Genomic DNA, 115,343 nt, shown 5'->3' on the forward strand with positions numbered 1-115,343 from the left:
AAATGGTCGGCATGGGCGGAGAAGGGTTATGTCGATTTCGTATGCCCGATGGATTATTGGTTGGAACCGGGCAGCTTCGCCGGGGTTGTAGAGGAGCAGGTCCGCAAGGCGAACGGGCGCATCCCCGTGTATGCGGGCGTGCTGAAGACACCGGAATACGAGATTACCAAGGAGCGTTATGCCGAGTACGTCCGGAGGGCGGAAGAAGGCGGAGCGTCGGGAATTTGTTTCTTCCATTACGGGTCCTGGAAAGCAATGCTTGGTTAAACAGGAATCGGATCGGACGAGTCCGGGATACCGCGGAGTGCCGGCCGGATCGTCCCTTTAGACAGGCCGGGCGGCGTTTGCCGGATTACGGGCCAGGAAGTTCCGGAAGAAACGGAAGGAGTCTTACTGATTATGAAGCAACTGAAAACTGTACTGAAAGAATGGGGCGCACCGCTCGCAATCGCCATTGTCCTTAGCATCCTGATCCAGACGTTTATCGCCCAAGCCGTGAGGGTGCCTTCCGCCTCCATGGTGCCGAACATTAAAATCAACGACCGGCTGATCGTGCAGAAGCTGAAAGCCTTTACCGCCTTCGAGCACGGCGACATCGTAGTGTTCAACCACGCGGCCGACGGGAAAGAGGAGATCCGCTACGTGAAGCGGCTGATCGGACTGCCCGGCGATACGATCGAAGTGAAGGACGGCGTATTGTACCGGAACGGGGAAAAGACGGACGAGCCTTACTTGAACACGACGATGGCTTACAAATTCGGACCGGTTACCGTACCCGAGAACAAATATTTCTTTCTGGGCGACAACCGGAACGAAAGTTACGACGCCCATCTGTGGCCCGAGACGTATGTCGACAAAAGCAAGCTGGTCGGCGAAGTGATCTTCCGCTTTTACCCTTTCACCCGCATCGGCGTGATGTAAGCTCAGCAGTAATGCGTTTAGAGAACAGGCCTGACGAGGGCCTGTTTTTTTAATTTATCATGAAGGTATATCGTGGAAGCGGCTCTAAATCCTGGTGAACGCCAGCGTCAAAGACGCCAATTGGCGTTTATCCTTGGGGGCGGATCGATCCTCCCGCCACCCTTTTCGAATTAACGACAAATAAAAGATATGAAACCTTCGGCAGAATCGGATACAATATATTTACAAGTTAAATACAACTTATCCGCAAGCGCTAACCCGGCAGATGCCGGAGCGCCATCAACTATCATCGAGGAAGCGAAGGTGAGCCCATGAGCAAGTTGGCGAAAGACGGGGGAACTCCCGTACGCAGCAAGGCATTGCCGCCGAACTATCCAGGAGCGGTCGTATACGGGAAGGAAGAGGCCGACTTTACGTCGGAGGTGATCTACGCCCAGTCGCCGTTCCGTTATTACGGGGCGGATATGAAAGGCGCGGTCGAATCGCTCGAAAATGCGATGACGCGCGACCTGAACGTTCCTTACGCGCTAGCCGTAACCTCCGGCACCGCCGCGCTCGTCGTAGCGATGAAGGCGCTCGGGATCGGCTACGGGGATAAGGTCATCGTCCCCGCCAATACGTTTCTGGCGACGGCCGGTGCGGTCGTGTGCTGCAATGCGGTTCCCGTATATTGCGACGTCGACGACAGCTTGAACCTCGACCCGCACGATCTGGAGCGGGTGTACGACGAAGAAGTCAAAGCGGTTATCGTCGTGCCGATTCTTGGCAACCCGGTCGATATGGACCCGGTCGTCGCCTTTGCCAAGAAGAACGGTATCTCCGTTATCGAAGATATGGCACAGTCGTGCGGCGTCCGGTACAAGGGGCGTTATGCCGGTACGATCGGCGACATCGGTACGTTCAGCTTTCAGATGAACAAAATTATTACGTCCGGCGAAGGCGGCGCTGTCGTTACTCACGACCTCACCTTGATGGAGCGGGCGATCCGTTACCACGACCAGGGCATTGTGCGCCACCGCGCACGGTACGGCATCGATTCCCCGGACGAACAGTTCGCCTTCTCCGGCCAAAACTACCGGATGAACGAGCTGTCCGGAGCAGTCATGGTCGAGCAGTGGAAAAAGCTTCCGGAAATTATCGGCAATATGCGCAAGCAGCATGACCGGATCGCCGCCGCGCTGACCTCAGAGATTCCAGGAATCAAGTTCCGCGCTTGTCCCGATCCGGACGGAACGATCGGCTCGAATTTGGGCATTATTTTCCCGACGGCAGGCGCAGCCGCTGCATTCAACCAGGCGATTAACGCGGAGAACGTGCAGGCCCACGCCTTGTACGGCGGCAAGCCGGTCTATATGAACCCTGCTCTGTTCCATCAGCGGTCGGCGGAGAAGGACAACTTCCCGTACAACTATCCGTTCAAGAAACCGGTCGTCGTGACGGAAAACATGTGCCCGAGTGCCGTCGATCTGATCCCGCGCACCACGTATATCCCGATCTCGCCGATCTTGTCGGATCAGGACGGAGCCGATATTATCGAAGCGGTCGTGAAGGTGCACAAGGCGCTGCATGTCGTCGTCTGAGTTTACGTACCGTCGATCTCCGATACATCAATAAAGAGACGCTTCCTTACCGCTTCGCGAGCGGCCGGGGGGCGTCTCTTTTTACGGCTTCTTCAACATGTTACACGCTCGAAGACATTCCTTCGGTAACGGCGGCGGCATGGGTTTGTTGTTTGGCGGCCAAAGCTTCGCTCCGTCTCAGACAGAGGGGTACGGCAAACATAAATCCGATCGTCAGGACGACTATCACGGCAAACCAGCCTCCCCGGATATCCGGCAGGGCGAACAGCAGCAGCAGCATTACGCAGCGGGCGGCGCACAGCGTATTTTCCCGCCATACGAGCACCCTCAGCTTCTGCATCGGCGGCAAAGCGTTCATCGACCGGTATACTTTCGTCTGCCAGTTGACGCCGAAATAATACATCCCCAGCACGGACAATACATTGGACAGCACGAGCATCGGCGAATACGGCACGAGCGCGGCCAAAAAACCGAGTGCGACTACACTGCAGCCGATAAACATCCAGGCATCCTCGCCGAGCCGGACTCTCCGGTGCACATAAAGCGCGGCAAAGGCGGCACACGTATAAGCGGCATTTAGCAGTGCGATGATCAGCTTGTCCTGCGAAATGCTGAAGGTGAAAATCAGAATAAACAAGTTTTGGAACTGGAAAAACAGCCCTGCGGCGATAAATGCGGCCTGCAGCCATTTGGAGGACGCGGTGTGAAATACGCGGAAGTAACCGATCCCCCTAAACCAGTCCCCCTCCCGTTCTCTCACCTCGGCCAGCGACAAGTTCGGCACGAGCAAGGCGGCGCCCAGCATGCAGCCTACGATCGCCAGCATCAGCAGGAACGAGCCCGAATAGCCGAACTCCATAATGACAAGCGCGGACAAGATCGGCACCGATACCGACACGACCTGCTGCATCACGACGACGACCGAGAAGTACCTGCTGAATTCCTTAGCTTTCCCCGATAAGGAAATGCCCAGATTTTGTCCGGCGTAGAACAGTCCGAACGTCAGCCCGACGACCGATCCAATCAAGGCGATCCAGACAAGACGCTGTTCCAAGTGCAGGAAGGACAGCAGCAAAAATACGGTCAGTCCCGACAAGGCCGACAAGGTATAAACGATTCGCATCGAACGGCGGGTCAGCAGATGGGCGCCAAGGGTAAACCCGGCCCCCCAGACCAGATAGGTGAAGAAATTATACAAGGAAACGTCGAATAAGCTTTTGGACTCTTCCCAGATGTACAAGTTAATAAAAATGCCGATATAGCTAAAAATAATTTGACCGATTCCATTCATCATAAGCAATTTGCGCATCTCGCCTGTCAGTCCCACTTGCTTCCGTCCCTCTTCCGCTCCGGTTTCCGGTCATTCCAAACCTTCATCATCATACCACAAACCGCGGAAGCCGGAGCTACAATTTGCAGCATCGCCCTTGGAATCAGCCGTCTTTTTCTCGACTATAATGGCCAAGATCAGGAGAACAGCCGGGCATCGAGCGAATAAGCTCCCGCCCCCGACATGGCGACGGTCAGAGCGACGGCGATCAGCACCAGATTGTACTCGATCCCGCCCGAGGTTACCCACAGCCCGTTGCGTCCGTGAACTTTGACAATCGCGACCAGCATCGTAATCACGATGCAGGCGGCCGCGACCGGCGTAAACAATCCGAGTGCGAACAGGAGACCGCCCGCCAGCTCCAGTAATCCGGCCATGAAAGCCATCTGTAGGCCGGGACGCATCCCGAGGGATTCCATAAATCCTCCGGTCCCTTTCAGCCCGTGGCCTCCAAACCAGCCGAACAGCTTCTGGGCCCCATGTCCCGCGAACAAAAGGCCGGTCACCTAACGAATCAACAACAATGCTTCATCCAACATTACGCTCTCTCCTTTATTACTTTATTATTGTTACTTACTTTTAGTGAGTTAAGAATACAAGGTAAGGCTTACTTTTGTCAAGTATCTATGTTAAAATATTTTTACGAACTGGTTTAGGAGATGATTCGATATGAGTAATGCGGATCACAAATCCCACCTGTGTCCCAAATTCGAAACGGCTTTCGAGCTTCTCGGCAAACGTTGGACCGGCCTGATCATCCAGGTCCTGATGAACGGTCCGATGCGATTCAAGGATATATCGTCCATGATTCCGGATATGAGCGACCGGATGCTGACAGAGCGGTTTAAGGAATTGGAGCAGGCGGGGATCGTTGTGCGGCATGTGTACCCCGAGATGCCCATCCGGATCGAATACGAGCTGACGGAGAAAGGTACGGCGCTTCGTCCCGTCATGAACGCGGTACAGGAATGGGGAGACCGCTGGATTTATTAACTGCCCGCGAGCGAGCTTACCGCCCTGCTAGGCGAATAGCTTGTCAGAGAGGGCAAGTTATCGCCGCCGCCAACAACCGGTACATGTTGCCGCGATCAGTTTCTTCGTACTAAGCACTAGGCACCCGGGTCTTGCGGCCCGGACCAAAAAAAGACATCTTCCCGCTTCCGACGCATCGAAAGCTGGAAAGATGTCTTTTTACGGTTCCTCTACACTTTGAACTTGGCGACCGATTCCTGAAGCTGCTCGGCCAGACGGCTAAGCTGCTCCGACTGGAGCGCCAGCTGTTCCATCGTAGCCAGCTGCTCTTCGGTCGACGCCGAGATCGTCTGGGTGCCGGTCGCTCCGCTGGCCGTGATCCGGGCCATCTCCTGAAGCGAGGCGGATATTTCCTGGGAGCCTGCGGACATCTGCTCCGCGGCGGAAGACGCATCCTGCACCTGCTCGACGACGCTGCGCGTCGCATCCAGAATACGCTTGAACGATTCGCCCGTCTCCCGGGTCTGGTCGGCTCCTTCTCGCACTTCCTCCTCGCCTTTTCGCATCGTCTCGACGGCGTAGCCGATATCTTTTTGGATCGCTTCGATCCGGACGATCACTTCCTGAGCCGACTGCTCGGATTGCAGGGCCAGCTTCTTCACTTCCCCGGCCACTACGGCGAAGCCCCGCCCTTGCTCGCCGGCTCTTGCCGCTTCGATAGAGGCGTTCAAGGCAAGCAGGTTCGTCTGGGCCGCTATATTCGTAATAACCTGCACGATATCCCCGACTTCTTTGGACCGTTCGTCGAGCTTGCGGACGATATCGGACAGCTCCCCGACCGTCATACTGACCCGGTTCATCTGATCGACCGCCTTCCGGATCGATACGTCTCCTTCCTCCGCAGCCTTGGACGTATTCAGCGAAGCGTCGAACGCTTGCGAGGAGGTTTCGGCGATCCGGCCGATTCCGACGGCCATTTCCTCCATCGCCCTTGAGCTTTCGTTCGTCGATTGGGAGTGCGTCTCCATACCCGCCGCTATCTGATGAACCGACTCGGCGATGTCTTTGGACGCTTTCGTCGTCTCCTCGATCGAAGAGGACAGCTCCTCCGACGAGGACAGCACATGCTCGGCACCTCCTTGCACTTGCATCACCAGTGTTCTCAGATGGTCGTTCATCACATTAAAATCCGACGCGAGCTGACCGATCTCGTCCCTGTTGCGGATGACCAGTTCGCCGGCGGTCAGATCGCCCTCGGCGATTTTTTTCGTCCGCTGCGCTACTTGCGCGATCGGGCGCGATATATGCTGCGCGAACAGCCAGGTGATGACGGCGCCGGCGGCGAGACACGCGGCAAGCGTGATCACCATGACCGACAAGATGCGTTTCTGACCGGCGTTATAATCTTGCAGGTACGAGCCGGCGGAGACGATCCAGTTCCACGTGGGATCGAGCTCGGCATAGGAGATTTTCGTCGCCTCCTTCGGGGCGGCGTCCTTGTCGGTGGCGGGAAGCGGCCAATTGTAGTACGTATTGCCTCCGCCCTCTTGCGCCTTTTTGACCATATCCTGTATGTAATAATAGCCATCGCTCGTTTTTTTGTCCCAGATGTTCTCTCCTTCGACCATCGGGTGCGCCAGCAGCATGCCTTTGTCGTCCAGAACGAAGAAATAGCCGTTTACGCCGATATCGATATTTTTATTGATCGGGCGCGTATTATCGGCTTTTTTCTCTCCAAGAAGCAAGGTTTTGACCGTCTCCTGTGCGGTGGCAAGCGGCATCGTCCCGTTTTGGACCGACTTGTCCATCAGGGTGATCATCTCGATCGCCATCCTGACGTTCGTCTGCAACTTGCTTTCAATCAGCTTGTCCGTCTCCGCCTTGGCTACGCTATAGCTGACAAGTCCTACTACCAGCGTAGGTACGGCCAGCAGCAATAGCGAGATGGCAATCATTTTTTGTCGAATCCTCCATCGTACTTGCCTGCCTTTTGCTTGCATTACGGTCCCCTCCCGAAATATCTGTGTCTTTTGTATGATACTTCCTGTCTTTCGACAATCGTATACCAGATTCCTTACATTTACAATAAGCGCTTACCCTCAATTGGGGCGCGCGTTTTTTGGGCGATTTGTAATGAAAATGTCAAAATTTCAGAAAGGAATTGTTGTAAACATCTTCCTGTTTCGAATCGCCGATTGGCTGGAAGGACGCTGGAATCAATAGTGTGCGCCGGCGCCTTATCAGCCGCGTGCTTCCGGTTTTCCGTCTCTCTGGCGAATAAAACACCGCCAAAACCGAATACTAAAAGCGTCAAGCAGCGCTTCAGCCCATCTCTCCCGCTCGCTCAGGAGGTCTAAAGACAATGAAATATAAAGCAACCCTGGTCATGACGCTAATCGGCTGTGCCCTGTGTTTGTTCAACTATTCCGGGCTCGATCCGGACAACATCTTCCTGTTCATGCTAAGCGTTCCCGTATGGCTGATCGAAGTTGTCAGCGACATCCACTATTTTAATGTATTCGCCGTTTATTTGCTGACGATCGCTTCGTACGCCTTGTTCGGCCGCATCGGCGATTATTACCGGTTAAGACGAAGAGCCCGCTCCTGATTCGGAAACGAAGCCGTTTCCGCCGGAGGGGCTCTTCTGGCTTTATGCCTGTTCGGATTCAGCCGATTATCGCCGGGATCAAACCGGAAATACGCTGCGGACTGCGGCGGCGATCTCTTTGGCCATACTGATGACCCGGTACAAGGAGGTGCTCTGCAGCTTCCAGTATTGTTTCGGCCCGGCCGTATTCACGATCGCCGCAATCGAATAGGAACCGACCGGAGGGAGCGTCTTGCCGACCGACTTCCCCGGATAAATCGGCTGATTGGCCACCTGAAAATATCCGATAGACGCAGGCAGCCCGAGGCACGCATCGACGGCGATTGTCACTTTGTTCGGCGGAATCTCGCCCAGCCTTCTTAGTAAATTGCTGGCATCGCAAGGCGACTCGAGCGTTCCAATCACATGACGGTACCCCATCTCGGAGAGCATCGTGCCCACTAGCGGTCCCAGCGCATCCCCGGTCGACCGGTCCGTGCCGATACAGACGAATACGAGGTCGTTTGTGACCGCTCCCTGCTCCCGAATGTACTTGAAAAATTCCGGGAGCTCTTCTCCTTTGACTTTATGCCGGATCGTATCCCCGTTCACGTTCGCTTCCCCTTTCGTTATCTCCTTCCGCTTGGCTTTCCCGACCGGTGTGTTACAATGAATAAACGATACCGTACCTACATCCGAAGGAGTACGTCCATGCGATTTTTTGATCTTCTGGGCTCTGTTACGCTATTGTATTGGCTGGTCATGCTGCTGTCGGCCTCGGCCGGGCTCAAGCTGCTCCGTCCGCTTCCTTTTGCCCCGGCAGCGAAACGGAAAGGGGAAACACCGCTCGTATCGGTCATCGTCGCCGCCAAGGAAGAAGAAGCGTCGATCACGGATACGGTACGTTACCTGCTGGAGCAGGACTACCCCAGGCTCGAAATTATTGCAATTAACGATCGTTCCCAGGACGATACGGGAAGACGGCTGGACGAGCTGAAGCGCTGGTCCGAGAAACGACCGTCCACCGCAATCCCGCTTAAGGTTGTCCATATCACGGCGCTTCCGGAAGGTTGGCTCGGCAAAAACCACGCCCTGTACCAAGGCTATCTGCAGGCCAAAGGCTCTTATCTCTTATTCACCGACGCAGACGTCCGCTTCCGCTCTACGGCCATACGGGACGCTCTCTCCTACGCCGAATCGAGCGGAGCCGATCATCTGACGTTGACGCCGCTTATGATCGCACGCAGCTTTTGGCTGCGCGCTTTCGTGCAATATTTTATGTTCTCGCTGAATCTGTTCCTCCGTCTGTGGCGTGCCAACGATGACCGCCAGATCAAGTTCGGAACCGGAATCGGCGCCTTTAATCTGATTACCCGCAAAGCGTATGAAGCTATCGGCACCCACCGGGCGCTGGCGATGCGTCCCGACGACGATCTTCGGCTGGGCGCGCTGGTCAAGCGGGCGGGGTTCAAGCAGCGGCTGTTGATCGGCAAAAACCATTTGGAGGTCGAATGGTACCCGACGCTGCAAGAAGCTGTCAAAGGGCTGGAGAAAAACTTGTTCTCCGGCTTCGGTTACCGACTGCCGATGGCCGTCTTCGGGATGCTCGGCCAGTTGCTCGCCTTCTTCGGCCCGTTCGCCGGCTTGCTGCTGCTTCCGACCTGGGGCGGTTTCGCTTATGCGGCAAGCGCGGCCATCCTGGTCGGTTTATATGTCGCCAGCACGAGGCGGATGTCGAAGGATTCCGGAAAGGAAGCCTGGGCGCTCCCTGCAGCCGTCTGGATGCTGATTGTCGTCCTGTCCCGTTCGGTTTACTTGACGCTTCGCCGCGGCGGCATCTATTGGCGGGGCACGTTCTACCCACTGGACCGGCTGCGCAGCATGCGGGACAGCGACAGTCAGGGCGGCGGCAGCGGTCCGCAGCTAGGCAAATAAGAGTCCGTCTCGTGAACGGACTCTTATTTTTTGCGTAATCGGCCGATTTTCAATAGCCCGAAGAATACCGCTACTTTTTGAGCTGCCTCAATTCATCGCAAAGGGCTTCGATCTCGCGGATGCTGAAATGCCGTTTGTTAATGACGACATCATACATATCCACCAGGTCCTCATACTTATTGATGTCGAAATGGTCCGGCTTGATCGACTGGGCTGCGACAACGTTCAGCCTTTCCTTGATCTGCTCAATCATGAATGCCACATTCGCCTCGGATTTGATCGTTAGATCCATCGATTCTCACCCTTTCTTCTTCGGTAGACTGTTGCTATTGTATCATGCCGGTCCGGGAAAGCCCATAGAAGATCGCTCGATTGTTCCTGCCGGAGTATTAGAAGGATGCCGTTTCTTGCATTACCGCTTACTGGGAGGGCTGAAGCCCCACCGCGCCGCGGCCCTTGGGGTTGAAAGATACACCGGAAACCGATAAAGGGAAATAAAGGTAAGAAGACAAAATGCGTTATAGGCTATGACTGTGGCGGTGAATCTCCGCGAGCGACCGCTCCGCTTGTCTCCCGGTCTACGCGCCGAATGTCCATCCTCCGTATCGTTTAAAGGCACAGGCAGCGTCCCGCCGGACCGCACCTCGAGTGCGCGGCGCCCGGTCATACGTCGGCCGCCCAACCTCGGTTTTGCATCCTCCACAGTTGGAACGATGCCCCCACGTTCCTCCCTCCTCCCCGTCCGTCCTTCACTTCTTTTTCTTCCGGCGGCAAGAACGTCCGTTCCCCTCCTGTGCAGCTCTCCCGCATAATCCTGTTCCCGGATGCACACAGTATTACGTGTACGCGCCGATTCAGCGATCTATACCGGAAAAGGAGCAAAATCCAATGGAAAACAAAACCCACAAAGGCAACTACAAAGGAACGGCCCACATGAAGGCGGAAAACCAGGACATGGCCTTCGTCAACGACGTAGTCGAGAAAGAAGCCTCGGAACAAACCGTGCGAGGCGAAAAGTCGGGGAAGTCGGAGTAAGTTCGCGTGAACCGGGGGAGTTCGGGTAAGGTCGAGTGATTTGGGGTAATCTCGGGATCTCGGTAATCTCAGGGCTCGGCATGATCTTGATGAATTCGGATAACCTCGGTGATCTCAGGTAATTCGTAATTCGGATGAAAGACCCACCGGACGATACGATCATCACGGCATCAAACCAGATCTCCCGTCATAACGATTGGGAAAATGAAGCCACGGTTTTCCGCCGTTCCCTTTAAACCGGCGGCTCCCATGGCTGTCCATTAAAATAAGAGCGGTTTACCACCCTTATTCAGCCGAAAATTGCAATTCGGCCCGCAATAAGGGTGGTTCGCAGCTCTTATTTTTGGCGTTCCAGCTAAATTCGGCGTTTCTGAGGGGAATAAGAGTCTCTAACCGCTCTTAATTAGCCAAATGTTACTCTTTGGTTCAAATTAAGAACGGTAAATAGCTCTTATTTCACGTTCAGCGTTCAGTATGCTGCGTTCAGCTTTCAGCATCCCGCATCCAGCCTTCAGTTTCCGTATCCCACCAGCCGGCACACTACCGCTTTAGTCCCCCGCTCTCGCTCCCAGACCAGCGCGGTACAATCTGGTGATGTTCTCCGCCGCTTCCGCAAGCAGCGCGGCGGCGTCGCCCATCGCCTCGTTCAGCGTCATCGGACGGTTCGCAATACTGAACAGCGCGGCGATGCCGCGGTCATACAGCGCTTCCGCGCCGTCGCCCAAGCCGCCGGACAGGCAGACGACCGGCACGCCGTGCACGCCCGCCGCTTCCGCGATGCCGGCCGGCACTTTGCCGAACGCCGTCTGCCCGTCGGTCCGGCCTTCGCCGGTAATGACAAGCGCGGCACCTTCGGCCGCCCGCCCGAAACCGGCGAGCTCCATCACGACGCGGATGCCCGGCTGCATCTCGGTGCGGCCGAAGGCGAGCAGCCCGGCCCCTAGGCCACCCGCCGCTCCGGCACCGGGCACTTCCGCGACCTGCCTGCCGTTCCACGCCGCAATCCGCTCCGCATAATGGGCGAGGCCGCGGTCGAGCCGCTCGACCATCTCAGGCGTCGCGCCTTTTTGCGGGCCGTATACGGCCGAAGCCCCGTCCGGGCCGCATAGCGGATTGGTGACGTCGCTCAGCACCGTCACTTCCGCCGCCGCGAACCGGGGATCGAGACCGCTCGCGTCGATCGAGGCGATGCGCTCCAGTTCGCCCCCACAGCCCCGGCCGGCTGCAAGCTCCCGGCCTTCCGCATCCGCAAACCGGACGCCCAGCGCCTGCGCCATGCCCATGCCGCCGTCATTCGTGGCGCTTCCGCCCAGACCGATCAGAATCCGCTGTACGCCGCGTTTCAGCGCATCGCGAATCAGCTGTCCCGTGCCGTAGGTCGTCGCTCTGAGCGGATCGCGCTCGTGCGTCCCTACAAGCGGCAGCCCGGAAGCAGCCGCCATCTCGATGACTGCGGTACGCCCGTCCGGAAGAAGTCCGTACGCCGCTCTTACCGGCTCGCCGAGCGGGCCTGTCACTTCCGCCTCGATCCGCTCGCCCCCGGCCGCCGCCAGTACCGCGTCCACGGTGCCTTCTCCTCCATCTGCCATCGGCACGATGACGACCTCCGCATCGGGAACCGCTCTCCGAATACCGGAGCGGATCGCCTCCGCTGCATCTACCGACGACAAACTGCCTTTGAATGAATCTGGCGCCACCACCACGCGGAAATTAGTCCCTCGTCCGCTCGTCCCGTTACCGGCCTCGTACCTCTCCATCCCGCTTCCCCCATTCTATCCGTGCGATTACAGACGGTTTACAACATGAACCGGCGAACCGGCGGCAAAAGCGGCCGCATTGCTTACCGCCACATCCATCAATCGTCCTCTCGCTTCAAACGAAGCCCACCCTACATGCGGGGTGATGATACAATTGCGGGCGGACAGCAGCGGATTATTCGCCGCAGGCGGTTCCGAAGACAACACGTCCAGTCCGGCTCCCGCGATCACGCCCTCATTCAGCGCATCGGCCAGATCGCTTTCCCGGATCAGCTTACCGCGCCCGGTGTTGATCAGAAACGCAGTCTTTTTCATCTGCGAAAGCGTCGCTTTTTGAATCAGCCCTTCCGTCTCCGGAGTCAGCGGACAATGAAGCGTAACGACGTCCGCTTCCTGGAACAGCTCCCCGATCGAAACTAGCCGCACTCCTTCGAGCGCCGGGCGTTTGCCGCTGCGGTTCGTCGCGATCACATTCATGCCGAAGGCTTGTCCGATCTCGGCCACTTTCTCACCGATGCCGCCGATCCCTACCACCCCGAGCGTTTTGCCGGCCAGCTCGACGAGCGGCGTTTTCCAAAAGCTGAAATCCGGACAACCCGCCCATTCGCCTCTCCGGACCGCTTCGTTGTGCAGGCCCGCCTGCTGGCATAACTCGAGCAGCAAGGCAAACACTAATTGGGCAACCGAAGCTGTGCTGTACGCCGGCACATTCGTTACCGTGATTCCCAGCTTCGCCGCTTCGGCCGTATCGACCACGTCGTAGCCGGTTGCCAGGACGCCGATATATTGCAGCTCCGGAAGCTGCCTCAATACCTCGGCGCGAAGCGGCGTTTTGTTCGTCAGAATGACACGGGCTCCCTTCGCTCTCTCGACGATCGATTCAGCAGGCGTCCGGTCATAGACCGTCACCGTTCCGAGCGCTTCGAGCCCTTCCCAGCTCAAATCGCCGGGATTCAGCGTATACCCGTCCAATACTACGATATTCATGTTTCGTTCCTCCTGTCTGTTAAGCGGCTGTATAGCTGCATTGTATCGCAAGGTCGTCCCGGACGCCAACATTTCCGTTCCCCGGGCAGGACTTGCGCGGAGCTTCGTCGAACTGATTCACATCCTATTTTAGACCAAAGGAACTATGGTAACGCCACGATTCGCCATTTTTTCGAAATCTAGCTTGGCATCGTATTCACAAACGACAGGTCTCGGCTGCCAACCCTTATTCTTACCTATGAAGGGAACAATACGATGAAGGAATGGACCTGCGACTTGCAGAGGAGTTTCGAGGCTGCCGCAAACCTCGGCGAGGCGGCGGCGATGACCGCCTATATGCGCGGACAGTTCGATTTCTGGGGAATCAAGTCGCCCGTACGAAGCGCGATCGTCAAAGAGTGGTTGTCCCGGATCCAATCACCAAGCGCGAATCAGCTCGAAAAGACGGCACGGGCGTTATGGGAGCTGCCCCAACGGGAGTATCAGTATGCCGCTCTCGACCTGCTTGCCAAGCACGTCAAACGGCTGGAGGAACGTCATCTGGACCTGCTCGAGTCGCTGGTCGTGCACAAATCGTGGTGGGATACGGTCGATGCCCTGGCCTCCAATCTGATCGGCCCGCTGCTGCTCCGGCATGCCCGCCTGACCGGTCCTCTTACGGAACGCTGGATCGCGTGCGAGAATATGTGGCTGCAGCGGACAGCCCTGCTGTATCAGCTGAAGTACAAGAAAAACACCGACACCGACCGATTGTTCCGCTACATCGGCCTTACGAAGAACAGCCCGGAGTTTTTTATCCGTAAAGCGATCGGCTGGGCGCTTCGCGAATATTCGAAAACGGATGCGGACGCCGTACGGCGGTTTGTCGCAAACCATGCGCTTTCGCCGCTCAGCGAGCGGGAGGCACTCAAATGGCTGGAACGCCGCCTGACGGGAGACTCCGATCCGGCATAACGCCCAGAAGGGCCGGATAAGCTAAGGGCATGATCCCACAAGGCGATAGAGGCGAGAATCGGATGTGAAAGGCGGGCGAAACGATTAGACGGGGAACGGCTCCCGTACCATCAGTTGGCAGGCCGGGCTGCAGCCTACCGGACATACAGTCTCGGCTTAGGGAGCGTCAGGATCAGCGGACCGGAGCCGGTAATCGCGACGGTATGCTCGTATTGGGCGGATCGTCTGCCGTCCACCGACCTCGCGGTCCAGCCGTCCGGATCGATCCTCACTTCGGGTGTACCCGCTGTCAGGATCGGTTCGATCGTTATGACCATCCCTTTCTCCAGGCGAACCCGGCGGCCCTGCTTGCCGCTGTGGGGGACCGGGGGCCACTCGTGAATCGACTGCCCGATGCCGTGGCCGGTAAAATCGGCAAAAACCGAGTAACCCCCGGCGCTCGCAACCCGATGTATCGCGTCGGCGATATCGCCGACCCTTTTGCCCGGCCAGGCTTGGGAAATACCGGCGTACAGACATCTTTTGGCGGCTTTCATCAGCCGGAGCGAAGACGCAGGCACGTCACCGACCGCATACGTCCAGGCGGAGTCGGCCAGCCAGCCGGACCGGTTGACAACCATATCAACGGTGACGATATCGCCGCTCTTCAGCGGTTTGTTATCCGGCATGCCATGGCAGGCGACCTCATTAACCGAGGAGCACGTTGCATGCGGATAGCCGTTATATCCTTTCTGCTCGGGCGTAACCCCATGATTGTCCATAAACCGTTCGACGAAGCGCTCGATATCCAGCGTCGATATTCCCGGCCGGATGTAGCGCTTCAGCGCCCGCCGGCATGAAGCGAGCACCGCCCCTGCCTTCGCCATCCGGGCGATCTGCTCCTTGGTTTTCCACTCGGTCATACGGCTCACTCCCTCTCCCCCGGACTCTCCCGAAATCCGCCAGGATTTCTGTGGGAATCCCGGCCGGTTTCAAGTATACTTAGGATTTGGCGGCAATTTCGCTGATTCACTACGAAAGGTAGCGGTTCTTTTGAGCAAACCAAAACTATGGGAGCTGGACATCGTGAGAGCGGTGGCGATCGCGGCGGTGCTTCTCATTCACGGGACATCTTCCTCCAGAATGGATCTGCCGCTCGGCTCCCGGTCCAGCACGTTTTATTTCGCCATTAACAATTTGAGCATTTTTGCAGTGCCGGTGTTCATATTCTTAAGCGGTCTCGTCTTGTTCTACAGTTACTCCGACACATGGACCGTCCGGCGTACGCCCGGTTTCTACCGGAAACGGCTGCAGTTTATTTTGATCCCTTACCTGATCTGGTCGGTCTTTTATTACATGTACAACCAGTGGCTCGACCCTACGGTCAAAATCCACTTCTCTCTAAGCCAATTCGCCGATTTGCTCCCCTGGGGGCTGGCCGCTTACCATTTGTATTTTATGGTCATCATCATGCAGATGTACGCCCTTTTCCCGCTGCTGATCTCCCTCGTTAAACTGTGGCGTCCGCTTGGCCGTTACTTATGGCTGTTCGGCATACTCGTCCAAGCCGGTTATTTCGTGTACCGGCAATTCGAGGATACGCCTCTGCAGTACGGCGACCGGCTGTTCATTACGTATTTCGCCGTGTTCTGTATCGGCGGATCGATCGGCATGCATTATGAACGGTTCGTCGGATGGCTGAACCGGAACATCTGGTGGATGACTGCCGCGGCCGCATCGGTGGGCCTGATTTATTTGCTTATCACCTTGCAGGCGTTTCGCGGCATGCGGGTCGAGGCGTGGGAGTACGAGCTGATGTTCAATCTGTACCCGACCCTGGTGGCGATGGCTTTGATCTGGATCGGCCGCCATTGCGTCGAGAACGCTCCGCGCCTCACCGCCGTATTATCCTCATTTGGCGCAGCCTCGTTCGGCATCTATTTTACACACGTGGCGCTTATGTCCTATTACGGGACGCTAGTGAGCGTGCCTGTCGGACAGGCGGGTTACCATATCGCCGTATGGGGCAATATTCTACTGATCTTCACCGTTCCGTGGGCCGTCGTCCATCTGCTGAAGAAGGTGAAAGGCTCCTGGCTGTTATTCGGCAAATAAGCAGCGAACAGAACATCCTTACAACCATGCAAAAGGCGCTTCCCCAGGGGAGCGCCCTTCTTTGTGGCCTGGTCGGCTTAACGCCCTTCGAGCCTCCGGACGCGCTCCTCCAGACGGTTGACGCGCTGGCCGAGGCGTTCGACTTCGTTGTCCGTGCGGCGGAGCTGCCGCTGCAGTTGATCGGTTTCCGCTTCCAGACGGGAAACCCTTTGCTCGAGCGGGCGCCCCGGTCCGGGTCCAGGCCCCGGAGGAAAAGGTCCCGGCGGGAACGGCCCGGGCGGAAACGGAAAGCCCGGCTGAACCGGAAGCGGAATAAACAGCCTTTGCCCGGCATAAATAGTCCCCGGCGCCGAAAGGCCGTTGGCCTGCATAATCGCCTGTGCCGATACGCCATGACGATTCGCGATCGAGTACAGCGTATCGCCGGGCTGTACGACGTAATTCATTCATGATTCCTCCCGTCACACTGATCGTTGGATCGTATCCCCTTACCAGTGTATGCGCCCGCTGGGTGTTTGGCTCGGGGCATCCGCCCGGCTCCCCTGCATAACTCCGCATCGGTATTCCGGACTTTTCGCACATATCCGTTTCAGCCCGCAACCTCATTGTTTTTCGCGCGTCCTATTATAAAAGCAAACGAAAGCGGTGAACCGAACGATGAGAAAAATGACGGCTGCTGTGGAATGGGTGCTGCTGATCCTCCTCGTCCTGCACCTCGTCCCCATGGTCATCCCCTTTTCCGACATGCATCATTTCAGCCGCGACATCAAGCAGGCTAAAAAGGAAGGGAGCTTTTACCCCGGAAGTCCGGATCGCCAAACGTATTATGACAGCAAGCTTCGCATAGACGGTATCATTTATCGCAAAGGCCAGCTGAGCGTCTATATGACGGGAACCGGACTCGGTCCTTACAGCAAGCTGCCGTCCAACCTTCAGATCGAGACCGACTCCCGAGTGCCGTTGCAATATTCAGGGGGAGGAAGCAGCCATAGTGTGTTGCGGGCCCAAGGTTACTATGTATTTAAAAATGTCCCTGATCAGATCCGGTCATTAATGATCCGCAACAAGGAACCGGCCTACGGACAATCGTTCGCGTTTCATCTCTCGCTAGAAGGGAGCGGTCGCCATGGCGAGTAAAAAGCCGAGACTTTGGATCGGGCACGTGATTCGCTGGCTCCTCATAACGGCCGCTTTGACGTTTATCGTCAGAGCTTCCTACGGGCCCGAACCATGGAAACTTACAAGCGTGACCCGTCAGGCGCTAAGCGGAATGGAGCTTCCCGATGCGGCTATCGTATCGGTAGACCCGGGCGAACGCGGCGTGCGTTCCGTGTTGTTGGCAGACCGGGAGAACGGCTTGTACCACCGGATATTTGTTGCGCGCAAGTTCGGGATGATATGGAGCAACCCAGGCGGAGGCAGCTTTCGAATGTCTCTAGATCCCGGAATAAAAGTAGATTTCGGCGGAGGAATGACCACGATAGAGGACTACAGGTTTTTTTACTACTCCGGCCAAGTAAATGATCCCGCGATCGCCAGGCTGCAGGTTGTCTGGCAGGACGGCGTATCCCAGGACGTCACAGTGCAAAATGGACTTTATCAAGTGATCCGGGCACTTCCGGCACGTTCATCGGTATGGAATCCCCGAGACAAACTGATCGCCTATGACAGTCAGGACCGGACTCTATACGAGCTTACTCCGGAACGCAACGAAATACGCTGATCTCCCGCCGGCTTGAGTTGATGCGCATCCTCTCAGCGTGTATGCTGTACAGATAGGAACGTATAAAGGAGATCGGGTCATGGATATTCGCATCGTATCGCTTAATGTCGGTAAACCGCAGTCGTTCATCTACAAAGGCGCCGCAGTAGAAACGGGGATTTTCAAGCAGCCGGCGGAGCAAGGTCCGGTGCTGCTGACCGCGACGAATTTTGCAGGCGACGGCCAGGCCGATCTCGTCCACCACGGAGGACCGGACAAAGCCGTATGCGTCTATCCGTTCGAGCATTATGCTCACTGGGAGCGCGAGTTGAACCGGACTATGAGTTACGGGGCGTTTGGGGAAAATTTGACGGTGCTCGGCATGACGGAGGACCGGGTATGTATCGGCGATATTTACGCCTCAGGAGAGGTACGTCTTCAAGTGACGCAGCCCCGGCAGCCGTGCCACAAGCTGGCCAAAAAATACGATATCCCGGACCTCGCGCTACGGGTGCAGCATACGGGCTACACCGGCTTTTATTGCCGCGTGCTGACGCCGGGACTGTTCGACCGGAGCGCCCCTCTGACCTTGGAGCGCCGGCACCCGCTCGGCATAACCGTTCAATACGCCAACACGATCAAACATCACGACAAGATCAACCTGGACGGGATCGCCGCCCTGCTAGCAGTAGAGGAGCTGTCGGGCAACTGGCGGGCCTCTTTCGAGAAACGAATCGCAGGAACCGAACCGTCCGAAGGCGAGCGGTTAAACGGGAAGCCGTAACCCTCGGCTCTGCATCATCTTTTTTGCGAGCAGAGCGCGTTTAGCTTCGCTGAAACGACATATGTGCGAGTTAGCTAAATGGCTAAATGGCAAACTGGCTAACTAATTAACTAATGAGCTAACTAACCAACTCTAACCAACCAAATAGGAGCCTTTAGTCGTGTCCAGGCCGGTTTTCGGACAAAATAAAGCATACAAACCGCTCTTATTCGGTTCTGTCCCCGCTTGGAGCTGGACAACAGGCTAAAGCTAAACGGCCGCCCACGATAGGCGACTTTGCAGTACTGCCGCCTTGGAGCACTTGCAGCACTTGCAGCACTTGCAGCACTTGCAGCACTTGCAGCACTTGCGGCATTTGCAGCACTTGCGGCACTTGCGGCACTTGCAGCACTTGCGGCACTTGCAGCACTTGCGGCACTTGCTGACTCGACAAGCAGATGGCCCCATCCCCGTTTTAGTACGGCGGAAACTTTGATCTACCCAAAAAAGACCGGCAAGGCTCAACCTTCATCCGAAGGCTGGACTTTGCCGGTCTTTCCATATTTCCTCTATTAGCAAGCACAAGGCTTGAACGTATGATCTTTGATCGTCCGGACTACTTTAATCGACGTAACGGAAGTAGCCAGCGGCTGTCTTGGCTTGAAGGTGAGATTCAAGAAATCGGTAAGCTCCACTTCATGACCGGAATTTTTGAACGCTTCGACGAAATCGCCGACAGTCGGTTTTTTGCCGAGCTCGCAATAGATGTCGATCTGCTTGCTCACTTTGCCAAATTTGTCAAAATACTCCACCGTCGAGTAATATCTTTCCTTCAACATACAGTTCCTCCTAAGAAGTGTAGTCTACCGAATGTTGATGGAGCAGCTTCGCCTCCAACCATTTTCGGCAACCCGGCCGCCTTAGAGAATCCTCCTTAGGCCCGTCGGCTTTGCGTCCCGGACTTTCGTCCGGTTTGCCTTTGTCGTCCTGCTCAGAAACGCACTTTCATACCCGTATTACCTTTTACTATACAATATTACGGGACATTTATCTAGACGAAATCTTCCAAAGTCAAGATGAAATTCGAGCACTCGTTTTGCTGCTTTGGCACTATTCACTTTGTGTTGGTTCTTGTCGAATAAAAAGTATACCCGGATGCTGAGATGGCGGAAGGGAAATTCATATACAGGGGGAACGAGCATGTCTACTCATTGGAGCCGGAGCATCATTGCCAAGCTGAGCTTTTTCGCCGCGCTGTGCGCACTGTTGATGACGGCCGGACAAGCCGCAATTTCTTATTTGCAGCAAAAGGATCAGTATTATAACGAGCTCAAACAGTACCAGCAGATGGTGCACAAGTCTGTCGAGCAGCATGCCGGAAAGTTCGCTTCGCTCAAAGACTTTATCAAGACCAACAAAAAAGCCGATCCGGCACAGCCGGGCATTGCCCTTATTCAACCTTATATGGACCTGTACACCGGATCGGGCGGCGTGGCCAATACGTATCTGCTCTATCCCGGAACGATCGAATCCGGGGGCAAAACCGCGATGACGATCATGCTCGCGAACAAATCGCTTGCCGATTCCGGCTTCCAGCCTTCCACTCCGTACGAGCTGCCTCCGGCATTTACGAAAGCGATCCGGGCGGCGGAGAGCGGCGAGATCGGGGTATCCGACGTATTTTCCGACGATTATGGAACATGGGTCAGTATTTTGAGTGCGATACGCGATGAGAATGGCGGCGTTACGGCCATTTTGGGTATTGATTTCGATTATGCCAACGTACAGCATCAGCTGGACGCCAAGCTGAGAACCAGCTTGCTGGTCGGCCTCCTCACCGGGACGATCGCCGTGGCAATGATGATCGCCGTCATCGTATGGATCATCAGGCCGGTTCGCGAACTGACCCGGATTACTCAGAAAGTGGCCGGCGGGGATCTGACCGAATCGGTCTCGATCCGGCGCAAGGACGAGATCGGCGAGCTGGCCGCCTACTTCGGCGTCATGATCGGCAATATCCGCGAGATGATCGGGCGCATCCGCGAGACGTCGGACGTCGTCGCCGAGAACGCCGAGACGCTGCACGAAGGATCGGAGCAGACATCGGAAGCTGCCCGCCACGTCGCCATGTCGATCGAGCAGGTAGCGGCCGGTACCGAGCGGCAGTTGACGAGCTCGGAGGAAAGCGCCAAAGCGATGGAGGAGATGGCGCAGGGTGTCCAGCGGATCGCGGAGTCGGCGGTAACCGCAGCCGATTCGTCCAATCAGGCGTACTTGCTCGCCGAACAGGGAAGCGAGCAGGTGCGCGGCAACAGACGACAGATGACGGCCATTCAGGGTGCCGTCAACAGCGCGTCCGGCTCTATGGAACGGCTGGGCCGGTTATCCGACGAGATCGGATCGATTACATCGCTCATCTCGACCATCGCCGGACAGACGAACCTGCTCTCTCTGAATGCGGCGATCGAAGCGGCCCGGGCCGGGGAACACGGCCGCGGCTTCGCCGTCGTATCCGGTGAAATCCGCAAGCTCGCCGAGCAGTCCCGACAAGCTGCGGTCCAGATCCACGATCTCGTCGATTCGATCCAGGCGGGGACCCGCGAAGCGATCCAGACGATGCAGACGGGAGCCAGCGAAGTGGAGGGCATGTCCGAAACCGTCGAATCGGTCGACCGTTTATTTACGAGCATCGTCGGTTCGATCGAAGAGGTAACCCGTCAGATTATGGAGGTATCCGCCTCGTCCGAGCAGATGTCCGCGAGCTCGCAGGAGGTAAGCGCCTCGATCGCCGAACTGGCGCACATCTCGAAGCAGGCGACCGAGTACACGCATCAAGTCGCGGCCAGCTCGGAAGAGCAGCTCGCATCCATGGAAGAAATCGTCCGCTCGTCCACCGCTTTGCACGATACGGCGCAGCAGCTGCGAAGCGTAATCGACAAATTCAAATCGTAAAGCGCACGGACTCCTTCTTATTTTGTAATCAAATTGAAATGTTATTTTCATGGAACTCTAATGTTCGGGCGTTATACTAATTCTCGACCCCCTTTTTTCATATATAAATGTTTACGACCCGCGGCCCGTTGCTTGCGGGTCGCTTTTTTTGCGCTTCATCGCAGCCGCCGGGATACAAGGATTTCCGGACGTTCAGGAGCATAATCGCCCCGTCCAGTAAGGCTCGCCTTATTTGTAATCAAACTGCAATCTGATTTTCATCTCTCTCTAATGTTCGCGCGCTATACTAATTCTCGACCCCCTTTTTTCATATATAAATGTTACGACCCGCGGCCCGTTGCTTGCGGGTCGCTTTTTTTTGCGTATCCTTGATCGCACAAGATCGGAACCCTCAAACGGATTTATCTGGAAAATCCGGAGATTTCATGGTTATAATAAAGCAAGAACCGCTAGAAAGAAGCAAGGGGGGGTGCTAATGAACCGTTTTCTGGATGCGAACGATCCGGCCGGATTTGCCGCTTACTCCGCTTCCCATCTGGGAGCGCTGGCCGTTCTGGTCGTCCTGCTCTTGATGCTGTATGGGTTGCGCCGCTGGTTCCGGTACGGAAACAGAAGCCGTTACGGCCGGTACGCTCTCGCCGGCGTGCTCGCTTTGTCGGAATTATCGCTAAACGTATGGTATGTGACCGAGGACGTGTACAGCGTCAAGGATACGCTTCCGCTGGAGCTCTGCAGTATCACCTTGTACTTATGCGTATTCATGCTTTTTTTCAAAAGCCGGCTTTTATTTGAAATCGCTTACTTCACAGGAATCGGAGGGGCGATGCAGGCGATGTTGACGCCGGTGCTATATTACGATTATCCTCATTTCCGGTTTCTCGAATTTTTCGCCGCCCATATCGCGATTCTATTGGCCGTTTTTTATATGGTTTGGGTCGAGCGTTTCCGGCCGACCTTCCGCTCGGTGCTGCTTGCCATGGGATTTCTGAACGTGCTGCTCCCCGTCATCCTGTTCGTCAATGCGGTCACCGGCGGCAACTACATGTTTCTTTCCGGCAAGCCGGAAACGCCTTCCCTGCTCGATTGGTTAGGTCCGTATCCGTGGTATTTGTTGTCGCTCGAGGCGGCCGCCTTCTTCCTGTTCCTGCTGCTGTATGTTCCGTTTGCCCTGACTCCCGCTTCCCCGACCGAACAACAGAACAAGCCTGGGTAACAAGCGTCCGGCCAGGCGGCCTTTACATCAGCGCATCCGCCGCTTTCTCCAGCCCCATTCCTCTAGACGCTTTCAGGAGGACGGCATCGCACGGCTTCACGATCTCCCGAATCCATCCGACCGCCTCCTCCCTGCTTCTGAACGCCGCCACATGCCCCGGGGGATACACCTTCGCTGCTTCCTTGGCGATCTCTTCGCCAAGCTCTCCGATCGTAACGACATATTGGATACGTTCGGGATTCAACATCCGCCCGATTTCCCGATGAAATTCCGCCGCCCGGCCGCCGAGCTCGAGCATATCTCCGGCTGCCATAATTTTATTCCCGCCGACGCCGAGCTGCTCGAACGTCTCGATCGCCGCCTTCATCGACACCGGACTGGCGTTCCAGGCATCGTTAATGATCGTATAGCCTAGAGACGAATGCAGCACTTCCATCCTCATCCCGGTAACTTTTGCAGCTTGCAAACCTGCCGCTATAAGCTCCCTGGGAATGCCGAGCAGCCTCGCTGCAGCGATTGCCGCCAAGGCGTTGTTCACATTATGCCGGCCGAGCAGCGGGATGCGATACGAGGCGTCGTCGAGCTTGAACCAGGTTCCCCCGGGATCGTCGCCAACCTCACCCGGCACGAGATCGTGGGAAGCGTCCGTTCCGAAACGAACGGTGCGGGGGAATGGCAACCGGCTGCTTGCGCCTTCAACTAACAAACGTTCGTCCCCATTATAAACAAGCACCCCGCCTTCCCTAAGACCGGCGGCAATCTCCAGCTTCGCTTCGGCTATCGCTTCCCGGCTGCCCAAGGTAGACAGGTGCGATACGCCAATCATCGTAATGACGGCAATATCCGGCCGGGCGAGCCGGGATAACCGCCCGATCTGGCCGCGTTCGCTCATTCCCATCTCGATGACAGCGACATCGGTATCCGGCTCCATATCCAAGAGCGTCAGAGGAACGCCGATCTGGCTGTTCAGATTGCCTTTCGTTTTGTGCACCTTGTACATCGTTCCGAGAATCGATTCGATCATATCTTTCGTAGTCGTCTTGCCATTGCTTCCGGTAACGCCGATCACCTTCGCCGGCAGTTCGCCGCGATAGCCGGCAGCCAGACGCTGCAGCGCCTCCGTGCAGTCGTCGACGAACAGAAGCGGTACGCCGGACGGGGGATTCGGGTGGCCGTGCTGCCAGAGCGACGCGACTGCTCCTTTGGCAAACGCTTCTTCCACAAAATCGTGGCCGTCCTTGATCCGAACGATCGGGACATACAGATTGCCCGGACGAATCGTCCTCGAATCGATAGACACGCCCCGGACATTCACCTCTCCGAAAGATGGCGGCACTCCGCCGCGGCTTCCAGCCATTGACGCGATCTGCGACAATTTCCTTCGAATCACAGTTCGTCCCCCTTTGCGTTTGAATTGCCGGTGGAGCGTGCAGCTGAACCTTTGTTCGTTGCCGCTTCGCTCCCGTCTTGACGGCCTGTTGGTTGAGGGAAATTCGCCTTCAGCCGCCGCCGTGCTGCAACCTGGATAACAAGTTGTAGGCCGGGTTTACTTCCCAGGTTTCATAAGGGACCATAGCCTTCGCTTCCATTGAGTCGAGGGTGCGGGATCGCTGCTGCGGACGAGTGATGTAATCGCCGATGTTGGATTGGTTCAACCCGATATATCTCGCTTCCGCGATTTCCTCCGGCTGAATCCGGATGTCGCCGCTGACGTATTCCGCTCGAAAGACGACAACCAGGACCTGCTTGGTCGCATTGTAGTAGACGCCTGTAATTCCGATCGGACGGATGACGATTCCCGTCTCTTCCCACACTTCCCGCTTTACCGCTTCATCCAGCGGCTCCCCTGCCTCGACGCAGCCTCCCGGCATCTCCCACGTATCAGAGCGCCGATGTGTTCGGACCAGCAGCACCTCTCCGTTTTCGTTTTGGACCAGCGCACCCACAGCTACAACATGCTTCGGAGGTACATATTCCACTTCGCATCACCACCTCGTTCAGATACATCCAATATACCTTATCCATCCTATTCCTGGGGCTGATATCATCATGATTGTTTTTTCGGGAAACTCAGGCGTATAAAAGCGGTTTGTACCCCTTATTTCAATCAAATAGGGAGGATTTCGTCTTGTTCGCCGATTTTAGAGCCCCAAACCGCTCTTATTTCCCCATCCAATCGGGCTTCGGACCAAATAAAGACTCCAAACCGCTCTTATCCGCTTCCTTCCCTTTCGGCTATAAGCCAGAGCACGGTTCCGTACCGACACGATGAACAGCCTGCGCTGCGACACTTGCCGGGTACAATAAGAAACCCTCTAAGCGACTAAACGATCCCTCCTTCCACTAGAACCCCGCATAAGCGGAGTCGTTTCTTTGCAAAAATCTTTGCAAAGCAAAGTTAAGCATTTTATAGTAACAAAAAGGAACGGCCGCAAAGCCGCTCCCCATACGCAATGGACGAAGACTGAATATGTGTTATCGTTCAAAGCAAGCCCAAGCTTCCGGGAAATGCGCCGTGATCCGAAAATAGCGAAAGCAGCTTCCGCCGAGAGCTCCTTCCACCCGCCTATCCATCCACTGTGAGATGTACGTATGGAAGTTGGGATCCGGCCTTGCGGTGAACCACACCGGTCCGACCGTGTACCCGGCAACCTCCACTTCCGGAACTTCGATGACCGGCAAGCCGGTATGCTGCTCGGCCCGTTCGATCACCCGCCAATCGGGATTGCGGCGCTTCCATTTCTGAAACAAGCTTAACGTTATGAAGCTTGTCCCTCGTACCCGTCCCCCGTCGTCGGCATACCCCGCCGCTCCTTGTTCGCTCAGCTCAATCGATGCTCCCGTATCGAACAGCAAATCGACGACCTCTCCGTCGATCTTGACCTGAATACGCGGAAAGCTGTTCATCCGGCTCCCCTGATCATTGTGCAAAAATCCGAGCGGCACCGTATGAGGGCTATCCTTCATCGCTCCCCCGGCTATTACGTCAGGATCGTAAATAAACTGCCTAAGGATATAATCGAAAACCCATACCCGATCCGCAAACCAGGCTTGGCCGATCAGTCCGTCCAGCCCCTCCAGCACTCCCCTCGGCTCGGACATTACCAGAAACTTGCCCGGACGCCCTCCGATCAGTAAGGGAGGAACAGTTTCGTCTTCCTCGCCAAAGGGCAAATCGACCGCAGGGAACGTCTTGTTCCCGACGACTTCCGTCGAGTCCGGGACCAGCCCTGCCTTGCGGACAGCCTCCTCAGTAAGCACCAGACCTCCTCCCGTATCAGTCAGCAGCTGAAGCGGCACTCCGTCTCTGGTAACAAGCCGGATCAAGATGCGATCATCTCTGAATTCGGCGGGCAATAGCCGGGTTGTATTCGTCTTCATCCCTGAAAACCTCCAGTTCTGTTACAAGGCAGTCTCAACAGCAAGCCAGCCCGGTACTTAGTCAACACCCATCCCAGGTATTCTGACCTGTCTGCGTAGTATTCCATCTAGCATAACACAATTTCAATATATTGGTAATTTATCCGATTCCGCTAAAAAGAACACAGTTGCCCGCTTCACGAGACTGTGATACGCTTAGATCAGCAACTATTATGATTAAAGTTACTTTATTCTAACGAAAGAAAACGGTGATCCGCATTTGAACGAGGAAGAGATCAAATTAATCGTCCCCCGACAGGAAGGCCAGATCAGCGCCATGTTCTCGCGCGGCGGTCCCCGGGAAGGCGCCGGACGCAAAGCGATCGGCCAGACGCGCAAGCTGTCGCTTACACTGTCCGAACTCGCATGGGCCGAGTTGGAGAACCGGTGCCGGGAAAGCAATCAGACGAAGTCGGAATGGATCCGCGAGCTGATTACGAATCATTTCGCAGCGAAGACGGAACGGCAGGAGGGTTTATGAAAATTGAAGTCTCGCAAGCGGATCTGCTTCATGCGTTGCAGCAGACGGCGCGGGCGGTTCCACCCAGCAGCCCGCTTCCCATTCTGGCCGGTATGGTGCTGCGTATTCATCGGGAAGGCATCACGCTGCTTGCAGGAAGCTCGCCGATGGTCATCCGTACCGGCATCCGTATTCCGATGCCCGGTCTGCCGCGGGAAACCGAAGACAACGGCCTCGTCGTCCCCGCCCGGACGTTCGCGGACATCGTGCGCAAGCTGCCTCCCGGACCGGTGGAGCTGGAACGAACTGACCGGTCCATGCTGTGCATCCGTGCGGGCAGCGGGCTGTTTCGCCTGTGCGGTACAGATAGCGAGGAATATCCGGCTGCGCCTGAAATCGGACGGCCGACGCTGCAGCTCCGGCTGCCAAATGCGGTATTGAAGTCGATGATCCGGCAAGTCGTTTTTGCCGTTTCGGCCTCCGAGACGCGGCCGATTCTCACCGGTGTATTGTGCAGATCCGACGGCGAGCAGTTGAAGCTCGTCGCCACCGACAGCGTGCGTTTCGCCTCCACCACCTCACGGATCGAACAATCAGGCGATACTCCCCCGTTCGAAGCGATCGTCCCGGGACGATGCATGGCCGAGCTGGCCAAAATGCTGCAGGACGATCACGGGGAGACGCGGATCGATGCCGATGAATCGCTGATCCGCTTCCGCACGGCGGATATGACGCTAAGCTGCTCGCTTCTGCACGGCTCTTACCCTCCCATCGACAAGCTGGTGCCGGCAAGGCCCAGCTGCGAATTAAAGGTCGATACGGAGAAGCTGCTGCAGGCGATCGAGCGGGTGACTTTACTGTCCGGCGAAGGGTGTGTCGTTTTCTTGCATACAGTCTCTGCCCAATCCGCAGCTCTAGTCGGCCAAGCGGCCGAAGTGGGCGATGTCAGGGAAGAGGTGCCGATCGAGACCTTAGCGGGAGAAACGATGGGGGTCTCGTTTAACGGCAAATATATGACGGATATTTTGCGGGCAATCGCCGGCGGTCCGCTGATGCTGCGCTTTTACGACAAGCTCGGCCCGATCGCCGCCGAACCGGATACGGGGACCGGTTCCTCCTCCCTGTATCTGCTTACGCCTATCCGTACGTCGCGATGATCGCACCGTTACCGCACAGTCGTATTTGGGCGGATATGACACGAATGTATTCTTTCCTGACGGACCGGGAAAAGTAAAGCGGACCATTCCAGATAGATCTTATCCGGAGGTGAACAATTATGGAGCAGCGCGGTAAGAACAGCGAACAATTGGTGCAAAACTTGGCGGACGCCCTGACCGAAGGGGAGATGGAGGAAACGACTCCTGACGAAGCGGCGGTTCGGCGGTTGAGCCCCCGGTACGAAGTGCGCGTGCAGATGGAGCGCGACCCGATCGTCGAAGAGACGTTGCTCTTCAGGCGGATGGCGAAAGAAGTGGACAACAGGTATGACAAGTATATGTCGCGGACACAGCCGTCCCCCGATCCGGATCACGAGGCAGACGGTTGAAGCCAGCCTGTATCCGATTTCTCCGCAAGACAGGGCGCAGGCTCCCGAAAGCTAAGCCCGATGGAACTTCGAAATCTCTATATCGTGCAAAAAAACAGCAGGTTACGGTCCAAGCCGTCGCCTGCTATTCGTCTTTACTCTGAATGACCAGCAGCATGCCGTCCCGGATCGAGACATGCCCGCTCTCTTCGACGATAACGTTGCTGATGCCCAGCGATTGCCCGATCGATAACGTCGCTTCCGTCAGCGGATACAGAAAACCTTGCAGCGTAATCCCGGTTACTTCCGCACTGAGCGGAAGCAAGGAGACGTTGGCAAACTTGCCTTTGTGCAATGCCGTCGCCTGACCGGGTCCGAGCAGTCTCAGTTCATTGTGGCGATCCGCGATGAGGGAAGGGATTCCGTGCTGAAGTGCTTTGCGCAGCAAGTGAACGTTGGCAAGCGAATGATCGAACCGGCTGCCAAGCGCTCCCAACAATACGATGCCGCCCGGCTTGCGATCCAGCGCCCAGTTAAACGCCATCTCGGTATCGGTCCAATCTTTCAGAACCGGATCGCAATCGATCAAGACGTCGCTGCCTTGCCGAATCTCATCCAGCTCCTCAACCGTCACTGAGTCGAAATCTCCGAGCGCGAGAGCCGGCCGGTAGCCGCTCCTCACGAGAAACAACGCCCCGCGGTCCGCTCCTACGAGCAAGTCCCCGGGTTGGATATAGCCGCTCACCCAATCGCCGACCGTACCGCCTGTAACGATGATAATTCGGGATGACACGCGTCTAACCCCCCGTGTATTTAATGACTTGATATTCTCCAACTCCAAGGCTTCCCTACTCCTGAACTTCCCGGTATTCCACCGTACCTGTCGTAAGCTGGGCTTGACCTTGCGTCAGATCGGTCATCCAGGCGAGAAATGCCTCCGCTTCTTTCGCGCGGGGCCAACACGCAATCGTCACCTTGTCGGTAAAAAACGTTTCTCCGAGCATCGTACCCCGGCCGCGCAGCCCGTTCTCGACTTTCCCGTGCCACGTGTAATCGATCTCGACCCGCACTTCCTGATGAAGCGCCAGCGTAAGCGGCTCTGCCGCAGCCAAACCTTCGACAGTGGCATCCGTATAGGCGCGAATCAGCCCGCCCGCTCCGAGCATAATGCCGCCGAAGTAACGGGTCACGACGACGACCGTGTTTTTGAGCCCTTGCTGCTTGATCACTTCAAGAATCGGCTTGCCTGCCGTTCCGCTCGGCTCCCCGTCGTCGGATTGTTTCTGGAATTCGTCCCGTTCCCCTACGACATAAGCCGAACAATTGTGCGTGGCCGACCAATGCTCTTTCTTGATCTCCTCGATAAACGCGACCGCTTCCTCTTCGCTCTCGACCGGCTTCACGTGACCGATAAACCGCGACTTCTTGATGACGATCTCGGCAGACGTTTGCCGCCGCACGGTCCGGTATTGCTCCAGCTTCATCCGAATCCTCCTCTCGTCCGTTATGTGCGCCAAAAGAGCGGGCGGCGGCAACTCCCGCACATTCCCGCTCCCACTCACACATCTTGCTTTCGCTAGCAGCAGCATCAGTCTGCCGCCTGTCCCTCTTATTCGCCGAGGCGCGCTTCCAGCTCCGCCTTTTCCTTCTCGTAGCCGGGCTTGCCCAGCAGCGCGAACATATTTTTCTTGTACGCTTCCACACCCGGCTGGTCGAACGGATTAACGCCGAGCAAGTAACCGCTGATGCCGCATGCTTTTTCGAAGAAATAGACCATGTAACCGAACGAGTACGCCGAAATATCCGGAATCGTCACGATCAGGTTCGGTACGCCGCCGTCCGTATGCGCCAGCATCGTTCCCTGGAACGCCTTTTTGTTGACAAAATCCATCGTCTGACCGGCCAGGAAGTTCAGGCCGTCCAGGTTTTCCGGATCGGTGCCGATCTCGATTTGTTCCGGCACGCTCGCTACTTGGATAACCGTCTCGAACAGGTTGCGCGCGCCTTCCTGGATAAACTGCCCCATCGAGTGAAGATCGGAGGAGAAGTCGACCGAAGCCGGGTAGATGCCTTTCTGGTCTTTCCCTTCGCTTTCCCCGTACAGCTGTTTCCACCATTCGGAAACGTAATGGAGCGACGGCTCGTAGTTCACGAGAATCTCGATCGCCTTGCCTTTCCGGTACAAAGCGTTGCGAACAGCCGCATACTGATAGCTGGCATTGCTGTCCAGATCCGGGTTGGCAAACTCCAGGGAAGCGTCGGCCGCGCCTTCCATCATCGAACCGATGTCGATTCCCGCCGTGGCGATCGGCAGCAGACCTACCGCCGTCAGCACGGAGTAACGTCCGCCTACGTCGTCCGGAATTACGAACGATTCGTAGCCTTCCGCGTCGGACAGCTTCTTCAGGGCGCCCTTCTCGCGGTCCGTCGTCGCATAAATCCGGTTGCGTGCGCCTTCCTTGCCGTATTTGCGCTCCAGCAGCTCCCGGAAAATGCGGAAGGCGATAGCCGGCTCCGTCGTCGTCCCGGATTTGGAGATAACATTAACCGAGAAGTCTTTGCCTTCCAGCAGTTGAATCAGATGAGTGACATAGGTCGAGCTGATATTGTTGCCGACAAAATAGATTTCCGGCGTATTGCGTTTCTCTTTTGGAAGCACGTTATAGAAAGAGTGCGACAACATCTCGATCGCCGCGCGGGCACCCAGATAAGACCCGCCGATCCCGATGACGACAAGCGCGTCGGAATCTCCTTGAATCCGCTTGGCGGCTTTCTGGATGCGGGCAAACTCCTCTTTATCGTATTGCGTAGGCAGATCGATCCATCCCAAGTAGTCCGATCCTGCTCCGGTTCCCTTATGCAGCTGCTCATGGGCTAAACGTACCGGTTCGCGAAAATATTCGATTTCGTGCTGCTGCACGAATGCGGCAGCACGGCTATAGTCAAATTGAAGCTTTGGATTCTGAGTCATTTCCTTACCCCTCCTCGGTTTTCATTAGCAATAGAATACTTGAATTGTCCGCGCAAAAGCAAGTAGTGGGTCATTCACAGAGCTTTCGGATAGTGCTACAATGGTTCTAGGTCCAGCAGCACTCCAGGCACCATCTTCTGCAAACATTCGAGGTGAAAATAATGAAAAAAATCGGCTTTATCGGCCTGGGAACGATGGGACTGCCCATGGCAGCCAACCTGCTGCGCAAAGGCTTTTCATTGACCGTATACAACCGTACATCCGAAAAAACGGCGGAGCTGGTTCGTCAAGGCGCCCATTACGCCGCCACTCCGGCCGAAGCGGTGCGGGACGCAGACGTCTTGATAACGATGCTTAGCAACGATATAGCCCTCCGGCAAACGTTCTACGATCCGAATGGAATAATAGAAGGCATCCGTCACGGCATGACGGTGATCGACTGCAGTACCATTTCCCCGCATATGAGCAAGACTCTGTATGCCGAACTGGCCGATCTGGCCGTCGACTTCCTGGATGCGCCGGTAACCGGCAGCAAGCCGGCAGCGGAGAGCGGCACGCTTCTGTTCATGGTCGGCGGACGGGAAGAAGCGCTTCATGAGCACCGTGACGTATTCGAAGCGATGGGCAACCGGATCGTCTATATGGGGCCTTCCGGATCGGGCTCCTATGCCAAGCTGGCCCACAATACGATGGTCGGCATTAACGCCATCGGCTTCGTGGAAGGGATGGCGCTTGCCGCCAAAGCGAATATCGACCTGGAGAAATTTTACGAGATCGTCCTGGCCGGCGGGGCGGGCAGCAAGCAAGCTGAGCTAAAAGGCCCAAAAATGTTGAATCGCGATTTCGCCACCCAATTTTCGATGCAGCTGATGCATAAGGATTTGCGGCTCGCTTCGCAGCTCACCGATCAGCTTCAATTGACCGCTCCGCTCCTCGGTCTGGCCAAAAGCGTCTTCGAAATGGGCCTGAGCAAAGGGCTCGGCGATCAGGATCTAAGCGCTGTCGTGATCTGTTATGAAGAATGGATGGACAAGAAGATCGAAGTATGTAAGCGGGAAGAAGTTCCATCCGAGGAGCTGCTGCCGAAGCTGCAATTAAATATCGAGCGTCGCCGCAGCGTCCGGGTCCCTATGAACATCCGGCTTCTGCTGTCCGTCTACCAATGGGAGCACGAAGGGGCGTTCTCCGGTCAAAATATCGAAGGCACGCTGTACGACTTGTCCGATAGCGGCCTCCAGTTGACCAGCACATTCCCGCTTGCGCAAGATATGTTCGTCGTGATCCATTTTCCGCAGGATGCGGGCTTGCCGCCAATTACGGCGCGTATTATCCGGGTGATCTCGGACGGCACCGAATTCCGTTACGGCTGTATGCTGTCCGGACTTCCTCCGCATACCCGGATCAAGCTGGAGGAATATATTCAGCTCAAGCTTCAGGAGACGGAGATGAACGAGCAGACGTAATCGGTGATCGTCTTCACGTCCACCTTAAACGTAGCGCCTGCCGGCACCTCGAACTGCATGCCGCCCGTGAAAGGCTTCCATTCGGTCTCTCCGGGCAGCAGGACGAGAAGATCGCCGGCCGTTATTTCCATAATCTCGACGACATCGGTCGTGAATTGGTATTGACCCGGCAGCATGACGCCTAACGTTTTTTTGGAACCGTCGGCGAAGACGACCGTACGGCTAGTAACGCCGCCGTCGAAGTATACGTTAGCTTTTTTCAATACCGTTACATGTTCGAATTGAGACATCGTGGTTTCACTCTCCCTGGTTGGATGGGGTGCTGCAAGTATAAACGAACGCAAGATCGACAAAATCAACAAAAGGTGAAGATCAGGGTCCCTCCGGGACTCTTTTTTTGTCTAATTAGCCATTTTATTGAAAATAAGTGCTGGCATGCCCGCTATACCACTGCTTGCCAAAGCGGACTGGCCTTTCCCATGGCGAATGAGCCGGACAACCGGCGGCTTTTTCCTGGGTTCAGGTGTCCACCGTTTAATTTAGAATAAGAGCTCCGGAGAGCTCTTATCCACCTTCATGTATCCCAGATTGCGGACCTGAATGCCAAACGCAAGCAAACAGGTCCGTACAATCGGCTCTCTTACAGCAGCGCCTTAACTTTGGCTGCCACGTTGTCGACCGTAAAGCCGTACTCGGCGATAATTTTAGCCGCAGGCGCGGAAGCTCCGAACGTGCTGATGCCGAGAATCGCTCCGCCGTCGCCGACGTAACGCTCCCATCCGAGCGGGTACGCCATCTCAACAGCAAGACGGGCTTTTACGCCGGACGGAAGTACCGATTCTTTGTACTCTTTCGACTGCTTCTCGAACAGTTCCCAGCTCGGCATGCTGACGACGCGTACACGCACGCCGTCTTCGGCCAGCTTCTTCTGAGCTTCGACAGCAAGCGATACTTCGGAGCCGGTCGCCAGAATAATCGCTTGCACCGAGCCGCCTTCCGCTTCGGACACGACATAAGCTCCGCGGGCTACGCCTTCGCGGGCCTTCTCGGACGTCGACTCGAGATTCGGTACCGCTTGACGAGTCAGTACGAGCGCGACCGGTCCGTTTTTATTTTCCAGCGCATACCGCCATGCTTGCGTCGTCTCGTTCGCATCGGCCGGACGGATGACCGTTACATTCGGAATGATGCGCAGCGCCGCCAATTGCTCGATCGGCTCGTGGGTCGGGCCGTCTTCGCCGACGCCGATGCTGTCATGCGTCAGGACGTAGGTAACCGGCAAATCCATAATCGCTGCCAAACGTACGGCAGGACGCAGATAGTCGGAGAATACGAAGAACGTGCCGCCGTAAGGCTTAACGCCTTTGTGCAGCGCCATCCCGTTCATCGCCGCACCCATGGCGAACTCGCGAACGCCGAAGTAAACATTGCGACCGCTATAATCGTTGCGCGTCATCTGGCCGAGGCCCTTCATATGCGTCATCGTCGAAGACTCCAGGTCGGCCGAGCCGCCGATGAAAGACGGAATTTTAGACGCGAATGCGTTGATTGCGTTACCGGACGCGTTACGAGTACCGATTCCTTTATCCGCCGGGCTGTAGGTCGGAAGATCGGCATCCCAGCCTTCCGGAAGCTCCCCGGCTACGGCTGCCTTAAACTGCTTGGCCAGTTCCGGATACGCCTTCTCGTATTTGGCGAATAACTCGTTCCAAGCCAGCTCTGCCTGCTCGCCTTGCGATTTCAGACGGGCAAAATGCGCGGCAACTTCCGAAGGGACGTGGAAATGCTGGTCTTCCGGCCACTCGTAAGCTTTCTTGGTGAGCACGACTTCGTCTACGCCGAGCGGTGATCCGTGAGGTCCCACATGACCGCCTTTACCGGCTTTGTTCGGGCTTCCGTAGCCGATTACGGTTTTCACTTCAATCAGCGAAGGACGCGGGTCCTGCTGCGCTTCCCTTACAGCCGCATTGATCGCAGCCAGATCGTTGCCGTCCTCGACCCGGACATAATGCCAGTTGTAGCCTTCGAAGCGGGCTTTTGCATTTTCCGAGAACGACAAGTTCAGCTCGCCGTCCAGCGATATATCGTTCGAATCGTAAAGGACGATCATTTTGCCAAGCTGCAGATGGCCGGCCAGCGAAGCCGCTTCACTGGAGATCCCTTCCATCAGGTCCCCGTCGCCGCAAATAACATATGTATAGTGATCGATAATGTTCATATCGTCGCGGTTATAAGTGGCCGCCATATGAGCTTCAGCCATCGCCATGCCGACGGCGCTTGCAAACCCTTGTCCGAGCGGACCGGTCGTTGCGTCTACGCCCGCCGTGTGGCCGTACTCCGGATGACCCGGCGTCTTGCTGCCCCATTGACGGAAATTTTGCAGATCTTCCATAGATAGATCGTAGCCGCTTAGATGAAGCAGGCTGTAAAGCAGCATCGAGCCGTGCCCTGCCGACAGAACAAAACGGTCGCGGTCGATCCATTCCGGATTGGCCGGATTATGTTTCATCAGGTTAGCGTAGAGCGCGTATCCCATCGGAGCTGCTCCCATCGGCATGCCGGGGTGCCCCGAATTCGCTTTTTGCACCGCATCAATAGACAGCGTGCGGATCGTATCGATCGCCAATTGATCAATCGACTTCGTTTGAGACGTCATCGTTCCATTCCTCCCAAAAATCGGTATTCGCCGCTTGCCGGGTGTCTACCCTGCGCGAACCCCCTTCTTCGTCCAGCGGACACTTTCAGTCGCTTGCATTATTGTACCACTTGATTTGCTTGTTTGCCACAGAACCAAGGCAAAATGCCTTGTCGATTTATAAAACTCCCCCGGATGAAAGGACAGCTCCAGCAGGCATGTCCGTAACTTCCGGGGGAATTGACGTTATTTTTAATTTTGTAAACACCGGCTTTCCGTCCTTCAAGAATGACGCCGGCCGTTTCTTATTGTAACAAAACCATGACTAGTTCATGCGCCGCTCGAGGGCATGCCGCCAAACATGGTACATCCCAATCGAGACGAGAATGGCTTGTATTAGTTCGCAATAAATTCCTGCACCCATTCGCCGTTATAATAAGCGACGCCGATCTTCGTGAAGTTCGGACTCATAATATTTTGACGGTGACCCGGGCTGTTCATCCAGGCGTTCATCACTTCCTGCGGGTTGCGCTGGCCTTTGGCGATATTTTCCCCGGCATACGTATAACGGATTCCGTAAGAACGCATCATATCGAACGGCGAACCGTAAGTCGGCGAGTTATGATCAAAATAGTTGTTATTGTACATGTCCTTCGCTTTGTCCATCGCCATCGCCGTCAGTGCCGGATCGCTCGCGAGCGGCTTCAGTCCCGCTTTGGCGCGTTCCTGGTTGACCAGGGTCACTACTTGGTCGGCATAAGCGGATACCGGAGCCGAAGTATCTGCTCCGGAATCGGTGTCTTGTCCTGTTCCGCCGCCGTTTCCGTACCCGCTGCCATTTCCGCCTCCGTACCACGAACCGGCTCCCGGGATAACGAGCTTCATCCCCGGCCATACTATATTCGGATTCGCCACGTGCGGGTTCGCCTGGATGAGCGACTGCAGGCTGACCCCGTAACGCTGCGATATTTTCCACATCGTATCGCTATGATTCACCGTGTACGAAGTTGCGGCGAAAGCGGAACCTGTTCCGGCAACTACGCTGAGTGCAAGCACCCCGGCCATTACTGTCTTTTTGAAACGCATGTAAACCATCCTCTCCTTTTTGCGGCCTGCGAGGTTAGCTGACGGATTCGGGTCAAAGAGCAATCACCCGGCCAACAAACGTTGGCTTCACCCCGGTGTATCTGGGTTCCCCCGCGCTTCAAAATGAAGCTTCGGCCTGTCTGTATTCCCCATGAAAAGCTCCGGCTGTCTTGTCGACCAGCCGTCCTCCATGCGGTTTTCTCATCTTAACACGGGATATACACGCGATCATTACATAATGTTTTCCAAGCGGAGGCGAGATGGGGTGGGGTAGGGGTTTTGCAATCTGTAGTTTTACGAAAGAAACAACCCTCGAATTCCCCATACGAGGACCGAAGGTTGTAAGTACGTACATATACCCTAGATTAGCGCTACTTGTTCGCATAACGTTCGAGCCAAGCTCTTATTCCTGTCGGCTCACGGCCTTGTTCATCCGTCAATTCGATGATTCCAACGCCTTCTTCATTTTGCAGACTTGCCAGGTCGCTCCCATGAACCCGGCCCTCCAGCTCGGTAATCGTAAACGAAACAAAGCGCATCTCAGGGCCAACCTTGGACGAGATGTCCAGATGATCGGGACCGAACCAGCTGAACGTGAAGTACTTTCCTTCGTTATCGATAGCTAATGCATAAAGTTGTGTGATTTCCATGTTATACTCTTTTAGCCAACGTTCAAGCGTACTGAAACCAACGTTCTGCTCGAAGGTAATGGCAAATCGGCTGTACGAATGTTCGGTAATTGTATCAAGCTTCGCCTTCGCCGCTTTTTTATACAGCTCAAGAGACTCTTTGGAATGGATATATGCGGCATCGCTCTTGATTTTCACAGCTGTCGGTTGCTTCTGCGGTCCAATGTATCGAATGACCGAGTCCTCCGAAGCGTGCCGTTTAGCAGGCCATTCTTCCACTTGTGATTCCTTCCACGATACGCTTGTGATCAGATCGCCAGTGTCCGGCAAGTCGTATACCGAGCCGTTTGGCTGAGCGAATCTTTGAAGCGATTCCATCGTCACCTGATGCGACTCATCGTTCCCCGATCGTTTCCAGAACGTTTGGACAAAATAAGGCGTGTCCGCACGAATCTGCTCCGGGTCCCAAAATGTCGCTTTGATCCGGTACCCTTCCGAACCGTCCTCCGGAACCCTTTCGAACTTCGCGGCAGGTACGTTCGTAAAGATCGCTTGAGGCTCCAGCTCTTCGGGGCGATCCGACCGAAACTCAAATGCAGGAAACCGGATATAGTGCTCATGTTTAATAGAAGAGAGCTGCCGGTCCGTCCATTCGAATCGGGCGGTTGCAGCGAACACATCCGTATTGGTTTTGAACGCCTCAAACGAAGCGGCAGCAGGTTTGTCCCAATTCTCAGAGTCGGAATTGCGAATCACGGACGGCTCTGCCCCTACAGCCGACAGCCAAACGAGCTGGGATAACAGAACTATGGCAGTGACTTTTCCTTTAGTCATCTAAACGGTCCCCCCCCAAAAAAAGTCTGCACCTAAGTATATTCCACATTTCCCTTTCATTTCCTCTTAAAAAAAAGAAAACTCATTCCCCTAAGCCATATATCACCTATTTCACCCTCTCACTACCTAACTAATAAACCCGCTTAACCATTAACAACGCCAAATAACCCCGAATCGTACTAAGATCCGGGGTTATCCGTTTGCTTTAAGCGACTACGAAATCACCTTGCTAAGAAATTCGCGGGTCCGCTCGTTTTGCGGGTCCTCGAACAAGCTGCCTGGCTCGCCTTCCTCCATAATAATCCCCTGATCCATAAACAAGACACGATCGCCGGCTTCTTTGGCAAAACCCATCTCGTGGGTGACGAGTGCCATCGTCATGCCTTCCGCGGCCAAATCCTTCATGACGGCCAGCACCTCGCCTACGAGCTCGGGATCGAGCGCTGAGGTCGGCTCGTCGAACAGCATCACCTTTGGGTTCATCGCAAGCGCACGGGCGATCGCCACACGCTGCATCTGCCCGCCTGACAGCTTGCCGGGGTACACATCCGCTTTCTCACGAAGCCCGACTTTATCGAGCAAGACCAGCGCCGATTGGCGGGCCTCCTCCTTGGACTTCTTCCTCACCTTCCTCGGGGCCAGCGTTATGTTATCCATTACCGTTAAATGAGGAAACAGATTAAACCGTTGAAAAACCATGCCGACTTCTTCCCGCACCTGATTGATATCCGTGCCCGGATCGGTTAGATCGTGACCGTCTACAATCACCTGGCCGCTCGTTACGCTCTCCAGCAAGTTCAAACATCGGAGAAACGTACTTTTCCCCGATCCTGACGGCCCGATGATGCACACTACTTCCCGCTCCTCGATCCGGCAATCGATTCCTTTAAGCACCTCGAGCTGGCCGAACGACTTGTGCAGATTTTGGACTTCGATCATGATGGACGTCGAGCCTCCTTTCGATCCGCTTCAGCAGAAAGGACAACGTTAAGGTCAGCAGCAGATACATCGCGGCCACCATCGTATAAATCTCCAGCGCGTTAAAGCTGCTGGCCACGACCTCCTGACCGTTGCGCATCAGCTCCCCGACCGAAATAACGGACAGCAGGGACGTATCCTTCAGGCTGATAATAAACTGATTGCCGAGCGGCGGGATCATCCGTTTAAACGCTTGGGGGTAGATGATATGAACGAACGTCTGGAAGCGGGTTAAGCCAAGCGACCGTCCCGCCTCCTCTTGTCCCTTCTCGACCGATTGAATGGAGCCTCTTACAATTTCCGCTATGTAAGCCCCCGCATTAATGGCGATTACGATAATGCCGGCTATATCACCGGGGATCCGCCATCCTACCGTTTGTACAAGCATCTGATTAAGTCCGAAGTACAGCCATAACGCCTGAACGAGAATCGGCGTGCCCCGGATCATCTCCACATAAATCGTAGCGAGGCCGTATACCGCTTTATTTCGGGACGTTCTCCCTAGCCCGGCAATTAATCCGACTATAAACCCGAAGATAAGACCAAACACGGCAATGAGCAGCGTAATTTTTAACCCTTCCAGCAAAAACGGCAACGATTGGGCCGCACCGCTCCAATTGAACTGCAAGCCTTTTCCCCCTTTCCTCCGACCGTAATGCGAAGGCTGACAATCTTAAGTGTTAGTTCCGACTTCGCATCTGTTTACGAGCCCGGCATTTTGGCAGGTTTCTGACCGAACCACTTTTCGTAAAGCGTCTCGTAGGTACCATTTTTAAACAACGTTTGCAGCGCCTCATCGACCTGTTTGACGAGAGCGCTTCCTTTCGGGAAGGCGATCCCGTATTGCTGACCCTCAAGCAGCTCGCCCACCGGTTTTACTTTGCCCGCCCCTTTTACCTTTGCAAAATACAAAATGTTCGGGGAATCAAACACAACGGCATCAACACCCTTATTGATCAATTCCATGTAAGCGCCATCTATATTCGGGAAAGGTTTGACCTCCTTCACTCCTTCAATGGCCTTCGCGTAGTCGTAGCTGGTTGTACCGGATTTGCTCGCAACCACCTTCCCCTTCAAGTCGCCGACACCCTTGATCTCGGTTTCATCCGAACGGACAAGCACGAGCAGCCCCGCATCGTAGTACGGCAAAGCGAAATCGACCTGCTGCTTCCGCTCCTCCTTAATCGTCATGCCGGCAAGAGCGGCATCGATGCTTCCTGACTGCAACGCCGGAATCAACCCGTTGAAATCCATCGGCTTCAGCTCGTACTCCAGCTTCAGTTCCTTGGCGATGGCCGCCCATAAATCAATATCGAACCCTTCGTATTTCCCCGTCTGCTCATTGCGGAATTCAAACGGCACAAAACTCGTATCGGTCCCGATGACCAGCTTCTTGCCTTCCGGTGCGGCAGCGCCGGGTTGATCCGGGTTCCCTCCTGCCGGTGTAGTCCCGCCTGTTCCCCCGCACGCGGCCAACATGATCGTGAGCAGCACAAGGACTACCCCCAGACTCCATCTTCCGTTCGTTCTGATCGCTTTCATCTGCATCCTCCCTTTGAAAATGAATGTGTTACCGCTCCTAATTATAAATTTTATTTATAAATAAGAGACAGCCTTAAAGAGACGGTTATCACAGAGTCCGGATTACCATTTTCTCTTCCAATAGGCACTTAACTCTTTAACCATCTATATCGGTTTTCAAACAGAACATTCCTCGCCAATCGTTCGACTGAGCGGACCTGATCACATTTGCGCGGTTAAAATCGACCGATTTTATAAGCAACTCTTATAGGATGTCAGAGGATACGGAAGCGTTTTCCAGCATCGGCAGGGTAATTAGCGTTCATCCTTGCTGAGCCGTCTATATGCCCGCTTAGGTCCCCTCAGCGGAATTTGCACGTTTACTTGGAAAGTATAAAAAAAATTTGCGTCAAAGTGGAGTGGACGACTCAAACAGTGGCTGCTTTGAGTTGAATCTGGTAATTTTTGTTGTTTAGAGGGAGGGGTTGCCGCACAGGATGATCGTGTAGGCAAAACAGTCCAATTTCTGTAATGGACATGAGAGTCTCTTATCCGCCCCATTTCAGCCTTTTTTCGCTGTAACGGTCATCCGGACACCTATCGTGCGATTTATCCGCGAGTTTCGCTGGCTATACAGTCGTAAGCGTCTCTTATGTCCGTTAGCTGCCTTCGTATCCCGTTTTGCCGTTCTAAGCTGCACTCATGTCCATTAGCTTGCTGCGGCGGGGAATCCGGGCCTTCCTTTCTACGTAGAACCTCCCGTTACCCAAACCGAGTCAGTCATGCATCAGACATGGGAGTATTGCCACAGTTCGACACTTGGACAGGCGGCAGCATCCACGTGGTTCCAATTGTCTTACCCTTCCTCCACTCTGCAACGACCTTAATTAGGTACAGCTTCGAATCGAAGCCTTGCTACGACGTATGGCCCTTTGTGTAAATGGAGGCTTTTCTTGCAGGAGGGACGGCTGCTATGCTCATAAAAAAACAACCCGCCCTGCTGCCATACCAGCATCAGGCGGGTTGCCTATATGCGTCGTCAATTAAAGACGACGGTTTTGTTCTGGTGAGTCAAAATACGGTCTTCCACATGCCACGACACCGCCCGCGCCAGCACGATCCGCTCGATATGCCGGCCGATCCGCTTGAGCGCCTCCACATTGTCGCGATGGCTGACCCGCTGCACGTCCTGCTCGATAATCGGGCCTCCGTCCAGCTCCTCGGTCACGTAATGCGCAGTCGCGCCGATAATTTTCACGCCGCGCTCATAGGCTTGGGCATAAGGCTTGCCGCCGACGAACGCCGGCAGAAACGAATGGTGGATGTTGATGATCCGGTTCGGGAAATGATCGATAAACGAAGGCGAGATGATCTGCATATATCGTGCCAGCACGATCGCGTCGACGCCTCGCGTCACTTCCAGCTGCTTCGCTTCCGCTTCCTTTTTCGTATCGGCCGTAACCGGGATATGGTGATACGGAATGCCGAACGATTCGACCGTGTCGCGCATATCCGGGTGATTGCTGACGACCATCGCAATATCCGCATACAGGTCGCCGGATTTCCATTGCCATAACAGCTCAAGCAGGCAATGGTCCTCCTTCGATACGAACACGGCGATGCTTTGCTTGCGGCCGGCTTGCGTAACCCGCCACTTCATCGAAAATTCGGCTGCCGTCGTCTCCGCGAAATCCTGTTTAAGCTTCTCCAGATTCGCTTCAAGATGCGGGAGGTCAAACTCGATCCGGATGAAAAACATGCCGCCTTCCGGGTCCATCGTATATTGGTCCGACTGGACGATGTTTGCGCCGTGTTTGGCCAAAAACTGCGATACCGCGGCCACAATGCCCGGGCGGTCGGGACAAGATATGAGCATCCGCGCCCGGTCTTGATGGCGGTCGGAACGCTGCCGGTTCGGTGGTGTAACTAAGGGACTCATCAGCCTTCTCTCGTTCCTCTCGTAACATAGGAGCCTGTCCGATGCATTTTCACCGGTCGGTCAGACCCGTAGGTAGTAGTGGTAGACGGACATTCGATCCTGCCGCTTGTCCGCCGCTTCCGTCCGTCGTCCGTCGCATTGCCGCAAGCGGACCTCTCTTAGACGGCTGCCAGTATTTCCTTGCCGGCCAGCCAGACTGTAATGCGGTGATTGATCTGCTCCTCGCTCAAATCCGGGAACAGCTTGCTCTCAAGCACCATATCGTACAGACGTTCCATCGGCTCGCGCGGGTCGGCTTTTTTCGCCTTCGCATCGTTTTTGAGCACATCCCAGGTCGACACGACAAAGTCGCGGTGGTTGACTTCCTGCTTGCCGAAATAATGGTGCAAACGCTCGAGATGATCGAGGAACTCGGCTCCGAAACGCCCGTTCAAATCGCCGCGAAGCAGCGCGATTTCCGCTTCGTACATCGGACGGACGGTTTTGTCCTCCTTGCCGATCCACGGCGTCTCGAGAATCATCGGCAGGTGCTGCAGGCTGTCGTGGTGCACGATGTAATTCATCGCTTTATAACCGATCAGACCTGCGCCTACCGGTGCATGGCGGTCTTTGCCGGCTCCCCGGACGTTTTTGCTGTCGTTCAGGTGGATGACGGCCAGACGGTCAAGGCCGACGGTTTTGTCGAAATGATTCAAGACGCCGTCAAAATCGTCCACAATATCGTAACCTGCATCATGAACGTGGCAGGTGTCCAGGCAAACGGTCAGCCGGCTGTTGTCTTCAACTTTATCCATAATTTGCGCAATCTCTTCGAACGAGCGCCCGATCTCCGAGCCTTTGCCCGCCATCGTCTCCAGCGCAATGTTAACGTTCGTGTCTTTCGTGCCGCTGAGCACTGCGTTCAGGCCTTCGGCGATACGGGCGATGCCGTACTCCGCATCTTTGTCCGTATACGCGCCCGGATGAAGCACGATATTGCGCACGCCCAAATAATCGGTACGGCGAATCTCGTCCTGCAGGAAGCGGACCGCGAGCTCAAACGTATCTTCCTTGTAAGAACCCAAATTAATAATATAAGGCGCGTGGACGATAATTTCGCCGATGCCGTTTTTCTCCATAAGCGCCTTGCCTTCTTCAATATATTGCTCCTCGATCGGTTTGCGTCTAGTATTTTGCGGAGCCCCGGTATAGATCATGAACGTGCTGGAACCATAAGATTCGGCTTCTTGCGCCGCGTTCAACAGCCCTTTGTCGGAAAAAGAAACATGAGATCCGATTTTCAACATCTTCTTCGACTCCTTTGCATTTGCTTTCCCTATTGTACTAAGAAACTTCAAATAAATCTACGAATAGGGTATAATTCCAGTAACACCAGTTCTTCAAGGAGAATGAACAATGCCTTCGGATAATTTCATGCTGTTTCTTATATTTTGGGGATTTGTGCTGCTGCTTTTCATGTCGGTGGGCGGATTTTTCATGTTTCGTAAATTTATGAAAGTATTGCCCAAAGCCGACGGCAAGTCCAAGCTGGACTGGCAGAACCATTACGTCGAATCATCCCGCCACCTGTGGACGGACGATTCCAAATCGTTCCTGGAAAAGCTGGTCTCCCCGGTGCCCGGCCCGTTCCGCGACATCGCCCGCCATTCGATCGCAGCCCGCATCGGCCAAGTCGCTCTGGAGAAAGGCGCCAGCGAAGTAACGGAAGAGCACTGCATCGAAGGCTACATCCTCGCAACCCCGAAGCGGGACCATAAGAGTTTGATTTCCTTTCTGGAGAAAAACGGCATCGATTATTCGCCGTACCGGCACCTGTTGCAGTAGATAGCGCAGATCGTCCTGCCCTCCGCTTCTCGCGGCAATATCGTATTAAACACGAAGCCTCCTTTCCGACTATGCGGCCGGTTAAGGGAGGTTTTTTGTTTGAACGATATGGAGGTATCGAGGTGGATTAATCTAGACAGACACCTAATTTATACATTAAAATTAATTTATGGGAAATTTATTAAGCAAGAGGTTGCCATGAAACTAATTACCACAATCGGAAATGGAACACGAACAACCTAGTACCCTCCGCCTTCCTTTTGGCGGAAAACCGGAGAAAAATAAACAAACGATACTGGATAAGTCTTTTTCATTCGCCCCTTCCGGTAATAAGGAACCACGATTTTCGGTAAACGTAAAAAGCGGAAAGCTTGTAATCAAACCCGTAACTGAGGATCTTTTTCTACATACTGCTTTTGAGATATACCGGGGAGATTATGAGGTTTTGCTGATCCCCGCCAACAAAGAGCCCGCTATAATTTTGGATAGGTTGGCGGATCTGGAACTTCACGTACAAAAGCCCATTCCGAATAATGTCGGCATCTTGGATTTCGGACATTTTGAACTTGTCTATTTCATCCCTGCTCCCGAAAAACACCAAACTAATATGTACGCCTATATTATCGAGCCTACAGGGAAGTCATACCCGGTAAACTTCGAATTTGCCGTAGATCATCGTCTTGTCCGAGAACGATTTATCAATATCGATAACATTCATGACTGGCCTGATCGCAATGACGACAACCTTACCGTATTATACGGAGACGGAGAGTACTCCTTCTACCAACTTGCGTTTTCGCCCGATCCGCAGAGTCAAGTGCTGCGGCTTCAAGAGGTCAAAGATATATCGGCAGTAATGCGGGACGCTAAAGATATGGGGCAACGGTTAGTCGATACGATTGCAAGAGACTGGAAGCCATCTGTCGAAAAGGATATCAACATCATGAGACAAAAGTTTACCGATGAAGCGTGGAGCCATACCGGATTTCAATATCTTTATGAGAATGCGCTAAGGTCGAAACAAAAGCTAAGGCTTGAATACGCCGTCGGTGTGCCACAGCATGTCCGAATCCTGTCTCCCGAAGTCATTCTATATCGGGTTAGCTTTAATTTGCTCGATATCATGAAACAAATGACGGATATTGAGGTGGAGATTCGCAAGCAAGCGGACCACTGGATCTTTCACAAATTTGGAACTATTCGAATTCATGAAGTAGAGCATGATGAAACGTACAAAGACCACCATATTCAGGTTGGACTTGTGCCTGGAATCTATAATTAATAACAGCGGACTTTCAGTAAATACGGCCTAGTTCAGTTACCGCTTGCTTGCTCCCCCTTCTCTGGCGAAGTTCCCCCCCACGAAATAAATGGATTCGGCCAATCTACTTCGAACGAGCAAAGAGCCCGTTCCGCACACTCGTACGGACAGCGCTCTTTGCTTTTCATTTTTATTTGTACATTTTGTTCAAGATGCGGTACATAAATACGGCCACTTCCGCCCGGGTGGCATTCCCTTGCGGGTGGAGCGCCAAACCGTCGCCTTGAATCAAACCTTCCTGAACCATTCCTGCCACGCTTCCGGCTGCATACGCAGCAACCTCGGCACGATCCTGGAACGCCGACAACGTATCAGCGCTTGCTCTGATTTCCATCTCCCTTGCCGCGCGAAGCGCTCTTGCCGTAATCGTGAACATATCCTGGCGGGAAATGAGCCCTCTAGGCTCGAAGCGCCCTTCGCCGGTACCCTCGATAATCCCCAGCTTCTTGGCAATGCCCACCGTATCGTAGTAGTAGTCGCTTGAACTCACGTCTTGGAAGTTTCCGGTTACGGCCGCCTTCAGCTCCATCGTACGGACGAGCATCGACACGAAGTCGGCTCTTGTAATGTTCAGCGAAGGAGCGAACACGTCCTCGTCCATGCCGCGGATAATATCGCGCGCCGCCAGCGCTTCGATCGACGGTCCCGCCCACGCATACGCCGTGAGATCGGCAAACGTCTTCTCGACAAACGCTATCGCGTATGTGCTGAAATGGCTGATCTCGAACTTTACAGTTCCCGATCCGCTGTCGTACAGACCGCTCGGAACCGCGATAGATCGTCCCGCTCCGTCGATATAACGGACGATGAGACTTCCCGGCTTGCTCATCTCCGCCGCCGTAGGCTTATATGGTATAGAAATCCGTACGGCTGTATCCGGGTTGCTCCAAGGACGATAGGCACCTTCTTCCCGCACCTCGATGCTGAGGATCGGACGATCGCCGATTTGCTTACGCGCCTCTTCGCTTAACCCTGCCGAATCGGCTTGTGCGATAACCAACTGTATCGAGTCGGCGGCGAACGCATTCGTGCCGTTCAGAAAGTCCGAAGGGATCGTCACGATGCCGAACGGGGTCACGATTTCCAGACTTTGATCGGCCGTTTGCTGAGCTACCGCCTGCTTGGGCAGCGTTACTTCGACGGTATCCGCCCCCTGAACGCTCTGGATCTCAATTCGAACGACTCCCGCGCGATCTCCGCCGACACCGGCACCCGCTTCCTTCCGCGCCTGTTCCAGATCCTCCATCCGCACCTGCACCTTGGCGGTAGACGCTTCGATGTTCGCTGCGATGGACAGTTTGCCCGCACCCACCTCCGCCTGACCGTTTCCGGATGATGCTCCCGGCGACACCGGTCCGGTAGGCCCCGGCTGCACCGGAGGCACGGATGGATTACCCGATTCATCCGGCTCATCTGTGCCGTCGTCCGGGTTTTCCGGATGGAGCGTCACAGTCAGCAGCAGATCGGCATGTTTGGCCAGGTCCTTTTTGCTGGTTGCGCGAATATACACGGTCCCCGGCCGAAGCGCCGTAACAAGTCCGCTCTCCGTGACCGACGCCACTTCCTTCGCTCCGACTACCGACCAGATCACCGAGCGGTCCGATACAGTTTCCGGCAGTACGGTTGCCGTCAGTTGCAGCGTTTCTCCGGTTTTCAGCTGTTTGGCCTCGTAATTCAGCCAGACCTCGCTCACCGGCGGATCGATCGGCTGTTCCGCTTCCTGTACAGTCAGCCGGAAATCGGCATACCGGCTCGCATCGGCTGCGCTCATGGCGCGGATCGTCGCCTCTCCCGGCGCTTTCGCCTCAATCAGGCCGCTCTCGCTCACGGCCGCAATTCCTTGCGAATGCTCGCCGTATACCGACCAGATCACGGAACGGTTCGGCACATGCTCCGGAAAAACAGTGGCGCTGAGCTGGAGACGTTCCCCTACCTTCAACGTCCCGGACACCGCATCGAGCCGCACTTCTTCGACCCGGATCTCAGGCAGTTTATCCACGTTAATGACCGTATCGGCGTAGACGCTGCTCCATACGGTGCTGGCGGCGCGAACGACGGCCGTCCCCAATCCGTGCGCAGTCAGCAGCCCGTTCTCGTTAACTTGAACTACGCCTTGCGAAGACGAGCTGTATACGGACCAGCTCACGCTTTTATTACTCGTATTGTCCGGAACCACAATTGCATTCATCTGTACGCTCTCGCCCACAGTCATCCCGCTTTCCGGACCATGGATCACAACGGACTGAGGCGGAATTTTAACGAGTTTAAACTGATCGACCACCCGGTCGTTGATCGTTTTGACGACGAATTTCATTTCATCCCCGTCAATCTCCGCAGCGACGTACATCTGCACCTGCTCGCCGTCGGTCACTTGCTGCCACTCTCTCGCCCATACCTGATAAAACTTCGGACCTGTCGATCCACCGACGATATATACGGTGCCTTCGCCGTCGGCAACCGGCTTCTTGTCCTTCATCGGATAGGTCCGCACGTATACGTGGTCGTGTCCGTTCAAGACCAGATCGACCTGAAACTCGTCAAAAATCGGCGTCCATACGTCGCGAATGTGCGTCGAATCGTACATGCTTCCGAAAGGACCGCGGTGGAACGCTACTATCTTCCACTTCTTATCCGTAGCCGCCAAATCTTTGCGCATCCATTCCTTCTGCTGCTCGAAGTCGTATTCGCTGTTCAGCACGACGAAATGGGCGTTTTTGTAATCAAAGGAGAAATTGCTCCCCTTCAGGCTGTCGATCCCGTTTTGCGGATGATTGAAGTGAGCCAAGTAATCTTCCGTTTTCCGGGTACCGGTCACCTCATGATTGCCGACTACAGGCACTACCGTCGTATTCATCAGAGCGTCTTGCGCGGCTTTAAACCACATATTCCATTCGTTTTCCTTATAACCGTCCTCGACAAGGTCGCCCCCCTGCACGACGAATTCCGTGTCCGGATGATCAGCCATCGCCTTCTTCAAAATGTCTCCCCACAGCTTAAACCCGGCCTCATTGGACGCCTGAGAATCGGCAAGGAAAATAAATTTGGTGTGTTCGCCCGATGCCGCGGCCGTCTGAAGCGATCCGTTTACGCTGTAATTGCCGTTACCGTCGCCTACGCGGAACATATATTCCGTTCCCGGCTCCAAGCTTTCCGCGACCGCTTTGTGCACCCGGACAGTCCCGGCATCGGTCGTGTTGAACAAATAGCTGCTGCCCGTATACCTCATAACCCCCGGTCCGTCAAAACCGGCAAACTCCGTTTTCCTGACGACCTCGACTACCGTATTCCCCGTAGCCGGATTCGTATGCCATGTGAAAGCGCGGGAGGTGGTCGTGTCCGCCCCCATCGTTACACTGACATTGCTGGGCGTCGGACTGCCAGCCAACTGCGATACTTTAAATTTCAGAATCGGGCTGTACCCGTCTGCTTTGACCGCCTGCAGCATATATTCCTTCACTTCCGAGGTGAGGGCGCCCGTAACGAGTATACCTTGCGCATCAGTCGTACCGATCTCGCCGCCCCCGACGACGGACACTTTCGCACCTTCTACCGGGCTTCCGTTTCCGTCTGTAATCTTGAAGGTCGTAGGAAACCTTTCGACGATTCCGAACTCGTCCCAGCTTACCTGCAGATGATGATGAATAGGGGCTTCCACAGGCACGCCGTAAAAGCCGAAGCTCGTATCGCCTTTGTCCTTGAACGTGATCGCTCCGGATCGGAACGCGATCTTAGCCTTACCCGTCGCCTCCGGTTTAATCCGGTATTGGATGTGTGCGAGCGCATCCTCATCGTCCAATCCGGCCGCATAGATTTCGCTGAATATCAGCTGCACGGAACCGAGAGCCTCGTCGACCGTGTAGGCGAGATTGCCATCGCCCAGTTTGCCGCCTTTTATTACTTTCAGGCTGTCCGCCACGGCCGGATCAAAGCCGAATTCCATCCGCCCGCCTGCGATATCCGCCGCCTTCAACGCTTTGATGTCCAGCGTATACGTATTGCCTGCGTAAACGTCGGCCGGGGCGTCGTAGACGATCTTCGAAGAGCCGGTATCCACCGTAAACGTCCATTCTTTTTCGGTCATATTGCCGGATAGATCGCGAATCTTGATCTTGGCCAGATGCACTCCATCCGCAAGAGGAACATTCGGAGTATAATGAATTTGGCCTTTTGGAGGATACAGCGTATGCTGTACCAGCTCCCCGTCGACGTAAAACCGGATTTTGTTCGGGTCGATCAACGTGGTCGCGGGATGAGCGGCCGGATCGTAGCCGAAATCTTCGCCGATCGCTTCGATTTTCGGCGTATTCGTACGAACTGTGCTGCCTTCCGCAGGCAGGAGATTCTTTAGTACGGGCGAATCCATATCGTCGGTCGCCGGACCGTACATGGCCCGGATCTGGTCGATATACAACACGCCCGCCGTTTTATTGTCGTTTTTCGTCTCCATGTAACGCACCGGCTGATCCATCCGAAGCGGAAGCGGACGCCCCTTCGGCACCTCGGCCTCCAAATATCTCCATCCGGTAAAATCGACACCGATCGTCTGATCCACATAGTCGATCCCGACCGCACTGTTGTTGCCGTCGCGAATTTGTCCGCGCAGCCAGTGCCTTTGCCCGTCACCGTATACCCATACGCCGATTTTTTCCGGATAACCGGGAATCGGGAGGTTGGTTTCCAACGTTTTTGCGGAAATATAAGCGCCGGAAGTGCCGATCGTCTCGGTGAAGTCGTACTCCAGCTTGGCCGACTTGTTTCCGAAGCGGACCAAATCCTCGTTTTCTTCTTCACTGAGCTTAACCGACTTGTATCTGGCGCCGGATTCGGTCAAATAGTTGCCTGTGCCGTTCTCGAAATCTTCCAGCACAACCGGGGGGAGCCCTACCTTTACATCCATGGAGGCTTCGATATGTTTGTATTTCACGTAAATCTTGCCGCTCTGCTCCGTTGCATGCGTAGCGGTAAACACCCCGTCCGCATCAATTGTCCCAATCGGGCCTTCAACCCGCCATTCGAACTGACTGTTCTTCGCACGAATCTCTTGTCCGTCACGCAGAGCGCTGACGGTCAGAGGTAACGACTCGGCGGATGTGAAGGTTCTCACCGCATCGGGAAATTTCAGCTCGGTCAGCTCGTCCACGACCTCCACTTGCCCTGTACCGGTCAAACCGTCCGCCTGCACCGTTATGTCAGCCGTTCCTGCCCGATCACCGGCCGTGAACATCCCCGACGGATCGATCGTGCCGACACTCCCCCCGACACTCCACTCCGGCGTTCCGCTGTAGACGGCGGGATGCCCGTTCGAATCGACGGCGGCCGTCTGGAACGAAACGGTGGACCCGGACAGCACCCGCTCGAGGTTCGGTTTAACGACCAGACTCGAGGCCGGACCTTCCGGCGCCTTGTTTACAAGCAAAATTCCGTTAGCCGTCTTCCGCTCCGAACCGTCCGAAGGCCGATTCATAAGGGTACGCTTCGGATCTCCCGGAAGCTTCGCCAACAAGGTAGCGGAGCCTCCGCCGTCGAGACAGAGCGCATGAACTGCGCCCATATCTTTCATAATTTTGGCCAGATCGTCATACGAGACGCCTTCACTGAAGCCGGGCGCACGCCCGTCGATCTCGACCATGATGATCGAGCCGTCAGCCTTCGTGCCGATTCCGACTCTCGGATACAGCGCTTTGTCCTCATGGGTTTGCGCCACGCCGTCCTTCACCAGCATAAAGACGCCGCCAACCGCCATCTTCACGTCCTTCCAGCCGTCCTCCAGCTCGAAACGGGCCGTCACCTCGTCACCCGTCCGCAACCCGCCCAGCTCGGCCCGGTATTTGCCCGAGGCGGACAAGACGACTTGTCCCGCTTTCAGTGGCGTATTCCCCTTGTCCTTGTGAATCTCCGAGACTTTCAGCCTCATCGTCTGGCCGCTTTTTACTTCACCCTCCAGCACGTCGAGCACGATCTCGTCGCCCAGGTCGTTCGTCATCGTCGACGTATGGAAGGAAGACGTATAGAACATCAACGCTTCGCTATTGTTTCGCATCCGGTTCACATGAGAAATCGGGACTGTCTTGCCGCCGATGGTCAGCGTACGGGTAAGCTCCGGGCTGTAGCCGTATATCGTGCTGCCGTCCGCCTTAAGACCAAACGCGAGCCATTCCCATTTCCCCGGCGGACTGGTTAAAATTTCGCCGTCCCCCATGAACAGCCCGAGCGGCACGCCTGTCGACATGTCGTAAAAGTCGCCGTTAATGGCGCCGATAACCCGGTTGCCCGGCGCATCGGCATCATCCGCCATTTTCGTCACACCCGTCATCCCGTATACTTTGCCGTCCGTCTTGCCCGGCTGCAGATCAAGAGCCGGATTTTTCGGGTCGAACTCGATCGAATGAACTTTTTCCAAACCTTGCGGCAGTTTCATTTCCTGCCACGTATACGTGGCGCCCGGACCGATCTCCATCCGGCGCATATCCCTTACTTCTCCGAACGACAACCCGGAACTTTCCGCCGCTGCCGGATGCTGCACGGGAAAAATGGTGGATAACAAGATACTCATGCCGAGCCATAAAGCTGTGCCGCGTCTTTTCCGATTCATCTCGTTTCTGTCCTCCCGGTTGGATAATGCCGCAAATACCGGTGCCGGAGCCGGTAAACCGTATTGGAAAGTAATGTTCGGCTGTACCTTTCAAACTCCGGCAGGATACCTGGAACGGCATGTCCCAGTATACGGTTCGGACCCGGGAAAGTAATGGAACGATCTTATTGTTTCTTCGCCTATTCGCTTCTTAACGAAATCTTTAGAGGATTCCGGCGGGATTAGATTCCGTGCTGCCTCCGGTATTCTCCGGGGGTCATTCCCGCGAACCGCCTGAACACTTTATTAAAATACTGCAGCGTCTCAAACCCCGACTGTTCGGCGGCTTCGTACACTTTGAGGCCGGGCTGCAGCAGCAGGTCCTTCGCCTTCTCGACCCGGATGCGGTTCAAAAATTGGACGAACGATTCGCCCGTATATCTTTTCATCTGCACACTGAAGTAGGAAACGCTCATGCCGAACCGTTCGCTGAGTTCGGTCAGAGTAAGCCCGTCCCGGTAATGCTCGCGAATATATTCGCAAGCGATCCGGATATTCAAGCGGATAGCGCCTTCCCGAGCCGGTGCGTTGCCACTCATCCAGGAGTCGCCCAGCTTCCGAAAATAGGCGGCCGCCTCCTCTTCGTTCTGCCATACAGGCGGCTCGGGGACGCTTTGGCCGCGGCGGCTCAAGACCGTATGCCATTTGGCGTAAAGCATGCGGAACAAGCCCAGCCGCTCCCCGCGCTGCGCCTCCTCATAATCGGCTAAACCCCGAAGCAAATCCGCGTGTCGGCGAATGAACTCGTCCTGTCTGAGCATGTCCATCTGCTCGAAAAAAGACTGAATCCGGTTCAACTCCCGATGTGCGGCATAATAATAGTGCATTCGCCGTTCCGCATTGCTCAAAGCAAGCCTGAGCTGCTCCTCTTTCACCGGCTTGAGCAGGAAATCGATGGCGCCCGCCTGCATGGCCTGCCGGATGTATTCCGCCCTCCTGCTATCGCTCTGCACGATCGTGATCATCGGAATGCGCTGTTCATACACCCGGCGGACAAGCGCCAGTCCGTCAAGCCCGGGCGGCATCAGATCGGCCAGCAGAACCGTCGGCCAGCCTTGCCGCTCCATGAACGTCAATGCCTCTTCCCCGCAGGATGCTTCCCCGATGACGAGATGGCCCGACTCCCGCACTTGCCTGCTTAGTTTGGCACGCCTTCGTACTCCAGGCTCGACAATAAGTACATGAAGCATCATCGTCTCCCCCATTTCATTGAAACTTTACTACTCCAATTGTACATGACGTCCGGTTTAAATTTTCACCACAAGGACCGATTTTCAATAACTTAACAATCTGTCGTCGATAGCGGGACGAAGAAAGTTCCAGGGAAGTTGAAACCTCGCGCCGTCCCGGAGCGTCCATACAGTAAGCAGATATGCGCGGGAATCGGGGAATCGGCCCGGTTTTCGACGAACCGCTAGGGAGTGTTACTACCGTCCATGTTTACAAGGTCTTCGTCTATTTTCTATAACAACAACAAGCGTAAATTCCGCAAAGGACTCGCCTCCGCGATCGCTATCGCGCTGCTTCTGGCAGCGGCGGTCGTTTTCATCTGGCTTCGGGAGCCGCTGGAGACCCCTGCGCCGGCGGAGCTTCTGGAAGTCCCGTCCGTAGCGAAACCAAAGGAAGAATACGACGTCATCGTCGCCGGGACGGACCCCGAAGGCGTGGCCGCCGCCGTATCGGCCGCAAGAAACGGGCAAAGCGTGCTGCTCGTCGATGGCAGAAACCGGGACCGACTGGGCGGGCTCATGACCGTCGGCTGGCTGAACAGCCTCGATCCGAGCTATTCCCCCAAGAAGGCGCTGTTGCCGGGCAAGCACAACTTCTTGAACAAGGGCATCTTCCAGGAGTGGTACGACCGGGTGGAAGGAACGTCCTTCGACATCGTGACGGCGGCCAACGCGTTCCGCAATCTGGTGGCCAACGAGAAACAGGTGGACGTGCTCCTCAAGACGCAAACGATGCGCCCCCTTGTCGACAACACGGGCGGATCCAAGACAGTGCGGGGGCTTTCTGTCACACTGGCCGATGGAACGAGCATGTCCGTTAAGGCCAAAGCTGTCATCGACGCCACCCAGGACGCCGACATTGCAGCCGCCGCCGGAGTTCCTTTCACCTACGGACGGGAGGATCTTGGCGAGAAAGATTCGAAGATGGCGGTAACCGCCGTATTCCGTCTGGCGAATGTGACGCCGGACGTATGGGGCCGGATGATCGCCCGCGAGGGCGTCGGTCATGACGGTCATAGCGCATGGGGCTATCACGATATGTGGGACTACCCGACGACCGACAAAACGAAGGTACGCATGCGCGGCCTGAACATCGGGCGCCAAAACGACAATTCGATCTTAATCAACGCCTTGCAGCTGTTCGGCGTCGATCCGTTCGATCCGAAATCGGTCGAACAAGCGTACGAGACGGCTCGCCGGGAGCTGCCGCTCGTCGTAGACTATATGAAGGACAAGTATCCCGAGTTTCAACAGGTGGAGCTTGCCGGCATCGCGCCCGAATTGTACGTGCGGGAAACCCGCCATATGATCGGGGAATACCGGCTCTCCATCGCCGATCTGCTCGATAACCGGGATCACTGGGACCGAATCGGCTTCGGCTCCTACAGTGTCGACATCCAGAGCACCTCGTACGATTTTCGCGGCACCATTCTTATGAAGCCGAAGCAGTATGCGATCCCGTTCCGCAGCATCGTACCCAAGGAAGTCGACGGCTTGCTCGTCGTCGGCCGGTCGGCCAGCTACGATTCGCTGCCCCACGGGAGCGCCCGGACGATTCCGGTCGGCATGGCGGCCGGGCAAGCGGCGGGAGCGGCGGCCAAGCTTGCAGCCGAACACAAGCTGACGTTCCGGCAGCTCTCCACTTCCCAAGACGTAATCGAACAGCTTCAACGCTTGCTGAACGATCAGGGCATGGAGCTGAAGCCGTTCCGCATCGAACCGCCTGCCTACGCCAAACATGCCGCGTACCCGGGCTTAAAAGCGGCGGTCAGTATGGGATTCGCCTTCGGAGGCAGCCTCAACGACTTCGAACTTGAAGACGTGTCCAACCCGCAGCGGCTAGTCAACACGATGCTTCAGGTAGTCCAGGTCCATCCCGGCGCCTTCAAGGGCAATCCGTACGAGGCGCTCCAAGGAATAGGAGATCCTGGCACAGCGCCGCTTTCTCTCGAACAAGCTGCCTTTACTCTTGCGCTGTCAGCGGGGCTTCCGACTACGACTAGCCCGGAGCAAGCCCGCTCCGAGTTGGAGACGAAAGGACTGCTGTCTGCGGAAACGGTAAAGTCGATTAAAAATCCGCAAAAGCTCACCAATGCTGACGTCTACATGATGATTCGCGATATGGTGAAAGGAATTACCGGCACAGAGTATGAATAACTCGCAGAAAGAATTCATGGCTGTGCCGGTCTTGCACGGGGAACTGGGGTTCGTATGCTCCGGAAAAGGCCGGTAGGGGTAGAGTCAGATCCGCTATGTGGTTGACCACTGTCATAAATGCCGAGTACTTGTTAATGCTCAGGAGGAGAAGATGACCTTCCCTCGGTACAGCGTTGCCTGCAGCCTGTAGCATGTAGCATGGAGATGAGGTTACGGGACTGACTCCAACCGCAGCTTGCCAAGATTCTTCCGGAAGTTTTACTTCCTTTATTAGCTTGTTCGCAGCAAGAAAGTGACCCTAGCGGAAGATTAAGTTCCGTTATTTCCAGTATACGCGCTTCTATCGCCCTGAAGAGCCAAAATAACGGAAGCGAAACTTCCGCTATAGCGTGAGAATGACGTACCTTCTGGGAACAACGGAAGTCACGCTTCCGCTACATACAGGACGACCGTTGATTCCAGCCAACCTGGAGTCGTAGATAACTGCAAGGGAATTTTTTAAGGGGCCGCTGTCTCAAATATCATTTTGCTTTTTTTATAAGCCCACTTAGAACCGACTTTCCTCGAGAAAAAGGACCTCGGCCTCCATTTTACAATGGAATTTGAGGTCCTTTCGTTTGGAAATTGGGACGTTCCCATGTGATGCGAATACTGTTGAGACAGCCCTTTTTCTGTTCTAGTTTTGCGGGTATCTCACTCGGTTCCCTTATGGAGACAGCCCCTTCTCCATTTACACAAACCGTTACTCCCCGTACACCCTGACCTCCACAATTTCCGCGTACCGGCTTCCGTTGGTCGCCTCCACAACGACTCTCACCCGCTCGCTGCTCACCGGTTCGCTCAGCCGGTGCACGCGGTTACGCTTGCGGTTATCCGTAATGCGCTCAAGCGTCTGCCATTGCCCTCCGGTCCAAGCCTCGATCCGGTAATCGCGAACCAGCTCCGGCATAGTCACAAACGGCGTACGATGGTGGTGAAGATTGATCAAATCCTCGTTGACATCATCGTTAAAAATCAGGTGCAGCTCCGCGATCCGGGTAGTCCGCCCCCAATCGAGCTGGAGCCACTGTTCCTGTCCCGCCGGAGCCGGCTCCGACATCCACTGCTGCGGACCGCCGTACGGGCGGCGGTATCCGTCCCGCACTTTGTCCGGCGCGTACGCCGAAGTATCCCCGTGGGCGCGGAAGCAAAACGGCTGGCGCGTTTTGCGCTGCATGCGCCATTGGATGACCGGCTGGCCGTGTCCGTGGTTCTCCAGATTCGACGGCGTATGCGGCTCCAAGCTGTTAAAGAAGATCAGCACGCCGGTTAACGGCTCGTTGGCATGGTACAGCTGCACCGATACGTTCGCTTTGACGATGACGAAGGCGTTCTGCGGTTCGTCCGGCGTCCAGGCGAGATCGAAGCGGACCCATTGACCGCGGCCCGGCTGCACGGAAGCGGTGCTGCTGGCGACGAGCTTGTGCGGCAAATAGTTTTCCTTGCGGCCGGTATCCCACAGCTCGACCTCGATGGTCGTCGCTGCATCCGCATCCAGCAGCAGCTCGAGGCCGTCCAGCCGCGGCTCTACGGGGAACAGCAGGGCGACGTCGCGCGCGAGCGGGCAGCGCTCATCCCCGTGGCTCTCTACGCCGAGCCGTACGAGCGTGCTGGAAGCGCTGGTGCTGGCTTGCCGTGCCAGATCGAGGCTGTCCGCGTTGCGGAGGCCGATGATCGAAGCGTCCTGGCGCAGCAGCGTCTGCCGCAGCTCGTCGTTATGGCTCGCATAGAGCTCGCGAGGCGTGACGCCTTTGGCGGCGCAAAGTGCCGCGCCGGTACCGGCGGCTTCGCCGATGACGGCGCATGTCGCCATGACGCGGGTCGTTCCGAAGGCGACGTGCGAAGCGCTGATGTCGCGGCCGGCCATGAGCATGTTGTTCACATTGACGGAATAAAGCGAGCGGAACGGAACGTGGTAGATGCCGTCCGCATGCAGGTGCTTCGAGCCGCTTTCCGTCGAATACATGCCTTGCGGCGGATGCAAATCGATCGACCAGCCCCCGAACGCTACGCCGTCTTCGAACTCTCTCTGGGCGAGAATATCGTTTTGGTTCAACACATAATCCCCTATGAACCGCCGGTATTCCCGCTTGCCCGGCAGCGCTCCGACCCATTCCAGTGTCATGTTGGCACTGTCGAACTTCCCGGAGTTTTTAATGTAATCCCATATCCCGTATATAACCGCCCACAGCTCGTCGCGAATCCGTTCGTTGTCATGCACCGTATCCAGCTCGCCGCCCCACTCGATCCACCAGTAATGGCAGCCGGAATCGCCGCTGCGGATCACTCTTTTGACCGGAATCGTCGTCTGGGTGATGTCTTTGGCGAATGAAGGCGGTACATAACAGACCGGATGGCCTACATCCTTGGTGTAAAACAGGAGCGTGCTGCCGAGCGTAATATCGTCGGCCGTCTCGGGAGCCCATTCCTCGTTGTACTCGTGCCGGGCTTCCCTGCCGATCCGGTACTTCGCCCCTGCCATGAAACCGACAAGACCGTCGCCCGTGCAATCGAGATAGACTTGACTCTCGAACCGGAGCCGCCTTTCGGAACCCATCATCCAGCCGGTAACGGAACGAATCGTGCGGTTGAGTTCATCCCCGTCCGCTTCCACCTCGTGCACGTCGGTATTCAGAAACAGCCGGATGTTCGCCTCCGCCTTCACCGCTTCCAACACGACCAGGTCCCACATGTACGGATTGCCGTCCGGATTGCGGTACTGATTCTCGACGAACAGTTCTCCCATAATCCCTGTCTCGCGCGCATAACGATGGGTGCCGTGAGCGGTAGCGCCGCAAACCCATACGCGAACTTCGCTGCTGGAGTTCCCCCCCAATACCGGCCTGTTCTGCACGAGGGCTACCGTCTGCCCCAGTCGGGCCGCTGCAATCGCCGCACAGACGCCGGCCAGTCCCCCGCCGATTACCGTTATATCGGTCCGTACCGTTTCGTTACGCATAGCCAAAACCACCTTAGTCGAGTTATGATATATATAATTTCATCATAACACGTCATAAATAAGTTAAAATACACGATACAATCCAATTCCGTATCTTTTATTTCGACTAAGCTAGGAGGTTTATTATGACGGCCATTAGCGACATCAGATCGGCGCAAACCGACGGCGGCCCTGCAATCTTCCCGGCTTTCTCCTCTCTGTCCGAGCTTCACTGGCAAGTGGACGAATATACGTATTGGGAGAAGAAGCAAGAGTTTCTGCTCGATACGGACACGTATCCGGGCTGGTGTCTGTTTGCGGTCGAGAACGGTTCCTTCTCCTATGAGATTGGGGAAACTACGGGCGTAGCGAGCAGCGGGGATCTCGTTCTCTGCCCTCCAAACGTTCCATTCCACCGGACGATGACCGCTCCGGGATTATCCTTTCATTATTTACGGCTCGACCTTTCGATGCGTTGTCCGGCAAGCGGAACGGCGGAAACGGAAAGGCCGGACGGCAGCCTCTCTCTTCCCGTCTCGATTACTCCGGGTGACCGCAGGCGCTTATTCGACTCGTTTGCCAAATGGAAGACGATCGGCCCTCTCCCGGTTCCCGAACGCAAAAAACTGCTCAGCCACTATTGGAACGACATATGGACGTCCTGGTGTCTGGAGCTTCTGTCCGCTCCGGGCCCGCGTTCTTCGCAGCCTCCTCAGGACGAACTGATGAACCGGGCCGCCAAACTTCTCGAGCAGCATTGCTCCCAGCCTTACGGAGTCAAGGAGCTGGCTCACGAGCTGGGCCTTAGCTCCGTTCAATTGATTCGCCGCTTCCGCTCCGCTTACCGGCTGACGCCAGGCGATTATTTAACGTCGCTTCGAATGGAACGGGCCTGCCGCATGCTGAGGGAAACCCGGATGACCGTCGATCAGATCGCCTCCGTTTGCGGCTACGCGACCGGCCATTACTTAAGCCGCTTATTCGCCGCACGGATCGGTGTCGTTCCTTCCGAATACAGGAAGCGTCACCGGGTCTAGATCCTTGCCAGGACGGAGAGCTTCAAGGAAATGAACATCACATTGCCGTATCGTTAAAAAAGAACCGCCCGGCAAGCGGAACGGTTCTTCTCTTCTGCGGTTTTGACGACCAGACTCTTTTACCTTCTGATGCCGGCAGCCTTATTTATAGAGCTTGTTCAGAATACGGTTCAGCAGGACGGCCGTTCCCGTCTTCACCGGCTACGGCTTCGTTCAGCGCCCTCGTTAAAGCTTCCGCGCCGATTTCCGCCTTTGCGGCCGAGGCTGCATCATCGAGCTTAACATCGGCTGTCATTCGTCCGTCCGATTCAGGTGCCGGCTTTGGTGGTGGTGTCGGCTTTGGCGGACGTCTCCTCTTCCTCCTTCACCTCGATCGCTACAGGCTGCGTGTAAATATCGTAGACCGGCGAGCCACCCGACGTATTCGTGTAGCGAAGCGTTACGTATGCGGTGCCGTTCGCTTTGGCCGTCACCTTGCCGCCGCTTGCCTCGATTATATCGCGGCCGCTTAGTACGACGATTTCCGGCGTTATGCTCGTTGTGGCGCCGGCATACGTACGTACATCCGCCTTCAGCTCGGCCTGCCCGCCGACCGTCAGCTCGACTTTTTGCCGCGACGGACGAATCCGGTCCGCCCAATCGGAAGACCAATGGTTATAATCGGTAGTCAAACCGTAAACGCCCATCGCAAAAGCGTTCTTATAATCGTTCAAGTCTCTGTATGTCCACGGCCAAATCGTAATTCCGCGATGTTTGGACGCTTCGAGAAACGGTTTGCCGAAGCCCGGATAGCTCGTATTAAACGTCGTGTTCAACGGCTGAATCGCATCCAGTACGCGGTAGAGGGAACGCGAGATATCCGTGTCGTTCGCTTGTCCCCCGGTCAGGAAGCCGACCGACATCCCCGGCATTTTCTCGTTTACCCGCTTGATTTGATCGCCGATGAACGAAATCATGACGACCTGATCCTCCACATCGTATTGCTCGATCAAGGCAAGCATCGGATCGATGACTCTCGGATTATATGTCTTGATCTCAATAAAATGAAGCAGGTCTTTACCTTTGAATTCCTGGAAATATTCTTCCAATGTAGGTATGCGGGCATCGGGATACTGTTCGGGAAACTGCTTGTTCGCAAGCAGCTGCTTCAATTCGGCCAGCGTATAGTTCTCGATGCTGCCCGTGCCGTTCGTCGTCCGGTCCAAAGTCGTATCGTGCATAATGACGACTTTGTCGTCCTTCGTTATATAAATGTCGTTCTCGACGATATCCGCGCCCTTCTCATAGGCAAGCACCGCTCCTTCGAGCGTGTTTTCAGGAGCCAGAGCAGGAATCCCGCGATGTCCGATAATCCACGGCTTGCGTACAAGCGTTGTGTTCTTGTCGTACGTCCCGAGTACATCATGCAGCGTGTCCGGGGAGAGGGTAACGATCCCGTTAACGCCGGACGTGACCAGCTTGTGATGAGCAATTTCATTCGGAAGCGGCCCCCTTCCCATATGCTTCGCCCAAACGGTAATGAGCCTTTCCTGCAAATATTCCACTTGTTCTTGCGATGCGGATCGCTCAGGCAAAAGCGCGATTTTCGCCAGATTGGCGTTCGTCGTTCTCCGGATATCCATCAGCTGCTTGTGCGTTAAATTTGCCGCGGCATGCGGGAAGTCGATTATTCCGCGAATGATCGGATAAGCGGTACGCGACTCTTTGACCAGCGCCGGCTGGTCGGAGACGACGAACGCATCGGCGATCCCTTCGGCTTTCAAATATTCGACGAGCTTCGCTACCGTAGCCGAATCGTGCACATAAAAAGCGGGAATCGTTTTACCGTCAAGCTTCTGCAGAGCGTCCCCCAGCGGCATTAAAACTTCTCTCCGCTTGACGCCGGTTACCTGCAAGCTCTCGTTCACATGCAAAATAACGGTAGCCGGACGCTTGTCCGGATTGATCGTCCAGTTCTGACCAGCACTCTCGACCGCTCCGATTATACTTGGCGCGAGCGATATTTTTGTTAGCGGCTCCACAACGTTCGCAATGCTGCTGTCCGGCAGCTTCGGTAAAGCTTCCTGCTGCAAAGTCACTTTCACGCGCGCCACTTTCATCAAACTGCCGTTTGCCTGCAGCCCGATACCGCCTTTCGCATATGCATGCGCCATGCCGGTGTTAACGATCAATGTATCGTTAATGAATTCCTGTACGCGCTCATGATGCGTCTTAATCGTATACCGGTAAAATTGTTCCGGCTGAATCGCTTCCTTATACGACTTGGCTTCCATGACATTCCATCCGTTTGCCGGCGTCCGTTCGGCGAATTCCACCCCGTTCGAAGCGGCGGCATTTTGCCTTACAGCCATTTGATAATAAGGATAGTTGTCATTCTGCACCCGGAACATGACCGAATGCCAGCGGGACGGATCGTTTGCCTTGGCATGCGTCGCTTCGGCTTCGATCTTATAGTTGCCGAACAGCTTCAGTTCGTCCGGAAGCAAAACGCGCATCGCAGACCCCGGCACCGTCGCATCGATCTCGAAAACGCCATTCTTGACGCCCGCGCTCGTACCGGCCGGTTGTTCGATTATTTTCCACCCGTCCGGCAATGAGCCATCCGCCACGCCCGCAAAATCGCTCTCGTACAGCACATATTCGCCTTCCGCAGCCGGCTTGGCAGCCACCAGCAAGTCGACGGCCGCCGCGCCGACAGTTGCGCGCACTTTGTGCAGCCCTTTCTGCTTCACCGTCAGCGTCCCGCCGTTTATAACGATACTGCCGCCGCCAGCGCTCCATGTAAGGTCGCTGCCTTTTACCGTTCCTGTCGTAAAATCGTTGAAATCGGCTTGGAATTCAATCGCGTTCAAATCGACTGCTTGATCGACGTTCGCCAGCAAATAGCCGGGCTCATGCCGAAGCGTCGTTACTTGCTTGCCCGATAACGACGACGTTACCTTGATCGGATGAGTGACCGAAGCATTGTCATACACTGCCGTCACTTCCGCCGTACCTTCCTTTAAGGGAACCAGCTGATTATCCACTACCCGAATAATCGCCAGATCCGACGAATACCACTTGATCCGATCGGCAGGAACCGATTCCTTGATCCCGTCGGAAAACACCACTTCGTTAGCCGCGGCAATCGGCCCGGTCAGCGCCTCCACTTGCGCAGGAAGCGCAAGCTGGATATACTCTGCCCGAATGCGCGTCACCTTCAAGTTATTAACCGAAATTTTGCTTTGGTCGGCTTGAAACCCGACTTTGCCCCTCTCCAGCAGCAGACTGCTCATCCACTTGTCGGTCAGCAGATCGTAAGCCGGTTTATCCGCTTCTTTTATATAAAGCTTCACATTTTGATCGAATGCTCTCACTTTGAACGAGTAGTCCTTGTTCAACTCCAGAGCTTTGCCCCAGTTCCCGGTAACCGGCACATCCCAGCCGTTGTTCGCATTCCGGAAAGCGATCTCGTACGTGCCGTTTTGTCTCATCGCCATCTGGTTGTAAGGATGCAAGCCGGCGGACGGAGCCCGGAACATCAGAGACGCCCAGCGTCCCGTATTAACCGCTCCCTGGAACTGCAGTTCGGCTTCCACAGTATAGTTGTCCCACTGCACGGGAGCGAAAATTCGGGCTTGCTCGCCTGTTGAGTTACCGTCAAACACGAGCCTGCCGTCGCCGTACACGTTATTTACGACTCCGAACGGACTGCTGCCGGGATTTACGTTTGAAATCCACCCGAACGGAATTTGCCCGTCCGCGTAACCGTCAAAGCTTTCTTCCAGCAATACGTCGCCGGTGAAGCCCGTTACCGGATTCGATCCGTCCAGCTTGACGACGCCGAAGCCGTATGTATCGTTCCAGAACGACTGCCTTTCGAACGCGCTCCAGGCTTTGCTCGGCTTGACGATTTTCCCTTCGCCGTTCGCAAAGCTCGTACCGACCGTCACTTCCATCCCGAGCTGTTTCATCAGATGCGGATCGAAATCGAGGAACTTCCAGGGAATGGCCGTCTCCAGATTCCAGCCTGTATCCGTTTTGCGGATTGCCCGCAATATTTGCTTTTCGTCCCGGTTTTTGTTCGTGTCGGCCGCACCGAAGCTGAAATACGGCGTCGACGTACCCGATTTGTATACGAAGCCGAGCTGCACATCTTTGCCTTGGTAGGGCGTAGATTGGTGAAGCTGCGGGTCGAGAAAAATCGTCACGTTCGGATGATCCCAATAGTAATCGTCCAGCGTATTAGTCGGATCTTTATCGACGTTCGGGCTATTGGACAAATTCGGATCTTCCGTCGCTACGCCGATGTACAGATACTTGTTGTCCCACACCATGCCGAACCTGGATTGAAGAGAATCGGCGCCTTCCGCGCTTAGAACGGTCTGAACGTTCTCGTTCAGCATCCATACGGACTCGTCCAAATCGCCGTCGATGATCGGCTCCGCCAACGTTTGCCGGATCGGCAACTCCTTACGCCCCTCGGCCGCCTCCGTCCGATCCGCAAAGGCCGGGAACAAGCCAGCCAATATAGCGATAGCAAGTATAGATGACACTGTTTTTTTACCGCGTCTCATGCCTCACATTCCTCTCCCGGAATATCTAAAGATGAAACCTTTTCTAAACCACAAATACCTCCATTTTTTTTCAGTTTTTCATTATTGCGCATCCCCTCATTCCCGGTCGCAGATTGGTAACACAATCAACACAGCTATTAAGTTAAACTAATTTTGTATGCGGAGAATTATCTTCAGGTTAATATATTATTGAGTTGGACCGTCACGGGTAAGAGAGGCTTACGATGTAGGGGAACATTTGCGGATCTTGATTGGCCATGGAAAATGAAGGTTTGAGGTACGGAGTTAGAGACAGCAGCATACTCAAATCTTTTTTGGGGGATTGCACCTGGCAAAAGAAGAGGCTAGCGGGTAAACAGAGCAGCTCCATGCTCTGTAGAGTTCATTCAGAATACCGAGTAAAGGCGGAAGGAAGCGGCTTGCAGGAGAAAGTTGGGCTTGCATCCCATAGGAGAGGTTATTATCATCATTCTGGTGTCTCGGAAAAACAGTTAAGATTACTCCGGATCGTGCCAAGGTACTTTTGCCAGGCAAAACCGCCGGCTCAGCCCTCCCTATCCATTCTGCCGCGCTCCTGCCCCGTCCGGGATTTCGCCACACAGCCGAACCGGTCCATTTTGGCTCGCATATAGTCAATCCGCTGCCGGATCTCGCGTATTTCCGACTCGGAAGGAGCAGTCGCACCCGGATGCGGCGATTCGGTCTCGTCACCGAAACGTGTCAAGGCTTCCGCGCTTTTGCCAAGCCAAGCCGTAAACGCAGAGCCGATAAGCTGCAGCAACGTTTCTTTCTCACGCCGCGCCGCTTCCCGCGTATTCCGTTCGATGGTCACCGTTCCCGTCTTCATCACGATCGTCTACCCCGTTCCACTATTGTTCTTATAGAGGATGTTCAAAAAGTCCACTTTTGATCACGAAGCCGATCAGGAAGCCTACTCGACATCGAATATGGAATTCAGCCGGAACTTCCGGTGCTCACGTAGCTTCCACTACGCTCCGCTCCTCATTTCCTTGCTTCATCCCATCTTCTCGGTGCTGACAACCGGACTTTTTGAACTCGCACTTATAGCTCAACAATACCGGAAAGCGGCCGGCTGCAAAACGGACCCGGGACTGTCTGCAAACCCCGACTTTAGTCGAGCGGACGTTCCGACCTGTGAGAGCGGCTTTTTCCAGCTGCCCGGCTAAACTCGAGCATGCCGCTTGGCCGACAGGCTGCCGTTATGCAGCCATACATACGCGCTGGGAGCAACGTACGGCTTGCTGCATTCCGCAAGAGACTTCCCTGAACAAGCACCGTTCTCAGCCTTTTCAGCCTGCGCCGCAGCCGTTTCGCCGCCCGAATCGTAATTTCGTTCACGACGCCAGGTCCACGCTTCGCCTTTCTGAGGTCCATTCTCACCATGACGCCTCTTCCTCCTCCACTCGTCGGCTAGTCATCATACTTCCTTTCCAGTATGCCGCCCGATCATTAACCCGCCGTCAATTGGATGTAAAAGTTTTACGAACTCCAACCGCCTAATTGTGATATTTCTGGCACCCGCTTCCGCGATTCCACTATAATGAGGAAAATACCGTTCGACCGGCAAGGGAGGATCCTGATGGTTATGTTCGAACATCCCGGCTTACAATGGTTTTTTTTCGCGGTTACAATCACTGCGTCGCTCCTTATCCTTGGCTGGATCGCCCGCAGCAGACAGGAACATGAGCCTTACCTTTTCCTGAAGCTGTTCGGTTATTCCGCGCTTGGAGCTTCTACTTTCATATTTAACGGGATTCGTCTTCCTTTAGGCTTTCTCTTATTTCTGCTTTTTTTGGCCCGCCCCCGCACGAACCCTAAAGTAAAGCGCCGCGCAGCTTTGTTCGGCCTTTGTCTGTTTTTGCTTAACGCGGCAGCTCCCTCCTGGGAGAAGATGATATATGAACGCGACATCACCGTTACCGCTCCGGCCGGTAATCTGTTTGCGCTTGATTTCGGAAATCACTGGCGGACCGTGACTGCCAAGCTGGACATAAGCGGCGATACCCGGCTGGAACGTTTTGAGGCTAGATATGAGTCGGACGGCGATATACAACGGCTTCGATACGAATGGACCGAAAAACGTTCGGATGGCTTCATCTATTATTGGGCCGAGCTTGAACCGGGGAAATCCAAATTAATAGTGAAGCGGAATCGTTTGGAAGGAGGATGGATACAATTCGACCGTTCCATCCCGGTAAGCCGTTTCCTGCAAAAACTGGACGAGGCGGATCTGCGATTGCTTAAACCGGGCACGGACTTTCCGTATTACAGCCTGAAGGCCGACGGCGCTTCTGTAAACTACGGAATCAAAGATACGAAGTCGTTTATGCTCCGGGAGAACGGCATCAGCCCCATCGAACCGTCCCGGCTTCCGGTTTTAGGATATTGGCTGGCAGCTTGCGGCTCCGGATCACCCCATGGCTGCGACGAGCGGGCGGACTATTTGTTTGATTCTTGAGCTGCTTCCTCCGCTAGGCTATTGGAGGAAGCGGTCCCGTACTTCCGGCGGTGGCAGCAAGCAGCTCTCATTTCGCCCGAACCAGCGGTACCGGTTGCGCGCTACCGTATCGTATACGAAGTCCCTGAACCGGGCCGGAACAGCTGCGAACACGAGCAAGACCGGCCACAAACCGCCCAGCTTCCGAACGACCTCCAGAGCAGCTTTGGACTTGATATACACTCGTCCGTCCCGTATCAGCCTGAACGTATCCGGTGCCGCCTCGCCGGGGCTGCCCGCTTGCCCCGCTTGTTCCAGCAAAGCTTTGCCCGCAGCCGAGTCCAGAGCCGCAAACCGGTAACGGGCGCGCCGATCCCGCTTAACCACAAAACGGACGATCCAGCTGCACATCGCGCAATAACCGTCATACAAAATGACATCGTAGTTTCCTTCGCGAACTTGCCCCGCCATGACCGTTCCCCGCCTTTCCGGCCGCCCCTGTACTCGTATTGTACCTCGTTCCGGCCTTTGCGCTGCAGTTCCAACTTTGCTATAACGGTATGCCAAAAAGGTACTAGATTCTGTAGTACCTCGGTCTGAAACGGCCACTCATCCCCGGCTCCGATCCGCAGCAGGAGAGTGTTTCTTTAGTTCCTAAAATACTTCAGGAACGGACGGGGCCCACGCCGGTTGAATGGTACAAACTCCGCGTTTCTTCTGAACCGACCGGCCTGGGACCACGATTCCACCGTCGTCACACAGCGAAACATCGGACATGTTAAGCTGCGCGAAGTACGAGATAGCTTCCCGGTTGTGTTTGTCCGGTTGTGTTTGTCCGGTTGTTCGTCCGGCTGCGTTCGTCTGCCTACGCATATCGCTGGCGCCGTCACCCGTCACGTTCGCGACCGCCGTTTTCCGGCTTCTCCGCCTCCGGAACAAGCCCCCCGCGCCGCACCTTCGCCACCGCTTCCTTGCTGCTTTTCACCCGCAGCTTTTTTAGCATTTTGTTAACCTGGTTTTTCAGCGTACTTTCGGCTTTATACAGTTTGCCGCCGATCTCCCTTTGGGTGTATCCGGCCTCCAGCAGCCCGAACAGCTCCCGCTCCGCACCGGTCAGCTCCTTCAACTGCTCCTCCCGTTTCAGCCGGGCAAACTCCTTCAGCAGCACTTCCATCGGATTCGAGCTTCGGATGACGCCGCGGATCGTTTGTGGCAGACTGCGGTAGTCGGTTTTCACAACATACTGAACCGCTCCGGCGGTGAAAGCTTTCGTAATGACCGACTCTTCCTCGAGCGAGGTCAGCATAATCACCTTCGCGGGCCGCACTTCCAGCAGCTCCATCGCGGCATAAATCCCGTCCACCTGCCCCGGCGTCAGACAAATATCCATCAGCGCGACATCGAACTCAAGCGTTCCCGCCAGCCGCACCGCTTCCTCACGGCTTGTAGCGGCTCCGACGACCAACATATCCTCTTCCTTGTTAAGAAAAGCGGTCATCGCTTTGATCCAGTCCGGGTCGTCCTCTGTAATGAGTATTTTGATCGGCTGCATATCGTTGCCTCCTTCCATACGAATTTTGCCGCATCCCAGGGTCCGGTGCCCGCTATCGTTCGAGCTTACTGGGTCAAAATCTTAAGTCATGCCTCAGCCCTTGTTCCGCCGATCCCTCAAGCCGCTCCAAAATTCGTCAACAGCTCCGATTTTTTTGCAATCGCCTTTCATAACGGTCTAGCCTCTCGGTCCATCTACGAACCCTGCACCCGCTTGCTCGCCGGAAACCGTAGCGTCACGACCGTTCCCGCACCTTCCTTGCTCGTCACTTCAATCGAGCCGCCGCTCTTCTGCATCACCTGGTAGCAGTATGTCAGCCCAAGCCCAAAGTTTCTTCCGCCGCCGGTATTTTTCTTTGTCGTATAAAAAGGCTCCAGCACGCGTATCAACCGATCGTGCGGAATGCCCGGCCCGTTGTCGCGCAGCGACAGCTCCACATATCGTTTGGAGGCAGCGATCCTGACGTGCAAAGCTCCTCTGCCCGGCATCGCTTCCATGGCATTTGTGACCAGATTGGAGATCACTTCGCCCACATGAACCGGATCACACAGAAGGATCGGATCACATTCGAAGTCCGTTTCTACCCTGATCCCGCTTCGCTCCAATTCGGCAGACCGCGATCGCAAGTTTTGCTCAACCAGGACGCTCAGCCGATTCGGCCGCTCCTCCAGCACGATCTCCTGCATCTGCCCGTGTATGCGGGCTACCATCTGTTTCATATGATCCGCCGATCGTACGATCAGGTCGAGCTGTTCCGCCGTTTCCGCATCCTGCCGTCCAAGCGCAAACTTGATATTTTCCGCGGACATCGAGATTTTGGCGATTTCGTTTTTGATCGTATGATTCAGCATCGCCGTTCCCGTACTGACGGCCGTCACCGCGCTTTCCAGCGGATCTTTCTCCAGACGCACCTTAACCCCCAGCACGCCGGAGCCAAAAGCAAACGCCACGCCCGCCAACAGCGAATAGGCTATGAAAAAAGCGACGTAATGGAAAAAGCGGAACCCCGGCTCCCAAACGTTCGCCACATTAATCAATACCGCAATAGCCGCCAAAGTCGGCACCACCAGCACCGCAACCGCAAGCTTCTCGCGCCTTTTCCAGGCAGACGGCTCCCGCCGGTACGCCGAGATTAGCAGCCAGCAGGACCAGGTGTAATACGGCACGGCCCAGAAGAGCAGCGTCAGGAAAAAAGCGCTTTGGTCCGGAATCGCCCAGTAAATCACCGTAGTAGCGGCAACGGGAAGCAGCAGTAGTAGCTTCAGTTTGGACCGAATCCGGCGTGAGAAGCGTTCCGCATACACGAGAGCAAACACCAGCACACCGTATGGCGTTAACGTATGGTTGAGCGTCTCCAGTCCTTTCGCCGCAGAAGCAGCGAAGTCGAGCCACATGCTTGTTCCTGTACGTTCCGTAAGCTTGGGCAAAAGGTCATCGCGGAGAAAGCCCGCCAGTCCGCCGATACTCGCAAACAGCAGAAAAAAAGCGGCCCACCGGTTGGCCTCCCGCTGCGGATGCAGCTTGTATAACACGCATGCAGCCGCCAGCAGCGCCGTAAAATAAACAAGCATGCTTCCTCACCCTCTCCTATTCGCTGTATGCCGGATTGCGGGTACCTCTCTAGCACGATCATACCCTTTGACTCAAACGGATTTCAAGAGGGGCGGGGGACGCACGCGAATCCAACCCTTTCCGGCGCAAAGAAGAAAAAAAGCAGCCTCCCGGAACGAAGAGAAGACTGCTTTCCATCATAGAGTACGCATCATTGGGGCCCGGCAAGGCGCTATCCAAGGCACATGCCGCGTCTGCGCGCCCCCGAGCTTGCCCCCCTACCTGCGACTGTATATCCGCGCGGCCGATCCCGCCCTCTTTCCTGCCGCTCCTGGACCCCGTAAGCGCCGTGCTCCCAAAAATCATCCTTTGAAGGAGAAAGTGAGTTTAGTCGGCGAATACGGCCATTCTCACACAAACCGGCTTGGACGCTTGCGCCGTATGTCCAGTAAATTCCAGCTTGCCGGTGCTCCGGTCGACGCGAAAGACGACCAGATTATCCGTATCGCGGTTAGCGGCGATCAGAAACGCACCGTCCGGCGACAGCGAAAAGTGACGGGGATGTCCTCCTCTGGTGGACGTATAGTCCACAGGCGTCAATGCGCCCGAATCCGGATCGACCGCATATACGACGATCGAATCGTGCCCCCGGTTGGACCCGTACACGTATTTCCCGTCCGGCGAAATCTGAATCTCGGCGCACGCATTCTCACCCTCGAACCCGGCAGGCAGCGTGGACACAATCTCCAGCTTCTCCATCGTCCCCGCCGAAGCCTCGTAAAGGAACGAGGTGACGGTGGAATCCAGCTCGTTAATGACATACATGTATTTGCCGTTCGGATGAAAGACGAGATGCCGCGGACCCGCCCCAGGCTGTACAGCCGTCTCGCTATGCGGCTCCAGCTTGCCCGCCCCGGCATCGATCCGGTAACCTACGATCCGGTCCATCCCCAGATCCGGCACGAACACGAACCGCTGATCCGGGCTGAAAAAAGCCGAATGCGGGTGCGGCCGTTCCTGGCGCTCCGGATGAACGCTGCTTCCCGCATGCTGCTTCGCATCGAGCAGCGGCCCGATCGTTCCGTCTTCCTGAAGTGCGACCATGCCCACCTGACCGCCGCCGTAACTCGCCACAATGAAGAAGCGGTTATCCGCGCTCCGCTGAATATGACAAGTCGACGTATTCACCGTGCCCGAACGGTTCAGCTCCGTCAGCTTGCCGGCTGCCGGGTCGATCTCCAAAGCTACAGCGGCGCCTTTACGCTGGCCGTCCTCCAGCTTTTCCGCAATCGCATACAGCTTCCGCGCTTTGGCATCGAGGCTTAGGAAGGTCGGATTTTGCAATCCGGAAACCTGATCGAGCCGCGAGAGCGCCCCCGATTCGGTATCCAGCTGATACACATACACCCCGCTGTTCGCCGCCTCCGCATACGAACCGATAAATACGAGCATTTTCCCCTGATTGTCCGCCACGTCTTGTTTCCTCCTCTTGGCCATCCGTTTTCCAGTTATACAGTATCTCTATTAATGTACACTTCCGGGTGGAAGGAAAGCAAACTGCATGTTGCGGGGGCCTTCTGGCGCATCGCGCATAAAAGGAAAGAGCCCTTGAACAAGTCAAGGACTCTTGGTATATGCGGCCGGAGGGATTTGAACCCTCGCACCCGATGGGTACTGGCCTCTCAGGATAACTCCATATGCTTGAAAGTCTCTTTTTGTAAGCTTTCGGGCTTATGCCTTTTCCGCATTTCCCGGGATTTCCGAGCATGAACTGGAGTTTACTCCCACAATGCTATCACGGCAGTAAAGCTACGTCGTTCTTTTTCTGACTAAGCCCACTGCAGCTTCATGAATTTCGGATAGTTATCTTCAGCCGATCGTAATAACATGATTAGCATTTCTAACACTCTGCCTGCATCTAATTTGTTTTGTTCAGCAGTAAGCGAGTATTGAGCCGACACAACCCCATTTTGTTCCATAAACTTGGTAAAGCGATAGTCAATATTTAAATCATTAATCAGATTATGTATGGACTCTTTCTTTAAAGGATTCGTAATTTTGGCGATGTTGTAGACATTTAGATCGACAATATCTTCTCTCTCGTTAAAGGAAACTACAAGAAGAACTGAACCGCCATTCTCCAGCCTCTGATCGGCTCTAAAAAATGTGCCCCCTTGGTCATCCTTCAATTCTTCCATGTATACATTTTTCTGGTTTAAAGCATCTCTAAATATTGTTACATTCGACATGTACTCCCACCTCGTTGTGAAAATGTTATTAAATACTGAGTATATATTACTATTTTCATAGGATAAGAGTACTATATGGGAACAATTAACGTCAACATCTAACATAGCACTTGGCTCATTCCACAAACTTCGACACACCCGTGCTTCTCTGACCTTAACGGACAGCCGCTTTCCCGGCTTCAGATCGATTTGGACATTTCTATAACCCTGAAGGAAGGAATAAAAAGGAAAAAAGCCTTGATAGACAAGGCTTTTCGTTATATGCGGTCGGAGGGATTTGAACCCTCACACCCGATGGGCACTACCCCCTCAAGATAGCGTGTCTGCCGTTCCACCACGACCGCAAATCGGAGATAGATGTTAGTTGAAGGAAATGTGAGCCATGTAGGACTCGAACCTACGACACCCTGATTAAAAGTCAGGTGCTCTACCAACTGAGCTAATGGCTCATGGATATGCCCCGACCTTGTTGCTGTTGAGGGGCTCTGCTGTGACAAGCCTTAGATGCTCGTCCCCATGAAATATGAAGAGAAGAAATGGTGACCCGTAGGGGATACTCTCCGCTGACGCTCCGAGACTGCGAAGCAATTCCTTACGAAGCCAAGCTCCGACGAACCTAATAGGTTCTCATCCCAAGCGAAGTTATTGCATAGATGATGACCCGTAGGGGATACTCTCCGCTGACGCTCCGAGACTGCGAAGCGGTTCCTTACGAAGCCAAGCTCCGACGAACCTAATAGGTTCTCATCCCAAGCGAAGTTATTGCATAGATGATGACCCGTAGGGGATTCGAACCCCTGTTACCTCCGTGAAAGGGAGGTGTCTTAACCCCTTGACCAACGGGCCATGTTGCTTGATTCTAATGCCGCCCTTCAAAGCGACAAGTGTTATTATATCGGAATTAGGGGACATTGACAAGCATTTTTTCAAAGCGTTTTTTGGAGTAATGGCATGACCTCAAACCTGCTCCTTGGCGGGCTGAACCGCGCTTCAACTCGCCCTTGTTCTACGACTTCCATCTCCGGGTATTAAAGGACACCATTGCTGCAGCAGTTGAACGTTTAAGCACCAACTTCAATTTTATGAAACAATCCGAATGTGCTATGCTCTTTCCATATTGGAGGTGATCCGGATGATGCTCGTGTATCATAAATCGAACCAAAGTGTGCTTGAAGAACCGGTGAGGCTGCCCGCCCCGGACGAAGTAGCCTGGATCCGTCTCCGCGCCCCCGAGCCGGAACAACTGCAGCACCTTCTTCAAGACGTATTCCACTGCCACCCGCTGCTCGTCGAGGATTGCATTAAGATGAATCAGCGTCCTAAGATGGACCGTTACAAAGATCATATCTTCATTTCCTTTTACAGCATAAACAAACATTTGAGCTCCTCCGAGCTCGCCATTGTCATTGGCACTAACTTCATCGTCACGGTGTACAAACACGATATCCCGTTCCTTGACGATCTTTACACGGAGTTTCAGCAGGTAGAGGGAAAGATGGAGTATACGGGACGGATCTTGTATCATATTTTGGACCGGTGCGTGGACGAATATATGGAGCACGTTTACCAGTTGGACGATCGGATTGACCGGCTCGAGCAATCCATTTATCACAATCCGTATGTTCGCGTCGCCCAAGACATTTTCCGGATGAAACGGACGCTTCACATGCTTCGTCGCATCTTTGTGGAGGAGCGGACTTTGCTCGGAGCGATCGGTCACCAAAACTTCCCCTACATCCGGCAGGAATCCGACGTTTATTTCGTCGATATTTACGACCATTTGTCGCGCGTCGTCGACTCGCTGGACATTTACCGGGAATCGCTAAACGGCTTGCTGGAGCTGCAGATGAACATGAAATCCGACCGGATGAACGAAATTATGAAGACGCTCACGATCGCCAGCACGTTTTTTATGCCGTTAACATTCATCGTTGGGATTTACGGCATGAACTTCGACCGGATGCCCGAGCTGGACTGGAACTATGGGTATTTGGCCGTGTGGGTCGTCATGGCGGCCGTTTCCGTCGGTATGTGGATTTATTATAAAAAAAAGAAGTGGATGTGACGGGGCTACGACGCCCCCTCTGCCCGGGTTCTCATCCCTCAAACCTTCTCACGCAACACAAAAAAGCCGCCTAACGGCGACTTTTTGTGTTACGCAGAAAGAGGGATACTCTACGGCTTTCCAAGCCTCCGAGACTGCGTAGTATTTTGTAGTATTCCTTTCGAAGCGCTGCTCCGACGCCCCCTCTGCCCGGGTTCTCATCCCTCGCTTTCTCACGTAACAACAAAAAAGCCGCCCTAAGGCGACTTTTTGTGTTACGGAGAAAGAGGGATTCGAACCCTCGCGGCTGTTACACCCTAACGCTTTAGCAAAGCGCCCCCTTCGGCCTCTTGGGTATCTCTCCATGAGAAGTAAAAAGCTCCCCGAACAGGACTCGAACCTGTGACAACTCGGTTAACAGCCGAGTGCTCTACCAACTGAGCTATCAGGGAACGTATATTGTTAAATTATCATGAATCGGCGGCCAAGTCAAGCTGGAGCAGTTTCAATTTGCCTTTGCATTTGCCGCATGCGTATTTACTCGGGTCCATCCGTCTTTTGCGCATATAGGAAGTGCCGCACGATACGCATTCGAGCTTATACCGAAACGGCTGCGGCTTTCGTTTCATCCCGAGCGACTGGCAGTAACGCGTGCCCCCGACTTCCGCCAGCAGCTTTTTGAAATCTTCGTCCCGGTGCCTGTACCCTTTACGCTGCAAATGCAAATGATAATGACACAGCTCATGCTTAATAATTTTCTCGACTTCTTCCGGTCCAAACGCCTCGTATTGATGCCAGCTAATATCGATATGATGGGACTTCATAAAATACCGTCCGCCGGTCGTCCGCAGACGCGTATTAAATGTCGCCCGGTGCAGAAAGGGGCGTTTGAAGTAATGCAGAGAGATCCGCTCCACCCATTGCTGCAACTGCCGGTCGTCCATTCGCCCCCTCCTCCTTCGGTTTCCATGGTGAGTAAACTTTACTTGAATTTGTACTCCATCATAGGCTACACTGTCAAGTAGAACAAGTCGGAACGAACGCCTTCCGCAACCATGCAAAGCCCCGAGAGGAGAACGAAACCGCGATGCCGAAAATGAGATATGCCGTGCTGAAGCTCGGCGAAACTTTGGAATTCGTCGAAATGCCTGCCGATCACGTGTACCAATTAACCGCTTTAAACCGCCGCCTGCATAAAGAGCTGGACAAGCTGACAGCCGATGGCGTCCCCACGCTGCCTCATGTCGTGGCTGAATGCGATTCGCTGGATATCGTAGACAACGCATGCACGGTCCTGCACGGACTTGAGTACATGAACGCGCTGGAGCGTTCCTTTGCCCAGCTTGACGAGAAATCTTATCCGCTCATCTCCCTGCTCACCGAGATTCGGGCGCTGCAAGCCCAACTGGAGCAATGGTACGAAGAGGAAGAAGACGCCTGACACATTTGCCGCAATAGGACCTGCACCGCATCCGCCTTTTCCCCATATCCTATAGGTAGTAGCACATCACGAGTGTGAAAACTATGGGAAAGGGGATGGAACTATGCCGCAGTGGCTTTGCCATCAACTGGAGAAAGCGTTTCGCAAGAAGGATATTCGGCAAGTTCGACTGCTGAACGACTGCTGGTTTTTTTACCGCACACGAACAACCGACTCGAAGGAGTCCATTCATATATCCAGACCGTAAACGCCCCGGAGACAGCGTCCCCAGGGCGTTTCTTCGTTATGTTCAGACTGGAAGGCTGGAGGGAGAACCTGTCTTCTCGACTCGTTGCGAACAACCTCCGTTTGATCTGCCTAGCTCACGGCATCCCGCCTATTTGCCGTTCTGGCTTTTCATCGTCAGCCCGACCCGGCCCTTCTTCAAATCCACATTCAGCACCCACACCGTCACCGTATCGCCAACCGACACGACATCCATCGGATGTTTGACGAACGTATCGCTCATCTGGGAAATGTGAACGAGTCCGTCATTTTTGATCCCGATGTCGACAAATGCACCAAAGTCAATCACGTTGCGAACCGTACCCTGCAACTGCATCCCCGGCGTCAGATCTTCGAGCTGCAGCACATCGGTGCGGAAAATCGGCGGCGGCAGTTCTTCGCGCGGATCGCGTCCGGGCTTCTGCAAGCTGTCCAGGATGTCTCGCAGCGTCGGCACCCCGACGTCCAGCTTGGTCGCCAGCGTGTCTACATCAGCGTGCTGCAGCTTCTCCTTCAGCTCCTTGGTGCCGAGCTGATCCAGCTCCAGCCGCAGTTCGCGGAACAACCGGTCGACGACCTCGTACGATTCCGGATGAATCGGCGTATTGTCGAGCGGATTCTCACCTTCGCTGATCCGCATAAACCCGATACACTGCTCGAATGTTTTGGCGCCCAGCCGCGGTACTTTTTGCAGCTGCTTGCGATTGTTGAACTTGCCGTTTTCCTCGCGGTATTTGACGATGTTTTTGGCGATCGTGCCGTTAACGCCCGATACATAGGAGAGCAGCGACGGCGAAGCCGTGTTCAGGTCAACGCCGACATGATTCACCGCAGACTCGACGACCGCCTTCAGGCTTTCCTCCAGATGCTTCTGCGCGACGTCGTGCTGGTACTGGCCGACCCCGATCGCCTTTGGTTCGATCTTCACCAGCTCCGCCAGCGGGTCCTGCAAACGCCGGGCGATCGAGATCGCGCTCCGCTCCGCCACGTCCAGATTCGGAAACTCTTCCTGCGCCAGCTTGGACGCCGAGTAGACGCTCGCACCGGCCTCGTTGACGATCAAATATTGCAGCCCGCGTCCCTTCACCTTCCCGATCAAATCCGCGATAAACTGCTCCGTCTCCCGGGAAGCCGTCCCGTTGCCGATCACGACCAGCTGCACGCCGTACTTCTCGATCGCTGCCTTCACCTTCGCTTCCGCTTCCGCTACTTTGTTGTTCGGCGGGGTCGGATAGACGACATCGATGTACAACGTTTTTCCCGTCTCGTCCACAACCGCAAGCTTGCAGCCCGTCCGGAAAGCCGGGTCCACGCCCAGGACGACCTTTCCTTTGACCGGCGCCTGAAGAAGCAGATTACGCAAATTTTCCGCGAAAATCTGGATCGCATGCTCCTCCGCCTTCTCCGTCAGCTCCCCGCGCACCTCTCGCTCAATGGACGGGGCGATCAGCCGCTTGTAAGCGTCCTCGATCACCAACTGCAGCGTTTGCTTGACGATGGAGTCCCCTCTAATGGTCTGTTTGCCGATATAATCGTGGATACGTTCCACCGGCACTTCCAGCTTTACCTTCAGCACCTCTTCCCGCTCCCCGCGGTTAATCGCGAGCGTCCGATGCGGCGGCAGACGGCGAACCGGCTCCTGGTACGCGTAATACATCTCGTACACCGACTCCTGGTCCTTATCTTTGGCTTCCGTTACAATGATGCCCTGGTCCTGCGTATGCTTGCGCACCCAAGCCCGTATTTTGGCGTCGTCCGCGATATTTTCGGCAATGATGTCCATGGCCCCTTGGATCGCGTCTTCGGCTGTATGGACCTGCTTGTCCGCATCGATATACTTCGACGCCTCCTGCCCCAGAGACCCTTGACGCGGCTGCGTCAGAATCCAGGCCGACAGCGGCTCCAGGCCGCGCTCTTTGGCTACGCTGGCTCTCGTCTTCCGCTTTTGCCGGTACGGCCGGTACAGGTCTTCCACTTCCTGCAGCTTCACCGCTTGCTCGATCGATGCTTTCAGCTCGCCGGTCAGCTTGCCCTGCTCGTCGATCAGACGGATGACTTCCAGCTTGCGATCCTCGAGATTGCGCAAATATTGCAGCCGCTCCTCGATGTCCCGGAGCTGCGTCTCATCCAGCTCGCCCGTCATCTCCTTGCGGTAGCGTGCGATAAACGGGATTGTATTGCCTTCGTCCAGCAAGCCGACCGAGGTGCGCACTTTCGTAAACGGGAGCTGCAGCTCCTTGGCGATCTGCTTCAAGATCCGTTCCTGTTGAAGCGCTTTATGTTCTTCGGTCATTTCCGGCTTGGCCGTATCCGGGTCTTGAAGGGCCGTGCGGTTGGTTTCCAGCTCTTTGGTCATGCCCTACCTCTTTCTGCTATGGTTTCATTGCACATCTTCTACTGTAATATTTTCGCTTAGAGGCATGCCGATTCCTGCCTAAATGGACTTTTTTCTCCGATTGAGGAACAAGTGTGCCTATGATGATGAGGATGCTTTTTCAGGTGACAATATGATCCTGCAGATAGCCAGCAAGTATGTCGGATCAAACCAATCGGTTGTCCCCAGCTTATGCACAGGTTATCCACAAGGAGTCGAGAAAGTATTGTTAAAAACAAAAAAACGAGGGCTTCCCCCCGTCCGTTCGTTGTTGTAGCCGATTAAAAATCAATCAACCCTACGCTAATCTGCAAAGCTTCGTCCACCTTACGCATCGACTCGTCGTCCAAATGCGTAATCTTGTCGGTAAGCCTCTGCTTATCGATCGTCCGGATCTGCTCGAGCAAAATAACCGAGTCGCGGTCGAACCCGTGCGTTTCCGCATCGATTTCCACATGGGTCGGCAGCTTCGCTTTCTGAATTTGCGCAGTGATTGCCGCAACGATTACGGTTGGGCTGAACCGGTTTCCGATGTCATTCTGAATGATGAGCACAGGCCGAACTCCACCTTGTTCGGATCCCACTACAGGAGACAAGTCCGCAAAAAATACATCGCCACGTTTCACTATCAAGCTCTACACCCCGCTAACTAAGCGCTCAAGGGTACCGTCCGCTTCTTCCTCCGCTTGAAAAGCCTCTGCCGCCATATGCAGATTGATCTTCGCCATTTCCATATACCCGCGCTGCATCGACTCGCGCAAATGGCGCTTCTTACGTTCCATGAGATACAGCTTCATGGCTTGACGAATGAATTCGCTGCGATTGGAGTTTTCCTTCTCCACGATGCCGTCGACTTCCTGCAGCAAGTAATCCGGCAGACTGATCATGATCCTTTTCGTGTTATGCACATTGGCCACCGATCTCGCACCCCCAAAACATTCCCAAACCAATACTACCATTATGTCGTGCATGAAGTAATTTTATACAAGACCAAGTATATGCGCTGGATATATCACGTATGTATACCCGTTGCAAATCTTTGTCCGAGAGCCGCAACCCCGTTGCAAGCCTGGTCATACGCATCACGGAACACCCCTTCCCAGGCGCTGTCCTCTCACTTGGGAGAAGAGGAAAATTTGTTAACGTACCGGGAACAGTCCCCAAAATTGCCGTCTATACCTATTCGATCCGTGACGACAAAATCCTTTGTTTGGTTGCATAAATGTTGTTGGTAAATGTTGATAAACCGTGTCGAAACTGTTATTCTGACTGCCTTGTCATTCGGATAATAAGATGTAGAAAATGAAGCGGGACGAACTCCCTCACCACGAAAAGGGTGCTCCCATGTAACAGGATGAGAAAGAGGTCAACGATCCTCACTCCAAACGTGGAGGGAATCACTTTACGAAATCCAAAACTAACGGATCAAAGGGTTTAAAACGTCTTCCCTCCGGCCGTCCCGAATATACACCCGAGGCACCCGATGAGAAACCATGCACGTAATCTCGTAGTTAACCGTGCCGAGCAAAGCGGCAAGATCCTCGGCGGTAATCGCTTCGTCCTGCTGGCGCCCCATCAGCACCACTTCTTCCGCTTTGGACAAGTCGCCAAGTCCGCTGACGTTCGCCATACACTGATCCATGCAGATCCGTCCAACAATCGGCACCTTCCGCCCGCGCACGATCGCCTGCGCTTTCCCGGACAACATCCGGCTGTAGCCGTCCGCGTAACCGATCGGCAGCGTCGCGATACATTCCTCCCCGGAAGTGTGGTACGTCGTGCCGTAGCTGATGCCAGAGCCCGCAGGAAGCGTCTTGACGTGAACAGCCCTCGTCTTGATACTCATCACCGGCTCGAGCTGCACGCGCTCTTTATTCACCTCTTCAGACGGGTATAGACCATACATCCCAATTCCTAGCCGAACCATCGTGTACGACAGCTCCGGACAATCGATTCCTGCTGCGCTGTTCCCGGTATGAACGTAACGGAACGCAACTCCGCGCTCCTCCAAATGCCGGATAATCCGATCAAACTTCCGGTGCTGCTCCAACGTATACGCTTTATCCGCCTCGTCGGCGCAGGCGAAGTGCGTATACACGCCTTCCACATCCAATAGTGGGTGTTCAACCGCGCGCGTTATATAGGAAATGGCTTCGTCATTCGGCTGAAGCCCCAGACGGCCCATGCCGGTATCGATTTTGATGTGGACTTTCAGTTTGCGAAGTGTTGCAAGTGCAGCAGTTGTTGCAGCTGTAGCGGTCATATTGGTATCAATATCGTTAGCGTGAATGCTCTCTGATGTGCTGGTAAACGCATCAGTACTCATGCTTTCGGAAACTGCAGCAGTTTCCGGCTTAGAGACCCTCCCCGTGGTTGCATCCGTAGTGATCACATTTGTGGGATGACAGCCTGCGCGTGACTGGGGACCACGCATTGAAGATGGGCTGCCCTGCTGAACACTCGCTTCTATCGCAGCATGCGCAGAATCCTCCGGCCCTTTTCCCAGCGAAGATATTCCCGCTTCCGCCGTTGGCCCTGAAGCTGCTTGAAGCCGCTCTTCCAAAGCCGCCCACAATTCGTCCTGAAACACCGTTAACGTAATATCATGCTCGATCGCAAGCGGAATGCCTTCCGGCTGCGTGTACCCAAGCACCAGGATCGGCGCCTTTACTCCCTCACGCCGAAGCTCCAGCGCTTCGTCCAAGAAGGCGACCCCGATATAGCTGACGCCGCACTCCATCGCTTCTTGCGCCACTTTTACCGCGCCGTGTCCGTATCCGTCCGCTTTGACGACCGCCATCACCTTCATCTCCGCCGGCAGCGCCTGCCGAAATGCCCGTATGTTATGCCGCAGCGCATCCAGCGAAACCTCCACCCACGTCGGCCGATAAAACGTCTCCAAACCTGTTCACCTTCTTCTAGTCATCAAGCTCCCACCACCGGAGCCCGCCAAAAAACACATAAACCTATGGTAATGCCATCCCCCCGGGCTGTCAATGAACAAAGAGTCACATGTTCGTGATCTGGGGGCGGTAATAAAAGGGAATACCCGGTTTCTCTTTGATTGGGGAGAGAGAACCGGGCATTTTTGGTAAATGGATGAAAACAATAGTATGCTCTTGTTGTTATTAACTTTTAAGATGGTAGCCGGCTCAACCTCTATATGTCAAGATTCTAAACCTGGCTCTCCAGTATATTCGGAAATAACAGAATCAGCTAACTTATCTGGCGAAAAACACCGCCCTTGACTGCAAGCTTGTTTAGCCTGCACCGGCCAGTCATCATTTCCCAACTTGCCCCTGAACCGATTGAGCGACCCGGATCATTTCAGTCTCAGGAAGATCTCCAGTCGACAATCGGAATTCAACCCCGTCGTAAGTCCAAGTCAGCGTGCGCAAACCTTTAGCCTCACCAGTCACGATACCAAGAGTGTAACCCAAGTCAAGAATATCTCCAGTCAGAGAAGTGACCGTTTTCGTCTGAGGCATCGATTCGGTTAACGTATAGTTGTATGTGCCCGAATAACGGAGCAAGATCGCCTTGTCTTCGCCGAGCTTCACTTCCTTCAAATCCTGAAGCTTAACCCCTTGTGGAATATAGTCCGGCTCGAGAATTCCAAAAGTGAGCGCCCCTGCTTTATCCATCGTGCCTGTCTTCTGCACAGTTGTTCCTGCGGCCCCTTGCTTAGCTGTATCCCCGACCGTACCCGAGGTAGGCAACGATTGAATATTCCAGCTTGTCATATTCCGCTGCATATCAAAGGAATCCTTCTCGAACTTTTTGCCAAACTCAAACTGATCGAAGCTAACTTTCACCATTACATTATTGTTCTCATCGGATACCTGCACTTGCCGCGGAGCGTAATCCTTTTTGCTGAGCCAAATCTTCTGCCTGGCCAACAGACCGTTCTGGTAGTTAGCTACGACATCGAACACATACGCATCTTTCTCCTCAGTGAAATGCCGCTCATTATCCATTACAATGCTTTGAACAAGCGACTGATACAGATACACTTGTCCGGAATTTTCCGGCCAGTCGCTCTGGAAACGGAACATCTTATTCAAATGCGGCGTCAGCACAAAGACGCCCTCATCGTTACGCAGAACAATTTGCGTGACATCTTTCGCCTCATTCGTCAGTGCGATCCGGTAATAATGCGGATTCTGGTACCAGACCTCCACATCATATTGTTGCGCCTGTTGTCCCGTCTGAAGCGTCATCTTCCCTGCGCCCTGATAGCTGTTCAGCTTCCCGATCACATGATCCAAATCCTTAACAACTTGTTCCGCATTCTTCGTCCCACATCCGGCTGCAATCAATGCAACGCACATCACGATGGCCAGTACCCATGTGACCCGACGCATTCCATCCACCCCTCACACGATTAATGATTACTTGTACATGTTTATGTGGGGTGTGGGACAAATATGCTGGGGGATGACCCACCATTTAATTAAGGAATTGATTGCTTCATCTATGCTATAATTAATATCAATGAACTAAGATATGTCAGGAGCGTAGTCCATGAGTTTTCAGGCTCAAATGAATAAAAACTTAAAACCGGGCCATTTATTGATTGCAGAAGATATAGTTGCCTACAAGAAAAAGACTTTGCGCATAGAAATGATATTGAATATTGGCCTCATCGCTGTCGAGTATCTCCTGTATATTCTGAGCTTCTTGTTACTCTTCCACTACAAAGTCGCCACAGATTATGGAGCCATCGATTGGAGAAACCTGATCGACAGCTTGCAGCAAATACCGGTAACTGCAGAGTACGCTCTCTTACTTGGTATTATCTTTACCATCTATACAGGGACCCTTTACCAACGAGGAATGTTCAAATGGAGTCGAGATATTAAAATAATTGATGATTCATTCACAGCAAGTAAAGCAATAGCCATTTCCTTTCTAATCGCGCTGGGTATCATATTTTTTCTAAAAACTAGTATCGTATACTCACGTGTACTTATTCTCGTATTAGCTATTCTAATGGTTTGTTGCTTCGTATTGTCTAGACTAATGCGTTACGGAGTGCTTGTCGCCCTTAGAAAAACTAGACATTACAATAAAAACGTCCTAATTATCGGCGCCGGACGAATAGGTGAACAAATACGAGACAACCTGAATGCCAACAAAACAAGCAGCAGCCGCTTTATCGGATTTCTTGATGATTATAAGACTGGAAAAGAAGTTCTTGGAACTATTCCACAAATCGAAAAACTTGTTCAGAAACACAAAATACATGAAATATATATCACCATTCCTTCTGAACGCGGAGTTATTAATTCATTGATCGCAAGTGTCAGAAAGTACGACGTACAAATCAAAATTATTCCGGAACTGTTCGAGCTCGTAACATCTAGCGTTTCTTTCGATCATGCATTTGATTACCCGTGTATTGAAATAGTTCGAACTCCTTTGCGGGGAATTAACTGGTTTATGAAGCGGAGCGCGGATTTTATATTGTCTGCACTTGGAGTTATCCTAATAGCTCCTCTCCTAGTCTTTATAGCAGTTTGTATCAAGTTAGATTCAAAAGGACCAATTATTATAAAGCAAAAGCGAATCGGGAAAAATGGCGCACCTTTTCATATGCTGAAATTCCGATCAATGGTAGCCAATGCAGAAGCATTAAAAGCTTCGTTGCAAACCAAAAACGAAGCCGATGGTCCTGTATTTAAAATTAAAAACGACCCGCGTATAACTCGCGTCGGCCGGTTTATTCGGAAGTATTCTCTTGATGAATTGCCGCAGTTGTTTAATGTTCTATTCGGGCAAATGAGCTTAATTGGGCCGCGCCCACCATTACCAAATGAGGTCGAACAGTATTCGGATTACCAGTGGCGTCGATTCGATGTACGACCCGGTATTACTGGGCTTTGGCAAGTTAGTGGAAGAAGTGATTTGCCTTTTGAGGAATGGGTTAAGCTGGATATTTATTATATTGAACGGTGGAGCTTGTCTATGGAGTTAAAAATTCTACTAAAAACGATACCTGTTGTTTTAAAGGGTGAAGGAGCTTACTGAAACCGTCTTTCGTCTTTCTAAAGGCTTTGAAAAACTACCTATTACCAAACCAATCATCTAGACGGTCGTCCTCTACCTGGCCAGGTGAGCCAGGTAGAGGACAATATTATTTGAATACAGAATCCCGTCTTATTACAGTTTAATTTGTCAATTAATTTAATTAATAGTTATTGAGGAGATAAAAATGATTAGAAAATTCAAAGACTTGGAACGATTGTTTATTACAACTCTTTTAGAAAGGAAATGGAATATTTTAGTAATATTATTTTCGTCAATTATAGGATTTTTGATTCAACTAGCAGGGATTAAGAATATGTTTGTATCAGGAGATTGGATATTTCATTACTCCCTATGGTATCAGGAACTAAAAGAAAATGGTGGTCTGCTTGCTCTGGGTATCAAAATTGGAGATTATCCGTCAGGATTCAATTTATTACTGGCTTGTATGACCTATCTACCTTTCGCTCCAATGATGAATTTCAAGCTACTTATTATTGTTTTTTATTTCATTGCTGCTATTGCGGCCTACCATATAACAAAAAATATAAATAAGAACTCAGCACAGAAAAAGCAGTATGCAAGCGTGGCATATGCAGTTGTTCTTCTATTACCGAGCCTGCTACTTAATACGACCATATGGGGGCAAGTAGATTCCATATGGGTCGGTATATTGCTCATTGCAATTTATTTCATAACCAAAGAAAAATACGGACTGTCATTTCTTATGATTGGCGTAGCTTTATCAATAAAACAAACTACAATTCTGATATTTCCAATGTTGCTTTTGCTCTACATAAGGAATAATAAAATCTCCATTCTTCACTTTTTCAATATTTTAATTGGATTCATTGCCATGTGTTTACCGGCTATTGTGATGGGAAAAAGCATCAAGGATGTGTTCGCGCCTTATCTCGGATACCGTAATGACGACATAACATCGATGGTTGTAACTAATTTTTCCAATATATATGCATTGTTTACGCCAGATCCGGTTTGGTCAAAGTGGGTGACCAATGAATTATTCAGCAGTATAGGAATGTGGTTCTGTATTTTTGTAATCGGTATTATTGCTTTAGTAATGCACTATAAGAAAGTTGACATTTCAGGAAATAATTTTTTATTGGCAGCTACAATGTTTATTGTTTTATTGTGTAACTTCCTTCCTGGTGTTCACGATAGGTATATGATCTTAGCTGATGTACTCAGCATCATATATGTCATTTCGAGCAGAAGATTGAAAGACATTTGGATTCCAGCGTACGTTAATTTTGTATCTGCGTTTAACATAATCAATTATTTGCATGGTGTTTCGGAGTCTGTGTCTAATACGCGCATCATACTAGTTCAAATTGTATCAATTCTTTTTCTGGCATTATCTATATATCTTGTTTATCATGTTGTTTTTACGCTTGTTAACTGTTGTAAACAACAGTTAACAAGCGTAAAAACAGAATAACAGAATATCCCCAATACCTTGGATGCCGCTAAGAACTTGCTTTGTTTTCGGAATAACTAATTCGATACAAAAAGAAGGCTCCTGATTTGTTCGCGGAGTCTTCTTTTTGTCTTTCTCACTATCTTGTAATTGTAAGTGCTTCGTAGAATAAAATGCAGGATATTTAAACTAACGAACACAACTTCTCAATCTCTACCCAATTGTTACATATACATACGCAATCTTCTTCAAATATCTCACTACCAGTTTGTACTTCTATATACTCCATATCAGTGATAGCTTTTATCGCATGTTTGCCCTCTATTGGTATTGAAAATACATCACCAGGTTTTGCTTCTTTCATGGTATCATCAATAACAACATACCCGTTACCACTAATTATAGTCCATACTTCACTTTTCTTATGGTGATACTCGTAATCAAGACTATTCCCTGCTTTAATGCAAACTCTTTTTACTAAAACCTCATTTTGCAAACCAATCTTCGAACAGTCCAGAACCTTGTACCACCCCCATCTTCTTTCTTCAAACATGGGTCTCTGCTCAAAGTTTATTATTTCTTTAACTCTCGGACTCGCGCTTTTTTCTGTGACAAGAATTCCATCTGGACTTGCGGCTACAACAACATTTGAAACACCAAGTATCACAATAGGGATATCAAGTTCGTTCACCAAATGAGTGTTTATCGAGTCAACACTAATAATTCCTTTTCCAATCTTATTGCTCGCCATTTCCTCTGTTAATGTATTCCAAGTACCAAGGTCTCTCCAGTATCCTTCATATGGAAGAACTACTATATTACTAGCTTTTTCAACTACTTCGAAATCAAAACTAATTTTAGGTAGTTCACTGTATCTTTTAGACAGTTCATCGTAGTGAACCGGAAATGAATTTCGTACTAGTATATTCAAAATATATTCTAATTTAAATGCAAAAACTCCACAGTTCCATAGCGCATTCTGGTTAATTAAATTTTTTGCCTCTTCTACGTTGGGCTTTTCCTTAAAATGACTGACATTTAATGCGCTATAATAAGAGGAATTAGTTCCTTTTGGAATAATGTAACCATATTTTGTTGAAGGATAAGTTGGCTTCACTCCAACAAGGGCAAGTTCTGAATCTGTAGCTATTAACATGTCTTCTAAAAGCTTCACTTTTTCAAAAAAATATTCTTCTACAAACGGGTCAACCGGTAAAATAGCTACTACTTCATTTAAACTTACATTTTTTTTTGAATAAAGGTATGAAGCTGCGAGTGCTATCGCAGGAAATGTGTCTCTTCTTTCTGGTTCCACAATTATGGGAACAGTCGAGTCCAACTGATTTTGAATCATATCTACTTGTGACTTGCTTGTAGCTATTAATGTTGAACTATTCAAACCTACTGTAGTAAGTTGATTCCATACACGTTGTACCATTGATTCATCTTGACCTTTGTTGCCTTCTAAAACCTTTAGAAATTGTTTTGAGCGTGCATCATTAGAAAGTGGCCATAAACGCTGGCCTGAGCCCCCGGAAAGTAGAACTACATTCATATTTGATTTTCCTTTCATGTTAAATCGAAATATAACGATGCAATGATAGGGACATCTGTACGCTCTATCACTACATCGTTATATTAGCTCTAATTAATTATAGGGTAAAGAAAATTAATTAATCATTCATTCATTAGTAGTAACCCAGTAATCAATAGTCCTCTTCAAACCTTCTCTGAGTGTGATCTTTGCCTCAAAACCAAAAGCTTCATTGGCCCTAGATACATCTAATTGTCTTCTTTTATGCCCTCCCGGCTTATCTGTATTGTAAACAAACTTGCCCCTATAACCAAGAATGTTTTTAATTTCATCAGCAACAGTTTTTATTTTCACTTCTTCTCCTGTACCAATATTTATTGGTTGAGAAGAATTGTAATACTTAGTAGCCGATACTATCGCTCTTGCAGCATCTTCCACAAACAAAAATTCCCTCGTTTCTTCTCCGGTACCCCAGACTTCAACTTCCGATATATCATGGACGAGTGCTGTATGGATTTTCCTTACTAGAGCTGGTATTACATGCGCAGAAGCTAAATCGAAGTTGTCTCTGGGACCATACAGATTAATTGGGAGCAAATGTACTGCGTTAAATCCATACTCTTTACGATATACAATAGACTGAGCTAATAGCATCCTTTTACTCAAAGCATAGGCGTCATTATCTTCTATTGGGTATCCATTCCAGATATCATCTTCTTTAAAAGGTACTGGGGCTTCTGCAGGATATTCGCAAACACTCCCAATACCAACGAATTTTTTAACGTTTTTTAGTTTAGCATAATGCTGAACTAAAGTATTCATCATTATATTCTTATAAAACTGCTGCCCCGGGTGCGTACTATTATAGCCTATTCCCCCTACATCTGCTGCAGCATGGATGACTACGTCTATATCGTTATCAGTGAATAAAGATTTTACTGCTTCTTCATTTGTTAGATCATACTGTTTGCTAGAGAATGAAATAATTCTTCGCGGGTTTTCCTGTTCTAGACACTTAACAATATGATGTCCTAAAAACCCTGAACCACCGGTAACCAAGATATTTTGATCTTCTAACTTAGAAACATTTATCATTTATTTAATCCCCTCTGATCTTAAATCAGCTCGTACCATTAATTCCACGAGTTCTTTGAAATCAGTCTTCGATTCCCATCCAAGTTCTGCCCTCGCCTTAGAAGAGTCCCCTATAAGTAAGTCGACTTCAGTAGGTCTAAAATATTTTTGATCTATTTCAACAAGTACTTTTCCATTTTCCTTGTTGATCCCTTTTTCGTTTACACCTACTCCTCGCCACTCAACCTCTATTCCCACGACTTTAAATGCCGACTCAACAAACTGGCGTACAGTAAAAGTTTCTCCAGTTGAGATTACATAATCCTTCGGTGATTGCTGCTGAAGCATTAGCCACATTGCTTCAACGTAATCTTTGGCATAGCCCCAGTCTCTTTTAGAATCCAAATTACCAAGGTGCAGTACTTCTTGTTTACCACTAACGATAGCCGCGATAGCGCGAGTTATTTTCCTAGTGACAAAGGTCTCTCCCCGCATTGGAGATTCGTGATTAAACAATATTCCATTACAAGCATAAATATTATAAGCTTCTCTATAATTGACTGTAATCCAATATGCATACAATTTTGCAACTGCATAAGGACTGCGCGGATAAAAAGGTGTTTCTTCTCTTTGAGGAATTTCTTGGACTTTACCGTATAGTTCACTTGTTGATGCTTGATAAAACCTTGTTTTTCCGGTAAGGTTATGCATTTTTATTGCTTCAAGCAATCGCAAAGTGCCTAGTCCATCAGCATTTGCAGTATATTCTGGTGAATCAAAGGAAACTTGCACGTGGCTTTGTGCGGCAAGATTATATAATTCATCTGGTTGCACTTCTCCAATAATGCGAATAAGATTAGTAGAATCAGTCAAATCACCGTAGTGTAGATACAACTTATCTACTAGATGATCTATTCTTTGAGTATTGGAAAAAGAACTACGCCGAACCAAGCCATGAACATCGTAACCTTTTTCTAATAAGAACTCTGCAAGGTATGCTCCATCCTGACCCGTAATTCCTGTAATAAGTGCTTTTTTTATCATTATTATTCACCTCTAACAATGAAATTATAAAATGCATTGATAATTTGTTCGCCTCAAATAATTTTCCTATTTTCAACACCCATAATTTTCGCATCATAATTTACTTGCTTTTCAATAATAGTAAAAGGTCCTCTTTTTACTTGGCGATATATCCTGCCTAAGTACTCTCCAATAATTCCCAAAAATAAACCATTCAAACTTAATGACAAAAGTATAAGAATAGTTGTTGTTGCAAAACCAGCAGGCCATTGTGCACCTAATAATTTACCTACAAGGTAGACAAAAAAACCAAGAAAAGTAAAAGCACTTATAATTATTCCTGTATAAGATGCTAAGCGTAAGGGTACTACTGAATGATTTAATATACCATCAATTGAAAGTTGCAAAAGTTGTTTAAAAGAAAATTTACTCTCGCCCCTTAATCGTTCATTTCTGTCATAGGGCACACCGACTTGCTTAAAACCTAAAGCGGATATACTCCCCCTTAAATAAGGTTGCTCATCATTCATTTCTTTTAGAGCAATTAAAATTTTTCTATCAACTAATCTAAAGTCTCCAGCATCTCTAGGTAGATACTCTTCGCTCAGTTTATTAATTAGCCAATAAAATATCTTTCTTAAGCTATTAATCCACCATGCTTCTTTCCTTGATCTTCTTACACCATATACGACCTCGTATCCGTTTTCCCAATATTCCACAAAAGTATTTATCATAAATATTGGATCTTGCAGATCACAGTCTAACTGAATCGCACAATCACCGCTAGCGTGATAGTATCCGGTATAAATTGACTTTTGATATCCGAAATTTTTAGAAAAACGTATAGCTTTTATTTTGTTATTTTCCATAGCTAGTTTTTCTATTATATTGAATGTTTTGTCTGTACTATGATTATCAGTAAATATAATCTCATAATCATACTCCGGTAAAGTTTTCATCTGACCAACTACTGCATTATAGAGCGGTAGAACGTTTTCCTCTTCATTAAATACTGGTACAACAAATGAAATTATTTTTTTGGCAGGCACCAACATCACCACTCTTTCATACCTTTATACGTTTGTTAATCATATGTTGGACGATTAAATGAATACCTTCATACAAATCAACTTGACTTTTCCATCCTAACTTACTTAACGATTTAACATCCGCTATAGAACTCATTATCTCATTTTCTCTATATGGAATTGCTCCAAATATTAAATCACTTTTAGAATTTGTTATTTCTTTTGCCATTAAAACAAATTGCTTTATTGAGTAATTTTTCCCTTGACCTACTTGATGATTTGAGATGAGATCCGTTGCTTTGTCAAAATTGCATAACACAATTGAAAATGCTTCAACCACATCGCTAACATACACAAAATCTCGCCTCTGCTCACCTAGCGTCATATCGATAAAAGGGGTTCCATTAATAAGAGACTGCAGAATATTATCAACAAACTTAGTTTCACTGTCATATGGACCGTATATATGTTCTAGACGCATATTAAATAGCTTTACAGTTTGTTTCTGTAAAATGAAACTTGTCGCCATTTCTAAAAAATATCTTTTTGATGATGTGTAAGAACTAAGGTAAGTATACTCTTCGATTATACCCGGCCTATTAAAGAAACTATCTGTATTGATAAAGACTTTCCCAGAGTTTCTTTCAAATAATTCTAGTAAACGCAGCGGAAACACAACATTCGCATGTACTGTATCACTAATACTACTTTGTCTACCATAATCTGTTGCGGTATGAATAATAGCATCATAATGTACATTATTGAATATTTCCTCTAATTCAACTTCATCTAAATTATAACAATCAATTGAATTTAAATAATTATATATCCTGTTTGTATCTGAGAAACTTCGTTTTAAGATAGTAACATTATGCTTGTGTTCAATCAAATGTTTTAGAATATGACTTCCTAAAAAACCAGTAGCACCAGTTAATAAAACTTTCATTGATTTTCATACTCCGATATTTGTCGGTAGCATATATCTAATATATCTCCTTGATCTGCATAAACTCTTACCCATTCTACTATTTGTTCTAGCGCCTTATCGATATTCCAGCGCGGTGCCCACTGAAGTTTAGACTTGGCTTTTGAGCAATCTAACTTCAACAATGTAGCCTCATGATAATGATTGTCTTGGTACGTGGCCACTTTAATACGATGATCGCCCCACTTATCAACTAATCGTTCTGCTATCCATTCAACTGTTTTTACATCAGTTTCCTCTGGGCCAAAATTCCATGAGCTAGCAAAATCAGGTCCATGTTCATAGAGCTTTTGACACAACAACATATATCCGCTTAATGGCTCTAAGACATATTGCCATGGCCTTATTGCTCGGGGATTTCGAATCTCAATAAGTTTATTCTTTAATAACGACCGTATGATGTCAGGAACCAATCTATCCTTTGCCCAATCGCCACCGCCGATAACATTACCTGCTCTAGCCGATGCAACGGCGACCACATGTTCACCGCTTGTAAAAAAAGAATTCCTGTATGCGGATGTCACCATTTCTGAGCAAGCTTTACTATTTGAATATGGATCGTATCCACCTAATGTTTCATTTTCTCTATAACCCCATACCCATTCTTTATTCTCGTAACATTTATCTGTTGTCACATTCAAGAAAACCTTAACTGATTTTGTTGCTTTTACAGCTTCGAGGATATTAACCGTACCCATAACATTCGTTTCATATGTTTCAACAGGTTCAATGTATGATTTACGTACAAGAGGCTGTGCCGCCATATGAATTACAATATCTGGATTGGCATTTTTAACACACTCCATCAAAAACGAAGAATCCCTAATGTCCCCGATTATAGAATTAAATATAATTTCATCAATTTTACAGATATCAAAGATTGAGGGATTGGTTGGTGGTTGTAAAGAGTATCCTGTAACAATAGCCCCCTTTTTTTGCAACCAGAGACTTAACCACGCCCCCTTGAATCCAGTATGACCTGTTAAAAAAACCCTTTTCCCACTCCAGAAATTCACTCCCAAACTTTCCATGGCGAAGTTCCTTTCTGCCAGAGATTTTCCAAGTAGTTTTTCTCACGTAACGTATCCATTGGTTGCCAAAATCCGTCATGTCTATATGCCATTAAATTATTGCTTTCAGCCAATTTTTTTAACGGCTCTTGCTCTAATATTGTTTCATCACCTTCAATAAAATCAAAAACCTCAGGTTGCATTACGAAAAATCCAGCATTGATCCATGATCCATCACCTTTCGGTTTTTCTTGAAATCCATTAACTTCATGACTTTCATTTATTTCCAAGGACCCAAATCGTCCTTGTGGTTGGACAGAGGTAACAGTAGCAATTTTCCCATTTGAAAGATGGAAATCTACCAACCTATTTATATCAACATCAGCAACTCCATCACCATAGGTAAGCATAAAAGGCTGATTTCCAATAAAATCTTTAATTCTCTTTACTCTTCCGCCGGTCATCGTTTCAAGTCCAGTATTTACTAGTGTTACTTTCCACGGTTCAGCCTTATGGTTATGAATAACCCTGCGGTTATTATTTGTAAAATCGAACGTAATATCCGACTCATGTAAGAAATAGTGTTCAAAATATTCTTTGATATAATATCCTTTATATCCTAAGCAAACGATGAAATCATTATATCCAAAAGAAGAATAAATCTTCATAATATGCCATAATAGCGGCCTACCACCTATTTCAATCATAGGTTTGGGTTTAAGATGCGATTCTTCACTAATTCTGGTACCAAATCCACCGGCTAAAATTACTACTTTCATGTTAACACCTCTTCTATTAGTTGTTGTTTTTTACAAACTCCCTTATTTCGCTAATCACAAATTCAATATCCGTTTCAGATAGCCCAGGATATACGCCGACTAAAAAAGTATCGTGAAGTATTTTATCAGTATTAGTTAAGGTACCATGAATTCTGAAATTAACATCTTTGAAAGCAGGTTGTCTCGTAAGATTACCAGCAAAAAGCATCCTTGTTTGAATTTTCTTAGATTCAAGATGAGAGACAATTTCATTTTTTGTAAATCTCACACTGTCTCTTAACGTCAATATGAAACCAAACCAACTTGGATCTGAGTTTGGGGTTGCGTATGGCAATATGAATACATCGCTTAGGTCTTCCAGTCCTTTTAATAATTGATTAAAATTCCGTTTTCTTAGCTCCGTAAATAATGGAACCTTTTTTATTTGTTCCACACCAATTGCTGCCTGCATATCTGTCACCCTCAAGTTATAGCCAATATGAGAGTAAGTGTATTTATGATCGTATCCTTGAGGTAGGGATCCGAGCTGCCACCCAAAACGCTTTTTGCACGTATCATCGCATCCGGAAGGGCACCAGCAATCACGTCCCCAATCGCGAAAGGACTCAATAATCATTTTAAGCTGAGGATCATTAGTATATACCGCTCCACCCTCACCCATTGTCATGTGGTGGGGGGGGTAAAAGCTAGATGTAGCAATATGAGCAAATGTACCAGTTAACTGTCCATCGTACTTAGATCCAAGAGCATCACAATTGTCCTCGATTACCCAAAGGTTATACTTAGTTGCCACCCTCATTACCTCTTTAATATTAAATGGATTCCCCATCGTATGTGCTATCATTATCGCTTTTGTTTTGTCTGTTACTGCATCTTCAATTCGTTCAGCTAATATATTGTACGTTCCCAAGTCTACATCGATAAAAACGGGTACTGCTCCATTCTGAATGATTGGCGCAACCGTGGTAGGAAAACCTGCCGCAACAGTGATGACCTCATCACCTGGATTTATCCTTCTATCTCCCAATTTAGGAGATGTAAGCGAAGAAAATGCTAAAAGGTTTGCTGACGAACCCGAATTTGTTAAAAGAGCATAACGAACACCTAAGTATTCAGCGAATTGCTTTTCAAATTGTTTAAAATAACGACCACCTGTTAACCAGAAATCCAACGATGAATCAACCAGAGACATCATTTCTTTTTCATCGTATACACGCCCACCATAAGGGACAAAATTTGTAACGCCTTTAGAAGAACTATGGTCTTTCTTATGAAATAAGTTGTAAAAATCTTCAACCTTGCTAAGAATTTCGGAACGTATGATTACTTCAAACATTTTTTTATCTAGTAAGGCTCTGTGCTTGAGTACATCATTAGAGAAAAACTGTTTCTTTGACTCACTATAGATATAATTTTTATCTTCTATTTGGAGTCTAATATCATTCTCGTTAGTCGAACAATCGATCTCCTGAAGAACAACCACCAAACTATGCGCTTCCATTACTTCTAGAACAAGACCCAAAAAGTTATTAGTTTCAATGTTTACCAAATCGCCTGTTTTAATCATGAACATCACTCACCTCTTTATTTTTGAAACTCCAGTATTTATGACCGATAAAACTAATCATTGTGGTAATAATTAATGATATTGCCTGCGATAGTGAAGCCGAAAAATAAAGAAAATCAACCAATAAAATTAATATAATTAAATTAACCAAAAAAGTACAAAGGTACACAGTAATAAATTTAATAATTGTACTTAAGTTTCTTGTTTTTGGGGTACGAAAAGTCCAGTTTTTATTCAAAAAATAGCTGTTTACTACCCCAATAATATAAGAAATCAAAAGGGATACTAAATAGTTATCTACAAGTAAATTACAACCAATAAAAACAAGATAACTAATAATAGTATTCGTTACACCAACCAATACAAATTTCATGGATTGCTGAATCATTTCATCCCGGCTTTTTCAATATTAGTTTTGATATATTACAGGGTTACTGAAAATATATTTACCTTTTGTTTGAGGTGGAAGAATTAATCCCACTTGTATCTTGCTAACATTATCTGGAACTACATATGATAACTTCGCAACACCGTTTACAACAACTTCACTGCCAACTTTATATACTTTAGTCCCATCACTTGATATATCATTGATATCAATATAGGCTCCGATTCCGCTACTATTTTCACTACTAACCTGCACTTCTATAGTATATCTTTGACCTTTCGTTACATTAATTGTAGTTGTGCTTATTTCAAAGTTATTCATTACTTTATTGTTCGATAATTGCTTCCCATTTATAACATTTGCATTTTTGTCTCTATCCCAGATATAGAACGAAGGAAATAAATTATTAGGTTTATCACGAGTTATTGATTCTACATTTGAAAACCGTTTTTTGGAAGTATCATCCTTATTTGGCAAGAGTACATTGAATCCGTCAACTTTCATTAAAGTCGCATTTTTAAAATTAATGTGCATAATATGTGGAAGGAATTCATTGCTTACTATATATACTGCATCTGGATCAAGACGATCATTATTCACATCATCAATTATTTTTCCTGCATATTCACCAAGTGCAACGTTATCTGCCCTTGAAAAGTAACCAATACTAATAGCCATTTTATTGCTAGCAGCATAATAGGAGAAAGGAACCCAATAATCCCCAAAGAAAGGAACAAACAGCAGTTTATTATATTTTTCTTTAGCATAATCCCAAAAATCAGATTGTAATGGCGTTTGATAGACTATATCTTGCGAATATATTTGATTAATCTCATTAAATTTCTTATGCAAATCATAATATTGAATAAATGAAGCTCCTATTAATAATGCGAATGCAATTGATAGGCGATTTTTCTTAATAATCACATATAAAATTAAAAAGATGATCACGTAATATACTATCCAAAATAACCGGCCACTTGAGCGGAATATACCAAGTTTATGTTGCAACCATTCTCCGATATTAATATGAAGCAATATTTTATCATCAAAAGTTACTGTATTTGTTAAAGCTAATATAGTCAATCCAATACATACAATAATGAAAGGGTACCAGTGAATTATTTTATTGAAGGTTCTCTTTTTTGCAATTACTATGTAAATTCCAATAAGAGAAAGCAGAATCAAACCTGCACCTAAATATGCAAAACCTTCATATTGACCTGGACTGCTCCATGGTCGATTCAAGAGCAAATCACTAGACCAATACCAGGGATTAATCAATGAATTTAAATTCATTGAAAATAGGCCATACGCTTCGGTTACACCGCCGTCACTGATTAAGAAGAAACCAACTATCCATAATAAAAAGAGAGTTGCAATCATTATACCTGCTAAATATCCAACCGCTTTTTTTAATGATACCGAAGATTCACTATTTCTATACAGCATAAATAAATGAGCTACCATAAAAGGCCCAACACAGAAAAGCAAGTATGGAATAATATATATACTAGCAGCTATAACAAATAGCCATCTCCAAAAAGGAAAAGTCTTTCGCTCAAAGATTAATAATATAGCAAATAATAAAACCCATTGCCCCATCAATGTTTGGTGAAAGTACCCTCTAAACAACATTACGGGACTTACGATGAAAAAAATAGAAGAGATAAGTTGCAAAGAAATCTTAGGCGTAATTTTTTTTATTAGTAGTGCACCTATTGAACCTTGCAATATATAACAAGTAAGAATCCATATACCTATATATTGAAAGTCATGAGGAAGTAAATCTTTAAAAATTTTAAAAAACATACCAAATAAAGGGAGTGCGTTTGTAAACATAATTGTAGTCTTAATGGGGTATCCCAAGTTATCAATTTGCCCTGGAGGGAAATGCCAGCTCTCATGTTGAAAAAAATGCCAACCTATATAGGTTTGTGCTGAATCGACATTTGTAAATAACCAGTCTACATATGTTGGATTGAGAATTTTCCAACCGAAAATCGATATAAAAAAAATACTCCCTAGCAAAGCACCTAACAATAGAGTAAGCCAACTTGGGTAATTTACTTCCTTATTCTTTTCATAAATAAACAAAATCAACGAGAATATAAGACAAATGATGATTGGCATTCCAACTAGCTTGAAACTAAATATTGAAAGAATGGTAAGAAAAATAGTAAATATTATTAATGTAGTGATACTTTTATTCAACTTCATTTTGCTTAGACTGAAATCCATTTCATTTCTCCTTTGATACTAAAAATAATAATAATACCTGCAGAGATGCATCCGTGATATCTATTATCTTAATCGTCCTTCTTGAGGAACCTTCTGTAAAACCATTTCATTATTGTTAACAGCTTGCGTGGTACTGGCAAGTTTTTTACAACGAATATACTAATTTTTCTTTTTTCATTTTCTTGCATCTGTTCAAGCTTATCAAATACCTGTTTAAAACTAAAGAGATCTTCTTCATCAATAGCGATACTATTGTTCTTCATTGATTCTTTCAAGACTTCTTTCTGAAGATATGGTTCAATATAACAGTTATCTCGAACCTCCCACTTTGAGACTTCCAGTATGCATGTCATTTTTTGTGTATATACTGTATTTTCCCTGCCTGCAAGATTACCTAAGCATGCTATTAATATTGCGTTGTCCAGGTAATTAATATATATATTATTGTTTTCATTTAAGAGCTCACTACTAAATAATACCTTTCCTAGAATTGGAAAATTTAATGAATTCGATTTTTCTGAAATGAAATAATCCCTAAATTCATTTCCTTCAGCATTGTAATGCTGAATAACATAATCAGAGATAGAAATCAAGCTATTATCGGTATCTTTCATTACTCTTACCAACGTAGTAATATGTTCATGAAACCATTTTTCTTTTTGGTTCATCAAAATAATATAACCACTTTGTATATGGTCTCTAATTATTATTAAAGCTTTACCCAAAGGTAAACGATTATTCCTTTTAAACAAACTTATCTCGTGAATATTATATATAATATTTTCTTGCTTGAGTCTGTATATAAATTCTCTGATTTCATTTGTTTCAACTAATCCTTTGTCCAATATTAAATGCAATTCTATATTGGTATAAACCTGGACTTTTAAATTTTTTATTACTCTGTCAGTATTAAAATCCTTATCAGAATATAGAGGTATTACAACATGCACTACTGCATCTAGGGTTTTAGCAAAAGCGCTCTCTTTCTTAAGTTCAATTCTCTTTGCATTTTCCTCAAACAGTACTTTCAATTGATTATCTAGACTAAATTTTTCTAAGAATATACTTTGAGCTTTACGCGCCATATTTAGCGCTTCTTCTCTATTTTCAAGTATCCAATTGTAGTGTGTGATGATTTGCTTTGAAATTTCCTCTGGCTCTTCACTATAATCGACGTAGAGTAAACTGTCGCCGAAATTTTTATATGCAAACTCATTGTCATCACATATAATGACAGCTCCACCTGCAATACTCTCAAACAATCGATTCGACATAAGTTCTGACTGTACATGAGCATCAGAAGAAAACACCAGAGAAATGCCACATTTTGATATTTCATCCACTAGTGATTGTCCATCGAAGGGAATCGGTTTTACATAACAATCATAACCTTCCCATACTTTAATTCCTTGAATTTTGTCAGGCCCATATATACGCAAAATCTTCATTTTATCTAATGTCTTTAAATAATTATCATGTCTCCCCTTCCCCTTGCCTAACCTCTCCCAGTTAATACCACAATAAAAAATTTTAGGATTTCCCAATTGAGGTTGGTGAATAGGTGAGGCTAATGTATGGTTGATCTGAATAAATGTATCAGATAAAGCTTTTCTATTATACTTCTTCAAAAGTCTTCTCATCTGATCATCAGCCGAGTCAGATCCACAGGAAATAAAGTCATCATGACTCAGTAAATGGCCTGTATACCTTTCATAACCCCATTCATGATAAAATTTAAGTGGATTCCATAGAGTGACATACGAATGTGCGTCATATACTTTAGGTGTTTCATAATGCAGGTGAATTACTAAATCAACATCTCCGGAGGATAATTCTTTTGTTGGTTCGTCCACGTAGTAGCCATTTCTATCTATTTGAAGCATTTGATATCCAATATTTTCTGCAGCTTTTTTAATTCTTTGAATATTTTCATGTTCCGCCGTGGCTTGATCAGGCCAAAGTCTTACAACTGCAAATCTTTTTATACTTTCCATTCGATTGAAGCCCCCATCGTTTCATCTTAGACACCATTCTCTTCCATATATTCCATATACCCATTAACGACTTCTTTTGCTTGGCCCTCCATCATTTTCGAACCATTATTAATCCAAATAGCTTTATCACATAACGCCTCAATTATAGAGGCATCGTGACTTACACAAACGATAGTCTTCCCTTCAGCTTTAAACTGCATTAGTTTATCGATGCATTTACGTTGAAAGGCCGCATCTCCAACAGTCAATACTTCATCAATAAGTATAATATCTGGGTTAACTATAGTAGCGACCGAAAAACCTAATCTCATGTACATACCTGAAGAGTATGTCTTAACAGGATTGTTAATAAACTGTCCTAATTCAGAAAAATCGATAATCTCATCAAGTTTTTCTAATATTTGCTGCTTAGAGAACCCTAAAATCGATGCATTCAAGAAAATATTCTCTTTACCTGTAAAATCTTGATGAAAGCCAGCTCCTAACTCTAATAAACTTGATACAGTCCCATTCATTTCGATTGTACCAAAATCGGGATAGATGATTCTGGTTAATAGTTTCAATATCGTACTTTTTCCAGACCCATTTTTGCCGATTAATGCAACAGATTCTCCTTTATCAATTTGAAAGGAGACATTTTTAACAGCTTCATATAAAGTAAAATCTTTTTGTTTAAAAAAAATTATTTTTTCCTTTAATGTCGAGTTTTTGCGATGAAATATTTTAAAATTTTTCGACAAATTCTCCGCTTTAATAACAGGCATATTATTCTCCTTATAATTCTTCTGCTATTTGTCTATTTAATCTAGCAAACACTTTCCATCCAATTATCAACAAACATATTGCGTATATGAAGGCGATAGTGAGATTCCCAAGATCTGGTGCCGAACCATTATAAAAGATATCTTGATATGAACTTATAATATAAAACATAGGATTTAACATAAAATAAGTCATATATTGATCGGGAATCATGGATTGAACATAAACAATTGGAGTAAAATAGAACCAAACCAGCATAAAGATATTTAATATATGCTGCAGGTCTCTAAAAAACACTTGAACAGAAGAAACAAGAAGTGAAATGCCAATCATTAGTATAATCTGGATCAATAGTATAATTGGTAAATACAAAATCGTAATAGGAATCTTCATACCAAACCAGAAGAAGGATAGAAACAACACTACAAGACTAAACAAGTAATTAACTACACTTGCAAGCACTTGTGATATTGGTAATATCTCTCTTGGGAAGTAGATTTTTTTAATTAAATTAGCGTTGGCAATCATGGTTACAACACTATCTGATATCGCAGATTGAAACATAACCCATCCAAGCAATCCAATAAATAAATAAACTGTATAATAAGGAATATCTACTCGCATTACCACAGAAAAAACCAACGAATAAACACCTAGTAGTAATAAAGGATTAAGCAACGTCCATAAAAATCCAAAAAACGATCCTTTATATCTTGTTCTCATGTTGCTTAGAATCATTGTTAATAGCATGTGTCTATATTTGTACAATTCGGACATTTTTTTTATCACATTAATTCACTCCAGAATTCACGATTGTGTTATTTAGTACCATTGGGGGGGGAATATTAATCCATAGTCAATTCAATAATAACGCTATAGTTACTTGTTAGATCTAAAAATTTGAGGAAGTTTTACAATTTCTCTTACCATACCCTACAATATAACATATTACTTGCTAAATCTACAGTCCCTTAAATGTTCTCATACATTGCACTTTATTATAAAATACTAAGCTTAAATTACTGGAAAACCTAGGGCGGCCCTGTACTCCTAGTCACGAACTTTATCCGCATACAAGAAGAAAAGCCTGTGCATCATTGGGGTTACACGCCTTTCTTTTTGCATGGTTTGCTGACACTTTCCATCTCACAGCCGCATGGAGTTCAGGCTAATTCGAGGCTGTGAAAGTTGAGTAATAAGATTTCACAAGGAAAACAGACTCATATGTCGAACTGTATACATCAGAGGATTTTATTATTACATGTTAGGTGGTGACGCTCAAACTTCCGGAAAATAATTAGGAGGTTATCCGGACCAATTTTCATCCAATTTAGTACTTACCTTTGATGATATTTAAGGGAGTGTCGTATCTTGAAAGTGTTCTTGGATGCTCAACCTTTATTAGGCCCAAAATCGGGTGTCTTTAGGTATACTTATTGTTTATATGATATGCTAAAAAGTAGCCATCTGAAGGTATTTCCGGCTTTCAATTCCCACTTACAACGAATTAGTAAAGAACACTTGCCCTTTACATTTTCACAAGCAAATATTATAAACCAGTTTTATCCATATAGAATAATTAAGAAGATAATGAGACCAAATGTACTATACAACTTTCCTTATGATATGTTTACAAAAGAAAAAGCCGACATTTTTCACGGAACAAACTTTGTGCATACACCTACTATAAGAGGAAAGTCAATAGTCACTATTCATGACTTAGCGTTTATGCTATTTCCTGAAACAACAAATAAACATATTTACAATCATCATATGAAGTGGGTCCCATATAGTGTCGAAAAGTGCGATCATATAATTGCAATTTCCCAACAAACAAAGAATGATATTGTTTCTTTGCTTAATGTGCCAGAATCAAAGATTGATGTTATACCATTAGCTGGAGGGAATTCATTTAAGCCTCTGGATAAATCAGAGTATAAGATAATCCTTAATAAATATCATCTCCCTGATCAGTATATTTTATTCGTAGGAACTCTTGAGCCAAGAAAAAACTTATTAGGCTTACTCAAGGCATTTCTTCTTCTTAAAAAAAATTCTAATTGCTTTGGAAAGTTAGTTATAGTAGGTGCGCAAGGTTGGAAATATTCCGCAATATATGATTGGGTTCAACAACATTCACTTGAAAATGATGTCATTTTTTTGGGTTTCGTTGATGATGAGGACCTTGTCCATTTATATAATGGAGCGACAGTATTCGTACTACCGTCCATATATGAGGGTTTTGGTATTCCTTTGCTTGAAGCAATGCAATGTGGAACACCTGTAATTGGATCAGATGTCTCTTCCATACCAGAAGTTATTGGAGATGCAGGAGAACTCGTGCCACCTTTTGACTATGAAGGATGGGCTGAAAAACTTCACCTATTTTTGACAAATAGTTCATTGCGAAAACATTATTCTCGTTTAGCTTTGAAAAGATCCAGAGATTTTAGCTGGAACAAAGTCGCTCATGAAACAATAGCAGTTTATGAGAAAATTTACGACAGCTAATTATTAAAGGAGATAAACATGAAAATCGCACTTGTACATGATTACCTCAATCAATATGGTGGTGCTGAACGTGTATTGGAATCATTCATGGATCTTTATCCCAATGCTCCTATCTATACATTGATTTCTGACATTACAAAATTGCCTCAAAGATTTCAAGAAGTTGAAATTCATAATTCATTTATACAGTCTCTCCCCTTTTCTCTAAAGCATTATAAAAAAATGATTAACCTTTTCCCATTAGCAATAGAGCAATTTGACTTACGCGGATATGATTTAGTACTGAGTTCATCAAGTGCATTCGCTAAAGGGGTTATAACAAATCCGTCACAAATCCACATCTGCTATTGTCATACCCCAATGCGTTATGTATGGGATCTGTATCATCAGTATATGTTGGAGATTTCAAACCCAATATTCAAAAGGATCTTGCCGCATGTTCTACATAAAATTCGATTATGGGACCAAATCAGCGCCCAACGGGTAGATTCCTACATTAGTAATTCCCATAATGTTTCTCATCGAATTAATAAGTACTATGGTCGTGAAAGTCATGTTATTCATCCACCAGTATCTTTAGCCCATTTAGAGATATCATCTCGAAACGAGGACTTCTTTCTTATCGTTTCTCGACTAATTCCATACAAAAGAATAGATTTGGTAATCGAAGCTTTTAACAAATTACATCTCCCACTAGTGATTATTGGTGATGGATATGACTATCCTCGATTAAAACGTATGGCTGGCTCAACCATTACAATGCTTGGTTATCAATCGGATGAAGTAATACATGAATACTATTCAAAATGTTCCGCTGCTATTTTAGCAGGTGAAGAAGATTTTGGAATCACTCCTTTGGAGGCTCAAGGTCACGGTAAACCTGTCATTGCCTATGGTAAAGGCGGCGCATTAGAGACAGTTATAAATGGTATTACAGGTATTTATTTTAACGAACCAACTGTTGACAGTCTAATTGATGCTCTATCTCAATTTAGAATTATGAATTTTAATAGTGAAGATATTTATAATCATGCAAAAACATTTAATATTGATCGGTTTAAGCTTGAAATAAAGGACTTTATCCAACGTACGACCAACGAGTTTAGAACTGAGTTAGTCTAGTTAAATAATCAATTTTCGCAGTTTTAGCATCAATAACGCCAGACTTCGAAGGCTGTATCTGTTTTCGGTCACCCTGCGACCTGTCGGTTGAGTTTTGATGTTTTATCCAAAGGAACGGGAATGTTGGCGATTCTCAGCACCGAGCTGATAAATGGTCAGCCCCAGGAGGAAACAATGCCAGGTTAGTTTATTTTCTTGTAGACATTGTACATGACTTGAGCTTACCAGACTGTGTAATAACTGTTGGCCTCGTTCCTTTCAAATATCAAAAGCATAGATTTTTGGAAAGTCGTCTATCTCCTGCCAACTCTCTGAATGGATCATCTGTTTGCCTAGCTATATTAATGATCTTTTCTAAAATATATAATTGTGAAACTATCTAATTTATTATTTATAGGACCAATGATAAAATAACACCATATATAAGGAGAAGAGAAACGAGGTAATACTGGAATGAGTCAACCCGTCTACGGTAAAAGTAGCAAAGCTGCCAAGCAGAGGCAGCGCAATACAGAGGAAACATCGATTTTTTACTGGCTAACTGTGTTTTTTGTAGTCGCGTTTTTGTTTTTTTCTTCGTTTCAGACGGCTTTATTTAACGGCGAGTCCAACCAGCTCTTTGCGGTCAATTCGTTCGAAAGCCCGATTTTTTCCGCGCTGCTTTGGAGTTCGTTCATCCTGATTTTCATCGCAATTTATTTTTTCAGTAACTGGAAGCTAAAGGATCGGACGGATTTATTGTCGATTGGTGTATGGCTGATTCCACTGACTTATGTGATTTCTTCGTTCACAGCGGCTTCGGACCATTTGTCCACGAAGATGATTTTCCTTCAAATCATGTACTCGTCATTTTTTGTTATAGGTATTTATTTGAATAAAAACCAATTAGGTAACAGTATCCTTCGAAACGCGATTGTGATTTGCAGTTATGTCATCGTGCTGTACGGGATTTTGAACTTGTTTGGCAACGCTTATGCAAGGGATGGCATTATGTTGACAGACCAAGGTCTGCGTCTCACTTCCGTGTTCCAATATGCCAATGCGTATGCGGCTTTTCTGATGGCAGCGTTATTTGCTTGCTTGTATCTTCTTGTTCATTCCCGGAAATGGTACGCCATAGCTGGACATAGTTTGATGCTCGTCCCTATTATTGTATCATTTTGGCTTACTCTCTCGCGGGGGGGCATCGTCGTCATCCCGTTTGTGCTGCTACTGGTCCTCCCGTTTATATCGCTTAAAAAACAGTTTTTATTTTTAGGATATCTGGTTATTGCCAGCTTAGGTTCGTTCGCCATTACGGACAAGATGAATGCTGTAGGGAACGACATCGTATCCAGAATATTAGCGACACGGACCCCTGATGGCAAAGTATCTTTGCTGGGCTTATCCGATCCCAAAGTGTTGGAAGGCTGGACGTACCTCCTAATCGCTACTGTTGGAGTCGCAGCCGTTACGTTCCTGATTCACCGTTTTCTCGGCATTCGTTTTTTGGAAAAGCAAGTATCGTGGCTATCCTTTAAATTCTCGTCGTTTGCTCTGCCCGTGTTGGCCGTTGTGGTCGGGCTTATCGGCTTTTATATTCTGACCAGCGATTCGCCGATTCGTAAAATGTTGCCCGACACGCTCGAAAAACGGATAGAAAATATTAACTTTGAGCAGCATAGTGTATTGGAACGGACAACCTTCTACAAAGATGCGTTCAAGCTAATCGGCGATTACCCGATCACTGGGGCCGGCGGCGGCGGATGGGCCGCTTTGTATGAGAAATACCAGAACAACCCGTACACCAGTAGACAAGCGCATAACTTCTTCCTTCAATTTTGGATTGAAGTGGGCACGCTCGGAATTGTAATCTTAGCTGCATTCCTGCTGTACATTATGTACCAGTATATCCGGTCGTATATAACGAGTAATGAAACATCACGCCGAAACACTTTTATTTTCTACATTATTGCGATTTCTCTGCTCGTTCACAGTGTAATTGACTTTGAGATGAGTTACGCCTTTATCGCTTCGCTTGTTTTCCTTTGTCTCGGCGGGATGGTTTCCGGCTTTTCAACGAAGGAACTGGCATTTACGAATAAAAGCTTTTTTACGAAGTGGCGGATCTCCTATCCGATTATGCTTGGGGTCATTGCTATTGTTACATTCATTTATTCTGCAACCTCCATGAGCGCAAACTCCAGGTTCGCTGCGTCCTTAAACAACGCAGCAGCTCAAAAACCGCTGCAGGAGATTATGAATCCGCTGAACGGAGCGTTAGATTTAAAAGCGACGCATCCCGATTATGTGCTTACCAAAGTTGGTTTTCTGATACAGCTGTACTCCCAGAACAAGGATGAAAATATATTCAACGAGGCTGTCACTTTGATTCAAGCTGCGAGAACCAAGGAGCCTCATAACAAGTCTATATATGGACAAGAGTACCAACTGTATTCGCTGAAAAACGATCAAGATAAATTGTTGGAGCTGGCTACAGAAGGGTTAGAGAAGTATCCTTGGGACACTTCGTTGTACGACAGTTTTGCTACGATGCATTTGCAGCGTAGTCAGTCCGCTCGAGCAGGTAACAACAAAGCTTTAGCGGATCAACATGCGGATAAGGTGATCGGGGCATACCAGACCGTTATCCAGAAGATTGAACATCTGAAGACGTTGCCGGATGCTCAAATGCAAGGGGCAGCCTTCGATCTTTCCGTCACTCTGATCTCTGCAGCAGGCCAAGCCTACTACGGTAAAGGTGATTACAATGCTGCTGCTGAAACATTAAAAGGCTCCATTGGCGGCAATATTGACGATGCGAATATCCAGACCATCATTCGCTGGTACTTGGCCTCTGTTATGAAGCAAGGAAAGTCGGACCAAGAGTTGTATAACAAGCTGGTTGCCAAAAATCCGAACGAGAAAAACGAAATTGAGAAATTGCTGCAAATGCAATAAGAATGACAATGGTTCGACAGTCGCAGTGGGGCCGAGCGCCGCGTGTCGGGAGTTGTACTTTTGCTTGGCCGGTCAAGACACTTAGCCAAAAACCATCTTAACCTACACCCTCGCTTCTCCCTCCAGGAGAGCGAGGGTTTTCTTTCCTCCACTGGCTACCATCAATTACAAATCCCTCCATGAAAATTTTTTCTGAATGGAATTCATCTCCAACCCCCATTAAAAATACCAATTGTTTCGAATCTTTATAGGTAGGGTAATAAAGATGGACGTCTTCCCGGAAAGGAGGTGAACGGAAGCTTATGAGGAGACTCTATTTCCTCCCAAACGATAACCAAATAAAGAGAAGGAGCGGGAGACGATTGTTGAACAAAACGATCACGAAGAAGACCTCTGGCTTGCTGGCTACTCTACTGATCTTGTCCATGCTCGTTCCAGCCCTTGCGTCCGCAGGCATTTATTTTTCAGGTACTTTTAGTTCCAATGGGACTGTGAGCGGGAATGTCTATTTCAACAACGACGGAGATACTGTCGGGGATGACGTTTATGGGCAAAATACGGTAACCGTTGGCGTTTACAGCAAAAACGGAGAATTTATTCGAACGCTACAAGTTACGAAAGCAACCTACGAGGATGGCACTTCTTATTACAGTATTCCAAGCACAGTATTAAATAGTGTATACGACGCCATCTACTTCAAATACGACAACAGTGTAACGGAAAATGTATACCGTCAGCCATCAACTCCTTGTACATATTGTGGCGGTGGCATTGGCGGTGGCGGCGGATTTATTCCACCGACTAACGGAAGTGTAATCGAGGCTTCCAATGGGACGGTAAACGCCAATGATTTGAAAAATGCACTCGATAAGTTCACGGATGTAACGATCAAGGTGAATGGAGATTTGGTATCCATTCCGGTGTCGGCTTTATTGAATGCAAAAGAGGGTTCGATCCTGAATATCGTTACGGATCATGGCGCCTATATTTTGCCGCTTGATGCTTTCGATTTTGAAGTGTTAGCGAAGCAAATTGATTCCAGCACAGCCGATCTGAAGCTGAACATCGGCATTAAGAAACTGACCGGCGACGAAGCCAAAGCGGTATCCGATGCTATCTCCGCACTAGGCGGTAAGCAGTTGGCTGACGCTGTCGATTTCTCGATCTCGATCGAAGGCAAGGACGGTAAAAAAGCGGCAATCGACTCGTTCGACCGGTACATCAAACGCAAGCTGCCTCTTTCGGAGAAGCCTTCCGTTACAGGTACGGTTGCGCTGTTTAACACAAGCTCCAAGACGCTCAGCTTCGTTCCAGGCCAGCTTTCCGACACGGAAGCCGAGTTCTGGCGCAACGGCAACAGCGTGTACACAGCACTGGAACTTTCCAAATCGTTCACGGACGTGACCTCGCACTGGGGGAAATCGTACATTGATCTGCTGGCCGGCAAACTGATTATCGACGGTGTAACGGATACGACTTTTGAGCCGGATCGCAACATTACCCGTGCCGAATTTGCCGCGCTGATCGTTAGATCGCTAGGACTGAGCACCGTATCAGACGCAACGTACTTTAACGATGTGAATGGAAGCGATTGGTATGCCGGCGTTGTCGGCGCCGCCGCTAAAGCCGGTCTCGTAGACGGCTACGAAGACAGTACGTTCCGTCCGAACGCCCAGATTACTCGCGAAGAGCTTGCTGCGATTGTAGTAAGAGCATACAAGTATGCGGGCGGCAAGACTACGGTGGACGCTTCCACTCAAGCCCAAATCTTGTCCAAATGGTCTGACAGCGATCGGATCGTCTGGGGTCACAAAGAAGTTGCACAAGCCATCGCATCCGGTTTGATGAACGGGATGACCGATACAACTCTGGAGACATACGGGCAAGCGACACGTGCACAAACAGCCGCTATGCTGAAACGGTTCTTATCGGAAGTTAATTTTATCGAGTAATGGATGTGTCCGGCCATGCTTCCTCATGGGGAAGCATGGTTTTTCATTTTTTTTCTATTCTCCTGTTTCAAATCCCCTGCCATTGGTTAAGTGTAGTTGATGCCCTTATGGAAGGAGGTGGAAAGACGAGATGAGCTACAATAAAAGAAGGAGCGGGAACCTACTAATGAAGAAGAAAATGTGGAAAAAAACGTCGCAGCTACTTGCAGCTCTAATGATTGTATCGATGCTGCTCCCTGTCCTCGCATCGGCCTCGATGAAATTTGGCGGCTCCTTCGCCTACGACGGGAATTTGTCCGGTCAAATCAAGTTTGATGGGACGATTGGAGATGCGGTCTATAATCACTCCCCGATCACTCTGGGGGTATACGGCAGAGATGGAACTCATATTAGGGACATTTCGGTAACCCTGACTGTATACGAGAATCAAACGTCTACTTACAGAGTGGATAATATGGTTATATCGTCCGTATACGACGCTGTTTATTTCTCCTACGGCGGCGAGGCTACAGGTCTTGTTCACCGCGAATCCGACGATAGCGATCCGGATCCGGATCCCGATCCTGGTTCGGGTAGTGGCGGCAGTACTGGCGGCGGTTCCGAAAATGGCGGAAACAACGGTAACGAAGGCGGCGGCTCGGAACAACCGGGTGACGTGACCGACGTAATCGATGCATCCGACGACGGTAAAGTCGACGCAGATAAACTGAAAGCCGCACTTGCCAAGTACAAAGAAGTCACAATCCGCGTTAAAGGGGAATCGGCTTCTATTCCGGCATCGGCTCTTGTCGGCGCCCAACACGGTTCGGTTTTGAATATTGTTTCTAAAGAAGGCTCTTACATACTGCCTCTGGGTGCTATCGATTTGAAACAGCTTGCGGACGCGGTACAGTCGGATATCTCCGATGTGAATATTCATGTCGGAATGAAGCTGCTGTCCGGAGATGCAGCCGAATCTGTAGCTGATGCTATTGAAAAACTTGGCGCAAAGGCGTTATCCAATGCGTTCGATGTTCAGTTCGCGGTTGAAGGGAAAGACGGCAATAAGAAACCGGTTCATGTATTCGATCAGTACGTGAAGCGTAAAATCCCGCTGCTGCAAAAGCCTTCCAAGTCCGCTGCAATCGTCCTGTACAATCCGGATACCCGGAAGCTTAGCTTCGTACCAGGTTCGATCACAGACTCGGAAGCAACGTTCTGGCGCACGGGGAACAGCATTTATGCCGTAATCGAGCTTAACAAAACGTTTAACGACGTAAGCGGTCACTGGGCCAAATCGGATATCGAGCTGCTCGCCAGCAAATTGATCGTCGAAGGCGCTACCGACTCAACGTTTGAGCCGAACCGTAACTTGACCCGTGCTGAGTTTGTTGCACTGGCCGTGCGTGCTTTTGGTCTTGTTGAGATTAATGGCGTGACCTATTTTAGCGACGTCAGGACGAGTGACTGGTACTCCGGCATCATTGCAGCTGCAGCGAAAGCCGGTATCATCAACGGGTACGAAGACGATACGTTCCGTCCTAATGATTCGATTACACGGGAAGAGCTGGCGGCGATTATCGTCCGGGCTTATCAGTATGCAGGCGGCGAGATCGCTATGGACGCCTCTAAGCAATCCAAACTGTTGGCCGAATGGAACGACACCGAATGGATCGTTTGGGCGGATACAGAGGTTGCCAAAGCGTTGTCCGCAGGCTTTATGGTCGGCATATCCGACACGGAGCTTGAAACGTACCGTTCGGCGACACGCGCTCAAACGGTAACGATGCTTAAACGAGTTTTGAGCAAGCTGGACTTTATTGATTGATATCGGGAAACCGACCGAAACCATCGCCGCCCTATCGGGGTGTGCGGTGGTTTTTGATTTTCAGGTTTTGTTTTTGGGATGGGATATGTTTTTGGGGGGTGGGTTCGGGGGTGGGTTCGGGGGTGGGTTCGGGTTCGGGTTCGGGTCCGGGTCCGGGTTCGGGTTCGGGGTTGCCGGGTTGCGGCTCGAGACAGTCGCTACGTGAGGAGCCACAAATATTCCCGCGAGCAGCGAAGAGAAACGATATAAGATTCCAAAATTGAGTATCTCTGAAACTTTCAAAAGGGAGAGTAGAAGTGTAAGCCTGGATCATCAGCAATCTTTTGACCAGGCCCCCATCACAAACGGCAAATTCTCAAATTTCATCATCGAGTACATACGTTCAGCAACACTCCATACAACAAACAACCCAAAGACCCGAACAACGACAATAATCTCATCGTGATCCGGGTCAACGCAATGTTTTCTCAGCCTTCTTACAGAACTAATCGACCTCTCAGTCTGAAGCCAGTTCTCCCTCAAATATCTTCACGATGTAGACTTCAGGCTGGGCCACGAACTCTGCGAAGCTGCACACATCGGCATACTCCTGGTGCTCTTCGTCATAATAGCCGATACATTTTTTCTTTGGATTCCATACCAGCCGGATATGGGAGTAGTTGTCCATCTCGGAGGACAAGACCAGCAGCTTTTGGCGTCCGGCTTTCATCTCAACCGTATCGGTGAGGGAGAAAAACTGAACATAGTTTACCTGTACATCGTTGTCCGGTAATGAAATCCGAAGCTCGTCCCCTGTGAGAAAGGCTATGAGATCCTTTGGCAGCTTATAGCTCTCCAGGGCATACAACTTATTGTGTAAATTATGAAATTCCGGCGGCTCCAGAGATTTTAAGTATTCCGCCATTTCTGGATGGTTGTTGCTTACCGCAATCGTATACGCCCGCTCTCCCCCCTTTTCCGCTATCGTAACATCGGCTCCGTGTTCGACGAGATACTTCACCATCGATAAATCGCCATTTCGGGCCGCGACTGTTAATGGAGTAGCTTTGTAAGGATACACCATATCGGGTTCGTTGAAGTTAATATCCGTACCGCGTTCCAAGAAAAAGGCTATCGTCTTATAATCCCGATCGGAGACCGCCTTTCTCAGCGTCCTCCCGCCATGCTTCTTAATATCCAGACCGAGCTCATAGATAAGAGGAAGATTCTTTTTGTTACCATAATAGGCTTGATCGTAGGCACCGGATTTCACCTGATTCAGGGCATCCATCATGGCTCCGTGCGCGACCACATACCGGACAATTTCTTCCCCGCAATAACGAACCGCGATTAAGAAGGACGGATTGTTTTTCACATTCAAATGTACCCCGTGCTGCACCAGCAGCTTCACCACTTCGAACTGCTCTGAGATCAATGCAAGCTCCAAAGGACTTAAAGTCGTGTATTTCGATAGAACGAGGCCTTGTTCAATATCCCAGCCGCTCCGAGCGCCCCGGTAAGGGCGGAGACATTACCGGAATGAATATGCATCGCAAGCTCGGGCAGAGTCTCAAATTTGCCAATATCTTTAAGCTGAATCATCTCTTGATCACCTGTCTCGTATGTTCTAGTAAAGTACGCGGGGAAACCCGTCCACGAATGCGATCAACCTTCCTACAATATATTGGATGGATGTATGGTCCTACTGAAGATCCACCCAAAGGAAATACCTCAGCCGATCAGACAGAACCAAGTCGCCCCCAGCCCGCTCACCTATTGTCGCGCAGTCTTGGCGATCTCCTCGTACAGCCTTCTCCAAGCGGGAGACATCCCCTTGAAATGCTCATCCTTCATATCGATCTGCCGGGAAGAAACAGTGCCTTTGCTCTCGGATTTGGGAGTTGTTTTATTCTTCGTGTTTACGATCGCCTCTTTACCCGTTCTCTTTGTATTTGTACTTGACGCGGACGAAGACGGGGACGGCGCTTCGCCATTCCCCGACGGACGAGCCGATTTGGCATGCCTCGCCGCTTTCTCCTTCATCTTCTCCCTTTTGCGCTTGGACATCGCTGCCACCCCCTGTTTACTTATCGATCCATTCCTTGCGCAGGTGGAACAACTGCTGGAGCTCCCCCGTCGACATCTCGGTAATCCAGCTCTCGCCTCCTACGATCTGCTCATTAAGCGATTGCTTCCGCTCGATCATATCGTCGATCCGTTCCTCAATCGTACCGAGGGTCACAAACTTGTGTACCTGAACGTTGCGGGTTTGCCCGATCCGAAACGCCCGGTCCGTCGCCTGGTTCTCCACAGCCGGGTTCCACCAGCGGTCGAAATGGAAAACATGGTTCGCCCCCGTCAAATTCAGTCCAGTTCCTCCGGCCTTCAGGGAGAGAATAAACACATGCCTTCCCGCCGTATCCGGACCAGCCGTTTGTTTTGCGATGCCAACTGCCGGAATTGCTCCTCCGTTATCGTTTGGTCGCCTACCGCTACTTTCCAGTCGAACTGCATCAACTGGTCCATGCCGACAAACGATTCATTGGCCGAGCCTACCGATGACCTCAAAATCGCTTTCAGCCGCGGTTTTTGCCGCTTCACCTCTTCCCACCAGCCCGGGAGAAGAACGACCGTGCCTGCCTGCAGCAGCTTGACGCTAACTTCCTCCAGAAGCCTCCAAGCCTCATCGTCGGCCAGCAGCCCGGAACGAACTTCTCCGAGCCACGGAGCGATGGCACACCACTTGTGCATTTGCTTGGCTACCCGCTCGTCCAGCTTGTCTTTCCATCGTTCAGGAATACGGGGCGTGGTGGCTTCAACCGGGAAATCGGTACCCACGCTTTCGAACGCCCTTCTCCTCCCGGAAACATCGATCGCTTCAGGCGCCGCTGCTGCAGCAATCTGTCTCTGTCCTTCAGCAATCTCGCCGGCTGCCGTCCCGAACATACCGTATTCAACCACATAGGATGGATTATCCTTATCCTGCAGCACGATGTTCAACTGCCAGCTGTCGCCCTCTTCGTAATCCGGCTCGGTTAAACGAAGGCAGGTCTGGAACGGAACCGCATCCGTTGTCCAGCCGATTCCAATGAGCCAATCTTCTTCATCCGCCCAGAGGGACGTCGTTTCTTCGCCCCTTTTTCGCTGGCCCGGATCTCCGTTCTTCAAGATCGCTTGTACAGGTACAGCAGGATGTTGCTCGGACACGACCTCCCATGCACCCGCCACCGCAGGAACGGTTCCCGACCACTCCAGCAAGATATCGTCCAGCCATCGGTCCGGAGCCCCCAGGCCCGCCGCCAAAGCTAAACCGGTTACCGTGTCCAGCTCCGAACGCTGTGACTCGTCAGGCAGCAGCTCCCACCCCCATCCTCCGGCTTGCCACTTCTTGTAGGAAGGCTTGAAGCGCCCCTCGGACAAGCAATCCTTCAGCAGTCTGGCCAAGCGTCTGCAGACTCCGCTCGTCGAATCCCACTGAAATACGAAATGAAGCGACGGAAGGGGCTCGGCCAAGGGCTGTCCTGCGGATACCTTCCTCAAATCGGAATCGTCCAGTTCGCCGGGGGAGTAATCCAACGTCATCTGCAAATCTACCCACAATCGGTATTGCTTCATTTTAAGCAACAGTTCACTGTAGATGTCACTGCTGTATGGCAGAAGCTCGGTCATTGCTTGCAGCAGCTCGTCCAGCTTTCCCGTCCGTTTCACAAGGTTCCCAGAAATCATGAGCATACGCCCCCAGAAATTCCTCATCGTCCTGTTTCATGAAGGGGACCATCCACCGAAGCCACTTTTGAAGCGTATCCCATCTGTCGGTTTGTTTAAAATAATGCAAATACGCGGCCAGCAACATCGGGTCCTTTAATACGGTTTGCTGCGCGAATAGGTCCAGGGCCGACTGCTCGTCTCCCTCCAGCATCCTCATATGGAGAAGAGCCAGTCTCGCAAGCTCCACTTGCTCCAGAGTGGCTTCCGGCCGTTTCATTTGTCGCTGCAGACGCACAAGTTCCCGCTCACCATACACAGAATGGTTCAGCATGCCCCACCATAAATACCGGTACAAGGTCAGCCAGCCCGCCGGAGAGTTTGCTCCGCCTGCCATTATAAACTGATGAAGCATTTGTGCGGTCTGCTCCAGTTTATCGCTGTAACGGCTGTGCAGAACGGAACGATTAATCTGACGCGCAATAACCCAAATCTCCTCTTGGATCGCATTGCACGTGTGATAATACTGTTGGTAGTACGACATATAATAGGAGATCTCGGATTTCTTCCAGACGAGTTCCAGCTGGTGTAACAGCTCGAGTCTCATGTAGATCCGGTACAACTCTCTCAGAGTCTCCGGGAGCCCCGCGCCGCCTTGATCGAGCTCCTGCAGCAGCAACGGGTATTGCCCAAATACATGACCGTGCAGGGTCCTCCGACACTTCTCAAACAGGACGGTAAACAAAAGGCTCCAGCTCTCGGCGTCGCTGTTCTCCTTCAGACCCTCATGCTCGCTTTCGAGGCGCTTAAGCTGCTCCTTCTCCTTCTGCTCCTTTAACTTCTTCGGCGTTAGAAGCGAAGGCGGATTGGGGGTGTTGCTTGTTTTCTTCGTGCTGGCCCGCTTGTCCGTAGACGAGGCAGCATTCTCCGCCGCATCCTGGATCAGCAGTTCAACCCGTCTTCCCTGAATCGAAAGAAGGCTCATCACTGCCGCCGCAATATGAGCACAATAGGAACTGTTCCCGCAATCACAAGTAGTCAGATTAAAAAAATCATAATCGATCATTACCGCATACGTCCGGCCCTTGTCGACTATGTTACAAGTATAAGTGGATCGCTCCGCATCCACATTTGAATGGGAGACCGATTTACTTCTGTGCATCGCCCATCCCGCTTGCAGCAGTGGCACGGACAAATTGGCAAGCGCCTCTTCCCAAAGATACTCGATATGCTCGTAGCTCAGCCGAGCTTCTTTCTCTCCCATTCCCTGCCTCCCTTCAAGCCGTTTTCCTATAGTCTAGCAAGAAAATCATAGGGTTCGCAATTAGTTGAATGAACTATAAAGGGACTAAGCCCTGCTAGTACTATGTATACACTCTATGATCGCGGGCCGTTAAACTCACAATTTGTCTATGGATTAGAAACAGGTTTTCGGTTGAAACGGCTCTAGCTTGGAATCCCTACCCTTCACGGTTCAAGCACAAAAGGCTTCTCCCCAAGTTCAAAAATCGAACCCGGGAGAAGCCTTTTATCATTAGTATGTGGTTTAACGGCGTTCCTCCGTAGAGA

General features: G+C 50.6%; 92 protein-coding genes, 5 tRNA genes, 2 pseudogenes and 2 riboswitches (1 of these 101 only partly in view). Of the genes and pseudogenes, 33 read left to right on the forward strand and 66 right to left on the reverse strand.

The features are described 5' to 3' along the window. The 3 genes from PV433_RS30295 to PV433_RS30305 form a co-directional block, all read left to right on the forward strand. On the forward strand, positions 1-267 hold the final stretch of the coding sequence (locus PV433_RS30295; RefSeq protein WP_332075715.1) for a hypothetical protein. The gene continues 936 nt to the left of window position 1, outside the view; only the last 267 of its 1,203 coding nucleotides appear in the window; its start codon lies beyond the left edge, outside the window; it ends in the stop codon at positions 265-267. A gap of 132 nt (positions 268-399) precedes the next feature. Continuing rightward, on the forward strand, positions 400-921 hold the full coding sequence (lepB, locus tag PV433_RS30300) for a signal peptidase I (RefSeq protein ID WP_332075716.1): 522 nt from the start codon (positions 400-402) through the stop codon (positions 919-921). A 311-nt stretch (positions 922-1,232) separates the two neighbouring features. Next, positions 1,233-2,501, forward strand: coding sequence for a DegT/DnrJ/EryC1/StrS family aminotransferase (locus PV433_RS30305; RefSeq protein ID WP_332075717.1), 1,269 nt, complete (start codon positions 1,233-1,235; stop codon positions 2,499-2,501). Positions 2,502-2,601: 100 nt separating this feature from the next. Here PV433_RS30305 and PV433_RS30310 read toward each other — a convergent pair whose 3' ends face one another. Then, positions 2,602-3,828, reverse strand: coding sequence for a hypothetical protein (locus tag PV433_RS30310; protein ID WP_190930499.1), 1,227 nt, complete (start codon positions 3,826-3,828; stop codon positions 2,602-2,604). Positions 3,829-3,968: 140 nt separating this feature from the next. Next, positions 3,969-4,337 carry a DoxX family protein gene (locus PV433_RS30315; protein ID WP_332075718.1) on the reverse strand — a complete coding sequence of 123 codons (369 nt, stop codon included), beginning with the start codon at positions 4,335-4,337 and terminating at the stop codon, positions 3,969-3,971. A gap of 163 nt (positions 4,338-4,500) precedes the next feature. Here PV433_RS30315 and PV433_RS30320 point away from each other — a divergent pair, with 163 nt between their 5' ends. After that, the gene (locus PV433_RS30320) at positions 4,501-4,824 is read left to right on the forward strand and encodes a winged helix-turn-helix transcriptional regulator (protein WP_190930497.1); all 324 of its coding nucleotides are present in this window, start codon (positions 4,501-4,503) and stop codon (positions 4,822-4,824) included. Between the two features lie 209 nt (positions 4,825-5,033). Here the strand turns inward: PV433_RS30320 and PV433_RS30325 are convergent, their stop codons facing one another. Further along, positions 5,034-6,803, reverse strand: coding sequence for a methyl-accepting chemotaxis protein (locus PV433_RS30325; protein WP_332075719.1), 1,770 nt, complete (start codon positions 6,801-6,803; stop codon positions 5,034-5,036). A 362-nt stretch (positions 6,804-7,165) separates the two neighbouring features. Here PV433_RS30325 and PV433_RS30330 point away from each other — a divergent pair, with 362 nt between their 5' ends. Then, on the forward strand, positions 7,166-7,411 hold the full coding sequence (locus tag PV433_RS30330; RefSeq protein WP_332075720.1) for a hypothetical protein: 246 nt from the start codon (positions 7,166-7,168) through the stop codon (positions 7,409-7,411). Between the two features lie 78 nt (positions 7,412-7,489). Here the strand turns inward: PV433_RS30330 and yyaC are convergent, their stop codons facing one another. After that, positions 7,490-8,002: a spore protease YyaC gene (gene yyaC, locus PV433_RS30335; RefSeq protein WP_332075721.1), complete on the reverse strand. Its 513-nt coding sequence runs from the start codon at positions 8,000-8,002 to the stop codon at positions 7,490-7,492. Positions 8,003-8,101: 99 nt separating this feature from the next. Here yyaC and PV433_RS30340 point away from each other — a divergent pair, with 99 nt between their 5' ends. Beyond that, positions 8,102-9,325 (forward strand): glycosyltransferase, encoded by a 1,224-nt coding sequence (locus PV433_RS30340; RefSeq protein ID WP_332075722.1) that lies wholly within the window; start codon positions 8,102-8,104, stop codon positions 9,323-9,325. Between the two features lie 70 nt (positions 9,326-9,395). Here the strand turns inward: PV433_RS30340 and PV433_RS30345 are convergent, their stop codons facing one another. Next, on the reverse strand, positions 9,396-9,617 hold the full coding sequence (locus PV433_RS30345) for a DUF1128 domain-containing protein (protein WP_190930492.1): 222 nt from the start codon (positions 9,615-9,617) through the stop codon (positions 9,396-9,398). Positions 9,618-10,213: 596 nt separating this feature from the next. Between PV433_RS30345 and PV433_RS30350 the strand changes: the two genes are divergently transcribed. Continuing rightward, positions 10,214-10,360 carry a hypothetical protein gene (locus tag PV433_RS30350; RefSeq protein WP_190930490.1) on the forward strand — a complete coding sequence of 49 codons (147 nt, stop codon included), beginning with the start codon at positions 10,214-10,216 and terminating at the stop codon, positions 10,358-10,360. Positions 10,361-10,908: 548 nt separating this feature from the next. On the opposite strand, the gene PV433_RS30355 is transcribed toward PV433_RS30350, so the two are convergent. Beyond that, positions 10,909-12,117 carry a glycerate kinase gene (locus tag PV433_RS30355; RefSeq protein WP_332075723.1) on the reverse strand — a complete coding sequence of 403 codons (1,209 nt, stop codon included), beginning with the start codon at positions 12,115-12,117 and terminating at the stop codon, positions 10,909-10,911. A gap of 27 nt (positions 12,118-12,144) precedes the next feature. Further along, positions 12,145-13,104 (reverse strand): D-2-hydroxyacid dehydrogenase, encoded by a 960-nt coding sequence (locus PV433_RS30360; protein ID WP_332075724.1) that lies wholly within the window; start codon positions 13,102-13,104, stop codon positions 12,145-12,147. A 255-nt stretch (positions 13,105-13,359) separates the two neighbouring features. Between PV433_RS30360 and PV433_RS30365 the strand changes: the two genes are divergently transcribed. Beyond that, positions 13,360-14,058 carry a DNA alkylation repair protein gene (locus tag PV433_RS30365; protein WP_332075725.1) on the forward strand — a complete coding sequence of 233 codons (699 nt, stop codon included), beginning with the start codon at positions 13,360-13,362 and terminating at the stop codon, positions 14,056-14,058. Between the two features lie 134 nt (positions 14,059-14,192). Here PV433_RS30365 and map read toward each other — a convergent pair whose 3' ends face one another. Then, positions 14,193-14,960: a type I methionyl aminopeptidase gene (gene map / locus PV433_RS30370; protein WP_332075726.1), complete on the reverse strand. Its 768-nt coding sequence runs from the start codon at positions 14,958-14,960 to the stop codon at positions 14,193-14,195. Positions 14,961-15,090: 130 nt separating this feature from the next. On the opposite strand from map, the gene PV433_RS30375 reads away from it, so the two are divergent. Continuing rightward, positions 15,091-16,152, forward strand: coding sequence for an acyltransferase (locus tag PV433_RS30375; protein WP_332075727.1), 1,062 nt, complete (start codon positions 15,091-15,093; stop codon positions 16,150-16,152). A 77-nt stretch (positions 16,153-16,229) separates the two neighbouring features. Here PV433_RS30375 and PV433_RS30380 read toward each other — a convergent pair whose 3' ends face one another. Continuing rightward, positions 16,230-16,598, reverse strand: coding sequence for a LysM peptidoglycan-binding domain-containing protein (locus PV433_RS30380; protein WP_332075728.1), 369 nt, complete (start codon positions 16,596-16,598; stop codon positions 16,230-16,232). Between the two features lie 211 nt (positions 16,599-16,809). Here PV433_RS30380 and PV433_RS30385 point away from each other — a divergent pair, with 211 nt between their 5' ends. The 3 genes from PV433_RS30385 to PV433_RS30395 all read left to right on the forward strand — a co-directional run bounded on the left by PV433_RS30385 (position 16,810) and on the right by PV433_RS30395 (position 18,638). Continuing rightward, positions 16,810-17,289, forward strand: a complete 480-nt coding sequence (locus PV433_RS30385; protein ID WP_332075729.1) for a hypothetical protein — start codon at positions 16,810-16,812, stop codon at positions 17,287-17,289. Next, positions 17,279-17,875: a hypothetical protein gene (locus PV433_RS30390; RefSeq protein ID WP_332075730.1), complete on the forward strand. Its 597-nt coding sequence runs from the start codon at positions 17,279-17,281 to the stop codon at positions 17,873-17,875. Before PV433_RS30385 ends, PV433_RS30390 begins: the two co-directional genes overlap by 11 nt. A 79-nt stretch (positions 17,876-17,954) precedes the next feature. Further along, positions 17,955-18,638: an MOSC domain-containing protein gene (locus PV433_RS30395; RefSeq protein ID WP_332075731.1), complete on the forward strand. Its 684-nt coding sequence runs from the start codon at positions 17,955-17,957 to the stop codon at positions 18,636-18,638. Positions 18,639-18,843: 205 nt separating this feature from the next. Here the strand turns inward: PV433_RS30395 and PV433_RS30400 are convergent, their stop codons facing one another. Continuing rightward, positions 18,844-19,071, reverse strand: coding sequence for a hypothetical protein (locus tag PV433_RS30400; protein WP_332075732.1), 228 nt, complete (start codon positions 19,069-19,071; stop codon positions 18,844-18,846). Positions 19,072-19,189: 118 nt separating this feature from the next. Further along, complete coding sequence (locus tag PV433_RS30405) at positions 19,190-19,456, reverse strand: hypothetical protein (protein ID WP_332075733.1); 267 nt, start codon at positions 19,454-19,456, stop codon at positions 19,190-19,192. A 63-nt stretch (positions 19,457-19,519) separates the two neighbouring features. Continuing rightward, a riboswitch (cyclic di-GMP riboswitch) is annotated at positions 19,520-19,605 on the reverse strand. 212 nt (positions 19,606-19,817) lie between these two features. Here PV433_RS30405 and PV433_RS30410 point away from each other — a divergent pair. Then, positions 19,818-21,569 (forward strand): methyl-accepting chemotaxis protein, encoded by a 1,752-nt coding sequence (locus PV433_RS30410; protein WP_332075734.1) that lies wholly within the window; start codon positions 19,818-19,820, stop codon positions 21,567-21,569. 475 nt (positions 21,570-22,044) lie between these two features. Further along, complete coding sequence (locus tag PV433_RS30415; RefSeq protein ID WP_332075735.1) at positions 22,045-22,782, forward strand: YwaF family protein; 738 nt, start codon at positions 22,045-22,047, stop codon at positions 22,780-22,782. Between the two features lie 22 nt (positions 22,783-22,804). Here PV433_RS30415 and PV433_RS30420 read toward each other — a convergent pair whose 3' ends face one another. The 3 genes from PV433_RS30420 to PV433_RS30430 form a co-directional block, all read right to left on the reverse strand. Continuing rightward, on the reverse strand, positions 22,805-24,172 hold the full coding sequence (locus PV433_RS30420; protein ID WP_332075736.1) for a UDP-N-acetylmuramoyl-tripeptide--D-alanyl-D-alanine ligase: 1,368 nt from the start codon (positions 24,170-24,172) through the stop codon (positions 22,805-22,807). A gap of 109 nt (positions 24,173-24,281) precedes the next feature. Continuing rightward, positions 24,282-24,761 (reverse strand): NUDIX hydrolase, encoded by a 480-nt coding sequence (locus PV433_RS30425; protein WP_332075737.1) that lies wholly within the window; start codon positions 24,759-24,761, stop codon positions 24,282-24,284. 496 nt (positions 24,762-25,257) lie between these two features. Further along, complete coding sequence (locus PV433_RS30430; RefSeq protein ID WP_332075738.1) at positions 25,258-26,163, reverse strand: hypothetical protein; 906 nt, start codon at positions 26,161-26,163, stop codon at positions 25,258-25,260. Between the two features lie 259 nt (positions 26,164-26,422). On the opposite strand from PV433_RS30430, the gene PV433_RS30435 reads away from it, so the two are divergent. The 3 genes from PV433_RS30435 (at position 26,423) to PV433_RS30445 (ending at position 28,208) form a co-directional block, all read left to right on the forward strand. Next, positions 26,423-26,683 (forward strand): hypothetical protein, encoded by a 261-nt coding sequence (locus PV433_RS30435; RefSeq protein WP_332075739.1) that lies wholly within the window; start codon positions 26,423-26,425, stop codon positions 26,681-26,683. Then, complete coding sequence (gene dnaN / locus PV433_RS30440; RefSeq protein ID WP_332075740.1) at positions 26,680-27,819, forward strand: DNA polymerase III subunit beta; 1,140 nt, start codon at positions 26,680-26,682, stop codon at positions 27,817-27,819. Before PV433_RS30435 ends, dnaN begins: the two co-directional genes overlap by 4 nt. A 119-nt stretch (positions 27,820-27,938) precedes the next feature. Then, on the forward strand, positions 27,939-28,208 hold the full coding sequence (locus tag PV433_RS30445) for a hypothetical protein (protein WP_332075741.1): 270 nt from the start codon (positions 27,939-27,941) through the stop codon (positions 28,206-28,208). Positions 28,209-28,332: 124 nt separating this feature from the next. Here the strand turns inward: PV433_RS30445 and PV433_RS30450 are convergent, their stop codons facing one another. The 3 genes from PV433_RS30450 to PV433_RS30460 all read right to left on the reverse strand — a co-directional run bounded on the left by PV433_RS30450 (position 28,333) and on the right by PV433_RS30460 (position 31,158). After that, complete coding sequence (locus tag PV433_RS30450; RefSeq protein WP_332075742.1) at positions 28,333-28,980, reverse strand: thiamine diphosphokinase; 648 nt, start codon at positions 28,978-28,980, stop codon at positions 28,333-28,335. A gap of 55 nt (positions 28,981-29,035) precedes the next feature. Continuing rightward, positions 29,036-29,671, reverse strand: coding sequence for a YigZ family protein (locus PV433_RS30455; RefSeq protein WP_190930470.1), 636 nt, complete (start codon positions 29,669-29,671; stop codon positions 29,036-29,038). 125 nt (positions 29,672-29,796) lie between these two features. Next, a complete protein-coding gene (locus PV433_RS30460) occupies positions 29,797-31,158 on the reverse strand; it encodes a glucose-6-phosphate isomerase (RefSeq protein ID WP_332075743.1) in 1,362 nt (453 codons plus the stop codon). Positions 31,159-31,319: 161 nt separating this feature from the next. On the opposite strand from PV433_RS30460, the gene PV433_RS30465 reads away from it, so the two are divergent. Beyond that, positions 31,320-32,621 (forward strand): NAD(P)-binding domain-containing protein, encoded by a 1,302-nt coding sequence (locus tag PV433_RS30465; RefSeq protein ID WP_332075744.1) that lies wholly within the window; start codon positions 31,320-31,322, stop codon positions 32,619-32,621. On the opposite strand, the gene ppnP is transcribed toward PV433_RS30465, so the two are convergent. From ppnP to PV433_RS30510, 9 genes are all read right to left on the reverse strand, one after another. Next, entirely contained in the window at positions 32,591-32,911 is a 321-nt protein-coding gene (gene ppnP / locus PV433_RS30470; protein WP_190930467.1) for a pyrimidine/purine nucleoside phosphorylase, read from the reverse strand. The genes PV433_RS30465 and ppnP overlap by 31 nt on opposite strands. A gap of 350 nt (positions 32,912-33,261) precedes the next feature. Further along, the gene (gene tkt, locus PV433_RS30475; protein ID WP_332075745.1) at positions 33,262-35,277 is read right to left on the reverse strand and encodes a transketolase; all 2,016 of its coding nucleotides are present in this window, start codon (positions 35,275-35,277) and stop codon (positions 33,262-33,264) included. A gap of 375 nt (positions 35,278-35,652) precedes the next feature. Beyond that, the gene (locus tag PV433_RS30480) at positions 35,653-36,342 is read right to left on the reverse strand and encodes a CAP domain-containing protein (protein WP_332075746.1); all 690 of its coding nucleotides are present in this window, start codon (positions 36,340-36,342) and stop codon (positions 35,653-35,655) included. Positions 36,343-36,350: 8 nt separating this feature from the next. Next, a riboswitch (cyclic di-AMP (ydaO/yuaA leader) is annotated at positions 36,351-36,489 on the reverse strand. A 224-nt stretch (positions 36,490-36,713) separates the two neighbouring features. Then, the gene (locus PV433_RS30485; protein ID WP_332075747.1) at positions 36,714-37,805 is read right to left on the reverse strand and encodes a hypothetical protein; all 1,092 of its coding nucleotides are present in this window, start codon (positions 37,803-37,805) and stop codon (positions 36,714-36,716) included. 213 nt (positions 37,806-38,018) lie between these two features. Further along, positions 38,019-38,744: an amino acid ABC transporter ATP-binding protein gene (locus PV433_RS30490; RefSeq protein WP_442951589.1), complete on the reverse strand. Its 726-nt coding sequence runs from the start codon at positions 38,742-38,744 to the stop codon at positions 38,019-38,021. Next, positions 38,692-39,411 carry an amino acid ABC transporter permease gene (locus PV433_RS30495; protein WP_332075748.1) on the reverse strand — a complete coding sequence of 240 codons (720 nt, stop codon included), beginning with the start codon at positions 39,409-39,411 and terminating at the stop codon, positions 38,692-38,694. The genes PV433_RS30490 and PV433_RS30495 overlap by 53 nt, the downstream gene beginning before the upstream one ends. 74 nt (positions 39,412-39,485) lie before the next feature. Then, a complete protein-coding gene (gene glnH / locus PV433_RS30500) occupies positions 39,486-40,325 on the reverse strand; it encodes a glutamine ABC transporter substrate-binding protein GlnH (protein WP_332075749.1) in 840 nt (279 codons plus the stop codon). Between the two features lie 1,018 nt (positions 40,326-41,343). Further along, positions 41,344-42,243, reverse strand: coding sequence for a formyltetrahydrofolate deformylase (gene purU / locus PV433_RS30505; RefSeq protein ID WP_332075750.1), 900 nt, complete (start codon positions 42,241-42,243; stop codon positions 41,344-41,346). 158 nt (positions 42,244-42,401) lie between these two features. Then, positions 42,402-43,529, reverse strand: coding sequence for a deoxyribonuclease IV (locus PV433_RS30510; protein ID WP_332075751.1), 1,128 nt, complete (start codon positions 43,527-43,529; stop codon positions 42,402-42,404). A 109-nt stretch (positions 43,530-43,638) separates the two neighbouring features. On the opposite strand from PV433_RS30510, the gene PV433_RS30515 reads away from it, so the two are divergent. Both PV433_RS30515 and PV433_RS30520 read left to right on the forward strand, forming a co-directional pair. Further along, positions 43,639-44,067, forward strand: coding sequence for a DUF2621 domain-containing protein (locus PV433_RS30515; RefSeq protein ID WP_332075752.1), 429 nt, complete (start codon positions 43,639-43,641; stop codon positions 44,065-44,067). 223 nt (positions 44,068-44,290) lie between these two features. Then, positions 44,291-45,349 (forward strand): hypothetical protein, encoded by a 1,059-nt coding sequence (locus tag PV433_RS30520; RefSeq protein WP_332075753.1) that lies wholly within the window; start codon positions 44,291-44,293, stop codon positions 45,347-45,349. Between the two features lie 169 nt (positions 45,350-45,518). Here the strand turns inward: PV433_RS30520 and PV433_RS30525 are convergent, their stop codons facing one another. Together PV433_RS30525 and PV433_RS30530 are read right to left on the reverse strand one after the other, a co-directional pair. Then, on the reverse strand, positions 45,519-51,980 hold the full coding sequence (locus PV433_RS30525) for a phosphodiester glycosidase family protein (RefSeq protein WP_332075754.1): 6,462 nt from the start codon (positions 51,978-51,980) through the stop codon (positions 45,519-45,521). Positions 51,981-52,201: 221 nt separating this feature from the next. Beyond that, the gene (locus PV433_RS30530) at positions 52,202-53,212 is read right to left on the reverse strand and encodes a helix-turn-helix domain-containing protein (protein WP_332075755.1); all 1,011 of its coding nucleotides are present in this window, start codon (positions 53,210-53,212) and stop codon (positions 52,202-52,204) included. A gap of 243 nt (positions 53,213-53,455) precedes the next feature. Between PV433_RS30530 and PV433_RS30535 the strand changes: the two genes are divergently transcribed. Further along, a complete protein-coding gene (locus PV433_RS30535) occupies positions 53,456-55,405 on the forward strand; it encodes an FAD-dependent oxidoreductase (RefSeq protein WP_332075756.1) in 1,950 nt (649 codons plus the stop codon). Positions 55,406-56,147: 742 nt separating this feature from the next. On the opposite strand, the gene PV433_RS30540 is transcribed toward PV433_RS30535, so the two are convergent. Continuing rightward, entirely contained in the window at positions 56,148-58,403 is a 2,256-nt protein-coding gene (locus PV433_RS30540) for an FAD-dependent oxidoreductase (RefSeq protein ID WP_332075757.1), read from the reverse strand. A 125-nt stretch (positions 58,404-58,528) separates the two neighbouring features. Here PV433_RS30540 and PV433_RS30545 point away from each other — a divergent pair, with 125 nt between their 5' ends. After that, positions 58,529-59,419 (forward strand): AraC family transcriptional regulator, encoded by an 891-nt coding sequence (locus PV433_RS30545; RefSeq protein WP_332075758.1) that lies wholly within the window; start codon positions 58,529-58,531, stop codon positions 59,417-59,419. Positions 59,420-59,727: 308 nt separating this feature from the next. On the opposite strand, the gene PV433_RS30550 is transcribed toward PV433_RS30545, so the two are convergent. The 3 genes from PV433_RS30550 to PV433_RS30560 form a co-directional block, all read right to left on the reverse strand. Then, positions 59,728-63,975: a glycerophosphodiester phosphodiesterase family protein gene (locus PV433_RS30550; protein ID WP_332075759.1), complete on the reverse strand. Its 4,248-nt coding sequence runs from the start codon at positions 63,973-63,975 to the stop codon at positions 59,728-59,730. 544 nt (positions 63,976-64,519) lie between these two features. Continuing rightward, complete coding sequence (locus PV433_RS30555) at positions 64,520-64,825, reverse strand: hypothetical protein (RefSeq protein ID WP_190930452.1); 306 nt, start codon at positions 64,823-64,825, stop codon at positions 64,520-64,522. A gap of 281 nt (positions 64,826-65,106) precedes the next feature. Beyond that, complete coding sequence (locus PV433_RS30560; RefSeq protein WP_332075760.1) at positions 65,107-65,379, reverse strand: hypothetical protein; 273 nt, start codon at positions 65,377-65,379, stop codon at positions 65,107-65,109. 196 nt (positions 65,380-65,575) lie between these two features. Here PV433_RS30560 and PV433_RS30565 point away from each other — a divergent pair, with 196 nt between their 5' ends. Continuing rightward, on the forward strand, positions 65,576-66,454 hold the full coding sequence (locus PV433_RS30565) for a hypothetical protein (protein WP_332075761.1): 879 nt from the start codon (positions 65,576-65,578) through the stop codon (positions 66,452-66,454). 18 nt (positions 66,455-66,472) lie between these two features. Here the strand turns inward: PV433_RS30565 and PV433_RS30570 are convergent, their stop codons facing one another. The 8 genes from PV433_RS30570 to PV433_RS30605 form a co-directional block, all read right to left on the reverse strand. Further along, positions 66,473-66,904, reverse strand: coding sequence for a thiol-disulfide oxidoreductase DCC family protein (locus PV433_RS30570; protein ID WP_332075762.1), 432 nt, complete (start codon positions 66,902-66,904; stop codon positions 66,473-66,475). 415 nt (positions 66,905-67,319) lie between these two features. Continuing rightward, positions 67,320-67,985 (reverse strand): response regulator transcription factor, encoded by a 666-nt coding sequence (locus PV433_RS30575; RefSeq protein ID WP_332075763.1) that lies wholly within the window; start codon positions 67,983-67,985, stop codon positions 67,320-67,322. 194 nt (positions 67,986-68,179) lie between these two features. Then, positions 68,180-69,556, reverse strand: coding sequence for a sensor histidine kinase (locus tag PV433_RS30580; protein ID WP_332075764.1), 1,377 nt, complete (start codon positions 69,554-69,556; stop codon positions 68,180-68,182). Between the two features lie 367 nt (positions 69,557-69,923). After that, positions 69,924-70,988 (reverse strand): lactonase family protein, encoded by a 1,065-nt coding sequence (locus PV433_RS30585; protein ID WP_332075805.1) that lies wholly within the window; start codon positions 70,986-70,988, stop codon positions 69,924-69,926. Between the two features lie 377 nt (positions 70,989-71,365). Then, on the reverse strand, positions 71,366-71,785 hold the full coding sequence (locus PV433_RS30590) for a YbjN domain-containing protein (protein ID WP_332075765.1): 420 nt from the start codon (positions 71,783-71,785) through the stop codon (positions 71,366-71,368). Between the two features lie 262 nt (positions 71,786-72,047). Beyond that, positions 72,048-72,129, reverse strand: a tRNA-Leu gene (locus PV433_RS30595). Positions 72,130-72,161: 32 nt separating this feature from the next. Continuing rightward, positions 72,162-72,234: transfer RNA gene (locus PV433_RS30600), tRNA-Lys, on the reverse strand. Positions 72,235-72,559: 325 nt separating this feature from the next. Beyond that, a tRNA-Glu gene (locus PV433_RS30605) sits at positions 72,560-72,631 on the reverse strand. 286 nt (positions 72,632-72,917) lie between these two features. On the opposite strand from PV433_RS30605, the gene corA reads away from it, so the two are divergent. Next, positions 72,918-73,850: a magnesium/cobalt transporter CorA gene (gene corA, locus PV433_RS30610; RefSeq protein WP_332075766.1), complete on the forward strand. Its 933-nt coding sequence runs from the start codon at positions 72,918-72,920 to the stop codon at positions 73,848-73,850. Positions 73,851-74,107: 257 nt separating this feature from the next. Here the strand turns inward: corA and PV433_RS30615 are convergent. The 3 genes from PV433_RS30615 to PV433_RS30625 all read right to left on the reverse strand — a co-directional run bounded on the left by PV433_RS30615 (position 74,108) and on the right by PV433_RS30625 (position 74,773). Then, a tRNA-Ser gene (locus PV433_RS30615) sits at positions 74,108-74,193 on the reverse strand. A 15-nt stretch (positions 74,194-74,208) separates the two neighbouring features. Further along, a tRNA-Asn gene (locus tag PV433_RS30620) sits at positions 74,209-74,281 on the reverse strand. Between the two features lie 18 nt (positions 74,282-74,299). Then, the gene (locus PV433_RS30625; protein ID WP_332075767.1) at positions 74,300-74,773 is read right to left on the reverse strand and encodes a SprT family protein; all 474 of its coding nucleotides are present in this window, start codon (positions 74,771-74,773) and stop codon (positions 74,300-74,302) included. 143 nt (positions 74,774-74,916) lie between these two features. Here PV433_RS30625 and PV433_RS30630 point away from each other — a divergent pair, with 143 nt between their 5' ends. Next, on the forward strand, positions 74,917-75,270 hold the full coding sequence (locus PV433_RS30630; protein WP_332075768.1) for a hydrolase/acyltransferase: 354 nt from the start codon (positions 74,917-74,919) through the stop codon (positions 75,268-75,270). Between the two features lie 103 nt (positions 75,271-75,373). Continuing rightward, positions 75,374-75,517, forward strand: a complete 144-nt coding sequence (cmpA, locus tag PV433_RS30635; RefSeq protein WP_190930443.1) for a cortex morphogenetic protein CmpA — start codon at positions 75,374-75,376, stop codon at positions 75,515-75,517. A 129-nt stretch (positions 75,518-75,646) separates the two neighbouring features. On the opposite strand, the gene PV433_RS30640 is transcribed toward cmpA, so the two are convergent. The 5 genes from PV433_RS30640 to PV433_RS30660 all read right to left on the reverse strand — a co-directional run bounded on the left by PV433_RS30640 (position 75,647) and on the right by PV433_RS30660 (position 82,272). Next, entirely contained in the window at positions 75,647-77,890 is a 2,244-nt protein-coding gene (locus tag PV433_RS30640; RefSeq protein WP_442951590.1) for a Tex family protein, read from the reverse strand. A gap of 299 nt (positions 77,891-78,189) precedes the next feature. After that, positions 78,190-78,540 (reverse strand): type II toxin-antitoxin system PemK/MazF family toxin, encoded by a 351-nt coding sequence (locus PV433_RS30645; protein WP_190930442.1) that lies wholly within the window; start codon positions 78,538-78,540, stop codon positions 78,190-78,192. Between the two features lie 3 nt (positions 78,541-78,543). Continuing rightward, positions 78,544-78,825: a CopG family ribbon-helix-helix protein gene (locus PV433_RS30650; protein WP_317891266.1), complete on the reverse strand. Its 282-nt coding sequence runs from the start codon at positions 78,823-78,825 to the stop codon at positions 78,544-78,546. Between the two features lie 500 nt (positions 78,826-79,325). Beyond that, entirely contained in the window at positions 79,326-80,810 is a 1,485-nt protein-coding gene (gene alr, locus PV433_RS30655; protein ID WP_332075769.1) for an alanine racemase, read from the reverse strand. A 379-nt stretch (positions 80,811-81,189) separates the two neighbouring features. After that, positions 81,190-82,272, reverse strand: a complete 1,083-nt coding sequence (locus tag PV433_RS30660) for an outer membrane lipoprotein-sorting protein (protein WP_332075770.1) — start codon at positions 82,270-82,272, stop codon at positions 81,190-81,192. Positions 82,273-82,432: 160 nt separating this feature from the next. Between PV433_RS30660 and PV433_RS30665 the strand changes: the two genes are divergently transcribed. After that, positions 82,433-83,938 (forward strand): sugar transferase, encoded by a 1,506-nt coding sequence (locus PV433_RS30665; protein WP_332075771.1) that lies wholly within the window; start codon positions 82,433-82,435, stop codon positions 83,936-83,938. 184 nt (positions 83,939-84,122) lie between these two features. Further along, positions 84,123-85,394 (forward strand): glycosyltransferase 87 family protein, encoded by a 1,272-nt coding sequence (locus PV433_RS30670; RefSeq protein WP_332075772.1) that lies wholly within the window; start codon positions 84,123-84,125, stop codon positions 85,392-85,394. 163 nt (positions 85,395-85,557) lie between these two features. On the opposite strand, the gene PV433_RS30675 is transcribed toward PV433_RS30670, so the two are convergent. The 13 genes from PV433_RS30675 to PV433_RS30730 all read right to left on the reverse strand — a co-directional run bounded on the left by PV433_RS30675 (position 85,558) and on the right by PV433_RS30730 (position 100,535). After that, positions 85,558-86,928: a sugar phosphate nucleotidyltransferase gene (locus PV433_RS30675; RefSeq protein ID WP_332075773.1), complete on the reverse strand. Its 1,371-nt coding sequence runs from the start codon at positions 86,926-86,928 to the stop codon at positions 85,558-85,560. A gap of 126 nt (positions 86,929-87,054) precedes the next feature. Continuing rightward, the gene (locus PV433_RS30680; protein ID WP_332075774.1) at positions 87,055-88,002 is read right to left on the reverse strand and encodes a GDP-L-fucose synthase family protein; all 948 of its coding nucleotides are present in this window, start codon (positions 88,000-88,002) and stop codon (positions 87,055-87,057) included. Continuing rightward, positions 88,003-89,022 (reverse strand): GDP-mannose 4,6-dehydratase, encoded by a 1,020-nt coding sequence (gene gmd, locus PV433_RS30685; protein ID WP_332075807.1) that lies wholly within the window; start codon positions 89,020-89,022, stop codon positions 88,003-88,005. It abuts the gene before it with no gap. 56 nt (positions 89,023-89,078) lie between these two features. Further along, on the reverse strand, positions 89,079-90,053 hold the full coding sequence (locus PV433_RS30690) for a glycosyltransferase family 2 protein (protein ID WP_332075775.1): 975 nt from the start codon (positions 90,051-90,053) through the stop codon (positions 89,079-89,081). A 16-nt stretch (positions 90,054-90,069) separates the two neighbouring features. Next, positions 90,070-90,978, reverse strand: coding sequence for an NAD-dependent epimerase/dehydratase family protein (locus tag PV433_RS30695; protein WP_332075776.1), 909 nt, complete (start codon positions 90,976-90,978; stop codon positions 90,070-90,072). Further along, positions 90,975-92,048: a CDP-glucose 4,6-dehydratase gene (rfbG, locus tag PV433_RS30700; protein ID WP_332075777.1), complete on the reverse strand. Its 1,074-nt coding sequence runs from the start codon at positions 92,046-92,048 to the stop codon at positions 90,975-90,977. The genes PV433_RS30695 and rfbG overlap by 4 nt, the downstream gene beginning before the upstream one ends. After that, complete coding sequence (gene rfbF, locus PV433_RS30705) at positions 92,030-92,806, reverse strand: glucose-1-phosphate cytidylyltransferase (protein WP_332075778.1); 777 nt, start codon at positions 92,804-92,806, stop codon at positions 92,030-92,032. Before rfbF ends, rfbG begins: the two co-directional genes overlap by 19 nt. Before the next feature lie 16 nt (positions 92,807-92,822). Then, positions 92,823-94,373, reverse strand: coding sequence for a lipopolysaccharide biosynthesis protein RfbH (gene rfbH / locus PV433_RS30710; protein WP_332075779.1), 1,551 nt, complete (start codon positions 94,371-94,373; stop codon positions 92,823-92,825). Further along, on the reverse strand, positions 94,366-94,761 hold the full coding sequence (locus tag PV433_RS34260) for a GtrA family protein (RefSeq protein WP_442951591.1): 396 nt from the start codon (positions 94,759-94,761) through the stop codon (positions 94,366-94,368). Before PV433_RS34260 ends, rfbH begins: the two co-directional genes overlap by 8 nt. Before the next feature lie 21 nt (positions 94,762-94,782). Continuing rightward, positions 94,783-97,002, reverse strand: a complete 2,220-nt coding sequence (locus PV433_RS30715) for a DUF6311 domain-containing protein (protein ID WP_332075780.1) — start codon at positions 97,000-97,002, stop codon at positions 94,783-94,785. A gap of 68 nt (positions 97,003-97,070) precedes the next feature. Continuing rightward, positions 97,071-98,996: a glycosyltransferase family protein gene (locus PV433_RS30720; RefSeq protein WP_332075782.1), complete on the reverse strand. Its 1,926-nt coding sequence runs from the start codon at positions 98,994-98,996 to the stop codon at positions 97,071-97,073. A 26-nt stretch (positions 98,997-99,022) separates the two neighbouring features. Then, positions 99,023-99,760, reverse strand: coding sequence for an ABC transporter ATP-binding protein (locus PV433_RS30725; protein ID WP_332075783.1), 738 nt, complete (start codon positions 99,758-99,760; stop codon positions 99,023-99,025). A 10-nt stretch (positions 99,761-99,770) separates the two neighbouring features. Continuing rightward, positions 99,771-100,535, reverse strand: a complete 765-nt coding sequence (locus tag PV433_RS30730) for an ABC transporter permease (RefSeq protein WP_332075808.1) — start codon at positions 100,533-100,535, stop codon at positions 99,771-99,773. A 600-nt stretch (positions 100,536-101,135) separates the two neighbouring features. On the opposite strand from PV433_RS30730, the gene PV433_RS30735 reads away from it, so the two are divergent. The 5 genes from PV433_RS30735 to PV433_RS30755 all read left to right on the forward strand — a co-directional run bounded on the left by PV433_RS30735 (position 101,136) and on the right by PV433_RS30755 (position 110,090). Beyond that, the gene (locus PV433_RS30735; RefSeq protein WP_332075809.1) at positions 101,136-102,269 is read left to right on the forward strand and encodes a glycosyltransferase family 4 protein; all 1,134 of its coding nucleotides are present in this window, start codon (positions 101,136-101,138) and stop codon (positions 102,267-102,269) included. Positions 102,270-102,287: 18 nt separating this feature from the next. Beyond that, complete coding sequence (locus tag PV433_RS30740) at positions 102,288-103,391, forward strand: glycosyltransferase (protein WP_332075784.1); 1,104 nt, start codon at positions 102,288-102,290, stop codon at positions 103,389-103,391. Between the two features lie 453 nt (positions 103,392-103,844). Continuing rightward, positions 103,845-106,331, forward strand: coding sequence for an O-antigen ligase family protein (locus tag PV433_RS30745; RefSeq protein WP_332075785.1), 2,487 nt, complete (start codon positions 103,845-103,847; stop codon positions 106,329-106,331). A 365-nt stretch (positions 106,332-106,696) separates the two neighbouring features. Next, entirely contained in the window at positions 106,697-108,283 is a 1,587-nt protein-coding gene (locus PV433_RS30750) for an S-layer homology domain-containing protein (protein WP_332075786.1), read from the forward strand. A 166-nt stretch (positions 108,284-108,449) separates the two neighbouring features. Further along, on the forward strand, positions 108,450-110,090 hold the full coding sequence (locus PV433_RS30755) for an S-layer homology domain-containing protein (RefSeq protein ID WP_332075787.1): 1,641 nt from the start codon (positions 108,450-108,452) through the stop codon (positions 110,088-110,090). Positions 110,091-110,586: 496 nt separating this feature from the next. Here PV433_RS30755 and PV433_RS30760 read toward each other — a convergent pair. The 5 genes and pseudogenes from PV433_RS30760 to PV433_RS30780 all read right to left on the reverse strand — a co-directional run bounded on the left by PV433_RS30760 (position 110,587) and on the right by PV433_RS30780 (position 115,038). Then, positions 110,587-111,671, reverse strand: a pseudogene (locus PV433_RS30760) (ankyrin repeat domain-containing protein). Between the two features lie 171 nt (positions 111,672-111,842). Then, entirely contained in the window at positions 111,843-112,136 is a 294-nt protein-coding gene (locus PV433_RS30765; protein ID WP_332075788.1) for a hypothetical protein, read from the reverse strand. Between the two features lie 16 nt (positions 112,137-112,152). Continuing rightward, positions 112,153-112,473, reverse strand: a pseudogene (locus tag PV433_RS30770) (helicase-related protein); the annotation flags it as partial. Further along, on the reverse strand, positions 112,455-113,822 hold the full coding sequence (locus PV433_RS30775) for an SNF2 helicase-associated domain-containing protein (protein WP_442951592.1): 1,368 nt from the start codon (positions 113,820-113,822) through the stop codon (positions 112,455-112,457). The gene PV433_RS30775 and the pseudogene PV433_RS30770, both read right to left, overlap by 19 nt. Further along, positions 113,710-115,038, reverse strand: coding sequence for a hypothetical protein (locus tag PV433_RS30780; RefSeq protein WP_332075791.1), 1,329 nt, complete (start codon positions 115,036-115,038; stop codon positions 113,710-113,712). Before PV433_RS30780 ends, PV433_RS30775 begins: the two co-directional genes overlap by 113 nt. Between the last annotated feature and the right edge of the window lie 305 nt (positions 115,039-115,343).

Source organism: Paenibacillus sp. GYB004 (assembly GCF_036577605.1).
GTDB classification, from domain to species: Bacteria; Bacillota; Bacilli; order Paenibacillales; family NBRC-103111; genus Paenibacillus_AB; species Paenibacillus_AB oceani.

Coding starts and splice junctions, on each gene's coding strand:
- PV433_RS30695 (WP_332075776.1), bottom strand. CDS start 90,978: ATGAAAGTTTTATTAACTGGTGCTACTGGTTTTTTAGGAAGTCATATT.
- PV433_RS30390 (WP_332075730.1), top strand. CDS start 17,279: ATGGCGAGTAAAAAGCCGAGACTTTGGATCGGGCACGTGATTCGCTGG.
- PV433_RS30465 (WP_332075744.1), top strand. CDS start 31,320: ATGAAAAAAATCGGCTTTATCGGCCTGGGAACGATGGGACTGCCCATG.
- PV433_RS30665 (WP_332075771.1), top strand. CDS start 82,433: ATGAGTTTTCAGGCTCAAATGAATAAAAACTTAAAACCGGGCCATTTA.
- map (WP_332075726.1), bottom strand. CDS start 14,960: ATGACCGAGTGGAAAACCAAGGAGCAGATCGCCCGGATGGCGAAGGCA.
- PV433_RS30540 (WP_332075757.1), bottom strand. CDS start 58,403: ATGCGTAACGAAACGGTACGGACCGATATAACGGTAATCGGCGGGGGA.
- PV433_RS30485 (WP_332075747.1), bottom strand. CDS start 37,805: ATGACTAAAGGAAAAGTCACTGCCATAGTTCTGTTATCCCAGCTCGTT.
- PV433_RS30355 (WP_332075723.1), bottom strand. CDS start 12,117: ATGGAGAGGTACGAGGCCGGTAACGGGACGAGCGGACGAGGGACTAAT.
- ppnP (WP_190930467.1), bottom strand. CDS start 32,911: ATGTCTCAATTCGAACATGTAACGGTATTGAAAAAAGCTAACGTATAC.
- PV433_RS30535 (WP_332075756.1), top strand. CDS start 53,456: ATGTTTACAAGGTCTTCGTCTATTTTCTATAACAACAACAAGCGTAAA.
- PV433_RS30780 (WP_332075791.1), bottom strand. CDS start 115,038: ATGGGAGAGAAAGAAGCTCGGCTGAGCTACGAGCATATCGAGTATCTT.
- PV433_RS30365 (WP_332075725.1), top strand. CDS start 13,360: ATGAAGGAATGGACCTGCGACTTGCAGAGGAGTTTCGAGGCTGCCGCA.
- PV433_RS34260 (WP_442951591.1), bottom strand. CDS start 94,761: ATGATTCAGCAATCCATGAAATTTGTATTGGTTGGTGTAACGAATACT.
- PV433_RS30350 (WP_190930490.1), top strand. CDS start 10,214: ATGGAAAACAAAACCCACAAAGGCAACTACAAAGGAACGGCCCACATG.
- PV433_RS30385 (WP_332075729.1), top strand. CDS start 16,810: ATGAGAAAAATGACGGCTGCTGTGGAATGGGTGCTGCTGATCCTCCTC.
- PV433_RS30460 (WP_332075743.1), bottom strand. CDS start 31,158: ATGACTCAGAATCCAAAGCTTCAATTTGACTATAGCCGTGCTGCCGCA.
- PV433_RS30545 (WP_332075758.1), top strand. CDS start 58,529: ATGACGGCCATTAGCGACATCAGATCGGCGCAAACCGACGGCGGCCCT.
- PV433_RS30340 (WP_332075722.1), top strand. CDS start 8,102: ATGCGATTTTTTGATCTTCTGGGCTCTGTTACGCTATTGTATTGGCTG.
- cmpA (WP_190930443.1), top strand. CDS start 75,374: ATGCCGCAGTGGCTTTGCCATCAACTGGAGAAAGCGTTTCGCAAGAAG.
- PV433_RS30680 (WP_332075774.1), bottom strand. CDS start 88,002: ATGATAAATGTTTCTAAGTTAGAAGATCAAAATATCTTGGTTACCGGT.
- PV433_RS30445 (WP_332075741.1), top strand. CDS start 27,939: ATGGAGCAGCGCGGTAAGAACAGCGAACAATTGGTGCAAAACTTGGCG.
- PV433_RS30745 (WP_332075785.1), top strand. CDS start 103,845: ATGAGTCAACCCGTCTACGGTAAAAGTAGCAAAGCTGCCAAGCAGAGG.
- PV433_RS30430 (WP_332075738.1), bottom strand. CDS start 26,163: ATGAAGACGAATACAACCCGGCTATTGCCCGCCGAATTCAGAGATGAT.
- PV433_RS30670 (WP_332075772.1), top strand. CDS start 84,123: ATGATTAGAAAATTCAAAGACTTGGAACGATTGTTTATTACAACTCTT.
- PV433_RS30720 (WP_332075782.1), bottom strand. CDS start 98,996: ATGGAAAGTATAAAAAGATTTGCAGTTGTAAGACTTTGGCCTGATCAA.
- PV433_RS30765 (WP_332075788.1), bottom strand. CDS start 112,136: ATGTCCAAGCGCAAAAGGGAGAAGATGAAGGAGAAAGCGGCGAGGCAT.
- PV433_RS30515 (WP_332075752.1), top strand. CDS start 43,639: ATGCCTTCGGATAATTTCATGCTGTTTCTTATATTTTGGGGATTTGTG.
- PV433_RS30660 (WP_332075770.1), bottom strand. CDS start 82,272: ATGCGTCGGGTCACATGGGTACTGGCCATCGTGATGTGCGTTGCATTG.
- tkt (WP_332075745.1), bottom strand. CDS start 35,277: ATGACGTCTCAAACGAAGTCGATTGATCAATTGGCGATCGATACGATC.
- PV433_RS30345 (WP_190930492.1), bottom strand. CDS start 9,617: ATGGATCTAACGATCAAATCCGAGGCGAATGTGGCATTCATGATTGAG.
- purU (WP_332075750.1), bottom strand. CDS start 42,243: ATGAGTCCCTTAGTTACACCACCGAACCGGCAGCGTTCCGACCGCCAT.
- glnH (WP_332075749.1), bottom strand. CDS start 40,325: ATGAAAGCGATCAGAACGAACGGAAGATGGAGTCTGGGGGTAGTCCTT.
- PV433_RS30520 (WP_332075753.1), top strand. CDS start 44,291: ATGGAACACGAACAACCTAGTACCCTCCGCCTTCCTTTTGGCGGAAAA.
- PV433_RS30455 (WP_190930470.1), bottom strand. CDS start 29,671: ATGAAGCTGGAGCAATACCGGACCGTGCGGCGGCAAACGTCTGCCGAG.
- rfbG (WP_332075777.1), bottom strand. CDS start 92,048: ATGGAAAGTTTGGGAGTGAATTTCTGGAGTGGGAAAAGGGTTTTTTTA.
- lepB (WP_332075716.1), top strand. CDS start 400: ATGAAGCAACTGAAAACTGTACTGAAAGAATGGGGCGCACCGCTCGCA.
- corA (WP_332075766.1), top strand. CDS start 72,918: ATGATGCTCGTGTATCATAAATCGAACCAAAGTGTGCTTGAAGAACCG.
- PV433_RS30585 (WP_332075805.1), bottom strand. CDS start 70,988: ATGCTCGTATTTATCGGTTCGTATGCGGAGGCGGCGAACAGCGGGGTG.
- PV433_RS30775 (WP_442951592.1), bottom strand. CDS start 113,822: ATGAGGAATTTCTGGGGGCGTATGCTCATGATTTCTGGGAACCTTGTG.
- PV433_RS30740 (WP_332075784.1), top strand. CDS start 102,288: ATGAAAATCGCACTTGTACATGATTACCTCAATCAATATGGTGGTGCT.
- PV433_RS30590 (WP_332075765.1), bottom strand. CDS start 71,785: ATGTCGAATGTAACAATATTTAGAGATGCTTTAAACCAGAAAAATGTA.
- PV433_RS30675 (WP_332075773.1), bottom strand. CDS start 86,928: ATGAATGTAGTTCTACTTTCCGGGGGCTCAGGCCAGCGTTTATGGCCA.
- PV433_RS30395 (WP_332075731.1), top strand. CDS start 17,955: ATGGATATTCGCATCGTATCGCTTAATGTCGGTAAACCGCAGTCGTTC.
- rfbH (WP_332075779.1), bottom strand. CDS start 94,373: ATGATTAAAACAGGCGATTTGGTAAACATTGAAACTAATAACTTTTTG.
- PV433_RS30405 (WP_332075733.1), bottom strand. CDS start 19,456: ATGTTGAAGGAAAGATATTACTCGACGGTGGAGTATTTTGACAAATTT.
- PV433_RS30305 (WP_332075717.1), top strand. CDS start 1,233: ATGAGCAAGTTGGCGAAAGACGGGGGAACTCCCGTACGCAGCAAGGCA.
- dnaN (WP_332075740.1), top strand. CDS start 26,680: ATGAAAATTGAAGTCTCGCAAGCGGATCTGCTTCATGCGTTGCAGCAG.
- PV433_RS30630 (WP_332075768.1), top strand. CDS start 74,917: ATGCCGAAAATGAGATATGCCGTGCTGAAGCTCGGCGAAACTTTGGAA.
- PV433_RS30560 (WP_332075760.1), bottom strand. CDS start 65,379: ATGGTGAGAATGGACCTCAGAAAGGCGAAGCGTGGACCTGGCGTCGTG.
- PV433_RS30415 (WP_332075735.1), top strand. CDS start 22,045: ATGAACCGTTTTCTGGATGCGAACGATCCGGCCGGATTTGCCGCTTAC.
- PV433_RS30725 (WP_332075783.1), bottom strand. CDS start 99,760: ATGCCTGTTATTAAAGCGGAGAATTTGTCGAAAAATTTTAAAATATTT.
- PV433_RS30490 (WP_442951589.1), bottom strand. CDS start 38,744: ATGATCGAAGTCCAAAATCTGCACAAGTCGTTCGGCCAGCTCGAGGTG.
- PV433_RS30575 (WP_332075763.1), bottom strand. CDS start 67,985: ATGCAGCCGATCAAAATACTCATTACAGAGGACGACCCGGACTGGATC.
- PV433_RS30625 (WP_332075767.1), bottom strand. CDS start 74,773: ATGGACGACCGGCAGTTGCAGCAATGGGTGGAGCGGATCTCTCTGCAT.
- PV433_RS30480 (WP_332075746.1), bottom strand. CDS start 36,342: ATGCGTTTCAAAAAGACAGTAATGGCCGGGGTGCTTGCACTCAGCGTA.
- PV433_RS30325 (WP_332075719.1), bottom strand. CDS start 6,803: ATGCAAGCAAAAGGCAGGCAAGTACGATGGAGGATTCGACAAAAAATG.
- PV433_RS30360 (WP_332075724.1), bottom strand. CDS start 13,104: ATGAATATCGTAGTATTGGACGGGTATACGCTGAATCCCGGCGATTTG.
- PV433_RS30320 (WP_190930497.1), top strand. CDS start 4,501: ATGAGTAATGCGGATCACAAATCCCACCTGTGTCCCAAATTCGAAACG.
- PV433_RS30640 (WP_442951590.1), bottom strand. CDS start 77,890: ATGACCAAAGAGCTGGAAACCAACCGCACGGCCCTTCAAGACCCGGAT.
- PV433_RS30570 (WP_332075762.1), bottom strand. CDS start 66,904: ATGGCGGGGCAAGTTCGCGAAGGAAACTACGATGTCATTTTGTATGAC.
- PV433_RS30755 (WP_332075787.1), top strand. CDS start 108,450: ATGAAGAAGAAAATGTGGAAAAAAACGTCGCAGCTACTTGCAGCTCTA.
- PV433_RS30525 (WP_332075754.1), bottom strand. CDS start 51,980: ATGAATCGGAAAAGACGCGGCACAGCTTTATGGCTCGGCATGAGTATC.
- rfbF (WP_332075778.1), bottom strand. CDS start 92,806: ATGAAAGTAGTAATTTTAGCCGGTGGATTTGGTACCAGAATTAGTGAA.
- PV433_RS30410 (WP_332075734.1), top strand. CDS start 19,818: ATGTCTACTCATTGGAGCCGGAGCATCATTGCCAAGCTGAGCTTTTTC.
- PV433_RS30330 (WP_332075720.1), top strand. CDS start 7,166: ATGAAATATAAAGCAACCCTGGTCATGACGCTAATCGGCTGTGCCCTG.
- PV433_RS30510 (WP_332075751.1), bottom strand. CDS start 43,529: ATGTTGAAAATCGGATCTCATGTTTCTTTTTCCGACAAAGGGCTGTTG.
- PV433_RS30550 (WP_332075759.1), bottom strand. CDS start 63,975: ATGAGACGCGGTAAAAAAACAGTGTCATCTATACTTGCTATCGCTATA.
- PV433_RS30565 (WP_332075761.1), top strand. CDS start 65,576: ATGGTTATGTTCGAACATCCCGGCTTACAATGGTTTTTTTTCGCGGTT.
- PV433_RS30580 (WP_332075764.1), bottom strand. CDS start 69,556: ATGCTTGTTTATTTTACGGCGCTGCTGGCGGCTGCATGCGTGTTATAC.
- PV433_RS30730 (WP_332075808.1), bottom strand. CDS start 100,535: ATGTCCGAATTGTACAAATATAGACACATGCTATTAACAATGATTCTA.
- PV433_RS30530 (WP_332075755.1), bottom strand. CDS start 53,212: ATGATGCTTCATGTACTTATTGTCGAGCCTGGAGTACGAAGGCGTGCC.
- PV433_RS30715 (WP_332075780.1), bottom strand. CDS start 97,002: ATGGATTTCAGTCTAAGCAAAATGAAGTTGAATAAAAGTATCACTACA.
- PV433_RS30380 (WP_332075728.1), bottom strand. CDS start 16,598: ATGAATTACGTCGTACAGCCCGGCGATACGCTGTACTCGATCGCGAAT.